The sequence below is a fragment of the Gudongella sp. QWL-04 genome (assembly GCF_058683975.1).
Genome location: NZ_CM178754.1, coordinates 1095761 through 1211103, shown reverse-complemented (window position 1 = coordinate 1211103; position 115343 = coordinate 1095761). Strand labels below are relative to the sequence as shown.

The 115343-nt window shown below is 41.1% G+C and carries 114 protein-coding genes and 1 pseudogene (2 of these 115 running past the window's edge); 106 read left to right on the top strand and 9 right to left on the bottom strand.

Features of this window, described 5'->3' with window-relative positions:
* The 3 genes in view from AC4PHB_RS06190 to AC4PHB_RS06180 are tightly spaced (at most 32 nt apart) and all read left to right on the top strand, a layout consistent with a single transcriptional unit that may run on beyond the window.
* Positions 1–42, top strand: the end of a protein-coding gene (locus AC4PHB_RS06190; protein ID WP_492135582.1) for a PHP domain-containing protein. The gene continues 723 nt to the left of window position 1, outside the view; the window shows 42 of its 765 coding nt (coding positions 724–765); its start codon lies off the left edge, out of view; its stop codon occupies positions 40–42.
* Positions 43–74: 32 nt separating this feature from the next.
* Positions 75–923: an RNase adapter RapZ gene (gene rapZ / locus AC4PHB_RS06185; RefSeq protein ID WP_492137748.1), complete on the top strand. Its 849-nt coding sequence runs from the start codon at positions 75–77 to the stop codon at positions 921–923.
* Positions 924–946: 23 nt separating this feature from the next.
* On the top strand, positions 947–1933 hold the full coding sequence (locus AC4PHB_RS06180; RefSeq protein WP_492135581.1) for a gluconeogenesis factor YvcK family protein: 987 nt from the start codon (positions 947–949) through the stop codon (positions 1931–1933).
* A 137-nt stretch (positions 1934–2070) separates the two neighbouring features.
* Here the strand turns inward: AC4PHB_RS06180 and AC4PHB_RS06175 are convergent, their stop codons facing one another.
* The gene (locus AC4PHB_RS06175) at positions 2071–3108 is read right to left on the bottom strand and encodes a M42 family metallopeptidase (RefSeq protein ID WP_492135580.1); all 1038 of its coding nucleotides are present in this window, start codon (positions 3106–3108) and stop codon (positions 2071–2073) included.
* Positions 3109–3253: 145 nt separating this feature from the next.
* Here AC4PHB_RS06175 and AC4PHB_RS06170 point away from each other — a divergent pair, with 145 nt between their 5' ends.
* From AC4PHB_RS06170 to rlmD, 30 genes are all read left to right on the top strand, one after another.
* Complete coding sequence (locus tag AC4PHB_RS06170) at positions 3254–3664, top strand: NUDIX hydrolase (protein ID WP_492135579.1); 411 nt, start codon at positions 3254–3256, stop codon at positions 3662–3664.
* Between the two features lie 4 nt (positions 3665–3668).
* The gene (gene whiA, locus AC4PHB_RS06165) at positions 3669–4622 is read left to right on the top strand and encodes a DNA-binding protein WhiA (RefSeq protein ID WP_492135578.1); all 954 of its coding nucleotides are present in this window, start codon (positions 3669–3671) and stop codon (positions 4620–4622) included.
* A gap of 2 nt (positions 4623–4624) precedes the next feature.
* On the top strand, positions 4625–4891 hold the full coding sequence (locus tag AC4PHB_RS06160; RefSeq protein WP_492135577.1) for an HPr family phosphocarrier protein: 267 nt from the start codon (positions 4625–4627) through the stop codon (positions 4889–4891).
* 8 nt (positions 4892–4899) lie between these two features.
* Positions 4900–5286 carry a GrdX family protein gene (locus AC4PHB_RS06155; protein WP_492135576.1) on the top strand — a complete coding sequence of 129 codons (387 nt, stop codon included), beginning with the start codon at positions 4900–4902 and terminating at the stop codon, positions 5284–5286.
* A gap of 122 nt (positions 5287–5408) precedes the next feature.
* Positions 5409–8873, top strand: a complete 3465-nt coding sequence (locus AC4PHB_RS06150) for a DNA polymerase III subunit alpha (protein WP_492135575.1) — start codon at positions 5409–5411, stop codon at positions 8871–8873.
* A 33-nt stretch (positions 8874–8906) separates the two neighbouring features.
* A complete protein-coding gene (pfkA, locus tag AC4PHB_RS06145) occupies positions 8907–9866 on the top strand; it encodes a 6-phosphofructokinase (protein WP_492135574.1) in 960 nt (319 codons plus the stop codon).
* A gap of 12 nt (positions 9867–9878) precedes the next feature.
* Positions 9879–11636 carry a pyruvate kinase gene (gene pyk, locus AC4PHB_RS06140; protein WP_492135573.1) on the top strand — a complete coding sequence of 586 codons (1758 nt, stop codon included), beginning with the start codon at positions 9879–9881 and terminating at the stop codon, positions 11634–11636.
* 37 nt (positions 11637–11673) lie between these two features.
* Positions 11674–12315 carry a GntR family transcriptional regulator gene (locus tag AC4PHB_RS06135; protein WP_492137730.1) on the top strand — a complete coding sequence of 214 codons (642 nt, stop codon included), beginning with the start codon at positions 11674–11676 and terminating at the stop codon, positions 12313–12315.
* Between the two features lie 196 nt (positions 12316–12511).
* Positions 12512–12892, top strand: a complete 381-nt coding sequence (locus AC4PHB_RS06130) for a GrdX family protein (protein ID WP_492137729.1) — start codon at positions 12512–12514, stop codon at positions 12890–12892.
* 20 nt (positions 12893–12912) lie between these two features.
* Complete coding sequence (locus AC4PHB_RS06125; protein WP_492137728.1) at positions 12913–14199, top strand: glycine/sarcosine/betaine reductase component B subunit; 1287 nt, start codon at positions 12913–12915, stop codon at positions 14197–14199.
* A gap of 17 nt (positions 14200–14216) precedes the next feature.
* A complete protein-coding gene (locus tag AC4PHB_RS06120; protein ID WP_492137727.1) occupies positions 14217–15515 on the top strand; it encodes a glycine/betaine/sarcosine/D-proline family reductase selenoprotein B in 1299 nt (432 codons plus the stop codon).
* A 52-nt stretch (positions 15516–15567) separates the two neighbouring features.
* Positions 15568–16668: a YkvI family membrane protein gene (locus AC4PHB_RS06115; RefSeq protein WP_492137726.1), complete on the top strand. Its 1101-nt coding sequence runs from the start codon at positions 15568–15570 to the stop codon at positions 16666–16668.
* 117 nt (positions 16669–16785) lie between these two features.
* On the top strand, positions 16786–18150 hold the full coding sequence (locus AC4PHB_RS06110) for an MATE family efflux transporter (RefSeq protein WP_492137725.1): 1365 nt from the start codon (positions 16786–16788) through the stop codon (positions 18148–18150).
* A 13-nt stretch (positions 18151–18163) separates the two neighbouring features.
* The gene (locus AC4PHB_RS06105; protein ID WP_492137724.1) at positions 18164–20026 is read left to right on the top strand and encodes an ABC-F family ATP-binding cassette domain-containing protein; all 1863 of its coding nucleotides are present in this window, start codon (positions 18164–18166) and stop codon (positions 20024–20026) included.
* Between the two features lie 102 nt (positions 20027–20128).
* Entirely contained in the window at positions 20129–21799 is a 1671-nt protein-coding gene (locus AC4PHB_RS06100) for a phosphoenolpyruvate carboxykinase (ATP) (RefSeq protein WP_492137723.1), read from the top strand.
* A gap of 82 nt (positions 21800–21881) precedes the next feature.
* The gene (locus AC4PHB_RS06095; RefSeq protein ID WP_492137722.1) at positions 21882–22718 is read left to right on the top strand and encodes a CvfB family protein; all 837 of its coding nucleotides are present in this window, start codon (positions 21882–21884) and stop codon (positions 22716–22718) included.
* A 12-nt stretch (positions 22719–22730) separates the two neighbouring features.
* Positions 22731–23237: a TDE2712 family protein gene (locus AC4PHB_RS06090; protein ID WP_492137721.1), complete on the top strand. Its 507-nt coding sequence runs from the start codon at positions 22731–22733 to the stop codon at positions 23235–23237.
* A gap of 110 nt (positions 23238–23347) precedes the next feature.
* Positions 23348–24679, top strand: a complete 1332-nt coding sequence (locus tag AC4PHB_RS06085) for a hypothetical protein (protein WP_492137720.1) — start codon at positions 23348–23350, stop codon at positions 24677–24679.
* Positions 24680–24696: 17 nt separating this feature from the next.
* Complete coding sequence (locus AC4PHB_RS06080; protein WP_492137719.1) at positions 24697–25035, top strand: type II secretion system protein; 339 nt, start codon at positions 24697–24699, stop codon at positions 25033–25035.
* A 15-nt stretch (positions 25036–25050) separates the two neighbouring features.
* Entirely contained in the window at positions 25051–26250 is a 1200-nt protein-coding gene (locus AC4PHB_RS06075; protein WP_492137718.1) for an InlB B-repeat-containing protein, read from the top strand.
* 99 nt (positions 26251–26349) lie between these two features.
* Positions 26350–27699 carry an MATE family efflux transporter gene (locus AC4PHB_RS06070; RefSeq protein ID WP_492137717.1) on the top strand — a complete coding sequence of 450 codons (1350 nt, stop codon included), beginning with the start codon at positions 26350–26352 and terminating at the stop codon, positions 27697–27699.
* A 96-nt stretch (positions 27700–27795) separates the two neighbouring features.
* Positions 27796–28569: a pirin family protein gene (locus AC4PHB_RS06065; protein WP_492137716.1), complete on the top strand. Its 774-nt coding sequence runs from the start codon at positions 27796–27798 to the stop codon at positions 28567–28569.
* Positions 28515–28637 (top strand): pirin-like C-terminal cupin domain-containing protein, encoded by a 123-nt coding sequence (locus tag AC4PHB_RS06060; protein ID WP_492137715.1) that lies wholly within the window; start codon positions 28515–28517, stop codon positions 28635–28637. Before AC4PHB_RS06065 ends, AC4PHB_RS06060 begins: the two co-directional genes overlap by 55 nt.
* Before the next feature lie 191 nt (positions 28638–28828).
* Complete coding sequence (gene panB, locus AC4PHB_RS06055; protein WP_492137714.1) at positions 28829–29680, top strand: 3-methyl-2-oxobutanoate hydroxymethyltransferase; 852 nt, start codon at positions 28829–28831, stop codon at positions 29678–29680.
* 24 nt (positions 29681–29704) lie between these two features.
* Entirely contained in the window at positions 29705–30643 is a 939-nt protein-coding gene (locus AC4PHB_RS06050; protein WP_492137713.1) for a hypothetical protein, read from the top strand.
* Between the two features lie 70 nt (positions 30644–30713).
* Positions 30714–31511, top strand: coding sequence for an IclR family transcriptional regulator (locus AC4PHB_RS06045; RefSeq protein WP_492137712.1), 798 nt, complete (start codon positions 30714–30716; stop codon positions 31509–31511).
* A gap of 28 nt (positions 31512–31539) precedes the next feature.
* Positions 31540–32796, top strand: a complete 1257-nt coding sequence (locus AC4PHB_RS06040; protein WP_492137711.1) for a peptidase — start codon at positions 31540–31542, stop codon at positions 32794–32796.
* 10 nt (positions 32797–32806) lie between these two features.
* Positions 32807–34009, top strand: coding sequence for a pyridoxal phosphate-dependent aminotransferase (locus AC4PHB_RS06035; protein ID WP_492137710.1), 1203 nt, complete (start codon positions 32807–32809; stop codon positions 34007–34009).
* A gap of 130 nt (positions 34010–34139) precedes the next feature.
* On the top strand, positions 34140–34493 hold the full coding sequence (locus tag AC4PHB_RS06030) for a hypothetical protein (protein ID WP_492137709.1): 354 nt from the start codon (positions 34140–34142) through the stop codon (positions 34491–34493).
* Positions 34494–34593: 100 nt separating this feature from the next.
* Positions 34594–35949: a 23S rRNA (uracil(1939)-C(5))-methyltransferase RlmD gene (rlmD, locus tag AC4PHB_RS06025; protein WP_492137708.1), complete on the top strand. Its 1356-nt coding sequence runs from the start codon at positions 34594–34596 to the stop codon at positions 35947–35949.
* A 244-nt stretch (positions 35950–36193) separates the two neighbouring features.
* Here rlmD and AC4PHB_RS06020 read toward each other — a convergent pair whose 3' ends face one another.
* A complete protein-coding gene (locus AC4PHB_RS06020; protein WP_492137707.1) occupies positions 36194–36775 on the bottom strand; it encodes a hypothetical protein in 582 nt (193 codons plus the stop codon).
* A 446-nt stretch (positions 36776–37221) separates the two neighbouring features.
* Between AC4PHB_RS06020 and AC4PHB_RS06015 the strand changes: the two genes are divergently transcribed.
* From AC4PHB_RS06015 to AC4PHB_RS05980, 8 genes are all read left to right on the top strand, one after another.
* Positions 37222–38055, top strand: a complete 834-nt coding sequence (locus tag AC4PHB_RS06015; RefSeq protein WP_492137706.1) for an NBR1-Ig-like domain-containing protein — start codon at positions 37222–37224, stop codon at positions 38053–38055.
* A gap of 17 nt (positions 38056–38072) precedes the next feature.
* Positions 38073–38279, top strand: coding sequence for a helix-turn-helix domain-containing protein (locus AC4PHB_RS06010; RefSeq protein WP_492137705.1), 207 nt, complete (start codon positions 38073–38075; stop codon positions 38277–38279).
* 84 nt (positions 38280–38363) lie between these two features.
* Positions 38364–39965: an N-6 DNA methylase gene (locus AC4PHB_RS06005; protein ID WP_492137704.1), complete on the top strand. Its 1602-nt coding sequence runs from the start codon at positions 38364–38366 to the stop codon at positions 39963–39965.
* Complete coding sequence (locus AC4PHB_RS06000; RefSeq protein WP_492137703.1) at positions 39952–41073, top strand: restriction endonuclease subunit S; 1122 nt, start codon at positions 39952–39954, stop codon at positions 41071–41073. Before AC4PHB_RS06005 ends, AC4PHB_RS06000 begins: the two co-directional genes overlap by 14 nt.
* A gap of 14 nt (positions 41074–41087) precedes the next feature.
* Entirely contained in the window at positions 41088–44252 is a 3165-nt protein-coding gene (locus tag AC4PHB_RS05995; RefSeq protein WP_492137702.1) for a type I restriction endonuclease subunit R, read from the top strand.
* Positions 44253–44282: 30 nt separating this feature from the next.
* Positions 44283–45227: a HamA C-terminal domain-containing protein gene (locus tag AC4PHB_RS05990; protein ID WP_492137701.1), complete on the top strand. Its 945-nt coding sequence runs from the start codon at positions 44283–44285 to the stop codon at positions 45225–45227.
* Positions 45217–47874 (top strand): DEAD/DEAH box helicase, encoded by a 2658-nt coding sequence (locus AC4PHB_RS05985; protein ID WP_492137700.1) that lies wholly within the window; start codon positions 45217–45219, stop codon positions 47872–47874. The genes AC4PHB_RS05990 and AC4PHB_RS05985 overlap by 11 nt, the downstream gene beginning before the upstream one ends.
* Positions 47875–47889: 15 nt before the next feature.
* Positions 47890–48732 carry a GIY-YIG nuclease family protein gene (locus AC4PHB_RS05980; protein ID WP_492137699.1) on the top strand — a complete coding sequence of 281 codons (843 nt, stop codon included), beginning with the start codon at positions 47890–47892 and terminating at the stop codon, positions 48730–48732.
* Positions 48733–48786: 54 nt separating this feature from the next.
* On the opposite strand, the gene AC4PHB_RS05975 is transcribed toward AC4PHB_RS05980, so the two are convergent.
* From AC4PHB_RS05975 to AC4PHB_RS05950, 6 genes are all read right to left on the bottom strand, one after another.
* The gene (locus AC4PHB_RS05975; protein WP_492137698.1) at positions 48787–50778 is read right to left on the bottom strand and encodes a DNA polymerase; all 1992 of its coding nucleotides are present in this window, start codon (positions 50776–50778) and stop codon (positions 48787–48789) included.
* Positions 50779–50833: 55 nt separating this feature from the next.
* On the bottom strand, positions 50834–50986 hold the full coding sequence (locus tag AC4PHB_RS05970; RefSeq protein ID WP_492137697.1) for a hypothetical protein: 153 nt from the start codon (positions 50984–50986) through the stop codon (positions 50834–50836).
* A 70-nt stretch (positions 50987–51056) separates the two neighbouring features.
* The gene (locus AC4PHB_RS05965; RefSeq protein ID WP_492137696.1) at positions 51057–51620 is read right to left on the bottom strand and encodes a DUF2815 family protein; all 564 of its coding nucleotides are present in this window, start codon (positions 51618–51620) and stop codon (positions 51057–51059) included.
* A 2-nt stretch (positions 51621–51622) separates the two neighbouring features.
* The gene (locus tag AC4PHB_RS05960; RefSeq protein WP_492137695.1) at positions 51623–52759 is read right to left on the bottom strand and encodes a DUF2800 domain-containing protein; all 1137 of its coding nucleotides are present in this window, start codon (positions 52757–52759) and stop codon (positions 51623–51625) included.
* A complete protein-coding gene (locus AC4PHB_RS05955; protein ID WP_492137694.1) occupies positions 52756–53073 on the bottom strand; it encodes a hypothetical protein in 318 nt (105 codons plus the stop codon). Before AC4PHB_RS05955 ends, AC4PHB_RS05960 begins: the two co-directional genes overlap by 4 nt.
* A complete protein-coding gene (locus tag AC4PHB_RS05950) occupies positions 53057–53233 on the bottom strand; it encodes a hypothetical protein (protein ID WP_492137693.1) in 177 nt (58 codons plus the stop codon). Before AC4PHB_RS05950 ends, AC4PHB_RS05955 begins: the two co-directional genes overlap by 17 nt.
* Positions 53234–53532: 299 nt before the next feature.
* Between AC4PHB_RS05950 and AC4PHB_RS05945 the strand changes: the two genes are divergently transcribed.
* From AC4PHB_RS05945 to AC4PHB_RS05625, 65 genes and pseudogenes are all read left to right on the top strand, one after another.
* Complete coding sequence (locus tag AC4PHB_RS05945; protein ID WP_492137692.1) at positions 53533–53988, top strand: DUF7768 domain-containing protein; 456 nt, start codon at positions 53533–53535, stop codon at positions 53986–53988.
* Positions 53979–56231: a phage/plasmid primase, P4 family gene (locus AC4PHB_RS05940; RefSeq protein ID WP_492137691.1), complete on the top strand. Its 2253-nt coding sequence runs from the start codon at positions 53979–53981 to the stop codon at positions 56229–56231. Before AC4PHB_RS05945 ends, AC4PHB_RS05940 begins: the two co-directional genes overlap by 10 nt.
* A 138-nt stretch (positions 56232–56369) precedes the next feature.
* A complete protein-coding gene (locus tag AC4PHB_RS05935) occupies positions 56370–56651 on the top strand; it encodes a VRR-NUC domain-containing protein (RefSeq protein ID WP_492137690.1) in 282 nt (93 codons plus the stop codon).
* Positions 56632–58005: an SNF2-related protein gene (locus AC4PHB_RS05930; RefSeq protein WP_492137689.1), complete on the top strand. Its 1374-nt coding sequence runs from the start codon at positions 56632–56634 to the stop codon at positions 58003–58005. Before AC4PHB_RS05935 ends, AC4PHB_RS05930 begins: the two co-directional genes overlap by 20 nt.
* 50 nt (positions 58006–58055) lie before the next feature.
* Positions 58056–58337, top strand: a complete 282-nt coding sequence (locus AC4PHB_RS05925; protein ID WP_492137688.1) for a hypothetical protein — start codon at positions 58056–58058, stop codon at positions 58335–58337.
* A 1-nt stretch (position 58338) separates the two neighbouring features.
* Positions 58339–58755: a hypothetical protein gene (locus AC4PHB_RS05920; protein WP_492137687.1), complete on the top strand. Its 417-nt coding sequence runs from the start codon at positions 58339–58341 to the stop codon at positions 58753–58755.
* Between the two features lie 119 nt (positions 58756–58874).
* Positions 58875–59231 carry an HNH endonuclease gene (locus AC4PHB_RS05915; RefSeq protein ID WP_492137686.1) on the top strand — a complete coding sequence of 119 codons (357 nt, stop codon included), beginning with the start codon at positions 58875–58877 and terminating at the stop codon, positions 59229–59231.
* 48 nt (positions 59232–59279) lie between these two features.
* Positions 59280–59891, top strand: coding sequence for a P27 family phage terminase small subunit (locus AC4PHB_RS05910; protein WP_492137685.1), 612 nt, complete (start codon positions 59280–59282; stop codon positions 59889–59891).
* Position 59892: 1 nt separating this feature from the next.
* On the top strand, positions 59893–61056 hold the full coding sequence (metK, locus tag AC4PHB_RS05905; RefSeq protein ID WP_492137684.1) for a methionine adenosyltransferase: 1164 nt from the start codon (positions 59893–59895) through the stop codon (positions 61054–61056).
* Complete coding sequence (locus AC4PHB_RS05900; protein ID WP_492137683.1) at positions 61046–62290, top strand: site-specific DNA-methyltransferase; 1245 nt, start codon at positions 61046–61048, stop codon at positions 62288–62290. The genes metK and AC4PHB_RS05900 overlap by 11 nt, the downstream gene beginning before the upstream one ends.
* Positions 62291–62422: 132 nt before the next feature.
* Positions 62423–63178, top strand: coding sequence for a virulence protein (locus AC4PHB_RS05895; RefSeq protein ID WP_492137682.1), 756 nt, complete (start codon positions 62423–62425; stop codon positions 63176–63178).
* Entirely contained in the window at positions 63159–63392 is a 234-nt protein-coding gene (locus tag AC4PHB_RS05890) for a DUF4314 domain-containing protein (protein ID WP_492137681.1), read from the top strand. Before AC4PHB_RS05895 ends, AC4PHB_RS05890 begins: the two co-directional genes overlap by 20 nt.
* A complete protein-coding gene (locus AC4PHB_RS05885; protein ID WP_492137680.1) occupies positions 63382–63558 on the top strand; it encodes a DUF5049 domain-containing protein in 177 nt (58 codons plus the stop codon). The genes AC4PHB_RS05890 and AC4PHB_RS05885 overlap by 11 nt, the downstream gene beginning before the upstream one ends.
* Positions 63559–63668: 110 nt before the next feature.
* A complete protein-coding gene (locus tag AC4PHB_RS05880) occupies positions 63669–63896 on the top strand; it encodes a DUF7678 domain-containing protein (protein WP_492137679.1) in 228 nt (75 codons plus the stop codon).
* 117 nt (positions 63897–64013) lie between these two features.
* Positions 64014–65606, top strand: a complete 1593-nt coding sequence (locus AC4PHB_RS05875; protein WP_492137678.1) for a terminase large subunit — start codon at positions 64014–64016, stop codon at positions 65604–65606.
* A gap of 18 nt (positions 65607–65624) precedes the next feature.
* Positions 65625–66881 (top strand): phage portal protein, encoded by a 1257-nt coding sequence (locus tag AC4PHB_RS05870; RefSeq protein WP_492137677.1) that lies wholly within the window; start codon positions 65625–65627, stop codon positions 66879–66881.
* On the top strand, positions 66878–67576 hold the full coding sequence (locus AC4PHB_RS05865) for a head maturation protease, ClpP-related (RefSeq protein ID WP_492137676.1): 699 nt from the start codon (positions 66878–66880) through the stop codon (positions 67574–67576). Before AC4PHB_RS05870 ends, AC4PHB_RS05865 begins: the two co-directional genes overlap by 4 nt.
* A gap of 19 nt (positions 67577–67595) precedes the next feature.
* A complete protein-coding gene (locus AC4PHB_RS05860; RefSeq protein WP_492137675.1) occupies positions 67596–68783 on the top strand; it encodes a phage major capsid protein in 1188 nt (395 codons plus the stop codon).
* Positions 68784–68795: 12 nt separating this feature from the next.
* Positions 68796–69155 (top strand): hypothetical protein, encoded by a 360-nt coding sequence (locus AC4PHB_RS05855; RefSeq protein ID WP_492137674.1) that lies wholly within the window; start codon positions 68796–68798, stop codon positions 69153–69155.
* A 24-nt stretch (positions 69156–69179) separates the two neighbouring features.
* Entirely contained in the window at positions 69180–69488 is a 309-nt protein-coding gene (locus tag AC4PHB_RS05850) for a head-tail connector protein (RefSeq protein ID WP_492137673.1), read from the top strand.
* A gap of 2 nt (positions 69489–69490) precedes the next feature.
* Positions 69491–69823 (top strand): head-tail adaptor protein, encoded by a 333-nt coding sequence (locus tag AC4PHB_RS05845; protein WP_492137672.1) that lies wholly within the window; start codon positions 69491–69493, stop codon positions 69821–69823.
* Positions 69816–70247, top strand: coding sequence for an HK97-gp10 family putative phage morphogenesis protein (locus AC4PHB_RS05840; protein ID WP_492137671.1), 432 nt, complete (start codon positions 69816–69818; stop codon positions 70245–70247). Before AC4PHB_RS05845 ends, AC4PHB_RS05840 begins: the two co-directional genes overlap by 8 nt.
* On the top strand, positions 70244–70582 hold the full coding sequence (locus AC4PHB_RS05835; RefSeq protein ID WP_492137670.1) for a hypothetical protein: 339 nt from the start codon (positions 70244–70246) through the stop codon (positions 70580–70582). Before AC4PHB_RS05840 ends, AC4PHB_RS05835 begins: the two co-directional genes overlap by 4 nt.
* A 3-nt stretch (positions 70583–70585) precedes the next feature.
* Positions 70586–71176 carry a major tail protein gene (locus tag AC4PHB_RS05830; RefSeq protein WP_492137669.1) on the top strand — a complete coding sequence of 197 codons (591 nt, stop codon included), beginning with the start codon at positions 70586–70588 and terminating at the stop codon, positions 71174–71176.
* Between the two features lie 14 nt (positions 71177–71190).
* Entirely contained in the window at positions 71191–71577 is a 387-nt protein-coding gene (locus AC4PHB_RS05825) for a hypothetical protein (RefSeq protein ID WP_492137668.1), read from the top strand.
* Positions 71578–71780: 203 nt separating this feature from the next.
* On the top strand, positions 71781–74060 hold the full coding sequence (locus AC4PHB_RS05820) for a phage tail protein (protein WP_492137667.1): 2280 nt from the start codon (positions 71781–71783) through the stop codon (positions 74058–74060).
* The gene (locus AC4PHB_RS05815; RefSeq protein ID WP_492137666.1) at positions 74060–74428 is read left to right on the top strand and encodes a hypothetical protein; all 369 of its coding nucleotides are present in this window, start codon (positions 74060–74062) and stop codon (positions 74426–74428) included. Before AC4PHB_RS05820 ends, AC4PHB_RS05815 begins: the two co-directional genes overlap by 1 nt.
* Positions 74425–75804, top strand: a complete 1380-nt coding sequence (locus tag AC4PHB_RS05810; protein WP_492137665.1) for a hypothetical protein — start codon at positions 74425–74427, stop codon at positions 75802–75804. The genes AC4PHB_RS05815 and AC4PHB_RS05810 overlap by 4 nt, the downstream gene beginning before the upstream one ends.
* A gap of 15 nt (positions 75805–75819) precedes the next feature.
* Complete coding sequence (locus tag AC4PHB_RS05805) at positions 75820–77847, top strand: hypothetical protein (protein ID WP_492137664.1); 2028 nt, start codon at positions 75820–75822, stop codon at positions 77845–77847.
* Between the two features lie 65 nt (positions 77848–77912).
* Positions 77913–78617, top strand: coding sequence for a hypothetical protein (locus AC4PHB_RS05800; RefSeq protein WP_492137663.1), 705 nt, complete (start codon positions 77913–77915; stop codon positions 78615–78617).
* A 1-nt stretch (position 78618) separates the two neighbouring features.
* Entirely contained in the window at positions 78619–78807 is a 189-nt protein-coding gene (locus tag AC4PHB_RS05795) for a hypothetical protein (RefSeq protein WP_492137662.1), read from the top strand.
* A gap of 26 nt (positions 78808–78833) precedes the next feature.
* A complete protein-coding gene (locus AC4PHB_RS05790) occupies positions 78834–80195 on the top strand; it encodes a hypothetical protein (protein ID WP_492137661.1) in 1362 nt (453 codons plus the stop codon).
* A 111-nt stretch (positions 80196–80306) separates the two neighbouring features.
* Positions 80307–80717 carry a phage holin family protein gene (locus AC4PHB_RS05785; protein ID WP_492137660.1) on the top strand — a complete coding sequence of 137 codons (411 nt, stop codon included), beginning with the start codon at positions 80307–80309 and terminating at the stop codon, positions 80715–80717.
* Positions 80718–80720: 3 nt separating this feature from the next.
* Entirely contained in the window at positions 80721–81425 is a 705-nt protein-coding gene (locus AC4PHB_RS05780; RefSeq protein WP_492137659.1) for an N-acetylmuramoyl-L-alanine amidase, read from the top strand.
* A 142-nt stretch (positions 81426–81567) separates the two neighbouring features.
* Positions 81568–81783 carry an SHOCT domain-containing protein gene (locus AC4PHB_RS05775; protein WP_492137658.1) on the top strand — a complete coding sequence of 72 codons (216 nt, stop codon included), beginning with the start codon at positions 81568–81570 and terminating at the stop codon, positions 81781–81783.
* 62 nt (positions 81784–81845) lie between these two features.
* Entirely contained in the window at positions 81846–83405 is a 1560-nt protein-coding gene (locus tag AC4PHB_RS05770) for a recombinase family protein (protein ID WP_492137657.1), read from the top strand.
* 4 nt (positions 83406–83409) lie between these two features.
* On the top strand, positions 83410–83826 hold the full coding sequence (locus tag AC4PHB_RS05765; protein ID WP_492137656.1) for a recombinase family protein: 417 nt from the start codon (positions 83410–83412) through the stop codon (positions 83824–83826).
* Positions 83823–85403: a recombinase family protein gene (locus AC4PHB_RS05760; RefSeq protein ID WP_492017525.1), complete on the top strand. Its 1581-nt coding sequence runs from the start codon at positions 83823–83825 to the stop codon at positions 85401–85403. Before AC4PHB_RS05765 ends, AC4PHB_RS05760 begins: the two co-directional genes overlap by 4 nt.
* 425 nt (positions 85404–85828) lie before the next feature.
* Positions 85829–87046 carry a macrolide efflux MFS transporter Mef(A) gene (gene mef(A), locus AC4PHB_RS05755; protein ID WP_091232347.1) on the top strand — a complete coding sequence of 406 codons (1218 nt, stop codon included), beginning with the start codon at positions 85829–85831 and terminating at the stop codon, positions 87044–87046.
* 120 nt (positions 87047–87166) lie between these two features.
* A complete protein-coding gene (msr(D), locus tag AC4PHB_RS05750; protein ID WP_073285213.1) occupies positions 87167–88630 on the top strand; it encodes an ABC-F type ribosomal protection protein Msr(D) in 1464 nt (487 codons plus the stop codon).
* A gap of 135 nt (positions 88631–88765) precedes the next feature.
* Positions 88766–89212 carry a DUF5946 family protein gene (locus tag AC4PHB_RS05745; protein ID WP_123779057.1) on the top strand — a complete coding sequence of 149 codons (447 nt, stop codon included), beginning with the start codon at positions 88766–88768 and terminating at the stop codon, positions 89210–89212.
* Positions 89213–89246: 34 nt separating this feature from the next.
* Entirely contained in the window at positions 89247–89885 is a 639-nt protein-coding gene (locus AC4PHB_RS05740; RefSeq protein ID WP_123779058.1) for a Vat family streptogramin A O-acetyltransferase, read from the top strand.
* 196 nt (positions 89886–90081) lie between these two features.
* Complete coding sequence (locus AC4PHB_RS05735) at positions 90082–90576, top strand: nucleotidyltransferase domain-containing protein (protein ID WP_123779059.1); 495 nt, start codon at positions 90082–90084, stop codon at positions 90574–90576.
* A 61-nt stretch (positions 90577–90637) separates the two neighbouring features.
* Entirely contained in the window at positions 90638–90895 is a 258-nt protein-coding gene (locus tag AC4PHB_RS05730) for a hypothetical protein (protein ID WP_052514478.1), read from the top strand.
* A gap of 143 nt (positions 90896–91038) precedes the next feature.
* Positions 91039–91917 carry an AraC family transcriptional regulator gene (locus tag AC4PHB_RS05725; protein ID WP_492137655.1) on the top strand — a complete coding sequence of 293 codons (879 nt, stop codon included), beginning with the start codon at positions 91039–91041 and terminating at the stop codon, positions 91915–91917.
* Positions 91918–92558: 641 nt separating this feature from the next.
* Positions 92559–92921 carry a BlaI/MecI/CopY family transcriptional regulator gene (locus AC4PHB_RS05720; protein ID WP_492137654.1) on the top strand — a complete coding sequence of 121 codons (363 nt, stop codon included), beginning with the start codon at positions 92559–92561 and terminating at the stop codon, positions 92919–92921.
* A 2-nt stretch (positions 92922–92923) separates the two neighbouring features.
* Positions 92924–95488 (top strand): M56 family metallopeptidase, encoded by a 2565-nt coding sequence (locus AC4PHB_RS05715; protein ID WP_492137653.1) that lies wholly within the window; start codon positions 92924–92926, stop codon positions 95486–95488.
* A gap of 43 nt (positions 95489–95531) precedes the next feature.
* The gene (locus AC4PHB_RS05710; RefSeq protein WP_492137652.1) at positions 95532–95768 is read left to right on the top strand and encodes a hypothetical protein; all 237 of its coding nucleotides are present in this window, start codon (positions 95532–95534) and stop codon (positions 95766–95768) included.
* An 897-nt stretch (positions 95769–96665) separates the two neighbouring features.
* Complete coding sequence (locus AC4PHB_RS05705; RefSeq protein WP_492137651.1) at positions 96666–98216, top strand: antirestriction protein ArdA; 1551 nt, start codon at positions 96666–96668, stop codon at positions 98214–98216.
* Positions 98217–98326: 110 nt separating this feature from the next.
* Positions 98327–99559 carry a site-specific integrase gene (locus AC4PHB_RS05700; RefSeq protein WP_202708543.1) on the top strand — a complete coding sequence of 411 codons (1233 nt, stop codon included), beginning with the start codon at positions 98327–98329 and terminating at the stop codon, positions 99557–99559.
* Entirely contained in the window at positions 99546–100544 is a 999-nt protein-coding gene (locus AC4PHB_RS05695; RefSeq protein WP_202708544.1) for a tyrosine-type recombinase/integrase, read from the top strand. Before AC4PHB_RS05700 ends, AC4PHB_RS05695 begins: the two co-directional genes overlap by 14 nt.
* Positions 100531–101547 (top strand): tyrosine-type recombinase/integrase, encoded by a 1017-nt coding sequence (locus AC4PHB_RS05690; RefSeq protein ID WP_492137650.1) that lies wholly within the window; start codon positions 100531–100533, stop codon positions 101545–101547. Before AC4PHB_RS05695 ends, AC4PHB_RS05690 begins: the two co-directional genes overlap by 14 nt.
* Positions 101548–101656: 109 nt before the next feature.
* Positions 101657–101803, top strand: a pseudogene (locus AC4PHB_RS05685) (recombinase zinc ribbon domain-containing protein); the annotation flags it as partial.
* 48 nt (positions 101804–101851) lie between these two features.
* Positions 101852–102325 (top strand): hypothetical protein, encoded by a 474-nt coding sequence (locus tag AC4PHB_RS05680; protein WP_492137783.1) that lies wholly within the window; start codon positions 101852–101854, stop codon positions 102323–102325.
* Between the two features lie 298 nt (positions 102326–102623).
* Positions 102624–104438: a KAP family P-loop NTPase fold protein gene (locus AC4PHB_RS05675; RefSeq protein WP_492137649.1), complete on the top strand. Its 1815-nt coding sequence runs from the start codon at positions 102624–102626 to the stop codon at positions 104436–104438.
* Between the two features lie 12 nt (positions 104439–104450).
* Entirely contained in the window at positions 104451–105218 is a 768-nt protein-coding gene (locus AC4PHB_RS05670) for a Qat anti-phage system associated protein QatB (protein ID WP_492137648.1), read from the top strand.
* The gene (qatC, locus tag AC4PHB_RS05665; RefSeq protein WP_492137647.1) at positions 105215–106498 is read left to right on the top strand and encodes a Qat anti-phage system QueC-like protein QatC; all 1284 of its coding nucleotides are present in this window, start codon (positions 105215–105217) and stop codon (positions 106496–106498) included. Before AC4PHB_RS05670 ends, qatC begins: the two co-directional genes overlap by 4 nt.
* Positions 106495–107226: a Qat anti-phage system TatD family nuclease QatD gene (gene qatD / locus AC4PHB_RS05660; RefSeq protein ID WP_492137646.1), complete on the top strand. Its 732-nt coding sequence runs from the start codon at positions 106495–106497 to the stop codon at positions 107224–107226. The genes qatC and qatD overlap by 4 nt, the downstream gene beginning before the upstream one ends.
* Before the next feature lie 265 nt (positions 107227–107491).
* The gene (locus AC4PHB_RS05655; protein WP_492137645.1) at positions 107492–108292 is read left to right on the top strand and encodes a hypothetical protein; all 801 of its coding nucleotides are present in this window, start codon (positions 107492–107494) and stop codon (positions 108290–108292) included.
* A gap of 864 nt (positions 108293–109156) precedes the next feature.
* Positions 109157–109525, top strand: a complete 369-nt coding sequence (locus AC4PHB_RS05650) for an ArsR/SmtB family transcription factor (protein ID WP_003762650.1) — start codon at positions 109157–109159, stop codon at positions 109523–109525.
* Positions 109526–109651: 126 nt separating this feature from the next.
* Positions 109652–109873 (top strand): cation transporter, encoded by a 222-nt coding sequence (locus AC4PHB_RS05645; RefSeq protein ID WP_079590628.1) that lies wholly within the window; start codon positions 109652–109654, stop codon positions 109871–109873.
* A gap of 15 nt (positions 109874–109888) precedes the next feature.
* Positions 109889–111730 (top strand): heavy metal translocating P-type ATPase, encoded by a 1842-nt coding sequence (locus tag AC4PHB_RS05640; protein WP_492137644.1) that lies wholly within the window; start codon positions 109889–109891, stop codon positions 111728–111730.
* Positions 111731–111886: 156 nt separating this feature from the next.
* Positions 111887–112378 carry a Csac_0668 family 2Fe-2S cluster-binding (seleno)protein gene (locus tag AC4PHB_RS05635; RefSeq protein ID WP_492137747.1) on the top strand — a complete coding sequence of 164 codons (492 nt, stop codon included), beginning with the start codon at positions 111887–111889 and terminating at the stop codon, positions 112376–112378.
* Positions 112379–112632: 254 nt separating this feature from the next.
* Positions 112633–113322 carry a hypothetical protein gene (locus AC4PHB_RS05630; RefSeq protein WP_492137643.1) on the top strand — a complete coding sequence of 230 codons (690 nt, stop codon included), beginning with the start codon at positions 112633–112635 and terminating at the stop codon, positions 113320–113322.
* A 14-nt stretch (positions 113323–113336) separates the two neighbouring features.
* Positions 113337–114902 (top strand): antirestriction protein ArdA, encoded by a 1566-nt coding sequence (locus AC4PHB_RS05625; protein ID WP_492137642.1) that lies wholly within the window; start codon positions 113337–113339, stop codon positions 114900–114902.
* Between the two features lie 45 nt (positions 114903–114947).
* Here the strand turns inward: AC4PHB_RS05625 and AC4PHB_RS05620 are convergent, their stop codons facing one another.
* Positions 114948–115343 carry the 3' portion of a tyrosine-type recombinase/integrase gene (locus AC4PHB_RS05620; RefSeq protein ID WP_492137641.1) on the bottom strand. It continues 231 nt past the right edge of the window, so only the last 396 of its 627 coding nucleotides appear in the window; its start codon lies beyond the right edge, outside the window — the gene reads right to left on this strand; its stop codon occupies positions 114948–114950.

Genomic DNA, 115343 nt, shown 5'->3' with positions numbered 1-115343 from the left:
TCAGGGATAGATTTGAAAAGAATAGTAAATATAGTCCTTTGATCAGGAGAAGACGGAAAGGAGAGGTGATAGAGGTGGAATTTGTTGTAATCACAGGGATGTCAGGAGCAGGCAAGTCACAGGCGATGAAGGTAATGGAGGACATGGGATATTACTGTATGGACAACCTGCCGCCGGCGCTTCTCTCCAAGTTTGCAGAGCTAACTCATAAATCAACAAAGGAGATTAAAAAGGTAGCAGTAGTTGTCGATATAAGAGGTGGGGAATTCTTTGAGACTCTTTTTCAGGGGTTGGACCAGCTCACTGCTATGGGGATCGGTTTCAAGATACTGTTCCTCGATTCTGCCAATGATACATTGATTAAAAGATACAAGGAGCTGAGAAGACCTCACCCACTGAATCCGGAAGGTAATCTTTTAGATGGTATAGAGGCAGAACGAGAGGTTCTTAAGCAGGTGAAGAGCAGAGCTGATTATATTATCGATACAACCAAGCTAAATCTCGGGATGCTTAAGGAAGAGATGACTCGTATCTTTATGGAGGGAGAGGAAGCAAGCAAGCTTAGTATTTCCGTTACATCCTTCGGGTTTAAGCACGGGATACTTCTCGACGGAGACCTTGTGTTTGACGTCAGGTTCCTTCCAAATCCCTTCTACATTCCTGAGCTTAAGGAATTTACAGGTTTAGAGAAAAATGTAAGAGACTATGTCTTCAATTGGCCTCAAACTCAGTCATTCATTGATAAAACAATGGATTTACTTGAATTCCTGATTCCATATTACATCCAGGAGGGTAAGACACAATTGGTGGTAGGGATCGGTTGCACTGGTGGCAAACACAGATCAGTTGCCATAGCAGAGAGGGTAGCAGGACTACTCAGAGCTGATGGTCACAGATCGGTTGTCGACCATAGAGATTTGTAAAGCATGACGAAGGGAAATGGAAAATGGATAAGATTTTGAATAGGTCAAAGACACAGCCTAAGGTAGTGGTACTAGGCGGAGGTACAGGATTATCGGTATTGTTAAGAGGTCTGAAGGAAAAAACTGAAAACATAACAGCAATCGTTACCGTCGCTGATGATGGAGGAGGAAGCGGTAGGCTTAGAGAGGATCTTGGGATGCTGCCTCCAGGTGATATAAGGTCTTGTCTTTTGGCTCTAGCAAATACTGAGCCTAATATGGCAAAGCTTCTTGGATACAGATTTTCAGAGGGAGAGCTTAAAGGACAAAGCTTTGGGAATCTATTTATAGCTGCTATGAACGAGATACATGGAAGCTTTGAAAAAGCCATAAAAGAGACCAGCAACGTTCTTTCAATAACCGGCAAGGTACTCCCAGTGACCCTTGCAAATGCAAGGCTTATTGCGCAGCTTGAGGATGGTTCGATTGCAGAGGGTGAATCGATGATACCTGAAATCGCCAAGACCAGGGGAACCCGAATAGCCAGGATGACCATGACGCCAGAGAGATCCTACCCTCTAGTTGAGGCAGTTAAATCTATCAAGGATGCAGATCTTATAGTACTGGGTCCGGGGAGCTTATACACGTCGGTGATCCCGAATCTTCTGGTTAAAAATATGGTACTTCATATAAACAAGGCAAAAGCGCCGACAGTATATGTTTGCAACGTAATGACTCAGCCTGGTGAAACCGATGGATATGGAGTCTTACAGCATGTGGATGCAATAATCAAGCACTCTATGGACGGATTTCTTGATTATGTAATAGCAAATACCGAAGGCATCCCTAAGGATGTTTTATCCAGGTACGGAAGCGATGGAGCAGCCCCTGTGTGTATCCAAAAAGGTGAGGAAAAGGAGCTTAAAAAAAGAGGCATAAAGCTAATCGAAGGAAAGCTTATAGACGTAAAAAATGACTATATACGTCACGATACAGCTCTTTTAAGCGATATGCTCATAAAACTGGTTTAGACAATGGGCAATAAAAAAATGATCCATAGTATACTTAGAATAACAGTTCAAGTTATTCCAAGTACTACCAAGGATCATTTTATTCACTATTCACTAATCAATTATAACTTCTACATCCTTCCACTATCAACTAACTACTATTCAGTCAAATACGCAACTCCAAGCTTTATTGTTTCCTCGATCGCATCCCTGTGAGTTCTCTCAAAGGAGTGGGATGCATCTACTCCCGGTCCGATCAGTCCGACTTTTATGTCGTAACCTGATCTCAGTGCTGCCGAACCATCCGAGCCATAATAAGGGTAAATATCGATCTTGTATCGAATATCGTTTGCTTTGCAAAGCTCAACCAGCCTTTTTCTAAGCTCCAAATCATAGGGACCAGTGCTGTCCTTTGCACAAATAGTTACTGAAAATTCATCGGAGGTCTGCCCTTCACCAGGAGCAGCCATATCGACTGCAATGAACTCGAAGGTATCCTCTGGTATCGCAGCGGATGCGCCATGACCAACCTCCTCGTAATTGCTTATAAAGAAATGGGTCGTATAATTTGGAGAGAGTCCTTCCTTCATTATCTGCCTAGCAATGCCGTATATAGCTATTACACCTGCTTTATCATCTAAATGTCTTGATTTAATAAAGCCTGAGGGAGTGACTACTACCCTTGGATCAAAGCTTACAAAATCACCGACTTGAATACCCAATGCCTCTACATCCTCACGATTTGAAACCACCTCATCCAGTCGAACCTCCATATTTGAAGTTGTTCTGTCGAGGGTCCTGGTTTCTTCACCATGTACATGGGAGGATGCTTTTGTTATGATTAAGGTACCGGTATACTTTTTCCCATCTAGAGTTGAAATCTGAACATGCTCTCCCTCGACCGTACTCATAATGTAGCTTCCAAGCTGTGACAGCTTTAACCTTCCATTGTCCTTAATCTCCTTTACCATTGCGCCAAGAGTGTCTACATGTCCTGAAAGTGTTACGGACTTAGACTGATCCTTCCCTGGGATCGTAGCGATAAGTGCACCCTTACCGGTGAGAACAGTCTTTATGCCAAGCTCTTTGAATAGGTTATCGACAAAGTCTATTGCGGCAGAGGTGTCGCCTGTAGGGCTTGGGATCCTAAGAAGATTTGCAAGCTTTTCTACTATTTCATTCATTTCTATATACATAAATATCCTCCTTCAGTATAATAATTACATTATACCCAAAATGTATTCATGAGGCCATTATTTGTGAAAATGTTTACAAAACGATGTTGAAATGATGTATAATTATAGTAATGTGGAGTAAAATGGGCAATTGGGAGTGGTATCAATGGTAGAGGTAAGCTCTGGAGGAGTGGTGGTATTCGGGAATACTATACTTCTATTGAAGAAGTACAATGGAGATTGGGTACTTCCAAAGGGGAGGCTTGAAAAGGGAGAAAACTTTAAGACTGCAGCCCTGAGAGAAGTACTGGAGGAGTCCGGGGTCAAGGGTGAGGTCATAGAATATATCGGCGAGGTCAATTACAAATACAAGAACCTCAGAGAGGACGAAGTCGTTTACAAAACAGTCCATTGGTATCTAATGCGAACCGGTTCTATGGATTGTGTACCTCAGCGTAAGGAAGGATTTGTGGATGCCAGGTTCGTACATATGGATAAGGCAAAGGATCTAGTTAGATACTCTGATGAAAGAAAGGTTATTCTAAAAGGTATAGAAATACTGAAGCAAACGAGGTGATTCCATGTCATTCTCTTCAACAACGAAGAATGAGCTTTCGAGAATAAATATAGATAGCAGATGCTGCGCTCTGGCAGAGCTGGCAGCCCTGGTAAGGATGAACGGATCGATCCAGATAACAGGGATGCAAAATATCAATCTTAGATTTACGACTGAGAACGCTGCCATAGCAAGAAGGATTTTTTCAATACTTAAGCTATTATACCATACAGAAATCGAAGTTATGGTGCGAAGAAACAAGCAATTAAAGAAGAACAACAATTATTTGATAGTTATCCATGATCAAAGCATTTCCCAAAGAGTCCTGGATGATGTTGGTTTTATAACAAAGGACAGGAAAAATCTTTTTGACCCTAGCTATGAGATGCCAATAGAGCTTATATCAAACCGATGCTGCAAAAGGAGCTATGTACGGGGTTCATTCCTTGGCGGAGGATCGCTCAGTAATCCAGAAAAAACCTATCACTTGGAATTTGTGACGAACCATGAAAGTCACGCTGAGAATCTTAGAGATATTATAAACTCCTTCGATTTGACCTCGAAAATAATTCAGAGGAAAGAAAATTTTGTTGTGTATATCAAAGAGGGCGAGCAGATAGTCGACATCCTCAATATAATCGGTGCCCACCAGGCACTATTAAAACTAGAGGACATAAGAGTTCTTAAGGAAGTGAGAAACAACATAAACCGTTTAGTAAATTGCGAAACGGCAAATCTTGAAAAAACCATAGAGGCATCTATGAGGCAAATAGAAGGCATAGAGCTTATTAAAAAAAAACTGGGACTTTCACGGTTGCCAGATAACCTAAGGGAGATCGCAGAGCTAAGGCTGGAATATCCTGATGCTTCCCTTAAGGAAATAGGGGAGATGGCAAATCCACCGGTAGGAAAATCAGGAGTAAATCACAGATTTAGAAAAATCGAAGAAATCGCTGAAGAGCTTAGAGGAGGAGTATAGAGATGGAGAAGAGGAAGGTAGAGCTTAAAAATCCTGAGGGTCTGCATGCAAGGCCGGCAGCACTTTTTGTAAAGATTGCAAATAAGTATGAAAGCGAGCTGGATATCCAGTCGGAGGAAAGAACCGTCAATGGAAAGAGCATTATAGGGATAATGTCACTGGGAGCATTTCAAGGTGAAGAAATAACGCTTATCACCAGGGGACCTGATGAGAGGGAAATGGCTGATGCACTTGCAAAGCTTATTGAGGAAGGCTTCCAGGAGGTATAACCACCAGCATGAAGAATATTATTGTGACAAATAACCATCTAGTTCGTGATAAATTTGATGGCCTGTTTCAGATAGAATTTGTGGAAGGGCTGGACTATATCAAGGTCCTATCTTTGGTAAGGGACAGACTCCATATAGGACATCAGCTCCTTACACATCCCTTGTCAGGCAGTATCAAGCCAAATGAAACGCCGTACAAGAGCGTAATAATTTCGGGCAAGACGGCTGAGCTCGATCAGTCAGGACTTATTATCGTCGAGGAGAGCATAGTCACTGCATCCAAGTTTATTGAGAACAAGCCTACCCCCAACTGGCCAGAAAGCATACTTGATGATTTCAGAGTGATTGATCTATCTCTGATGGAGAACGTCATTGAAAGGCTCGGACATAGGTAGAATTAAAATGCAATCGAAAACATATTAGACAAATGGATAAGATGGCTTCCACATTGCGGAAGTCTTTCTTTTTTTTGCTTTGGTATGATAAAATATCAATATGATTGACAGGGAGTGAGACCATGAAGAAAAGCTTCGCACATCTGCACGTTCATACTGAATACAGCCTTTTGGATGGCTCTATAAGGATCAAGGATCTTATTTCTCAAACTAAGGCACTTGGTATGGATTCTATTGCAATTACAGATCATGGTGCTATGTTTGGTGTAGTTCAGTTTTTTCAGGAGGCAAAGAAGCAAGGTATAAAGCCAATACTGGGATCCGAGGTATATGTAGCCATAAACAGCAGATTTGACAGGGATCCCAAGGACAAGAGTCAATATCATCTTGTATTGCTTGCGAAGAGCAACAAAGGCTATGAAAACCTTATGAAGGTGGTTTCTGAGGGGTACGTAAACGGATTCTACTATAGACCCAGAGTCGATCATGAGATACTAGAGCAGTACAGCGAGGATATCATCTGCTTGTCCGCATGTCTTGGAGGAGAGGTACAGCAACAGCTGCTGGACAACAACTACGAAAGGGCCAGGGAAACTGCGTTACTCTACGACCGAATATATGGCAGAGGTAATTTTTATCTTGAACTTCAGGATCATGGGATCCGCGAGCAAGTCATCGTAAATGAGGAACTGAGGAGGCTGAGTAGAGAAACAGGGATTCCCTTGGTTGCTACGAATGATGTCCACTATCTGAGGAGAGAGGACGCACTGGTACACGACGTCCTACTTTGTGTTCAGACAGGCAAGACAGTCGTAGACGAGGATAGAATGAGATTCCCATCGGAAGAGTTCTACCTTAAGTCCCCGGAGGAAATGGATAACCTATTTCCTGAGGATATTTCCGCCTTGATAAACACAGTTGATATTGCTGAACGCTGTAACGTCGATCTGGAATTTGGCAAGCTCCACCTTCCAAGCTATCAGGTGCCTGAGGGTTCCGATAAGGAAGAGTATTTTAGAAACCTTTGCCTTCAGGGCCTAGGAAACAGATACCATGATATTACTCCCGAAATAATGGAGCGCTTTGAATATGAGCTATCAGTAATAACTCAGATGGGTTATATAGATTACTTCCTTATAGTTTGGGATTTCATCAAATACGCAAGAGACAATGGAATAATGGTAGGACCGGGCAGAGGATCAGCAGCCGGAAGTATAGTATCCTATGCATTGAATATAATTGACATCGATCCGCTGGAGTACGGCCTCCTCTTCGAGAGATTTCTTAATCCTGAGAGAATAACGATGCCTGATATAGATATTGATTTTTGCTATGAAAGACGAGAGGAAGTGATCCAATACGTCATCGAGAAGTACGGAGCTGACAGGGTCGCCCAAATCGCGACATTCGGTACGATGGCAGCACGTGGAGCTATAAGAGATGTTGGAAGAGCCGTAAACATGCCTTATGGCGAAGTTGATTATATCGCAAAGCAGATACCTACAGAGCTTGGTATAACCATAGACAGAGCTCTGGAAATAAGCAAAACCCTTAAGACTGAATACGACGAGAATCCCGAGACAAGGCAGCTTATTGACCTGGCAAGAGCAGTTGAAGGTCTACCCAGACACACTTCGACTCATGCAGCAGGAGTAGTGATATCTAAGGAGCCAATTACAAAATATGCTCCTCTTCTTAGAAACAACGATGCCATTACAACACAGTTCACAATGCTGGAGCTTGAGGAATTGGGTCTGTTAAAAATGGATTTTTTAGGTCTGAGGACCCTTACTGTAATAAGGGATGCTGTTGGCCTGATCAAGCGTGAGCATATAAGGGAGATAGATTTTTCAAAACTGCCTATGGATGACCCCAAGGTACTTCAGTTGTTTGCCAAGGCAGAAACTCTTGGGATTTTTCAGTTTGAAAGTGCGGGCATGAGAGCCTTCCTTAAGGAGCTTAAGGCTGACGCCTTTGAAGACCTTATTGCTGCGAATTCACTTTTCAGGCCGGGCCCCATGAATCAGATACCAACCTTCGTTGCCTGCAAACATGATCCTTCGCTAATTACCTACCTCCACCCGACTTTGGAACCAATTCTTGATGTAACCTATGGGTGCATAGTGTACCAGGAACAGGTAATGGAGATAGTAAGAAAGCTAGGGGGGTATTCCTTCGGAAGGGCAGACCTTGTAAGAAGGGCCATGGGTAAGAAAAAGATGGACGTGATGGAGAAGGAAAGAAGAAACTTCATCTACGGACAGACCGATGAAAACGGAGAAATAATTCTTACAGGAGCTATAAGGAATGGAGTTGACGAGACTACAGCCTCAAAAATATTCGACCTGATGATAGATTTTGCCAATTATGCCTTCAATAAATCACACTCAGCAGCATATGCTGTTATCGCCTATAGAACTGCATGGCTTAAGGTGTATTACCCGGTAGAATTCATGGCAGCCCTTATTTCCTCTATCATGGGAAACACCTCACAGGTATCCCTGTATATTCAGGAATGCAAAAGATTGAGTATAGAGGTTCTGCCTCCTGATATAAATTACTCAGAAGGTAAATTTACGGTAGACAATGCAAGGATAAGATATGGTTTATCAGCGGTAAAAAATGTAGGAGAGAACCTTATCGCTGCAATAATAAAAGCCAGAGAAGATGGCAAATTCAAAAGCTTCACCGAATTTATCGAGCGTATCGAAAAAACTGACAGCTCAGTAATGAATAAAAGAGCCGTCGAAAGCCTTATCAAGGCAGGTGCAATAGATTCCCTCGGTGCTAACAGAGCACAGCTTTTATCGATTTTTGAGAAGACAATAGATGGAATCCACTCAGACAGGAAAAGAAATTTGGATGGTCAGTTCTCGTTATTTGACAATGGTCAAGCCAGCTATGAGGATAGACTGCCTGACCTTAGAGAGTTTCCTCAAAATACACTGCTGCAGATGGAGAAGGAAATTTTGGGTATATATGTTTCCGGACACCCATTGATGCCCTATGAGAGAGAAATTAAGCTGCTTTCAACCTTCTCTACTGCAGATCTGATCTCAGAAGGTATGGATGGACAAATGGAGCCTGCAGGAGCCAGGGATGGACAAAGGGTTGCGATAGCTGGAATAGTCATGGAGAGGAAAAATAAGGTCACAAGGAATAATAATATGATGGCATTCGTAACTCTTGAAGATCTATATGGAGCCATCGAGTGCATAATATTCCCCGCTATTTATGAAAAGAACTATAATTTAATAGAGGAGGACAGCATCGTCCTTGTTGAAGGAAGGCTATCCATATCCGAAGTGGAGGATCCGAAAATTATTGTAGAAAAACTTTCGCCGATCCAAAAGCTCAGCTTTGAGAAGATATATCTTAAGCTCCCTAAATCGACAAGACCTGATATTCTTGGCGAAGTCAAAGGTATACTATCAAAATATCCTGGAGAAACTCCGGTTTACGTATTCTTCGAGAGAGAAAATAAAATGGTTGCAGCTGACCGGAGCCTTTGGATAAGAAAAGGAAACAGCGAGGTAATTGAGGAGCTTCAAGATCTTTTAGGCAAGGATTGTGTGAAATTGTCTTGAGTAAAGATGATATACAGAAAAAGGGAGGTAACTATGAAGACGATCGGAGTTCTAACCAGCGGAGGCGATGCACCTGGTATGAATGCTGCGATAAGAGCAGTAGTCAGGGCCGGGATTTTCAATAACGTAAGAATGCTTGGAATACAACAGGGCTACCAGGGGCTTATTAATGGTGACCTTGACGATATGGACGTATCCTCAGTGGCTGACATATTGCACAGAGGAGGGACTATACTCAGAACCGCAAGGTCAGAGGAATTTATGACTCCTGGAGGCTTCAAGAAAGCCCTTAACGTTATAGATGTATATAATATGGATGGTCTTGTGGTACTTGGTGGGGACGGAAGCTTCAAGGGAGCTAGGGAGCTTGCAAAGGCTGGAGTAAACACCATAGGGATACCCTGCACCATCGACAATGACCTGGCCTATACTGATTATACAATAGGATTCATGACTGCAGTCGAAACAGCAGTGGATGCAATAGGAAAAATCAGAGACACCTCTTCGGCTCACGGACGTGCAAATGTAGTAGAAGTGATGGGAAGACATTGCGGAGATATAGCTCTTTATGCTGGAGTTGCCGGTGGTGCGGAAAGCATAGTGGTCCCGGAAAAGGCTTTCGACGTTGAAGAAATCTGCCAGAAGCTTCTCAAGGGCAGGAACAGAGGGAAGCTGCACCATATTATCGTATTTGCTGAGGGAGTAGGAAACGCCTACGAGCTGACTAAGGAAATTGAGGACAAAACAGGTATAGAGACAAGACTTACTGTATTGGGATACATCCAAAGAGGGGGAAGTGCTTCATCCTTCGATAGGATACTTGCCAGCAGGATGGGTATTCGGGCAGTAGATCTACTCCTGGACGGGAAATCAAACCGGGCATTGGGCTTCAAATGCAATGAGATCGTAGACGTCGACATAGATCAGGCACTCTCTATGAAAAAGGATTTTGAGGATGAGCTTTACGAGACAGCAAGGGTGCTGTCTATTTAGGAGGAATATAAAATGATGAAAAAAACCAAGATAGTTGCTACAATAGGTCCGGCTTCTGAATCAGAGGAGATGCTAAGAAAGCTCATAACACAGGGTGTTAATGTGTGCAGGCTGAATTTTTCACACGGAAGCCACGAAGAGCATCAGGTCAGGATAGATGCTATAAAAAAGGTCAGAAAAGAGATGAATGCTCCGGTCGCAATAATGCTGGATACAAAGGGACCTGAGATCAGACTCGGCAGATTCAAGGATGGAGTAGTTGAGATCAAACAAGGACAGGAATTCACACTGACCACCAGAGTGGTAGATGGAGATTCCAGCCTGGTTACCGTCTCCTATAAGGATATGCCAAACGACGTTTCTATTGACGGAATTGTTCTTATTGATGACGGTCTAGTTGAATTTAAGGTCGTTGAGAAAACAGACACTGACATAAAAATGATAGCTCTTAATGAAGGAATACTAAAGAACAATAAGGGGGTTAACGTACCGAATGTAAGTATAAACCTACCAGCCCTTACTGAAAAGGATATTGGAGACATATTGTTCGGGATAAAAAATGAAGTGGATTTCATAGCAGCCTCCTTTGTGAGGAAAGCTTCTGACGTAAATGACATAAGGAGGATCCTTGAGGAGAATGGCGGACTCGATATAGACATCATATCCAAAATAGAAAACCAACAGGGATTGGATAATATTGATGAGATAATAAATGTTTCTGATGGAATAATGGTAGCAAGGGGAGACCTTGGCGTCGAAGTTCCAACTGAAGAGATCCCATTGATTCAAAAGACCTTGATAAGAAAGTGCAATCAGGTTGGCAAGCCTGTAATAACAGCAACTCAAATGCTTGATTCAATGATAAGGAACCCGAGACCTACAAGAGCCGAGGTAACTGATGTGGCCAATGCCATCATTGACGGAAGCAGTGCAGTCATGCTCTCCGGAGAAACTGCAGCGGGTAAATATCCCCTTGAAGCAGTCAGGACAATGTATAATATATGCATCAATACGGAGAATTCTCTGGATTACAGAGAGATCCTGAAGCTGAGATCCGGAGCAAATGAGATCACAACAACCAACGCGATCTCCAAGGCTACGGTCAACACTGCTCAGGATCTTGGAGCAAAGGCAATAATAACGGCTACTTCCTCAGGATACACCTCCAGAGCCATATCTAAATTCAGGCCTAAGGCTCCAATAATTGCAGTTACTACAAAGCCTTACGTCGTGAGAAAGCTGGCTCTTGAATGGGGAGTATACCCCATCCTTGCACCGGCATGCGAGTCCACTGACGAGGTTCTTGACAACTCTATACATGCATCCATGGAGGCTGGGTTTGTCGATGAGGGTGATTTGGTGGTAATAACTGCAGGGATACCTGTCGGGCTTTCAGGAACGACTAACCTTATAAAAGTTCACACCATTGGGAAAGTTCTTCTTACAGGCATGGGCATTGGAAACAGGGTAGGTACAGGCAGGGTAGTTGTTGGAAACTCCGAAGAAGAGCTATTGTCCAAGTTTGAAGATGGAGATGTCCTCGTTTGCAGAGCAACCTATAGAGACATGGTAAAATTTATGGAAAGAGCTTCTGCAGTAATAGCTGAGGAAGGTGGACTGACATCCCACTGTGCCATCGTAGGACTGAATCTGAACAAGCCCACAGTAGTTGGAGCAGCTAATGCTACACAGCTTCTTAATGAGGGAGACATAGTCACTGTCGACGGAATCACAGGACAGGTTTACAAAGGTGAAGCAAAAGTGTTATAATGCACATTATAAATGACAATGCGAGGAGTATGGTGAGATGATAGAAGGTAGAATAGAGACTGAAGAGCTTTATGCCCTGATAAGGAAGAGGATAATCCAGCTACAGTATCAGCCTGGAGAGATACTAAACGAAGCAGATCTTGCAGATGAGTTTGGAATAAGCAGAACACCGGTCAGAAGGGTTTTCCAGCTGCTGAGTACAGACAAGCTGATCAATGTCGTCCCTAGATACGGAGCCCAGGTTGCACCTGTTGATTTCAGAAGAATGAAGGCCGTATTCGAGGTTACAAGAGAGTTGGATCCCTTTGCCACTAAGCTTGCAGTAGAGAGGATCAGTAAGGATAAAATTGAAGAGCTTCAGGAAATCGTGGATAGGATCAATAGTTATCACATAGAAACTGACTACCAGAAGGCCATAGATGACGATGAAAGATTTCATGAAATAATTCTCGAGAGCTGCGGTAACGAATGGCTTCAGGATATACTGACCTCACTTCACTACCATACAGAAAGACTCTGGCACTACTGTGAAAGCTATTTCAACAGCATCGATCTCTTCTCAGAAACTCTGACGAGTATACTTGAAGCCATTAAGGAAGGTGATTCTGAGAGAGCAGAGCAGCATTCCAGAGACCATATAGACCAGTTCGTATCAAGAATAAAAAGTGAAATGCTGTAGCATATAGATAAATCTCATCCAAAAATGATATGGATGAGATTTTTTTATATATTTTTAGAAATACTATTGAAATACAATTGAAAAACATATAAAATAATAAACAGGAACAACATGATAAAAAAATATCAAAGGAGGAATTGAATGGGTGTCAGTAAAAATGGATCCAGGGTCGTCAAGATTTCGAGGAGGAATAACAATGACCGATAATTTTTATGTGGTTACCAACAATCCTCTTTTTTTTGGATCTGAGTTCAGAACAGAGGTAGTTGATGGAGGCTTTGAGGATGTACTTCTTAAAGTCAGGAATATGATCCACCAGGGACATGAGCTTATAAGTCACCCGCTCGGAGCTAGTATCAGGATGATGTACTCTCCATACAGATCAGTACTAGTTGGAGAAAAAACTGATACCATGAATAACTTCTATGTTGAGGTGATTGAAGGCAGTATCGATACTTACAGAAAAAACACTGGTCATAGAAATATAGACCAAAGTAACGCAAATGACTATGCTCTGATTGACAAGCATCTGCTTTTGGAGGCAATCAAGGAGCATGAAAATCTGAAGATGGCTTAATAAAATCAGGAGGTGTAAAGATGAAGCTGGAATTAAGAAAGGTAAAAGTAAAAGACATCGTACTTGGAGACCAGATGAAATTCTCCAATGGAGTACTTACAGTTGATGAAAAAGGACTTATTGCGGCTCTAAAGGAAGACGTTAATGTAAAGGAAATCAAGATTGACTTGGCAAAGCCAGGTGAGAAAACGAGAATTATCCCCGTAAAGGACGTTATTGAACCAAGAGTTAAGATAGAAGGAAAGGGAAATGGCTTCCCTGGAGTTACCACTGCAGTTGAACAACTGGGTTCAGGAATAGTAAACGTGCTTGATGGTGCTGCTGTTGTAACGATAGGCGACATTGTTGGCTTCCAGGAAGGAGTAGTCGACATGTGGGGTGAGGGTGCCAAATGGACACCATTCTCAAAGACTATGAATATTGTTATTGACATAATCCCTTCAGACGGACTGGATCCTCACACTCATGAAACCACGGTTAGACTCGCAGGCCTGAAGGCAGCTGAGCTTATCGGTTATGCGGCGAAGGATGCACCTGCGGATGAGGTAGAGGTTTTCGAGATGGGAAGCATATTTGAGGAGACGGAGAAATACCCAGACCTTCCAAAGGTTGTATATGTTGAGATGCTTATATCACAGGGACTTCTTCATGACGGATATATCTATGGAGTAAACAGCCAGCAGATATTACCAACTCTAATCCATCCCAATGAGGAGCTTGATGGAGCTGTTATCAGCGGCAACTGCGTAGCTGCATGCGATAAGATCACTACTTACCAGCATCAGAACAACTCTGCAATCCTGGACCTATATAAAAGACATGGAAAGGATATTAATTTCCTTGGAGTAATTCTTACTCCTGAGCTAACTACACTTGCAGGGAAATTCAGAACTTGTGACTATACTACTAAACTGTGCAAGAGCCTTGGAGCAGATGGAGTAATTGTATCTGAAGAGGGTTACGGAAATCCAGACTCAGACCTTCTGATGATCTGCAAGAGACTTGAAAATGATGGAGTAAAAACAGTTCTTATAACTGATGAGTGTTCAGGCTGGGACGGAATGAGCCAGCCATTGGCAGACACCACACCTGAAGCAGTTGCTGTTGTTTCAGCAGGAAACGTAAGTCACGTAGTTGAACTTCCTCCAGCTGATAAGGTAATTGGAAATGATAAGGCTATCGCCACTTTAGCGGGCGGTTGGGAAGGCTGTCTAGGTGAGGACGGCAGCATGAAGTGTGAGCTGAATGCGGTTATTGGCGCAACTTCTGAAATTGGCTACCACAATCTTACAGTGAAGCTGTATTAGAAAGGGAGGTTAAGGATATGTCATATAAAATACTGTACTACGTCAATCAGTTTTTTGGACAGGTAGGGGGAGAAGAGCAAGCAGGTATTGCCCCATTCTATAAAGAAGAAAAAATAGGACCTGCCATAGGATTTGAACAGCTCCTTAATGGAGAAGCAAAGGTAGTTGGAACTCTTATATGTGGAGATAACTACTTTAATGAGAACACTGAAGAAGCAGTTAAATTCATATACGATACTATAGCATATGTAAAGCCTGATCTTGTAGTTGCAGGTCCAGCCTTCAATGCTGGAAGATATGGAATGGCTTGTGCTGGGGTCGCGAATGCTGTGATAGACAAGCTTGGCATCCCTGTAGTGACAGGAATGTATCATGAAAACCCAGGAGTAGATCAATGCAAGGCTAAAGCAATTATAGCTGAAGTAACTGATTCAGCAGCTGGTATGAGAACAGCCCTGCCAGTGATGGCTAAAATAGCACTTAAGCTTCTTAAAAAAGAAGAACTAGGTACACCAAAGGAAGAGGGCTATATTGCTCAAGGTAAGAGACTTACAGTTTTTGCTGACAAGAGGGGCTCAGAAAGAGCTGTTGAGATGCTTATCGCTAGATTCAAGGGTGAGGAGTTTGAAACTGAGCTTCCAATGCCTGTATTCGACAAGGTAGCTCCAGCTGATGCAATAAAGGATCTGCCAAAGGCAAAGATTGCTCTTATAACCAGCGGCGGTATAGTTCCAACGGGGAATCCTGATAGGATCCAATCAGCTAGTGCACAAAAATGGGGTAAATACGATGTTTCAAGTATAAGCGAGATGACTGGCGGGTATTATACGATACACGGTGGTTATGACCCTGTCTATGCTAATGAGGTACCTGACAGAGTAGCACCTCTAGATATGCTGAAAAAATTCGAGAAAGAGGGATTGATTGGCGGGGTATACGAATACTTCTATACTACGACAGGAACTGGAACATCAGTAGGAAACGCAATAAAATTCGGCCAGGAGATTGGTAAGGAGCTTAAGGAAGCTGGAGTAGATGGAGCTATCCTCACCTCGACCTGAGGCACCTGTACTCGTTGCGGTGCAACGATGGTTAAGGAAATCGAAAGATATGGCATTCCAATAGTTCATATGTCAACAATAACTACAATATCCGAATCGGTTGGAGCAAATAGAATAGTACCAACGATCGCAATACCTTACCCGGTAGGCAATCCAAGTCTTTCCAAGGAAGTAGAAACAGACTTGAGGGAAAAACTTGTAAAGAGAGCACTTACTGCACTGTCCACCGAAATAACTGAGGTTTCATACTTCTAGATCCAGAGAGGCTTGTGCCTCTCTGGTAATAAATCAAGATAGGAGCATTGATATGGGAAATAACGTAAGATGGATGAAAGTAATTTCATATGCCGGAGCGTTTATTGCATTTCTAATCGGTTCAGGCTTCGCTACAGGGCAGGAAGTAATTCAGTATTTCAGCTCTTATGGAACTATGGGGATCGTGGGTGTACTTGTGGTATTCCTATTGTTCCTGTACGTAGGAGCAGATTTCATGCTTACAGGTCATGAAAAAAGATTTGAACACGGGAATGACATCTATAGATATTACTGTGGAAAAGTTATAGGTACTTTTTATGATTACTTTTCCATAGCATTCATCTTTATGTCCTTCGTTGTAATGATAGGTGGTGCAGGGGCTACTATAAATCAACAGTATGGTCTTCCAGTATGGGTAGGCGGTATTTTGATGGGAGTTCTTGCAGTATCAACTGTTATCTTCGGACTTGGAAGGATAGTAGACGTAATAGGGAAAATCGGCCCTGGAATAGTTGTCTTAACAGTATTTCTGGGAATCACGGCAATACTCAAGAATCCAACTGGCTTGGAAAGAGCTGATGAAATAATACCAAATCTTGAATTGATGAAAGCATCCTCAAATTGGTTTTATGCAGCTGGTTCATATGTTGGATTCTGTATGCTTTGGCTGGCATCATTCATGGCTTCACTAGGAAAAGATTCCATCAGCAAGAAAGAAGCACTTATGGGATCCTCCTTCGGAGCTCTTGGTTTTAGCTTTGGCCTTGCAGTTATAGCTCTCGGTATAATGGCAAACATTGAGCAACTGGCAGGAACTATGGTACCTTCACTTATACTAGCCCAAAACATTTCGCCATTTATGGCATTCATATTCTCACTGATAGTGGTCGCTGGTATATATACAACATCAGTACCCTTACTATGGCAAGTAGTTGCAAGATTTGCAGAGGAAAAGACCCCGCGATTCAGGTTGCTTTCAGTAATCTTGGCTGCAGTCGGAGTGTTTGTAGGTCTTTTGGTACCATTTAACAGGTTGGTGAATATTATATATGTAATCAACGGTTATGTTGGTATTCTGCTTCTTGTATTCATGATCATAAAAAGAGTCAGAGTATCTGTCCTTAAGGGCAGCGCTTTAAGACAGACGGCATAATAAACCTGAGCCTGAGGAAACTCCTCAGGCTGTTTTTTTGCCATAAATCCTTCTCAACCCTCCAGAACACTGGTATAATAATTTGGTACACGAAATATCTTTAAGGGGGAGTGGATATTGAAAAGCAGCAGAAAGGATCTTATTCTAAACGGAAGCATTTACAGAGTATTATTGACTCTGTCCATACCCCTTATGGTCAACAGCATGATCCAGACTATGTACAATCTGGTGGACGGGATATGGGTCAGCAGAATATCTTCAGTACACTTTGCCGCTACCTCCTTTGTATTTCCTGTGAATTTTCTATTTATTGCACTGGGGATCGGACTTTCAGTTGCTGGGACATCGATACTTTCTCAACTTGTGGGAGCGGGAAGGGAGGAGTTAGGGAGAAAATATACCACTCAAATAATAGCAGCCTCTGTGCTGCTTTCAGTAGTTTTTGCACTGGCTGGGGTAATACTAAGTCCATATATAGTAGAGTCCATGGGAGGAACAGGCGATATTCTGAGGTATGGGAACATATACCTTAGGATAACTTTTTTGGAGTTGCCCTTCATATTTCTTTTTTTCAATATAAACTCCATAAAAAATGCTCAGGGGGATACTCTTACTCCCACTATATTAAGCGGTATATCCGCTCTTATGAACATGGTTCTGGATCCTATCTTCATCTTTACATTTGGGTGGGGGGTAGCAGGAGCTGCGTGGGCTACAGTGCTTTCCAGAGCTCTCCTTGCAGGCTATGGAGCAAAGCTTATACTAGATCGGAATAATATCCTGAGACCAGAATTTAAAAATTTCAAATTTGATAGAAATATCCTCAATGAAATTATTAAAGTAGGACTTCCAGCTACTATAGGGCAGTCAGGCGCAGCCTTCGGATTTATAATCCTTAACGGTTTCATAGTATCCTACGGTACAGCTACAATGGCAGCATTTGGGATGGTAAACAGGATAACATCACTTATAATGCAGCCGGCGATGGGCATAGGTGCGGCCTTGACGGCCGTTATAGGTCAAAATATTGGAGCAGGTAGGATCGATAGATCCAAGGAAGCTTTCAATAAGGCAAGCTTCCTGACTCTCTCAATGGGAATAGTAGGCTGTATCTTCCTTTTGGTATTCAACGAGTCTTTAGTAACCTTCTTTATTCAGTCAAAGGATGATCCGGAGGTAATAACCCAGGGGGTAACCTATATGGCATATGTTGCATATACCATGCCCTTGATGGGGATGTTTAGCGTATTTCAGGGAATATTCCAAGGGTCAGGTCATACAAGGCACTCAATGGCTATGGAGGTGGGTAGGCTATGGTTGGTAAGAATACCCATGATCCTTCTATTTAAAAATTACACTCAGTTGGGATCAACAGGGATTTGGATAGCGATGAGTGCGAGCAATCTGATAGTGGATATTTATGGGTACTATATATACAAGCAGAACAGTTGGAACCAGGGAATACTAAACTCAGCATCATAAGAAAGGGATAATAATGCTTTTAATGACCATTGAATCAGTAACAAAATCATATGTGGAGAGAAAGCTGGTCGAAGAGATAAGCTTCGGAATAAATGAGGGTGACAGGGTTGGCCTGATTGGAATCAATGGGGCAGGTAAGTCCACTCTGTTAAAGCTGATGGCCGGTCTTGAGGAACCAGATTCAGGCAGGATAGTAAAAGCCACCGATGCTGTGGTATCTTACTTACCACAAAACCCAAAATTTCAGGAGGAAAACACGGTGCTGGACCAGGTATTTGGAGGCAATTGGGAAAGTATGAAGGTTCTGAGAGCTTATGAGAGAGCAATCTCATCCTCTGATATGAAGAATGATCAAATAATGAAGCTTACAGCTGAGATGGACAGACTCAACTGCTGGGAGTTGGAGGCTGATGCAAAAAACATACTTACGAGACTTGGGATCACCGACTATAATTCGAGAATAAAGGATCTTTCCGGAGGACAAAGAAAGAGAGTAGCTCTTGCAACCGCATTGATCCAGCCATCTGACCTGTTGATTCTTGACGAGCCAACGAATCACCTGGATAACGACACCATAGAATGGCTGGAAAGAAAGCTAATGGAAAGAAAAGGAGCATTGTTCATGGTTACCCACGACAGATATTTTTTGGACAGGGTCACCAATCGGATAATGGAGCTTGACAGCGGTAATATTTACTCCTATGATGGTAACTTTTCATACTTTATGGGAAAAAAGCTTGAAAGGCAGGAAAACCTTAAGGCTACTGAAGAAAAGAAAAAGTCGCTGTACAAAAAAGAACTTGCATGGATGAGGCAGGGTGCCAAGGCAAGGACCACTAAACAGAAGGCCAGGATCCAGAGATTTGAAGCCCTTGAGGATGAGCTTCCAGGTGGTGATAATAACGAGTCACTCGATTTTTCAGTAGGAACATCAAGACTTGGCAAGAAAATCATAGAAGCTTCACAGGTCAGCAAAACGATCGAAGGCAAGGTCTTGGTCAAGGACTTTACCTACGTCATGACCAGAGGTGAAAGGCTTGGCATCCTGGGAGCAAATGGAACCGGCAAGACCACTCTTTTAAGGCTTCTCTCAGGTGAGCTGGAACCTGATTCAGGAGACATCCAGAGAGGCGAAACCCTTAACATTGGATTTTTCAAACAGGAAACTCCATTTCTTGACCCAGAGCAAAGAGCTATAGATTATATTAGGGATGGCGGCGAATTCATAACCACCTCAGACGGACAGAAGATATCGGCAAGCTCAATGATGGAAAGATTCCTGTTTCCAAGAAGCGATCACTATACTCTCGTTGGGAAGCTTTCAGGAGGAGAGCAGAGGAGGCTGTACCTGTTGAGAATTCTTATGGGATCTCCCAATATGCTGCTGCTGGACGAGCCAACAAACGATCTGGATATCAATACCCTCCAGATTCTTGAAGAGTACCTTGATGATTTTCCAGGACCTGTAGTCGTGGTTTCCCACGACAGATATTTATTGGATAAGCTTGCTGAAAAGCTTCTAGTTTTTACTGATGATGGGATCAAAGAATTTACTGGTAATTATGACCTGTTCAGAACTGTAGAAAAAGAGCTTGAAAAAGAGGATTCAGTTAAGACAAAATTGGAACCGAAGCGTGAAAAAACTAAAGAAAGAACTAACAAGCTGTCCTTTACTGAGCTTAGAGAATGGGAAACAATCGAGGCAAGGATCGCTGAGCTGGAGCTAATAATTGACGAAAAGTTGAAAGAGATGGAAGCAAATGCTTCGGATTTTGAAAGACTTGAAATTCTCCTTAAGGAAAAGGAAACACTCGATTCAGACCTAGATAAACTTATGGACAGGTGGATGTATTTATCAACAAAGGCGGAAAATTAAACAGTATGTCATGTTTGTTCATTGTGCAGCATAACAGCTTGAAGTAAATTTCCAATGTGCTATAATAGTCATTGTTATTAGGAAAACTGATGGAGGGTAGACATGTCAACTATAACTAATATTAAACGCGAAGATATAACCAAGGAGAATTCCTTGATAAATTCCCTGAGGACTACTATTGAATCAGCCTTCTACGGGAATAACGTGGTAAGGGTTAACTCAATAAGTGAGGCATACAAACTAGCTAAGGACTCCCCTGGAACAGTGGTAACAGATATGCCTGTATACAGACCTGAGGAGCTGGGACTTTCAACGGATTCAAAAATACTTCTGTTCAACGATGGTGCAGTTACAGGAAGGTTTGCCGGTGCCAGAGTAATAATTGGAGAGCCTGGTATCAATGAGGGAGAATTTGCAACCATCGCAAGGGAAGCAGTTTATCAGTCAAGGTACAAAAAGCTTTACCATGCTCAGGTGGTTATCGGATTACACCCTGATTTTATGGTCAGAGCACATTTGCTGATACCACAAAATCATGAGAACATTATGTATTCATGGTTGCTGAATTTCCAGTATCTTACTCAGGAGTATATGAGGATGTACAAAAACTCCAAGGAATATCCGGAGGGAGACCTGTATGTATTCTCTGATCCTGATTATCTTCCTCCTTCACATCCGGATGGATTGGCTCTGTTCAATCCGGAGCACAACACAGCTCTTCTGCTTGGGATGAGGTATTTTGGAGAGCATAAAAAAGGAACTCTGACCCTCGCATGGGGGCTTGCTAATCGAAACGGATTTGCATCCTGTCATGGGGGAATGAAGCGCTACAACTTTGAGGACGGCAGAAGATATACAATGGGGGTATTCGGACTCTCAGGCTCAGGGAAATCGACTCTGACCCATGAAAAGCACGACGACAAGTATGATATAACGATACTTCACGACGACGCATACATAATAAACACTGAGGAGGGCTATTCTGTAGCACTTGAACCCTCATATTTCGATAAAACTCAGGACTACCCCACAGCCCATCCTTCGAACAAGTTCCTGCTGACAGTCCAAAACTGCGGAGTAACTCTTGACGAGGAAGGAAACAAGGTCATCGTTACCGAAGATATAAGAAACGGCAACGGAAGGGCAGTAAAATCAAAGCTTTGGGCAGAAAACAGGGTCAATAAGATAGACGAACCTGTAGATTCGATCGCCTGGCTGATGAAGGATGCAACTCTGCCACCAGTCATCAGGATAAAGAATCCGATCCTCGCATCTGTAATGGGTGCTACACTTGCGACGAAGAGATCAACAGCTGAAAGGCTTGCAAAGAATGCAGATATGAACGCTCTGGTAATAGAGCCTTACGCAAATCCCTTCAGAACCTATCCCCTGGAGGACGACTACGAGAAGTTCAAACTACTTTTCGAAAAGAGAAATGTAGAGTGCTATATATTCAACACTGGTCACTTTATAGACAAAAAGATTCCAAAGGAAGTTACCTTAGAGATACTTGAGGCTCTTGCAACAGGAAAGGCAAAATTTGAGCCCCTAGGCGCTTTCGAGGAGCTGGAAACGATGAATATTGATGGTTTCACACCAGTATTTGACAAGAGCTACCTTTCAATGTGGAAGAATTCTATAGCCTACAGAGAGGAATTCATAAAGCATATGAGGACCTTCAAGGGTGGAAGAGACGCACTTCCCGAAGAGGCATTGCAGGAGCTTGAAAAGCTTGCAAAACAAATTGAAAAAATGAGCGAAGCAGTGGAATGATCCGCTGCTTTTTCAACAAATAATTGATATTTCCATGTATTATGGTATATTATAGTAATATCAAATGAAAAGTAGGTGCAGTATGATAAGATTGGGGAAAATTCAAGAGCTTGAAATAAAGAGGTTTACATCAGTCGGAGCCTATCTGAATGATGCAGAGGGAAGTGGAGATGATGTTCTTCTGCCAAAGTCACAAATCCCTGAAGGAGCCAAGGTAGGAGACAATATTAAGGTTTTTGTCTATAGAGACAGTAAAGACAGAGTAATATCCTCAACAAGAATGCCCCTTGCTCAGGTAGGTGAGATAAAAAAACTTACAGTAATAAGCTCATCAAAGATCGGCTATTTCCTAGATTGGGGGATGGAAAAGGACCTTTTCCTTCCTTTTAGCGAGACTGTAGGTTCCGTTGAAAAGTTTAAGAGCTACCTGGTCGCTCTCTACATTGACAAAAGCGACAGACTGGCAGCTACTATGAAGGTCAAGGACTATCTGAGTACCGATGCCCCATATAAGGAGAATGATAAGGCAGTTGGCACCATATACAGTATAAACAGGGACATCGGAGCATTTGTGGCTGTAGATAACAAGTACGATGGTCTTATCCAGAAGAAGAACATCTTCGGAGTGCTTGAAATGGGTGAGGAAATCGAAGTCAGGATCAATAAGGTCCATGAAGACGGCAAGCTTGACCTAAGCCTCCGCGAAAGAGGTCACGTCCAAATGGAAGAGGATGCTAAGCTCATACTTACCAGACTCAAGGAAAAGGGTGGATTCCTGCCTCTCAATGACGGCAGTCACCCCAATGAGATAAAAAAAGAGCTCCATATGAGCAAAGCTGGATTCAAAAGGGCTGTAGGCAAGCTATTTAAGGATGGTATAATTCAAATAACCTCAGAGGGGATCAACCTGAAAAAATAGGAGGGGTCAGAAATGGCTAATATTAAGGTAAGATTGGATGTAATTGAGTTTTTGATATATTTTTGGGAATCAGTGTCCCAAAGAGAAAAGGTTGCGGACAGATTCTTCCATGAGCTGGCTGACAACCCGGATATGCAGCTTATATATGATGCTGAATTTACAAAGGAGTCAGTTGTCAAGGTACTTTCTGCAATAACAAACAGAGAGCTTTTGAATGCACCAACAAAGAAAGAGAGCCGCTTCTGGAGTCAAAATATGCGTATGATTGAGGATATAGATGCCATGAGATCTATGGTATACCCTATAAAGACCTTAAACATGGATCATATGAAGGACAAGCTTCAAAAGGATGTTGAAATAGTGTTCTTGCCAGATACTATGGAAGAGTACAGAATAGCAGGAAATACACTGGTTGTTAATTTCTTCAGAATAATGTCAAGCATGGATGGCGACGGAACGGTAAGCATCGAAGGAATGAGTCTAGTTGATTATTTAAACAATAAAGTGCTTGAGGTTTAGCCTTGGCACTTTATTTGTCATAATTGGGTAAAAATATTTTGACATACACATCTTAAGGGTATATATTGTAGGAAAGTAATGGGAAAAAATTATCAATTGGAGTTGGTATTATGAAAATTAAGAATAGAAAAGGATCAACTCTGGCACTGACAATAATATTATTTGCAGTGCTTATGATTTTTGCGACCTTTACACTAGGATTTATGGTTACAGAGAATAAGCAGGCAATGTACTATCAGAATAAAACTCAGGCATATTATATTGCAAAAAGCGGTGTAGAAGTTGTAGAGAAAGCTATAAGGTCACAATTAGAAGATTACGAATCAGAAGATTATAAGAACCATTCTGACTATATTAATCTATTTAATAGCCCAGGTACTAGTGTTGAGGTAACAATCCCTGGCGTAGAACCAGGTGGAACGCTGGTTTCTATTCACATTGAGAATAAGGATATCATTGGAAATGGAAAGCCGGTATTGGTCATATCTGGTAGTGCCGAGTACCAAGGAATTACTAGAACAGTCGAAAAGGCATTATATAGTATTTATAGTGTAACAACAGAAACTACACATAAACCCGGATATGGAGAACTATTTGTAAGTCTTGGAGATGATGCACCTTATGAATACTCAAATAAATCAAGAGATATACCTGAGAAGTATGTTGCTAAACTAACTCCTGAAGAAAAAGCAAAATACGTTGTACAACCTTTTAAAACAATATCGTCATGGCCAACCAACGATCCAGTAGCTGATTTATGGGATTCAGATGACAATGGTGAGTATATTACTATAAACAATTCAGAGTATGGAACCAATGGAGTAAAACAAGACATTTATGTTGATGGCAATCTTATACTTGACGGCAAAGTTGTATTTAAAGGATATGTAAATTTATATGTTAAAGGGAGCCTTGTCTTAAACGATGGGGCAAATATAATTGGTCAGAAGACTGGTTCTTCGGGAAGTGAACTTTATAACCTGAATGTTTATGTTTATAACTCATCTAACGAAACCTATGGCTTGACCACTAACGGAACTTCAAAAGCTCTTAACTTTATAGGTAATATCCACGTAGACAAGGGTAGTGTACTACTAGATTTCCATAAAGACAGCTTGTTTGATGGATCACTAGTATATAACGGTAGCGGTGATTTTAATTTTTCATCTACTAACAATGGAAATCAAGTTAAGTTATTAACTGGATCAATTTATGCTCCACTAGCCAAGGTTCAGCTCGGTATTACTGAAAGTAAAGTAGCTTATATGATTCAAGGTCAAGTAATTGGAAATAAAATCGAAGTTTATGCGAACAATAATGGTAAAGGTGATGAATTTTATGAAGGCTCCACTAAAGGAAGGATAGGTAATCCAATACCAATTACTATTGCAACTGGAGGGAAAGTAGAAGGTTTGACTTATGAGAGTGTATTCCTGGATTGAAAGGTAAGGTGATTCATATGACAAAAAGAAAAGGAGTAACATTGATCGAGCTTGTTGTTTCTTTAGCTCTCATTGGGATCATAGCTGTTTCAACCTTAACAATATTCGATACAGGACTAAGTAATATATTCCGAGCAGGCTCAAGGACTAAAGCTGTAGCTGAGGCAAATCATGACGTTACAAATTCAGTTTTATCTGTTATTGAAGATGCTGAAGTGGGTATTGAGTTACCTGTACTTGGGGGAGTAACTAAAGTTTATAAAATTGTTGGTGACGTAGTTAAAGGAGTTGGAACTGAGCCAACCTTAGGACAAGCGGACCTTAAAGTTGAAATTATTGAGTTTAAGCCTCAATAAATGGGGGTTTAGTAGATGAAAAAAAGAAGAGGCGTATCTCTAATAGAACTGGTATTAACTGTAGCACTCCTTGGTCTTGTGATTCAAGTGGTTTATTCTGTGTTTTTTGTAGGAAGCACCTCCTATAGTGTTAGTACAAATAAGGGATTTTCTCAGCAAGATGTAAGGATTGCTGCTGATTTTATTACAAAGGAACTTAAGACCGCTACAGAAATCGGAATTGATCTTGAAAACAAGAATGGGTTTTATTCATTGGAGATTGAATCAGCTGGTGCGAGGGGCAATCTAGTTAAGTACTTTAACCAACTAGATGACAAAGGGACTATCGATACAACGGATGATGAACTTGTTAAAACACCAATAACATCATTTTCTGGAAACTGGAAGAAATTTGAGTTATCCAATAGCAATGCAGGAATTATAGGTGTCTCAATATCACAGGACGAGGGCAGTGGTAACGGTAAGTCGGGGTATAGTATATCCTTTAGCATTGATCTAATCAATAACACCTCAGAGATCAATGCATTTTCTACTACGGATCTAGTCAGTGGGAGTGTTTTGTATTACAGGAATGAACCAATAAACCTTAAGGTGAATGGGATTCATGTAAAACCAGAAAGTTTGGACTCGGGAGAAGTTCTTAGAACTTTAACTTTTAGAGACTCAATCAACACAGAATATGTTTACAATACCTTCACAGCTGTTGGTGGGACACCTATAGAGAAACCAGCACCAAATCCGACTAAAACTGGGTACACATTTACTGGTTGGTTTTCAGCTTCAGATGGTAGTGGGTTGGAATATACTAGCTGGAGTGCGATGCCTGATAATGATTTTACACTTTATGCCAAGTGGGAGTTAAACTCTCCTACAACTCCGACCATTAACACTGTGAAGATTATTAAGATCGAAGGGAAAAAAAGTCCAACAATTGTAAATATATCACCCAATAATATTAACTACTTGAAGTTCGAAAAAAATAAGCTTCATAAAATTACTATTGAAATATCTGGTCAAAACCTAGATACAGTTACTGTAAAAGTCAATGCTAATAGTCCAATTATTGAATCACGCTCAAGTACGCAAATAATTGTACAATATTCATTTACCACTCCTAACAATAATAATGATGGTGTTATTAGAGTTGTAATGAATGAGGATAATTCTAAACCTTATTTGTTTAATTATACTCTTGTAAATAAAGGTGATTATTAGCAGTATAGGATTAGATAAAAGCGTTGTACTGTGAGTAAATGAATAAATTATTGACCCGATATGCCCTGCATATCGGATTCTTTTGAAAGGACATAAGTTATGAACATATTTAAAGACAAAACATTCATGAAGGGAATGCTGGCAATAGCAGTCCCTGTTGCAATTCAAAACCTAATTTCATCGTCGGTCAACATGATCGATACTCTGATGATAAGCAGCCTTGGTCAGGCAAGTATCGCAGCTGTGGGACTTGCCAACCAGGTTTTCTTTTTGTATATCCTTATAACCTTCGGGATAAATAGCGGCAGCTCAATATTTATTTCCCAGTTTTGGGGCAAGGAGGATGTCCCAAGCATCAAGAAGGTAATGGGACTTGCAATAACGCTAAGTACGATCGCAGGTACGATATTCACAATTGCAGCATTCTTTTTCCCTTCTCAGATCATGGGGATATTGATAAAAGAGCCTGAGGTAATATCTATTGGTGCTGATTATCTGAGGATAGTATCTTTATCCTACACAATAACAGCTATAAGCTTTGCATTCAGTATATCCTTAAGAACTACAGGAAGACCTAACGTTCCTCTTAAAGTATCCATAATATCCTTCCTGACAAATACAGTACTTAACTACATCTTCATTTTTGGACATTTCGGGTTTGAACCCATGGGGGTTAAAGGTGCGGCACTTGGAACGTTGATTGCTAGGATCGTCGAGATACTATTTATCCTTTATGCAATTTATGGCACGAAAAGTATATTGGCTGCCAGTTTTAAGGAACTTATGAGCTGGCACAAAGACTTCCTGAGGAAATATATTGAGACAACATATCCAGTAATCCTTACTGAGAGCTTCTGGGCACTAGGACAAGTTCTCTATGCAATGGCATATGCAAGGATAGGTGAGGAAGCCACTGCTGCAGTGCAGCTCACAAATACTATACAAAATCTATTTTTTGTTGTAGTCAGAGGACTTGCAAATGCCTGTAATATAATGGTAGGGTCAAGAATAGGCGGAGGGGATGAAGATTCAGCCTATGAATATGCGATGCGCTTCATTCTGCTGTCAACTATATCTGGTCTCATATTGGGGGTTGTAATGGCTCTTACTCCGGATTTAGTTCTGAAGCTATTCAGAGGATTGGATCCAAATTTATACAATACATCAAGAGCACTTTTGATCGTACTTGGAATAACCTTTGTAATCAGAGTCTATAATACTATCGCTATAGTAGGAGTGCTTAGAGCTGGAGGAGATACAAAGATAGCAATGAGAATAGACCTGGGAACAGTTTGGATAATAGGAGTACCGCTTGCATTTATTGGTGCATTGGTACTTAAGCTTCCTATCCACCTCTTAGTACTTCTGGTTACCCTCGAAGAGGTTGTAAAAGCTCTGGTAGGGATCCCAATAATCAGGTCAGGTAAATGGATAAAGAATCTAACGTAAGCCAAGCACTCAGCTTTAAACTGAGTGCTTTTATACATTATTATAGCGGTTGCAAATCCATTTGAATGGGTAACATTACCTCAAGGAGGAATGAATATGGATAGAAAAGTCAAGCGATATTTTATGGGTAGACCAGGAAGAGATGGTGCAGGAGTTAACCTGATTAGAACCTTTGGTAACCAGGAGATACCTGATTTTGATCCTTTCCTGATGATGGATTTCTTTGATTCAAAAGATCCCGAGGATTACATAAAAGGATTTCCGTGGCATCCGCATAGAGGGATAGAAACAGTTACATACCTCATACACGGGGAGATAGAGCATGGAGACAGCCTGGGGAACAAAGGCGTGATAAGGGATGGAGACTGCCAATGGATGACAGCAGGCTCCGGAATACTCCATCAGGAGATGCCAAAATCATCGCCTCAGATGCTTGGGGTACAGGTTTGGCTCAATCTGGCGGCAAAAGATAAAATGACTGATCCTAAGTACAGAGATATAACAAGTGAGATGGTACCGGTTTACAAGGCTGATAGGTTTAAGGTACATATAGTTGCAGGCACCTATGGTGGTGTTACAGGACCAATGGAGGCCATAGAAACCAAGCCAAGCTTTTTTGATGTTGAGCTTGATGCAAATTCAGAGTTTGTTTATGTGCTGGATCCTGATTTTAATTCCTACGCATTCCTAATAAGGGGTGAGGCAGTATTTGATCCTGAAAAAGAAGGATTGATCAGTTACCCCAATGGAGCACTCTTCGATAGAGGCGAAACAATAAGAGTAACAACAAAAGATAACCGGCAAGATTTCTGCTATTGTCTGGTAAAAAACTTAATGAACCAGTCGCATGGGGAGGCCCTATCGTTATGAACACAAAGGAAGAGCTTCAACTGGCCTTTCAGGAGCTCAACCAGGGAACCTTTATAAAGAAAAAATAGGAAATTTTACTCCAGGGAGTTTGATCCAACATTTTGGACGAACGTACTCTGGAGTATTTTTGTGCAAAAAAATTTATTAATTTATCAAATTGCATTGACAGATAAAATTCAAAAGGTTATTCTAAAAATAGAACGGTGTTCTAAAATGATAGAACTTATGTTGGTATGGATATGGAAGGAGAGCTGACGATATGGCAAGAAAAAAATCGATACTCGATTTTTACAAGATGAAGGAGAACAAGGAAAAGGTTGCATGGATCACAGCATATGATTTTCCAATGGCATCCTTTGCCGAGCAGGCAGGGATGGATATGATTTTGGTAGGGGATTCACTAGGAATGGTAGTTTTAGGTTACCAGGGAACTATTCCGGTAACGATGGATGACTGTATCTCGCACTGTAAGGCAGTCAGAAGAGGAGCACCCAACACCTTTGTGATTGGTGATATGCCGTTTGGATCATACCATACCACTGATGGAGAGGCTGTTGCAAACGCTGTTAGATTCCTGAAGGAAGCTGATTGTGACGCTATAAAGCTCGAGGGTGGAGTCAGAGTAGCAAGCAAGATAAAAGCGATAGCAGATGCAGGTATAGTTGTTTTTGGTCACATCGGACTTACTCCACAAAGCGCCGGACAGCTTGGAGGATTCAAGGCTCAAGGACTCTATGTGGACAGTGCAAGGATACTTATAGAGGATGCTTTAGCTGTTCAGGAAGCAGGAGCGCTGGCTTTATTAGTTGAGGCAGTACCGCCAGAATTGACTGAGTTCATAGCTAGCAAGCTGACTATACCAGTATACTCTATAGGAGCAGGGCTCCCTTGCGACGGCCAATTGATAATTTGTGGAGATATGCTGGGATTGTTCCAGGCATTTACTCCAAAATTCGTCAAGAAGTATGCAAATGTTGCGGAGATAATTACCAACGCCTTCAAGGAGTATGTTGAAGATGTCAAGACCGAGAAATTCCCTGAGGATCAGCATGTATATCACATAAAGGATACTCCGGAGAATTTCCAGAAGCTGTTCGAGGAATACAAATAATAATTACTTAAGTGGAGGTTGAAAATGGCTTTTAAAGATATTGTAAATTATATTGAGACTAAAACAGATTACCCTGTAAAGGATAGGTATGATATGCCTACGTCCACCAAGACCTTTGAGGGTGGAGCCCACTACAGAATGGAGATCACAGGCATTGAGAGAGCAGTGAATTATGAAATGCTGGTAAAAGAGATAGACAAAAAGAAAGTTCCTATTCACAGAGTAATAGGTACAGTAGGAGGCTCTGCGTTTTTAGACAAGGCTGAGCTTAAATACTATGCGCAGATAGCAGCTGATGCTAAGATAGAAACTCTTGTAAATTGTATGGCTTCAAGGGCTTGGGACGGTGGCAAGCAATACGCTACTCCTGAGGGATATGTTTCAGGAATGAGACTTAGAGGGCAGGACAATATGTACCTATGGCTGAAGGAATTTGACAGATGCCTGAACGCAGGCATCAGAGGCTTCCTGATAACTGATGAGAGTCTTCTATTGCTTGTTACAAAGCTTAGAGCAGATGGTGTTATCCCTGCAGATGTCAAGTTCAAAGTGTCAGTATTTGCCGGTCATGGAAACGCAGTTGCAGCTAAAATGCTCGAGGATATGGGAGCAGACAGCTTCAATCCGCTTGCTGATCTTTCACTGCCAATGCTTGCATCCATAAGAAGCACTACTAATATCCCGATGGATGTCTACATGAGTCTTGTAGATTCAATGGGTAATGTTCAAAGACATGTTGACTCGGCTGAAATCGCCAGGATCTGTTCACCAGTATACTTTAAATTTGAGCCAGGAAAGAACGAAATGGACATCTACAATGCATGGCATGAAGATGAACCTTTGAATAAACTTGTGAAATTGAAGGTTCAAATGGCCAAGGTATGCAAGGAATGGTGCGATGAGAGCGATTATGGTCTTGTATTCAACGACTACAAGGATGATCTGTCCATTCCAAGACCATAACTAAAGATATTCCCCCACCGCAAAATGCTGTGGGGGATTTCGGATTAAGCTATAGGAAAGGAAGTTGTGTATGGATAGTGGCAAGATCCCAAAATATCCGGTTCAAACTGTTGAAAAGGCAATGGAGATAATTGAACTGCTGACAGGTAACCAGTATAGTGATGGAGTATCGATCTCTGAGCTTAGTAAGGAGCTTGACTTAGGGAAAAGTACTGTCCACAGGATCATAGAGACTATGGAGGCAAAGGGATATATCCATCAGGATGATGATACAAAAAAGTATCACCTTAGCTGGAAGCTCTTTGAGTTGGGAAATTCAATTCCTAGGAGAAGAAATCTGTTTACGATGGATACGACTCTCCTTCAGGCTCTGTGTGATAGATTTCAGGAAACAGTTAATATGGGAGTTAGAGTAGATGACAGTGTCGTTACGATCCATAAGATAAATCCGACCTCTTCACTGATAGCAAATCTCCAGATAGGAACGAGGGAAGCCCTTCATGCAACCGCAATGGGAAAAGCATTAATGTCTCAGATGACAAGGGAAGAGCTTGTGAAGCTTTTAGGGATTGGTCCTTATGAACAGTTTACCTCGAAGACTATTAGGGACGTTGATCAATTGATTGAGGAGATTGATCTGATAAGAGGACGCGGATACAGCTTGGATGACGAGGAGTACAGTGCAGGTCTTACCTGTATATCTGTTCCACTAAAGAATTACAGAAATGAAATCGTGGCAGCAGTCAGTATAAGCGGAGCTACCATAAGGATGACAGAAGCAAAACTAAGCGAAATACAAAAAGAACTAAAACAGGTCGCAAGAAGATTGTCAGCCTATCTGGGCTGGCAGGAAGAAGACGGAAAGTAATAGTTTGTATTGAGAGAGGTGAAGTCATTTGAATGCCAAAGCTAGAGTATTAGAGATTATTGAAGGCAACAGGGATGAAGCAGTGAGCTATCTGTCTGGACTCCTTAAACACCCAAGTGTAATGGGATCAGAGGAATCTGCACAGAAGTATTATGCGGAGCTGTTAAAGCTTCTGGACATGGAAATCGACATATGGGAACCAAAAGCAGAGGATATGAAAATAAATCCTGATTTTATGCCTGCACGAGACGACTACACCGGAAGCCCCAATGTCGTAGGTGTGTTAAAGGGCTCAGGAGGAGGTAAATCAATGCTTCTGAACGGACACGTAGACGTCGTGCCGGCAGGCGGCAATGACTGGACTGATGATCCATGGAGTGGGAAATATGAAGATGGAAAGGTCTATGGCAGAGGTGCCAATGACATGAAGGGCGCACTTGTTGCTTATCTGATGGCAATGAAGGCAATAAAGGAAGCTGGTATTAGTCTTAAAGGGGATGTATTGATAGGGAGCGTAATAGGTGAGGAGACCGGAGGTGCTGGAACCCTTTCTCTTATAAGCAGGGGTTATAAGGCAGACGGTGCAATCATTTCAGAGCCTTCAGATCTTCGAGTGTGCCCGGTTTCCATGGGAGTTATCTGGTTTAGAGTTAGGATAAGAGGATTTATGGCTCACGCGGCAACCTCATATCTGGGTGTTAATGCCATTTCCAAGGCAGCTATGCTGATACAGGAGATAGACGCCTATGAGGAAAGAATGATACGAGATAAAAAGCACCCGCTCTACAGCCACCACCCATCACCATTCAGTATAAACATTGGTATTATCAAGGGAGGAGTATTTCCTACAAGTGTTCCAGATGAGGTTGTACTGGAAGCAAGAATGAGCTTCTCGCCAGATGACGACATAGCTCAGGTAAAAAAAGAGCTTGAGGAAACTGTATATGAGGCAGCTAAGAAAGATGAATGGCTGAGAGATCATTTACCTGAGATAGAGTGGTATGGCTTCTGCCTGAATTCTGGAAGTGTTCCAATGGATCATCCTCTATTAGGTGCTGTATTAGATAACTTCAAGCTGGTCAAGGAAAGAGAACCTGAAATCATCGGAACACCATGGGGAACTGATGCTGGCGCAATGATAAGATATGGCAATACGCCAACGATCGTATTCGGACCTGGACCTGGGGGTATGGCTCACAAAGCAGATGAGTACATAGACATTGACATGCTCCAGGATACGACGAAGGTGCTTGCTGCTACTATCCTTGATTGGTGCGGACATTAGGAGGTGTGGAATGTATATATCTGAAAGACTTCAAAGTATGCAATGGTCTCCAATAAGAAAGCTGACTCCCATAGCCCAAGCGACCAAGAAAAGAGGAGTCAAGGTTTACCACTTAAATGTAGGTCAACCAGATATCGAAACACCTGAAGGCTTTTTCAAAGCACTTAGGGAATACGAAGGAAAAATCGTCGATTATCCCTTGTCTGAGGGTATACCGGAATTAAGGCAAGCGACCGCAGAATATTACAGAAAATGCGGTCTGGATTTCAACGCAGAGGAAGTAATCATTACGACAGGCGGTTCAGAAGCCCTTCTTTTCGCAATCATGACGGTTGCAGATTTTGGGGATGAATTGATCGCTCCTGAGCCATACTACACTAACTACAATGGTATATCAACACCGGTAGGAGTAAATATTAAGCCATTTTTAACGGTTGCCGAGAACGGGTTTAAACTTCCTGCAAAGGAAGAGATATTAAAGCTTATCGGACCAAAAACAAGAGCTATTTTGGTATCTAATCCAGGGAATCCAACCGGTGCGGTCTATTCCAGGGAAGAAATCGAGATGCTTGGTGAGATCGCAAAGGAATATGGGCTTTACGTAATAGCTGATGAGGTCTATAGAGAGTTTTGCTATGACGGACTTGAATTCATAAGCTTCGCGAGCATACCTGGAATAGAGGAAAATGTAATAATAATTGACTCCATCTCAAAGCGCTTCAGTGCATGTGGTGCTAGGATAGGTTCTGTGGCAACAAAGAATAAGAAGGTACTGGAGAGCATTTCAAAGCTTGCACAGGCAAGGGCATCCGGACCCAAAATGGATCAGATAGGTGCAGTAGAGCTCTATAAATCAACACCTGAAAGCTACTTTCAGGAAGTTAACAGAGAGTATCAGAATAGGAGAGATATTCTCTACAAAGCTATCAAGGAGATCCCGGGAGTAGTGTGTGAACTTCCCCGAGGAGCATTCTACGTAATAGTTAAGTTCCCGGTGGACGATGTTGAAAAATTCATCATCTGGATGCTGGGAGAGTTTGAGGACAATGGTGAGACTGTAATGATGGCTCCTGTTGCAAGCTTCTATGGATCAGAGGGGCACGGCAAGGATGAAGCCAGGATCGCATACGTTCTAAAGGGCGAGGATCTCAAAAGAGCAATGGAAATAGTCAAAAAGGCTCTAAAGGTATATCAGGATACATTTATGAAGTAGATTTTTGAAAGGGCTTGGAGATCCAAGCTCTTTTTTAATATCAAAGTATGAGAACGACAATTATTGTTAATTTATGGGTATCAATTATCTGATTGACAAACGTATACCAAAAATAAAAGGAGGTTGTACTATGGGATTTATGGATAAATTAAAAGGTATTCTTGGAGAAGCAAAGGAAAAAGGTGAGCAGTTGGTCGATAAGGCTGAAGATCTTGCTGAAGCTGCTAAGGACAAGGCGGAAGAAGCTTTCGACAAAGCTCAGGACAAATTTGAAGAAGTAAAGGATACTATAGAAGACAAGCTAGAAGACATAAAAAATGATGCAGAAGCTATGAAGGAAAATGCGAAAGAAGAAGTTGAAGAGCTAAAGGATAAGCTAGAGGATAAAAAGGAAGAAGTAGAATCTATAGCTGAGGAAGTAAAAGCTGAGGCAACAGAGGTTGTGGATGAAACTGAGGAAAAACTGAAGAATAAAACAGAATAGCTTATGCATTGACAGCCACTTCAACTTGGCTGTCTTTTTATTTGCATAGAACCTTCCATATAAGCTAGAATATATCTAGGACAAATGGGGAGGAACATTAATGACTAGTGTTGGGAATATATATAATGGTGAAGTAATAGATTTTACACACGATGGAGATGGGATACTTAAGGCTGACGACCTTACTGTTTTTGTAGAAGGCTGTGTAATTGGGGATAGGATAAAATTCGAAATCGTTGAAATGAAAAAGAACTATGGGATAGGAAGTCTTATATCAATAATTGAGCCTTCTAAGAATAGGATCAGCTATGCTTTTGATACTGTGAGCCTTGGTGGTGGAGTCCCCTTGATAGATTTGGACTACGAAGCTCAGCTGACGTGGAAATGGCAAAAGGTAAAGAAAGATTTTGAAAGGATCGCTGGACTGGATCTGGAGATAAGACCTATCATAGGAATGGGGTACCCATTCAGGTATAGAAATCACACTCAGGTGCCAGTTGGTACTCAGAGTGGTGGAGTAGTAACCGGGTATTACAAGAAGGGGACAAATATTATAGTGCCTTTGACAGAAGATTACCTTCAACCAGAGCTTGGAGATAGCATCCTCTCGGTGGTCCGAACCTGGATGGAGGATCATTCAGTCGAGCCCTATGACAGATTTTCAAGGACTGGAAAGATAAAGCATATCGGCATAAGGATCAACCAAAACGATGAGGCCATGGTAATAATTGTAACCACATTTGACAAGCTGCCGGAGCACCACAGCCTTGTGCATAAGCTTATTACCGAGACGCCGGGAGTAGTAAGCATTTATCAAAATATAAATCCGGAGGATGGAGGACCAACATATGGAAGCCAATACAGACATCTTTTCGGACAGGAAAAGCTTATTGACTACATTGGTGAGCTTCGATTCGAAATATCCCCCAATTCATTCTTCCAGGTAAACACAAGACAAGTGAGCATACTTTATGATACTGCAATTAAATTCCTGGAACCAGAAAGTAATGATACAGTATGCGACATTTATAGTGGTATAGGGACTATAACCCTTTCTGCAGCAAGGTTTGTTAAGAAGGTCTATGGAATAGAAAGTATAAGAGCTGCAGTTGTTAATGCAAAGAATAATGCAAAGATAAACGGAGTAAAGAATGCTGAGTTTATATGGGAAAGAGCAGAGCTAGCTTTTCCTGAACTATTAAAAGCTGGAGCTGTTATAAATAAGGTGATACTCGATCCACCAAGAAAAGGCTGCGATAAAAGGGTATTAGATGCTCTGCTGCAGCTTAAACCCGAGAGGATTGTATATGTTTCATGTAATCCTTCAACATTGGCAAGAGATGCTAAGTTTTTAACTGAAGGTGGTTATGAAATTAAGGCAGTCCAGCCTGTCGATATGTTCCCTCATACGGCGCACGTGGAGACAGTAGTATTGATGTCACGTAAAGACAAATAACAGGCCGTAAATGGCCTGATATCAGAGGTTTCCAGACTTTCGGTAATGATCCCCGATTGCTGGAAACCTTTTTTTTGTATTCCAAATTAACGCAAGCCCTTTAAATAATTCAAGGTTGAAACTACAGAACTGCTTTTTGTTCCGCGAGTGCACGGAGCTGCTGTTTTGGCATGGGGTTGAGGCTTGAGAACTGTTGTAATAATTCTAAGGCGGTAGCCCAATTATGGAACCACCGCCTCGTTTTTTATACTCCTAAATCTTCGCGATCAACATGCTGCTGAAGTATCTTGCGTATACTTTTAATCATATAATTAATACTCGTTTGTGGTTTGCCAATTAGCTCGGCTATAGCGTACTGAGATTTCCCATCATAGAGCATTTCAAAAATGTTTGCTAAATCTGGGGATTGTTGACGCAGCTTATCGAGAAGGTCTTCAAAGAGCATTGCAGTTAGGATTGCTTCGCACCGATTCGCTTCGGGGTCCTCGAATTCAAGCTCAGTTTCTTCGAAGAAAGACTCAATTGAAAGCGGAGCTCCGTCTTTCATCTTTTCGCAGGACTTACAGTCCAATTCGCAACGTTTAAGCTTACCTTTACCATCACTAACCGTGCAGCGGCGGGTACGTTCTTCACGTTTGATTTCTGCCCAAAGGGGCTGCATGTACGCATCGTACTGTTCTTTGGTCGCCGGAATCATGATGGCGGACACAATTTTGTTTCCGATTTTTGCTGGCACTACTTTCGAGCTATCTAAGTTGAAATCTTTGATCGTTTCTTTGGTGACTTCCATTGGGATAAAATACTTCTGATTGTCTAGATTTGTCATAATATGAGCCCTCCTTCGGCTTAAAAGCGAAGCGAGAGCCCACATGACGTGCACCAGCCAAGAAGGCATAGTCGACCGTCCGAATGGGATTACTCCCGCTTCAGAATTGGCGACCAGCTATTCCAGTAGCTGGTGACAGTTATTAAGTTGGTTACCTAGTAGGTCTGGAATCATCCTTGATCAGGGGATGCCCTGCTAGGTAAGTTTTGATGGAAGAAGATATCTAATCAGCAAAGTCGGTTTATAATGGTTTGCGTTGACTTGTGCCTTAAGACGTTGATATTTGCATTTCTATGTGATACAATACTTATGGAATATTCTGTATAAGCATCACGAGGATGTCTGCCTCGTCCATCTAGGTAAAGAATACCAAGATGATTAGGTACACTCGAATATGTTGAAATGCTGTTATTAGGTACTGTAGGTACTGGCTAGGTACAAGTGAGGTGAGCACGATCAAGAGCTTTGAATTTATTAAAGAAATGTATTTATATCTTGTGAAACAAGAAAACCAAGGAGTCTTTGTTATTAATTTTTTCATTGCCGGAGGTAGCAGCTACTTTACACTGCCAAAGTCAAAATCACGCAGAACAACAGCATATTTAGAGAATGAGCGTCATTACGCAAAAGACAGAGTTCTTACTCCTGAGATGAAGGCGAGTTTCCCAAATCCGATAATGGTAGATGAGCTTACAAATTTTCTTGAAACGAATCTTGATTCGGGTAAAGTTAGAGACTGTATGAATTCATTCGGTATACCTGCATCATATAAAGAAAACAAGCGCTATCTTGCTAGGGCGCTAGCGATTCAATTTCAAATGTTCATAACTCATTATGTTGATGATGTGAACAACGCCATAATAGTTGAATACCAGCGACAAGTACTCGGTGTTGAAGATGAACCAAATAAGTTTATTGGACCACTAATCAATGGTGATGATGTTTGGGTTGAAGATAAAGAAAGAAATCACAAGGTCAAAATTTACGAAGAATTCAAGCACACGTGGGTGATTCACAATTCAGGACATAGATGTTGGTATGGGAGAAAACTTGTATTCGTAAATACTACAGATGTGCGTCCTAGTTCTAATGAAATAGAAATAGAGATTCCAGAAACTGCTCCCGGCGAAATAATAAAAATAGCCACGAGCTTTTTGGCCCGTGGCATTGAAGGAAAATTCAATTGTATTTGGGAAATGCGAGACTCCGATGGCAATAACTGTTTTCCTAATCACAGACGGATGTTCAACGTTACAATAGATATTTTTTATGAAACTTAATCATGGAGGTTAACAACATGAGCGATAATAGTGTTGAGAAATGGTCAACCTTGAAAGATGTTATGGAATACCTTGGTGTCGGCAGAGATACCATTTTACAGTGGATTGCAAAAAGAAATATGCCTGCTTACAAGGTAGGGAGACTGTGGAAGTTTAAGCTATCAGAAGTAGACGAATGGATTCGTTCCGGTGGAGCGTCTGATGAAACTCCCGATAAGGACTAAAGTCCAGATTGTTGGACAAGTAAAACTACAAAATAAATTGGCAGGTGTAATTGAACGCCATGAGCCGGAAAGAGGAAAAAAGTTATGGCAAAAGCTACTAAAAAGGAAGTTTCGGTTTCACTGGAGACCGTTTTATGGAATTGTCGTGTTGCTTTACGAGGGATTGGAAGTACTGAAAAGAATAGAGATGCTGTTATAGGGTTAGTGTTTTTGAAGTTTGCAGGGAACAAGTTTGATAGACGAAGATCAGAATTATTGGAACAATACGGAGATATCCCAGCATTCCTTGAAAAAGTATCGTTCTATAATGCTGTGAATGTATATTATTTGAAAGAAACCGCACGTTGGTCTTATATAGTTAAGCATGCCTCGGCAAATGATATCGCAGTCATCATTGATCAGGCTATGGCTGACATCGAAGAGAGCAACCTTCCACTTAAGGGAGCATTACCTCTGAATTTATTCGCATCCCTCGGTGCGGATAAGTCCAAGATTAAAGATCTAATTGATAATGTAAATCTGATCGATGAAAAGCGCTTTCATGAAGATGACCTTATTGGTCGAGTTTATGAGTATTTTCTACAGGTATACGCCGCAGCCGGTACCAAGGAAGATGGCGAATTTTACACTCCGGCGAGTGTTGTTAAACTTATTGCTGAGATGATTGAGCCATATTCAGGTATCGTATACGACCCATGCTGTGGATCAGGAGGAATGTTCGTTCAATCTTTAAAATTCGTAGACCGTCATAATGGCAACCGCCAAAAAATATCAATTTTAGGCCAAGAGAGTAATCCTGATACATGGCGTCTTTGCAAAATGAATCTTGCTATACGCGGTATTGCGCACAACCTTGGTGAAAAGAATACTTCAACATTTACAGAGGATTTACACAAAGATAAAAAAGTTGATTACATCATGGCAAACCCACCATTTAATTTTAAAAACTGGCGTAAAGAAGATGAACTCACTGACGATCCTCGTTTTAAGGGGTTTTCAACACCTCCAGTAGCAAATGCCAACTATGCATGGATTTTGCATATGATTTCAAAATTGGATGTAAATCATGGCGTGGCAGGATTTCTACTAGCGAATGGTGCACTAAATGCAGATGGTGTTGAGTATGAAATCAGAAAAGAATTACTTGAACGAGACAAGATTGAAGCAATCATCGTCCTGCCTCGTGAGATGTTCTACACTACAGATATTTCTGTAACGTTATGGGTTTTAAATATGAATAAAAAATCATGCACTTCAAATGGCAGACAACTACGCGATCGTACTAACGAAGTACTATTTATGGATTTACGCCGCTGGGATGATAACATTGAAGAAATAGTGATTGATAAAGGGAAGAAAAAGAAAAAAACTGTTCTTTCTGATGATCAAATTTCAGAAATAAAGAAAATATATAGTAATTGGCAAAGTATTGATACAAGCCTCTATTCAGATGTTCCGGAATTCTGTAAATCTGTAAAACTTGATGATGAAGAAGGCATTCGCACTAAGAACTATTCTCTTGCACCAAGTAAATACATTGAGTTTATTGATCATGACTTAGAAATTAATTACGAAAAAGAAATGTCACGTATTCAGGCTGAAATGTGCCAAGTAATGAAGGCTGAAAAGAAATCACAGACCATACTCGAAGAAGCGTTTAGGGGGATTGGTTATGGGATTAACTAAATTTAAACTTGGAGAATTAATACAATTGTCAACGGAAACAAATAGTGAACTTAAATACGGTGTTGATGATGTTCGTGGTATATCTATAAAAAAAGTGTTTATTGATACAAAGGCGGATATGAGCGGAGTGTCTTTAAAACCTTATTCTTTAGTAAAACCAGATGATTTTGCTTACGTAACTATAACATCAAGGAATGGGGAAAAAATAAGCATTGCCCATAATGACACATTGGATACTTATATTGTCTCTTCCTCATATGTTGTATTTAGTGTTAGCAGAACTGACATATTGTTATCAGATTATTTATTTATTTATTTTAACCGCCCTGAGTTTGATCGATATTCTCGTTTTAACTCTTGGGGTTCAGCTCGTGAAGCTTTTTCATGGGATGATATGTGTGATATTGATATTGAACTTCCATCACTACCAATTCAGCAAAAGTATGTGGATGTATACAATGCAATGCTTGCAAACCAGAGAACATATGAAACAGGACTTGAGGATTTGAAGCTCGTTTGTGATAGCTATATTGAAAATTTACGTAGGAAAATACCATGTCAGAAAATAGGACCATTTATTGAACGCTTTGATATAAGAAATGGTGAAAATGGAACTCTAAATGTAATGGGTATTAGTGTTTATAAAGAGTTTCGTATTCCTACAGCCAAAGTTAACAGGGATGAATTGTCAAATTATAAAGTAGTAAAACCACGTCAAATATCTTTTGTTCAAACAACACATAATGAGAAAGTATTTGCGTATGCTTTTAACAATACATGCGAAGATATTGTTGTTTCATCGGTTAATGAAGTCTTTTCGACTGATGAATCAAAATTGTTACCAGAATTTTTATCAATGTTTTTCAATCGCACTGAATTTGATAGATACGCTCGTTTTCATTCGTGGGGGTCGGCTCGAGAAACTTTTACATGGAGTGATTTAGTTGAAGTAGAAATCCCGATCCCAGATATTTCAGTACAGCAAGCTATTGCAGATATTTATACTGTTTACAAGGATAGAAAAGATATAAATGAGAAGTTGAAAGAACAGATAAAGGACCTATGCCCAATACTAATAAAAGGATCTCTTGAAGAAACAAGTGTCTGAAAGGAGGCAATCTAGTGGAATATATCTTTGAGAAGGGAAAATTTACAGAAGGTGAGCTAGAACAAGCTATTATTGAATTGTTTAAGCACCATGATTATACCTATGTAAACGGAGAGGATATTCATAGACGTTATGAGGATGTTCTGCTCCTTGATGACTTGAGTTCTTTTATTTCAACCCGCTATGTAGATGCTAATCTTAGTGCTGTTGAAATGCAGAAAATTATTAATAAGTTAAATCTCATTCCATCCACCCCGCTTTATTTAGGCAATCGTGAAGCTTTTTGGCTCATAAATGAGGGCTTTGATTTAATCCGTGATGACTTTACCAAAGTAGCCTTGCATGTGGACTACATTGATTTTGATGAGCCTAAAAATAACATCTTTAAAGTTGTAAACCAATATTCTGTTCAGGGAGATCACTTGCGCCGTCCTGATTTACTAGTGTTCATTAACGGCATTCCTATTGCCATTTGTGAGTTCAAAACAGCAATAGAAGAAGATAAAACTATTCATGATGCATGGAAACAGATTACCAAGCGATATACCAGAGATATTCCAAAACTCATGAAATATTGTTTTCTATCTGTAATCAGCGATGGAGCAAACACAAAATTGGGTAGTATCTTTACTCCGTACAAGTTCTATTACTCGTGGAATAAGGCAAATGATACAGATGAAATTTCAAATGGCATTAGCTCTTTACTTACAATGTTAGAGGGCGCTTTCTCAAAGGACCGCATTACAAAGGTCATAAGAGATTTTGTGTTCTATCCGGATGACAGCAAAAAGGATGAAGCTATTGTATGCCGATATCCACAGTACTTTGGAGCGCAGAAAATGCTTGATAACATCAAAGAGCATATGCGACCTATCGGCGATGGAAAAGGTGGTACATATTTTGGAGCTACAGGATGTGGTAAGACATATACTATGTTATTTTTATCTCGCTTGATTGCATTAAGAGATAATGAAGCATTCAATAATCCTACCATTATTATTCTCACAGATCGTGAGGATTTGGACACGCAAACTTCAGAGCTTTTTGTAACGGCTAAGAGGTATTTGCGGGAAAACGATGTTCGTAGCATTGAGAGTCGTGAGGACATGGAACAGACTCTACGTGCTAAACCAAGCGGTGGTGTTTATATTACAACGATTCAAAAGTTTTGTGAAAATACAGGTCTACTTTCTGATCGAACCAATATTATTTGTATTTCTGATGAAGCGCACAGAACTCAAACAGGTGTAGGTGCAAAGCTTAAGAAAACTGACAACGGCGTATTCACTTCATATGGCTTTGCAAAATACTTGCGTGATAGCTTTCCTAATGCTACATACTGCGGCTTTACCGGAACCCCAATTGATGAAACGATTGCTGTATTTGGTAAGGTTGTGGATACTTATACAATGAAAGAATCCAGCGATGATGGAATTACTGTCCGCATTGCATATGAACCTCGGTTGGCTAGAGTAATCGTCTCTGATGAACAAGCAAAGGAAATTCAAAAGTACTATGATCAATGCATAACTGAAGGTTCTAATCCAGAGCAGGTTGAGGAAAGTAAACGAGCAATGAGCTCCATGACTGCTGTTCTTGGCCATCCTGAGAGAATTAAAAAGCTGGCATCCGATGTTGTTACGCATTATGAAGCACTTTGTACTGAAAAACCTGAAATTGTGCAAAAGGCTATGATTGTTTGTGCAGATCGTAAGTTGGCATTTAAGGTGTTGAAAGCAATTGAAGCTATTCGCCCAAACTGGACCGTTGCAAACAAAGCTGAGGACGAGTCTATTCTGACTAAAGATCAGCTTGGTAAACTTGTAGCCCTTCCCAAGATTAATTTGGTTGCAACACAGGGTGCAAATGATGAAAAGGAATTATTTGATATTTGCGGAACTAAAGAATACCGTAAGATGCTGGACAAACAATTTAAGAACAATGATTCCAACTTCAAAATAGCAATAGTCGTTGATATGTGGATTACGGGATTTGATGTTCCGTCACTGGCAGTCATGTACATTGACAAACCACTTCAGAAGCATTCTCTTATTCAAACTATTTCTCGTGTGAATCGTGTATTTGATGGAAAAGACAAGGGCTTGGTTGTTGACTATATTGGAATTAAGAATGACATGATGGAGGCAGTCAAAAAATATGGTAGCCCGCAGGAAAGCCCAATAGATGAGCTTAACATTTCACTATCTATTTTCCGAAATCATCTCGCATTGGTGGATGAGCTGCTATCAAGTTTTGATGCAACAATATTTCACAATGGGACGCCATTGCAACGTCTTAACTGCTTGAATGCAGCCGCCGAATATGTGCAAACCAGCAAGGATATGCAGACCCGGTTTATGGGGTTATCCCGGAGACTGAAGAGCGCTTATCTGATTTGCTTCCCATCTGGTGAATTGACTGAACAAGAAACGGCGAAAGCACAATTTTATTTAGCGATTCGCTCAATTATTTACAAGCAGACGAAGGGCGATGCTCCGGATGCAGAAGTAATGAATAGTGTTGTTGAAGAAATGGTACGAGAAGCCATAACTTGCACAGGAATAGAAAATATAGTCGACGAGCATAAGTCTGTAGATTTGTTTAGTGATGATTTCCTAGCAGAGCTGGACTCAATCAACTTACCGATTACAAAATTCAACGCATTACTAAAACTTTTGAAAAAGGCTATCTCAGCGTACGGGCGTACTAATAAAGTAAAGGCCATCGAGTTTGACGAGCGCTTGAAGGAAGTTATAGATGCTTATAACAGCCGTGACAAAATGGTGTTTACAAGTGAAGTTGTTGCAGATTTTGTTAATGACCTATCCACCCAGTTGCTTAAGATAATGCAAGATTTGCAGGTTGACAAATCTTCGTTTGAGAAACTGGGAATCACTTATGAAGAGAAGGCTTTTTTCGACATACTCGTAAAAGTACGTGACGACCACGGATTCCCATATGCAGATGAGAAATGCCTTATTCTTGCAAAGAAAATCAAAGAGCTTGTTGATGATAAGGCTCAATTTGCTGACTGGTCAACACGCGATGATATTAAGAATCAGCTTAACATGGATCTTACTGTACTTCTCTATAAGAACGGCTATCCGCCAGAATGGGATGAAGAAGTATTTGAAAAAGTTATGCAACAGGCAGAGAACTTTAAAAAGTACAGTGATTGATTTCTGGTATGTCTGTAATGGAGGTGGCTTATGAGTGACACGTTAACCAGAAGTATAAATAATAGGGACTTTGAACGAATTTTTAAGGAGGTTCTCCATTTAGAGAACCTTAGTCTTCATGCGCATGAAGAATTGCGATTATTCAGGCTAAAGGAAGTCATAGATAACCGTTTCTCAAAAGACTCTCTCCGTGACTTTATACGCAGAAATATTGGCCATTATGTTTTTTCTCGTTCGAAGATAGAACAATTCCGTTTTGAAGGCGACGAATTTAGTGTTGGTATCGAAGCTCTGGACCTCATGTGCAAAAATGGGCGAGCTGATGAGAGAGGAACCGGAAATGAGCTTGGTGAAATTCTTCTCTATGCTTTCCTAGAGATAGTTTTAGGCGCTCCAAAGATATACAGTAAAGTAGAGTTAAATTCTTCTGTGAAGGCTGGAGTGAGTGCTTGTGATGGTATACATCTGCGTGCAATTGATCCACAGGGAAAAACGCTTTCATATGAGATGATATTCGGTTCTTCCAGTGTTGTTGGTGATTTAGGATATGCAATTGACGAAGCATTTAATCGTATAGAGGAGATATCAAAAAGAACTTCTGAAGAATTACAGATTGTTTATAGTACAGTTTTTGAACTACCTGCAAATGATCCAGTTGCCCAGCAACTTAGCGGAATTATTAAGCCCTCACCAGAAAAAGATGTTAATCGTGACACAGCATTTAGTGTTTTTCTGGGATATACATTAGGCTTGGATTCTTCTCGATACTCAACAACAGAATACCGAGACGTTCTTGAAAAAAAGATGGACGCAGACATTACTCATTATGCACCCTACATAAGGGATAAAATTACAGCATTGGGGCTTATTAATCGTTCTTTCTATGTATATGTTCTCCCATTTGATAATGCTGAAGAGGATAAAAAGGCCATCATGAAAAAGGTCATGAGAGAAGGTGACGCCGATGGCAGATAACAATGTCTTGAGGTTTGGGGATGTTTTCTTTGCTGAATTAAACCAAGATACATATCTCAAAAAAATTTACGAGGATATACTCTATAACTATTCAGTTAAGTTGTTTGGATTTATAAAGCGTCGGAAGCGTGAAATTCCTATCAACGACGCACTTTCTTTTGCTGATTTGCTCTCAAAATCAAATCACGTAAATCTTTCTGATTCTCACAAAATGTGGGCGCAAGAAATTGTTACTATGCTTCAGTATTTATATCCTGAAGACCAGAAAATTTCGTATGTGGCTGGATCTGTGCTAACGAGTATTGATAATTTTCAAGGAAGCACTATTGTAAAATCATCATTTGATGGTGTTGATACACTCGATAAGATATTTGGGGATTTTAAGAGAAAATACTATACTATCCCTGCAGACCCGGAAAAGAAGTTCATGAGTGCACAAAAAATTGCTTATGACCATTTTGACGATGAATATTTTAGTTATTCTGGACCTACATCTATGGGCAAGTCCTATATAATTCGGATGTTCATCAAACAGCAGATTTCATCTGGGGTCAAGGAAAACTATGCATTAGTAGTTCCCACTAAAGCTTTAATCAATGAAATTTGGATAAAAATAACAGATGATTTGCAGGTACAGTTACATGAACAAGGTTATCATATTGTCACTGCTGCAGGTGATGCTGTTTTAAGGAAAAAGGATTCCTTTAAAGATGATGGTCGTAGGTATATTTTTATTATGACACCGGAGCGATTGCTTTATCTTCTTATCAACGAACCAGATATTACAATTGACCACATGTTTATTGATGAAGCCCATAAACTTTCTGGTGCAGATAATAGAAGCCCATTTTATTACAGGATTGTTCAGATGCTTTCAGAGCGAGATCAGAGATCCCATATTGTTTTTGCTTCTCCGAATGTTCCTAATCCTGAAATCTATCTAAACTTAATATCAGGTTTGGGTTCAGAAGTGTTGGAAAGACAGAAGCTTGCTACTTCATTTTCTCCTGTATCACAGGTGAAATTCCTAATTAATCTTGACGATAACGAAGTAAGTATATACAACGAGCATACTAGAGAACCATTACCTTTAACATCCATAGCTATTGAAGACGCTGATTTAACAGATGTCTTGCTTCGTTTTGAGAAGGATGAAAATGGCATAGAGAAACAATGTATTGTATATTTTCCGTCTACTCGTAAAACAGTAATTGCGGCACGTGACTTTGCTGCAAATCGAATTGAAAAAACAAATAACAAAGAGTTAATGGCACTTGCAAAAGACATAAGAGATGAAGTTCATGGCGATTATTATCTTGCAGAGCTTATATCTAAGGGTGTTGCTTACCATATAGGCTATTTACCTGCATCTATCCGCCAAAGGATTGAAGATTTATTCAAAGCAGGCGCCATTACGGCATTGTTCTGCACTAGCACACTTATTGAGGGTGTTAATTTACCTGCAGATAATTTATTTATTACGGATTTTAAAAACGGAAGCAAGCATATGAAAGCTGTCGACTTCCGTAACCTTATAGGTCGTGTGGGCCGTTTAGAATACAACCTTTATGGCAATGTTTTTTTAGTAGCAAGCAACGAAAAAGCCAATGAAAAGTACGTTGATTTGCTCCAAGAGGAAATTGCGCCACAAACATTATCTATCGAAAAAGGACTTACAAAACCACAGAAGCAAAACGTCATTGAAGCTCTTCTTCACGGAACAGTGGAGTTAGTCAAGTATCCTGAAAAGCAGTCTGCAGATTCTTATGATATGATGCGAAAGTTTGCTATTATTCTATTGAACGACATCATGAAGGATCGTGTCAGTCGTGTAAGAAGAGAATTTCAAAAATTGATGAAACCTGGCGACGAAGACAAAATCAAAGAGCTCTTTACTTCAAGAGAAGAGTTCATACAGGATAATGATATTACAGTTTCTGTGGATCAATCAGAGTCACTTTTCAAGGCAATATCGCAGAATAATCTTGAGTTTCCAAACGTAGAAGATAATGGAAATTTTGATTCAGCACAGTTAGTAGAGTTTCTTGAACGTCTATGTAAGATTTTTAAATGGGAAATCTATGAGGCTGATACGCTTGGTCATGTCGGCAAGTATTCGAAGAAACACGGAAAATTGAAATGGTATGCGGTTATCTTGGGTCAGTGGGTGCGGGGGCATGGACTCAATCAAATAATGTACCAGGCAATTCGTTATAAACAGCGCTTTCCAGAGAAGGCATTATATATCGATAATAATTATGTTGATTACAACGACAGTCGTGAACACAAGAACATTGTCATTTCAGATGTATTGAGCGTTATCGACAGAGTGATTTTATTTGAACTATCCAATTACTTTTTGAAAGTATCAAAGGCTTACACGGAGATAAAACAAGTTATTAGTGTTCCGAATGACTGGTACGAATTCGTTGAGTATGGATCAACAAACAAGAAAACTATTAATATTCAGAAACATGGTTTTTCTCGTGAATCAGCATTGTATATTTTAAACCATGAAAACGAATATGTAGTACAGGTTGAACCAGAACTGAAGCTAAAAAGAAGTTTGCTGGAATGCTCAAATGAAGGAGTAAAAAAGGATGCTGAAGTCATCCAATATAATATCCCGGATTTGTTCGTGGAATAGTGATGGAGGTTGACTATGGCAATACGTGGTAAAAGTATAAACTTATTTCTTATGGATGGCGACCCTAGCGGACGCATTAAGTGTACGATGGCAAACTGGACAGGCATTGCATATAAGATCCCTCGTACCGCTTTAGATAAGTGCAAGGACATGGAGATATTAAAGCAAAGTGGCGTCTATTTTCTTTTCGGAACCGATAAGGAAGATAATACTGTAATTTATATTGGTCAAGCAGGGATAAGAAAGAATGGAAAGGGGCTGCTCCTTCGGATTCAGGAGACTCATGCATCTATTGATTATTGGACTGAAGTCGTCATGTTTACTACAACAAATAATTCATTTGGCCCAACAGAGATAAGCTACCTTGAAAATCGGTTCTGCAATCTGGCTATAGCGGCAAAACGATATTCTGTTAAAAATGGGAATGATCCAAATCCAGGAAACCTTACTGAAGAAAAAGAGAGTGAGCTAGAAGAGTTCATTGATAATGCAAAAATAGTAATGGGGGCTTTTGGCCATAAGGTATTTGAGCCATTCGTTACGACAACGACCGATGAGGAGATTTTATACGCTATGCGGAATAGCGCTAAAGCATCTGGGAAGCGTGTAAGCGATGGTTTTGTTGTGCTTAAGGGAAGCTCAATCTCAGAACAGACAACAAAGAGCTGCCCGGATCACATTCTGAAGATTCGTAATAAGAGTGCAGATAAAATCATTAAAGGTGTTCTAACAGAAGATATTTTATTTTCTTCTCCGTCAGGTGCTGCAGCATTTGTTTGCGGATGTAGCGCAAATGGAAATGTGGAGTGGAAGAACGCCAAGGGAGTAACACTTAAAGAAATAGAAGCAAATGAATAAATGCTTAAACTTAAAGACCTCTGAAGGAATAAATTTTCTTTAGAGGTCTTTCTTTTAATCTTTTTTATAAAACGTAGTCTCAAATCCATCAGCTCGAAGGACTAAACCTTTTATCCAGGGTGGTGTTCTTCCCATCTGGTCGCAAATGACTTCAAGCCTAACATCATTGCTGCATTCAATAATTATTTCATCATGCACGTGGCCGCAGATAAAATAGTGTCGGAGTGATTTCATGGAGTATGCCAGGATATCACGACTGACTGCCTGGACGATATTTTCTGTAAACTTCGGTCCGTAACTTTCGATGCGTTCCCATTTTTTTGTGATTCCAGTGCCTTCGTAAGTGACAGAGTCGCCACCAAACTGGTTCTGTTCTATTTTAGGCTTTACATAGGAAAGCCTTCTGCCAGAAGGAAGCTCAATGAAAAGCATACCTTTCTCGTAGTAGAACTTAATACCATGTGTTTTGGTATGTGTTCTCATACGGACCGCTTCTTTAACAGCTCTATCGATATCCCACCAAAGCTTTGTAATATTAGGATTTGACGCTCTCCAAGAATCGACCAGCGGCTGCAGTTCGTCCTCAGTGAGACCCATTTCCAATGCACCCATAGCTTTAAGTGCTCCAATGCTGCCTCCATATCCAAGTGCCAATTCGGCAATTTTACCTTTTTGACGAAGATGACTATTTACACCATGCTTCTCAACCGGCACATGGAACATAGCAGAAGCAGAAGCGCAGTAGATATCACCCTCGCTTTCAAATACGTCTAGTCGCCACTTTTCACCGGCTAAAAAAGATAGAACGCGTGCCTCAATGGCGCTGAAGTCACTGATGATAAATTTGTATCCTGGTCTTGGAATAAAGGCGGTTCTAATAAGCTGAGAGAGTGTATCTGGTACATCATCATAAAGAAACTTCACTGCATCATAATCTCCAAGCTTAACAAGGGACCGTGCATCTTCTAAATCAGGGATATGGTTCTGAGGTAGGTTCTGCAATTGTATATGTCTGCCTGCCCAGCGACCTGAACGTGATGCACCATAATATTGGAACATGCCGCGAGCCCTACCATCTAAGCAGACGGTGTTTTGCATGGCTTGATACTTTTTAATACTACTTTTCGCTAGCTGCTGGCGGAGCAGTAGCACATCTCGTTGATCCTCAGGTGCAGTCTTTAAAAGTGCTGCGACATACTTTTTACCAAGTGACTCAGTCTCAACACCATTATCAGAAAGCCACTGTTTTACTTGCAAGACGCTGTTTGGATTATCAAGGTTGGTAAGAACCTTCATTGCAGTAGTAAGTTCTTCTCTGGACTTTTCATCAAAAATGATCGCATTTTTAACAACATCCAGATCAAGTAGAATGCCTCTGTCGTTAATCACTTGATCTAGGTGGTATTCATCCCATACAAACTCAGGGACAGGATAGCTCTCCAGACGCTTTTTTACCGCCTTTTCTACCTCGACGTCTCGGACATTATATTTCTTAAATAAGGACCATTTGGCCAGATCGTGTTTAGGCAGGTTCCGGGTTCGGTTACCATTTACTTTAGTAGGCCTACATGGAACACAGAAATATCGAATGAGTTCTCGGCCTTCTTTTAGCTTCTGTTCACCGAGGTTTAGCACTACACCTACGCCTTCAAGCGAAAGCGGTAAACCCATATAAGCTGACCATACCATGGAGCAGAACCAAGAGGATGGATTTAAGTAGCCGCCGACTGTGTCATCAGGAGTGCTATAACTTTTTAATTTATACGGATAATGTTTACCAAGCCAATATGATAAACAGATTCGTTCGAAGGAAGCGTTAAAGGCCCACTTTGTGATGTTACCATCGATTAATGCATTTAATATCTCATCTGGAATTTTCTCGCCTAAAGACAGGTCAATAACGTGCACTTCGCCACCATTAATTGCGTAGCCAAAAAGGAGTATTTCAAAATTCGGTGATTCTGCATAACGGTAGACACCGCATTTACTAAGGTCCATGTCTGAGTAGGTTTCAAGGTCAATTGATAGTGATTTTATAGCTTCCATAATACCCTCCTTTCAAAAGAAAAGGGCGGCAGCAGGAGTGCCACCGCCTAAGCGATTAAAACTTGTCGAGTGGATCAGAGTTCTTCTTCGCTTTTTCTTTCTTGTGCTGTTTGATGCTGCTAATTATATCTTTGGCTACCATAACCACAAATCCGATTACAAACAGCTGATACATAACAAACAATTCGATTACAAGAAAAGTTTTCATAAGATTTACCTCATTTCTATAGTTGTCTTAGGTGGCAGGTTTTCCTGCCACCTTGGTTGTCAGCTACCGATTAGGAAAGAAAGTCGTCATCAGAATCCGTTGCAAAGTCTTCTTCTGCGTTGGACTTACCGCCAAGATGCTCCCCATCACGGATTTTTTGAAGGTTGTTGAGTGAACAAGCGATCCCTTTGTTTCCGTTTGTGTTGAAGGCGTAGAAGTTAACACTGGCGCGGCCATAAACACCGGAATAAATCTCAGAACGCTCGATGATAGGCTGGCGATCTGCATCAACGATGCCAGGAGCAGAGCTGTTGTTGGCGTTCATAAAATACGCATTTGCATAAACCGGATCATCTGTACGTTCCACATCGCCGTCGCGAAGAGGTGTCTTTAGAGTTGAAAGAGGTGGCACAGTACGACCATTTCCTTTGAGCTTACCTTCACCTTCATGGTAGGCCGCTTCGATTGCGGATTTAATTTTTTCGATAGTCTTCGTGTCGGACTTAGGGATAATGAGAGATACACTGTACTTTGGGGAGCCGCCATTAATGGATTTGGGCTCCCAAGCATTCACATAGCTGAATCGGGTATCAGGACCAGTAACTACTTTTAATGGATTAACTGCTTTTGTCATGGTTAATTTCCTCCTTGATTTTCATCAAAATCTTCATATGCTGAGTTAAATTCAGGCCTCTTGTCATCAGCGGTAACAAGGACTGGTTTTCCAGGTGGCTTAAAGGTTAAACCACCGATGATATCTTCAAATGTCTTCTTGCCGAGTAGTGCTGTCATAGCAGTGATGCCGAGCAGCTTCTTCTCGTAAGGGTCTTTACCTGCTTTGGTAACGACATCGGCTACTGCTGCTTCGTCGGTGTATTTCCTATTGGAACGACCGGCAACTAATTTAAAACCTTCAAACTTAGTACCGTTCAAAGCTTCCTTCAGAGCATATTCCTTGACATCGCCAGCCCAGGAAACAAGCTCATCTACCTTTGTAAGGATTGATGCTATCTCTTCATTATCTAGAGTGGCAGGTAGCTCAAAGTCGTACTTTGCGAGTTCCAAATTGTATTCGGCACGCTTTCTACAAGTTGCTTTGGCCTTACAGAACTGACAGTGCTCACCCGCTTTGTATTCGCCCTCACCCTTGCTGGCAAGCTCAGCAGTAGGAGATAAGACATCCTCAGCCCACTGGATGAGTTCGTTCTTTGAGATGCTGTACTCGCTAATGTTTTCTCTACGCGGCTGATAGATGACCAGGCGGACATTGTCGATGTCGTAGATCCCATCGAACAGGGTCAAACCGCCAAGCGCATAACAGAACATCTGCGGATTTCTTTCCGATGAAACCTTGATCCCAAGTCCGTATTTATAGTCAATTACGGTAAGGGTGCCGTCTGCGATAATCAGGCAGTCCACATGACCAAACCCTTGGGGGACATACCTTGAGAAATCGAGCTTCTGCTCAATAAGTACCTGAGGATCAGCACAGGCCTCTTTTGCTTTCTCAACCTGTTCCAGCACAAAGGCTGCATAATTTTCCGCGTGATCGTTCATTTCCTCATCGTAGAAGCTGAGTGATTCAGTCGGGTCCTTTGTAGGAAGTCCCAGCGATTTTTCCAGCTTGTGCTGCGCGAGGGTGTGAGCATCGGTGCCTTCCTGCGCAAAGCTGCTGGAAGAATCTTCGAACTTCTTACTGAGCAGGGCCGATGGTGGACACGCGATCCACCGGTGTGATGACGATGCGGAAAGCAGTGCGTGTTTTACGCTCATTGAATTGCCTCCGCATCCGCAAGCAATGCGGCATATTGTGACTGGTCTATGCTGGAGAGCTTGTCTGCACCATGTTTTTTCAACAGATCCTTAAGCGCGTCTGTGTGTCCGGCTCTGGACATTTCTGCAAACTTCTTCCGAACCTCTACAAACGAATATGCTGGTTTCGGTTCCTCTTTTGGTGGTGCGGGGGTTTCGTGCTCGTCTGATGTGCTTGAGAAAAGCCCAGTAAGCGAGTCCGCAATATTCATGAGGGTTTGTCCGCAGTCCTTTAGTTCAGACAGAACCTGACTCAGTTCACTCATCTTGCTCATTTGGAGTACCTCCTTCCTTTTTTTCTTGTTCCTTTGCAGACAAGGCCTTGATTTTCTGGGCCAGTCTTTTGGATACAACGCTGATGGCTGTGAGAGTGTCAGCAAGTTCTTCATCAAGCTGCTGGTCTTTCGAAGCCTCTGCAGGGGTCTGTGTCTGCATGTTGTTACCTCCCTTCCCGAGAGGCGTTATCCCCTCTCTAATAGTCCCAGGACAGTTTTGTGTGGTTTGAACGAATAATCTTTTTGGATTTTTTCGGGCCACACATTTTTCATGTTCTTCACTAGTCCCAGGACACTTAAAACGGAAATGAACGAAAAAAAGACAGCAGATTTTTCATGTCTGCTGTCGCTTATATAAGAAGGAAAAATTTAATTAGAAAAAGTTCGTTCAAAGCGGCGGTTTCTGTCCTGGGACTGTTAGAGGGACTTTACCTCTAATAAAAATAAGGAGGTTCGCTCATGGACGAACAAGTAAAGATTCAATATGGTCCTGGAAAAGTGGACAAAAAGAACGCTTCCGGATTAAAGGACCCGACAGCCTATGAAGCGCTGTCAAACATTAAAAAAGAAGAGAAACTATTTCTACCACTGGTTTACATCTGCTCCCCGTATCGTGGTGACACGATCAAGAACGCAGAGAACGCCAGAAGCTACAGTAGGGCTGCTGTCGATAGGGGTTATATCCCGCTTGCACCGCATCTGCTTCTGCCGCAGTACTTATCAGATGATATTCCTGAGGAGCGCGAGCTTGCCATGTTTATGAATATGGTATTTCTCGGAAAGTGTAACGAGCTCTGGGTAGTAGGAAGCAGAATCACGGAAGGCATGCAAAAAGAAATTGAGAAAGCTAAACGCCACTGTAAGACCATTCGCTATTTTTCTGAAGATATGAAGGAGGTAGGGGCATGCAATTAACGATCTGTACCGCAAATTGCACCGGTAATCAGAAGAACTGCCTCTATCCCAATAAATGTGTGGTTACCTCAGCGGATGAACTGAAGGAAGTGGTGAAGGTAGACCACGTTTGTGCGGAGTATGAGAACAACTATCGTAGCGCAGATAAATTCATCAAGTCCGACGTTATCGTGATGGATTGTGACAACGACCATACTGATAATCCTGCTGAATGGATCACGCCGGATACGCTTGAGGACCTGATGCAGGATGTTTCTTATGCGATTGCACCCAGCCGCAACCATATGCTCCCGAAGGGCGGTAAAACAGCAAGGCCCAAGTTTCATGTCTATTTTTCAATCGATGCCGTAGGGGACGCGGATACCTATGCCAATTTGAAAAAGGCAATCTATGAACAGTTTCCGTTCTTCGATGATAACGCTCTGGATGCAGCCCGGTTTATCTATGGTGCTGATAAGGGCGAAGTGATCTGGCATGAAGGCTGGCTCTCAGTTCTTGATGTGCTGGAAGATGTTGATGAGGATTTTGACGAAGCGATGGCAAATAGCTCTGTTATTCCAGCAGGCAGACGAAATAAAACCCTGTCGCATTTCGCAGGCAGAGTTTTAAAGCGTTATGGTATTGGAGATAAAGCGCATGACCTTTTCCTAAAGGAAGCAGAAAAGTGTGAGACATCCATCGAGGAGGGTGAACTGACTACCATATGGAATAGCGCGGTGAAGTTTGCTAAAAAAGTTCAGGATCAAGAAGGTTATGTGACACCGGAGGATTTTAACAAAGATTTTGCTTCTTTAAAACCTGCAGACTACTCCGATATTGGGCAGGCCAAAGTGCTTGCTCGTGAGTATGATGCAGAGCTTTGCTTCACTGAGGCAACAGATTATTTAAGGTATGACGGTGAAAAATGGGTGGAGTCAAAGCAGAAGGCTGTCGGTGCAATGGAGGAGTTTCTTGATGAACAGCTTGCTGACGCTGAATCACAAGTTGCATCAACACTGGAATCATGTATTAAGGCCGGTCTAGAAAAAGCAGCTGTCATTACCGGCAAGGGCATAGGAGATATGAACGAAGAACAGCAAACAGCGTATGGTATGTATACTGCCGCGACTATTTATAAGAAGTTTGTGCTGAAGCGTCGCGATATGAAATATATTACTGCAGCGCTTCAGGCGGCAAAGCCGATGCTGCAGCACAGCGTCTCGGAGCTAGATAAAGATGAGTTTTTACTGAATACACCCGGTGCAACGATTGATCTAAAAACGGGTGAAAGTAGGCTTCCAGAAGCCGCTGACTTCATCACGAAGCAGACCAATAGTAAGCCCGGCGAAGATGGCAAGGATGTCTGGCAACAGGCCCTTCGCACCTTTTTTTGTAATGATGCTGAGCTGATCGAATATGTCCAGCAGATTGTAGGCCTTGCTGCCATCGGCAAAGTCTACCTGGAAGCGATCATCATAGCTTATGGCGAAGGGCGTAATGGGAAATCCACCTTCTGGAATACCATATCCAGGGTGTTTGGTACTTATTCCGGTTCCTTGTCTGCAGACACTTTGACGGTTGGCTGCCGGAGAAATGTGAAGCCTGAAATGGCAGAGCTTAAAGGCAAACGTCTCATCATCGCGGCAGAGCTTGAGGAGGGTATGCGTCTTAACACCTCCATCATTAAACAGCTTTGCTCTACAGACGAGATTACGGCTGAAAAAAAATACAAGGACCCATTTAGGTTCACTCCTTCACACACGCTGGTGCTTTATACAAACCATCTGCCCCGTGTAGGTGCCAATGATGCAGGAACGTGGCGTCGTCTGATTGTCATTCCTTTCGATGCAAAGATTGAAGGTAGCAGCGATATGAAGAATTATGCTGACCACCTCTTCCATGAGGCTGGTCCCTATATCCTTAGCTGGATTGTTGAAGGTGCCATGAAGGCAATACGTAAGAACTTTCATTTATCGCCTCCTGAGTGTGTTCGTAAGGCGATTGATAGTTATAGAGAGAACAATGACTGGATGGCAAACTTCCTTGAGGATTGCTGCGAAATCGGTCCGGACTATTCGCAGCAATCCGGTGCCTTTTATCAAGAATATCGTAATTACTGTGCACGAAATGGTGAGTATACGAGAAGCACGACCGATTTTTATACAGCAGTTGAACTCGCAGGCTTTACGCGAAAGAAGATAAATAAGGGTTCTTTCATCTATGGAGTGCGTGTAAAAGATGAAGATTTTTTGAATCAACCCTAACAGACTGTCACTGGTGACCCTCATTATACTCATATACAAAAAGTCCTTATAGAGAGTTTTTTAAGTAAAAAATAGCTTATAGGGGGTTTTATGCAATGAGTATAATGACCACCACCAAATTTTGATGGAGATAGAGCGATGAGAGAAAAAGAGATTGAAAAGAAGTTAACTTTGGAAGCAAAAAAGCGCGGTGGGCTGGCATTGAAGTTTGTATCCCCAGGATTTGATGGTATGCCGGATCGAATCGTTCTGATGCCTGAAGGAAAGATGGCCTTTGTTGAGGTCAAAGCTCCGGGTAGGCACCCACGCCCATTACAGATGGCAAGGCATAAGCTGTTAAGTGGGTTAGGATTTTCAGTTTTCATATTAGACGAAGCGAGTCAGATTGGAGGGATTTTAGATGCGGTACAATCCTCATGATTATCAAAAGTATGCGATAGAATACATCGAATCTCATCCGGTATCAGCCATACTGCTTGATATGGGTTTAGGCAAAACGAGCATTGCCCTGACTGCAATCAATAACCTGCTGTTTGATTCCTTCGATGCACATAAGGTGTTAGTGGTAGCCCCGCTTCGAGTGGCAAGAGATACTTGGCCTGCGGAAACTGAAAAGTGGGATCATCTAACTGACTTGATCGTTTCTGTTGCAGTGGGAAATACAGCGGAACGGGTCCAAGCGTTAAAAGCCACAGCGGATATCTATGTCATCAACCGTGAAAATCTTTGCTGGCTCATTGATGAGAGCGGGCTGCCGTTTGACTTTGATACGGTCATTATCGATGAGCTTTCTTCCTTCAAAAATCATCAGGCCAAGCGCTTTAAGTCACTGATGAAGGTCCGCCCAAAAGTAAAACGCATGGTTGGCTTGACAGGAACACCTAGCAGCAATGGCTTAATGGATTTATGGGCCGAGTTCAAACTACTGGACATGGGCGTTAGGCTTGGAAGGTTTATCACCGCATTTCGCAGTAACTACTTTATGCCGGATAAGAGAAATGGCCAAATCATTTACAGCTACAAGCCACTTCCCGGAGCGGAGCAATTCATCTATCAGAAAATCTCTGACATTACGATTTCGATGAAGTCTACGGATTACCTTAAGATGCCTGAACTGATCAGCAGCGAACATCCGGTCATGCTTTCTGAAAAAGAGGCAAAGCGCTACGACGAATTAGCAAGAGACCTTGTAATAGAGCTTCCTGGCGGTGAGGTAACAGCGGCAAATGCAGCAGCCCTTTCTAACAAGCTCTGCCAAATGGCTAACGGCGCCATTTATGCCGATGGTGGTGCGACACAGGTCATCCATCATCAGAAGTTGGATGCCTTGGAGGACATCATTGAGGCGGCAGCCGGTAAACCGATCCTTGTGGCCTATTGGTACAAGCACGACTACGAAAGGATCGTCGAAAAGCTTCACAACACAAAGATTCCATTTTCTAAGCTGGATACCGCAGAGAGTATCCGCAAATGGAACAATAAGGAGATACCAGTCGGCTTAATTCATCCCGCATCTGCCGGACATGGTTTAAATCTTCAGTCTGGTGGCTCGTGCATCGTGTGGTTCGGTCTTACCTGGTCATTAGAGTTATATCAACAGACAAATGCTAGGCTCTGGCGTCAGGGCCAAACAGCTGAAACGGTTGTGGTGCAGCACATCGTTACCAAAGGCACGATTGACGAGCGCATTTTGCGGGCTCTTTCCTTGAAGGATAAAAGCCAGTCGGCGCTAATCGATGCTGTTAAAGCTGATCTGCAAATGAGAGTCAACTAAAGACAATCCGTGCCAATCCGAGAGAAATCCAAAATAATCGGAGGTACGATATGGAACCCTATGAAAACCTGGCGAATGCCATTGTTATGCAAGCAGTAAAGGACTACCGTGAAGCAATTCACTTCCTAAAGCGACACCCACACACACCGGACCTTGATACTGAGGAGGCCATGAAGGATAAACGAAAGCGCATCTTGAGGGAACAGATTATCAACAATGAAGGTCTGCAAGATGATGTTGAACGCTTCTTCCATTCTGGTTGGTTTGAGTTGCTTTCAAATCTGGATGGGAAGGTCCTACTAAATAAGGTTCGCGAATTGGAGGTGGGCTGATATGAAAGCTCTGGATTTTTTGAGCCAAGCCTACCGACTGGATCTTCGCATCGACAGCAAGCTTGAGCAGATTGCTTCCTTGAATGAACTGGCCACAAAATGTACATCTACCATCACGGGTATGCCTCGCAATCCCAGCCACAGTGTTTCATCTATGGCAGATGCCGTTGCAAAGATTGTAGATCTCCAGACGGAAATCGACTGTGATATTCACCGGCTGGTAGACATTAAGCGCCAGATTGTTTTAAGCATCAAAGCCGTGGACAATAAGGAATACCAGACGCTACTTGAGCTCCGTTTCCTTTGCGGATGTACATGGGAGGAAGTGGCTGCCAAGATGGGCTACAGCATCCAGCATACTTACCGAATGCGTGACTGGGCTTTAACAAAAGTCGTGGTCAACGAAAGTGGAGAGTAAATGAGAGTTGATGTCTTAGCCAAGCACGGTATACTGGTAGTATAGAAAGTATAGGCAGAGGCCACCCCGGGAGAAATCCTGCGGTGGCTTTTTCTATGCCCTGAAAGTGAGGTGAACCCATGCCATATAAACCAAAGCGTCCCTGTGCCTACCCCGGCTGCGGTCGGCTCGCTGAGCGTGAGCAATACTGCGCCGAGCATCAAAAGGTCGTGGACAAACAGTACAACCAGTACGAACGCGACCCCAAGTCCAACAAACGCTACGGCAGAAGCTGGAAGCGCATCCGCGACCGCTACATCAAATTACATCCCCTCTGTGAGGAGTGCCAGAAGCAAGACAAGCTGACACCCGCTGAAGAGGTTCACCACATCCTTCCGCTTTCCAAAGGTGGCGGCAATGAAAAGAGCAATCTGATGGCTCTTTGTAAATCCTGTCACTCCCGAATTACTGCTGAAAGCGGTGACCGGTGGGGGTGATCAAATCTCTAAAACTTTTCAAACTGGACAGCGGCGTGGGGCTTCGTGTTGAAAAACGCGCTTTCAAACGAGGGAATAGCCCCATCCCCGCAAAGTGAGGTGATATTTTTGGCAAAAGACGGTACCAACCGTGGCGGTGCTCGTATCGGCGCGGGCGCAAAAAAGAAGCCACTAGCCGACAAAATAGCCGAGGGCAATCCCGGCGGCAGGAAACTGACTGTGATGGAATTTCAAGATGCAGCAGATCTCAAAGGCCTTGAAATGCCTGAACCAAACAAAATGCTCGAAGCCATACAAAAAGACGGTAAGACTCTCGTTGCGAGCGAGATCTATAAATCCGCTTGGACTTGGCTGAACGAACGTGGCTGTGCAGTGCTTGTAGCTCCGCAGCTTCTGGAGCGGTACGCCATGAGCGTAGCCAGGTGGATTCAGTGCGAGGAAGCAGTCACTGAATACGGCTTTCTGGCAAAGCATCCCACTACGGGCAATGCAATTCAGAGCCCCTATGTGGCGATGGGTCAAAACTACATGAACCAAACAAACCGCCTATGGATGGAGATTTTTCAGATCGTAAAGGAAAACTGCACCGGCGAGTACAGCGGTGTGAATCCGCAAGATGATGTTATGGAGCGGCTCTTAACCGCCCGGAAAGGAAAATGATATGACAAAATACAAAACTTCTGAAAGTGTCTGCAAGGGTCACCCGGATAAACTCTGCGACCTGATTGCAGACAGCATTCTCGATGCTTGTCTTCGCAAAGATAAAACTTCCCGCGTGGCCTGCGAGGTCATGGCGACAAAAGGCAAAATCATCGTAGCGGGCGAAATCACCTGCTCGAAAAAAGTAGACATCCGCTGGGTGGTCCATAGAGTTCTTGAGGAGGTCGGCTACAACCCTTGGAAATTCATTGTGTTTGTATTCGTCCACCAGCAAAGCAAGGATATCGCAGGTGGTGTGAATCAAGCGCTGGAATCCCGCGCGGGAGATACCTCTTGGTATTCCATGCTCGGCGCTGGCGACCAGGGCACTGTTTATGGCTATGCCACAGATGAGACAGTAGAAAAACTTCCGCTCCCTCTCGTATTTGCTCATGGCATTTGTCAAAAGCTCGATAGCACCATGAAAAATGGCGTCATCAAAGGCATTGGTCCTGATGGCAAAGCCCAGGTCACTGTCGAGTATGAAGATGACAAGCCCAAGCGCATCAAAACGATTATTGTTTCTGTACAGCACCGCGCTAATAAGGATTTAGAGATTCTCCGCAGTGAGATCATCTCCCAAGTATTGTGGCCAGTGTTTGAGAAATTCCCGTTTGACGTTGATACCGAAATCCTCATCAATCCCTCCGGCCGTTTTGTCGAGGGCGGACCTGCAGCTGACACCGGTTTGACTGGTCGAAAGATTATGGTCGATAGCTATGGCGGCCTTGCTGCTCATGGCGGTGGTGCATTCTCCGGAAAAGACCCGACGAAGGTTGATCGCTCCGGTGCCTACATGGCAAGGGCCATTGCAAAGAACATCGTCCGTTGTGGCTATGCGAAACGCTGTCAGGTGGCCATCTCCTATGCTATCGGCAAGGCTGATCCTGTTGCGGTTGAAATTGATACCTTCGGTACGGGTACTGTTTCTGATGAGATTCTTCGCAAAGCGGTCCTCGAGGTTTTTAACCTCCGTCCAGCGGCGATCATCGAGGCACTGAACTTGCGTGATCCCATCTATGCAGATACAGCAACATATGGCCATTTCAGCGGAACGCTTTCTCGCTGGGAATGGCTGGACCGTTATAACGAACTACGAGAGGCGGTAAAAAAATATGCAGATTGAGAAAAAGAATACCGCCGAGCTTCTACCTGCGGACTACAATCCCCGCAAGGACTTAAGGCCCGGCGATCCGGAATACGATAAGCTTAAGCGCTCAATTGAACAGTTCGGATACGTCGAGCCGGTCATCTGGAATAAGGTGACCGGCTGTGTTGTGGGTGGGCATCAGCGTTTAAAGGTGCTCATCGACTTAGGGCTAACCGAGGTCGAGTGCGTGGTGGTCGAAATGGATGTCGAAAAGGAAAAGGCACTCAACATCGCGTTGAATAAAATTTCCGGTGAATGGGACAAAGAAAAGCTGGCTCTGCTCATTGCAGATTTACAAGGTGCGGACTTCGATGTATCGCTCACAGGCTTTGATCCCGCTGAACTGGATGATCTGTTTAAGGATAGTATCAAAGACGGCATCCACGATGATGATTTTGATGTGGAAGCAGAGCTAAAGGAACCGCCCATCACCAAACTCAGCGACGTCTGGACCCTTGGTCGGCACCGGCTGGTATGTGGCGACAGTACCAAGAAGGACACCTTTGACTTGCTGATGGCCGGTACCAAAGCCAATCTCGTGATCACCGACCCGCCGTACAACGTCAACTATGAAGGCAGCGCCGGAAAAATCAAAAACGACAACATGGGTAACGACGCCTTCTATCACTTTCTGCTCGATGCCTTTACAAACACCGAAGCAGTCATGGCGGATGACGCCAGCATCTATGTTTTCCACGCCGACACCGAAGGGCTGAATTTCAGGAGAGCCTTTGTGGATGCCGGTTTTTATTTGTCTGGTTGCTGCATCTGGAAGAAGCAGTCGTTAGTTCTGGGACGCTCTCCGTACCAATGGCAGCATGAGCCTGTGCTCTATGGTTGGAAGAAAACCGGGAAGCATCAGTGGTACACAGGCCGGAAGGAAACCACCATCTGGGAGTTTGATAAACCTAAGAAAAATGGTGATCACCCGACCATGAAGCCGGTCCCGCTCTTGGCGTATCCGATTATGAACAGCAGCATGAGTAACACCCTGGTGCTAGATCCCTTTGGTGGTAGTGGTTCAACACTCATCGCCTGCGAACAGTCTGACCGCTCCTGTTATACTATTGAGCTTGATGAGAAGTTCTGTGACGTTATCGTCAAGCGCTACATCGAACAGGTCGGCTCTAGCGACAAGGTTTCTGTCCAGCGCGATGGTCTGCTCTACTCCTATGCGGAGGTGACAGCCAGCGAGGATAGCCATGCCTGACGATAGCACCGCTGATGATAACCCAGCTCCTCCTCCGACTCGATTTGGCACATATATTTCTCGAAAATCACTTGCTATATGGTGCCTTTAGAGTGATGTATGTACATACCAAAACGATAGGAGGTTTTGAAAATGGAAATCAAGTACAACGTAACCGGACCCAACCGCAAGCGATTGGTACAGGCCATCGCCCAAATTCTCGAAAGCGATGCCAAGTACCTCGGTGTTCCATCCTGTGCTTATCAGGTGGACAACTTCACCATCAGCAAGGATGGCATCCTTTCCTTCGACGAGCTCACCAACAGCAGTGAGGCTGAGCAGCTTATCGAGCGCCTTTGCGAAGTGGGCTTTGAAGCTGAGACCGAGGAAGTCACAGATGCCCTTTGCATGGAGCTTCCGCTGAAAGACACCACCGAAGCAGCGATTGACAACCTGCGCAGGATGGTGGATAGCAAAGCGACGCTCATTAAAAAAGCACTCGGTGCTGAAAGCTTGGAGATTGAGGTAACCGAGGAGCGTATCCGCTTCCCTTGGTTCGATCGCATTCCGGAGCCTGAGGTCATCAGTGCAGCTTCTCATTTCCTTGGGCATCTGCTTGATGCAGCTAAGAGCCATAAACGTGTGACTGCCAAGGAAAAGGAAACCGACAATGAGAAATACGCCTTTCGATGCTTCCTCCTGCGACTCGGCTTCATTGGCGATGAGTTCAAAGAAACGCGCCGGACGCTTCTTCGGAATCTGACCGGCAGCGCCGCATTTCGAACGGGAGCCAAGAAAGGCTTCAGCGCAGAGGACCTGGCCGCCGCTACCGACGACCCCGCTGTAGTAGAAGCGGTAAATGCCCTGCTGAATGGAAAGGAGGCAACTGATGATGAGATTTCCGAATGAAGAAGTAGTTGAGCGCATCCGCCGTCAATTTCCGGTCGGTTGCCGCGTGGAGCTTCTTCGCATGGATGATGTGCAGGCTCCGCCCATCGGCACCAAAGGCACCGTAATCGGAGTGGATGACACCGGCTCCATCATGGTTAGCTGGTACAACGGCAGCGGACTTAACGTAGTCTATGGCGAGGACCTTTGCCGGAGGTGCGACGATGACCGATAAGGTGCGAAAGCAGATCTTGGCCATACGCGACACCGGTCTGACGAATATGTTTGATGTAGTATCGGTGCAGCGCATCGCGAACGACATGGGCTTTTATGAGCTGGTCGTGTACCTCGAAGAAAACCGCAAGGAATATACCCACTTCATCCTGACAGGCGAGGCGTAAAACACATCCCTTTCAATACGATATTTGATGCATTTATATCTCTGAATTGACTTGCTATTGTGTGCTTTCAGAGCGAATATACACATACAAAAACGAAGGGAGTGCACACCATGTGGAAAGAAGGAAGCCTTAAGATTCACAACAGCATTTTTCATTACTGGATGAAGGTTTACGAGGAAGGTTCCCAGTTTGGAATCGACGGCGGCAGGATCAGCAAGCTGATGCTCAAACGAGATGGCAAGGTCGTATGCAACTACGACAGGGGCTGGGACATAGAGCCCTCCGACCCAGACACGCAGCTTGCCCTTGAACTACTGCTACACAAGGAAAACAGCTAACACAAACAAACTACAGCTTCTTGGAATATGAGCCAACCGGCTCTGTTCCTCGTTATGCAGCCATGATGGGCTGTATTTTTTATGCCCTGCGAAAGGAGGTGACGGTGTATCAGAAAATTGAAGAAATATAAACCCACCCGATTTAAAGCATCGGATTCAATCTATGACAAGGCTCTGGCCGATTACGCTGTGTCCTTTATTGAGGCGCTCTCCCATACCAAGGGCACCTGGGCCGGTAAGCCTTTTGAGCTGATTGACTGGCAGGAGCAGATTATTCGAGACATCTTTGGCACCATCAAGCCCAACGGCTATCGGCAGTTCAACACTGCGTATGTTGAAATTCCAAAGAAGATGGGTAAATCAGAGCTCGCCGCTGCGGTTGCTTTACTGCTGACCTGTGGCGACAATGAGGAACGCGCTGAGGTCTACGGCTGTGCCGCCGATCGTAATCAGGCGTCTATCGTCTTTAACGTTGCAGCAGATATGGTCCGGATGTGTCCGGCACTGGCGAAACGAGTCAAGATACTTGATTCCATGAAACGGCTTGTTTATTTACCAACCGGGAGCACATATCAAGTGCTATCTGCCGACGTCGGCAACAAGCACGGTTTCAATACCCATGGCGTGGTATTCGACGAACTGCATACCCAACCAAACCGAAAGCTCTACGATGTCATGACCAAAGGCAGTGGTGATGCGCGAATGCAGCCACTCTATTTTTTGATCACAACCGCCGGAGACAATCAGAACAGCATCTGTTGGGAGGTACATCAAAAAGCGCTGGATATCATTGATGGTAGAAAAAATGACCCGACCTTCTATCCGATCATATATGGTGCAGCGCAAGAAGACGACTGGACTGATCCGAAGGTTTGGAAAAAAGCCAATCCCTCCCTCGGTATTACAGTCGGCCTAGATAAGGTTAAAGCGGCATTTGAGTCGGCCCGCCAGAATCCAGCCGAGGAGAACAGCTTCAGGCAACTCCGCTTGAACCAGTGGGTCAAACAGGCTGTACGCTGGATGCCAATGGACAAATGGGATGCCTGCGCTTTTGCGGTAGATCAGGAAGCCTTACGGGGACGAATTTGCTATGGTGGTCTGGACCTTTCCTCCTCCACCGACATTACTGCTTTTGTTCTGGTATTCCCGCCGCTGGACGAAGATGACAAGTTTGTCGTGCTCCCGTTTTTCTGGATACCGGAGGACAACATCGATTTGCGTGTGCGGCGTGACCATGTGAATTATGATGTCTGGAAAAAGCAAGGCTATCTTTTAACCACTGAAGGCAATGTGGTCCACTATGGCTTCATCGAGAGCTTTATTGAGGAGCTGGGTACGAAATACAACATTCGCGAAATCGCCTTTGACCGCTGGGGTGCTGTACAGATGGTCCAGAACCTTGAGGGCATGGGCTTTACAGTTGTTCCGTTCGGTCAGGGCTTCAAGGATATGAGCCCACCGACCAAGGAGCTCATGAAGCTAACCTTAGAACAAAGGTTTGCCCACGGTGGTCATCCGGTCCTTCGCTGGATGATGGACAACATCTATATCCGCACCGATCCGGCAGGCAATATAAAAGCGGACAAAGAGAAATCCACAGAGAAAATCGACGGCGCAGTCGCCACCATTATGGCGCTTGATCGAGCGATTCGGTGCGGCAATGAAAGTGGCGCTTCGGTCTATGATGATCGCGGCCTGCTTGTTTTCTAGTAAAGGAGAGTGATGTCTATGGGAATACTTCAAGGAATATTCAAGGCGCGTGACAAGCCTAAAGATGCCCTCGGTGGCAGTCGCTACAGCTTCTTTTTCGGAAGCACCAGCGCGGGAAAACCAGTCAATGAGCAGACGGCCATGCAAATGACAGCAGTGTACAGCTGCGTGAGGATATTATCTGAAACACTGGCGGGGCTTCCGCTCCATATCTATCAATATAATGATTCCGGCGGAAAGGAAAAACACCTCAAGCACCCACTGTACAAGCTGCTTCATGACGAGCCGAATCCTGAGATGACTTCCTTTGCGTTTAGAGAAACGCTGATGAGTCATCTTTTATTATGGGGAAACGCCTACGCACAGATCATTAGAAACGCCCGTGGCGAGGTCGTTGCGCTTTATCCGCTTATGCCAAACAAAATGACAGTCGATCGTGATTCAAACGGTCGGCTTTTCTATTTGTACCAGCGCAGTAACGAGGACAGTCCTTCTCTTGGCAAGGACAGTCAAGTCTACCTGGCTCCTTCTGATGTTCTGCATATTCCTGGTCTGGGCTTTGACGGTCTGGTTGGCTACTCCCCCATTGCAATGGCGAAGAATGCCGTGGGACTGGCCATTGCCACCGAGGAATACGGTGCGAAGTTCTTCGCTAATGGAGCTGCTCCGGGCGGCGTGCTGGAACACCCCGGAACCATCAAGGACCCACAGAAGATTAAGGAGTCCTGGAACGCAGCCTATCAAGGCAGTGGAAACTCTCATAGGGTAGCTGTTCTCGAGGAAGGCATGAAGTATCAGCCCATCGGGATCTCACCGGAGCAAGCGCAGTTTCTGGAGACGAGAAAGTTCCAGATCAATGAGATCGCCCGAATTTTCAGGGTGCCGCCTCATATGCTGGCTGACCTTGAGAAATCGTCCTTCTCTAACATCGAACAGCAATCTCTAGAGTTTGTGAAATACACCTTGGATCCCTGGGTAGTGCGCTGGGAACAGTCCATGTGCCGCGCACTGCTCATGGAGAGCGAAAAGTCGAAGCTGTTCATTAAGTTCAATGTGGATGGACTGCTTCGAGGCGACTATGTAAGCCGCATGAGCGGTTACGCCACCGCACGTCAGAACGGCTGGATGAGCGCCAATGATATCCGCGAGCTTGAAAACCTGGACCGCATCCCGGCAGAGCTTGGTGGCGACCTCTACCTCATAAACGGCGCGATGACCAAACTGCAGGACGCGGGTGCGTTCGCAAATATGAAAGAAACGGAGGAAACCGAATGAAGAAATTCTGGAACTGGGCACGGGATGATAATTCCAGTGTCCGAACACTCTACCTTGACGGCGTGATTGCTGAAGAGTCATGGTTCGATGATGATGTCACCCCTAAGGCATTTAAAGCAGATTTGACTTCCGGTGAGGGTGACATTGTTATTTGGCTCAACTCTCCCGGCGGAGATTGCATTGCGGCAAGTCAGATCTACACCATGCTCATGGATTACAAAGGCAAGGTCACCGTCAAAATCGATGGTATTGCAGCATCTGCCGCTTCGGTAATTGCAATGGCCGGAACAACTGTGCTGATGGCACCGACTGCCCTCATGATGGTGCATAATCCGCTGACAGTGGCCATCGGCGACAGCGAGGAAATGCAAAAGGCCATCGCCATGCTCTCGGAGGTTAAGGAAAGTATCATCAACGCCTACGAGATAAAAACAGGACAGTCACGAGCAAAGCTATCCCACCTGATGGATGCGGAAACCTGGCTCAATGCCAAGAAAGCCATCGAGCTTGGTTTTGCAGACGGCATTCTGGACGACGAAAAGAAACGACTACAGACAGAGGATTTCACCTATGCCTTTAGCCGCAGGGCCGTTACCAACTCTCTGCTGGATAAGGTAAAGCCCAAGCTGCCCAAACAACAAACAGGTACACCAATTGAGTCGCTGGAGAAGCGGCTCTCTTTAATTCAACACTAATTTTGAGGAGGAAAATAATATGAACAAAATTCTTGAACTGCGTGAGAAACGCGCAAAAGCATGGGAAACAGCTAAGGCTTTTCTCGACACCAAACGCGGTGCGGATGGCATCGTTTCAGCTGAGGACACCGCCGTTTACGACAAGATGGAAGCGGATGTGGTCACCCTTGGTAACGAAATCGATCGTCTTGAAAAGCAGGAAGCCCTCGACCGTGAGCTTTCAAAGCCCTTAAACACACCTTTGACTGGTAGGCCGTCTGTGCTAGGGGCTGAAGTAAAAACAGGAACGGCTTCTGCTGAATATAAAAAGGCTATGTTAGAAGCTCTACGATCCAATTTCAAGAGAGTCGACAATGTTTTGCAGGAAGGCATTGATGCAAACGGTGGGTATCTTGTCCCAGACGAATATGATAGTCGCCTTATTGATGGTCTAACAGAGGAGAACATCTTCCGAAAACTTGGTACAACCATCAGGACCAGTGGCGACCATAAAATCAATATTGCTGCAACAAAACCTGCCGCAGCGTGGATTGAAGAAGGCGGCGAGCTCACTTTTGGAGACGCAACTTTTGCACAAATCCTTCTTGATGCCCATAAACTTCATGTCGCTGTAAAGGTCACCGATGAACTGCTATACGACAATGCATTCAACCTCGAAGGCTATATCCTTGACCAGTTTGCCAAAGCTCTGGCCAATGCAGAGGAGGATGCCTTCCTAAACGGAAATGGTACCGGCAAGCCACTAGGTATCTTTGCGGCTACGGGTGGTGCTCAAGTTGGCGTTACTACCGCTGGAAGTTCCATCACAGCGGATGAGGTTATCAATCTTGTCTATGCGCTGAAGCGTCCATACAGAAAAAATGCAGCTTTTATTACGAACGACCAGACTCTTTCTGTTCTTCGTAAGCTGAAGGATGGCAATGGTGCATATATTTGGCAACCTTCGTATCAAGTCGGAGAACCTGACAAACTGCTAGGTTATAACATCCATACTTCAGCTTATGTCCCTACCATCGAAGCTGGAAAACCTGTGATGGCTTTCGGAGATTTTAGCTATTACAACATCGGTGATCGTGGCATCCGTTCCTTCATGGAGCTAAAAGAACTTTTCGCCGGCCACGGCATGGTTGGTTTTATGGCCAAAGAACGTGTAGACGGCAAACTTGTGCTTCCTGAAGCAATTCAGATTCTCAAGATGAAGGCTTAACGGAGGTGCACTATGAGTTATAACACAAAGAACTTTACCGAACAGGGCGGTGAAAAAACCGTCATAGGCGGCACGCTTGAAATCAAGGAGGGAGCCTCGGTAACGGGGCTTCCTTCTGCTTCTGTATCCATCGCTACTGAAACCACGCTGGGTGGAATCAAGGCAGCGGCTAAAACAGAAACGGATACCGTTCCTGCAAAAGTCGGACCTGACGGAATCCTTTATGTTTCAACTTATCCCAGTGTGCCGGAACCGTCCATAGCAGAGAACCAAGTGGCAAGCACTGCGGAGGATGTCGCAGGACTCCTTTCTGATTTCAACGCGCTGCTTGTAAAGCTTAAAACCGCTGGGCTTATGGCGGATGATAGTTAAGAACAATGAAAGGATGGTGACGGTATGACACTGCTTGAAAAAGTTAAGGCAAACCTCATTCTTGAGCACTCGGCAGATGATGAACTTTTGCAGATGTACATCACCGCTGCCGTCAGGTACGCCGAGAGCTATCAGCATCTACCCGAAAACACCTATACAGCCAGCTTAATGACACCCACCACCGAGCAAGCCGTTATCATGCTGTCGTCCCACTTCTATGAATCAAGGGACGGCAGCACAGGCGGCTTTTTTGCGGACAATGTCCAGGCTGGACAGCAGGTTTGGAATACGGTCAACCTCTTACTTCGGCTGGACCGGGATTGGAAGGTGTGATTATGAGCTATGGAAAGATGAACACCTTCATTGACATCATTGAAAGAGTGACCATGAAGGATCATGAGGGCTTTAAAACCGAAGTTGACAACATCATCGCCTCTGTCAAAGCGTATCGGGAGGGTCGGCACGGCAATGAGAAATGGGCAAACAGAGCCAGCTTCTCTGAAGCCACCGACCTTTTCCGTTTTCGCCGCATACCCGGTGTGACCATTACGACTGCGATGATTGTGGTGAACAAAGAGGGTCGCTTTGAAATTACCTCGGTGGAAGATGTCAAAGGGCGCGGCATGTATCTTGAGGTTCTTGCCAAGGAGGTGAAACCCAGTGGCTAAAACAACATTTAAAATGCCGGAGGATTTTCTGATGAAGCTCTCAAGGCTTGGCGAGAAAACAGATGAGATTATTCCCCGCGTACTGAAAGCAGGCGGCGAGGTTGTCGAAACTAAAGTAAAAAGCAACCTACAGAGTGTTATTGGAAATGGCACTAAGGAAGATAGCAGATCCACTGGTGAGCTCGTTTCAGCCCTTGGAGTCTCCTCTGCCAGACAAGACCGGGATGGAAATTTCAACGTCAAGGTCGGCTTTTCCGAACCTCGTAGGGATGGCAAAAGCAATGCTATGGTTGCAGGAGTTTTGGAATATGGCAAACATGGACAGCCACCTAAACCTTTTCTGAAGCCCGCGAAAACGGCAAGTAAAAATGCCTGCGTGGATGCGATGATTAGGGCGTTTGAAGAGGAGGTTGATAAAATATGAGCCTTCTTAGTGAACTCAACACCCTCATCTCACCACTCGTTCCTCTGGAAACAGGCGTGTTTTCAGATCCTGCGCCAGATAGATATGCTGTGATCACGCCGATGGTTGATACATTTGAGCTATACACCGACGATAAACCCCGGCATGAAATCCAGGAGGCACGGATATCCCTATTTGACAAGGGAAGCTATACGGCTGTCAAAAACCAAATTGTCCGCATTCTTTTGGATGCGGATTTCATAATAACCGATCGCCGGTACGTCGGACATGAGGATGACACCGGCTATCACCATTACGCCATCGATGTGGCGAAAAACTACGAATTGGAGGATTAACAAATGGCGACAATCGGATTAGATAAATTGTACTATGCCAAAATCACAGAGGACTTGAGCGGCAATGAAACCTACGGTACGCCCATCCAACTTGCAAAAGCGATGAAGGCGGATTTGTCCGTAGATCTTGCTGAAGCAACGCTATATGCCGATGATGGGCCTGCTGAAATCGTGAAGGAATTCAAGAGCGGGACCCTTTCCCTAGGCATTGATGATATCGGCGTGACAGCAGCTGAGGACCTGACCGGAGCAACGCTTGACGATAATAACGTCGTTGTATCCGGCAGCGAGGATGGCGGTTCCCCTGTGGCCGTTGGTTTCAGAGCTAAGAAATCAAACGGTAAATATCGATACTTCTGGCTATACCGTGTGGTATTCGGCATCCCGGCTACCAACCTCGCCACCAAGGGCGACAGCATCACCTTTTCCACCCCGACTATCGAAGGAACTGTGGTGCGAAGAAATAAGCTTGATGGCAACGGAAAGCATCCGTGGAAATCAGAGGTAAATGAGGACGATACGAGCGTTCCAGCTTCCGTTATCACCGGCTGGTATACGCAGGTTTATGAGCCTGTTTTCACCGTCACACCATAACGGAGGGATAGCAAATGGATAATGAAAGAAGTTCAGGAATATCAATCGGTGGGCAAGAGTATGAAATGCTCCTGACCACTAAGGCAACGAAGGAGATCGCCAAGAGATATGGCGGTCTTTCTAATTTGGGCGAAAAACTCATGAAAACGGAGAATTTCGAGATGGCACTGGATGAGGTTGTTTGGCTGATCACTCTGCTGGCCAATCAATCGGTGCTGGTTCACAACTTGCAGAATCCTTCAAAAAAGCGGGAGCTGCTTACTGAGGATATCGTTGAGCTTCTGACCTCTCCCTTTGAGCTCGCGGAGTATAAAAACGCCATCATGGACGCCATGTACAAAGGAACGAAGCGCCATGTTGAAAGCGAGGATGAACCCTCAAAAAACGCACAGGTCGGGTAAGCGACGATGAGTTGTTTGCCCGACTAATTTTTTATGGCGTTTCCCTCCTTCATCGCTCTGAGCAGGAAGTTTGGCTGATGCCAATCGGGCATTTGCTCGACCAGTGGGAGGTATACAAGCAGTTCAACGGACTCGCAAAGGCATCCCGTGAGTATTACATCGATGAAATTATACCAAATGGAATCTAAGGAGGTGATGGGAATATGGCGGATAACTTTGGCCTAAAAATAGGCGTTGAGGGCGAGAAAGAATTCAAAAGAGCCCTCTCTGACATTAATCAATCGTTCAAGGTGCTCGGCTCCGAAATGAAACTGGTCGAGTCTGAGTTCGGCAAAAACGAAAATAGCGTCCAGTCCCTCACCTCCAAGAATGAGGTGCTCACCAAGCAGATCGATGCCCAAAAAGATAAAATCGAAACCCTGCGTAAAGCACTTGAGAATGCCTCCTCATCGTTTGGCGAAAATGACCGCCGTACTCAGGCCTGGGCGGTTCAGCTGAATAACGCCCAAGCAGAACTCAACGGTATGGAGCGTGAGCTGAAGGGCAACGAAAAAGCTCTGGATAGCGTTGCCGATGAGTTTAACGCAGCTGAAAAACAAGCAGACCAATTTGGTGATGAGCTTGATAAAACAGGCAAAGATGCGGAGTCGGCCGGAGGAAAATTCGAAAAGCTGGGCTCCGTCGTCAAGGGTGTCGGTGCGGCTATGGGTGTGGCCTTCGCCGCTATCGGCACTGCTGCAATTGGGGCGGGCAAAGCACTCGTCGACATGACGGTAGAGGCAGCCGCTTATGCAGACGAGATGCTGACACAATCCACCGTCACCGGTATGTCCGTAGAAAGTCTTCAAGCCTACAGCTACGCCGCTGACCTTGTCGACGTTTCGATGGAGACCTTAACCGGGTCTATGGCCAAGCAGGTAAAATCTATGTCGAATGCCAGAGATGGCTCGGCAAAATTCGCTGATGCGTATGCGAAGCTTGGTATCTCCGTAGCGGACAGCAATGGCCAGCTAAGGGACAGCGAGACCGTATATTGGGAAACCATCGATGCCCTCGGTAAAATTTCAAACGAGACTGAACGCGACGCTCTTGCTATGCAGATTTTCGGTAAGAGTGCGCAGGAGCTAAATCCTCTGATTGCTCAAGGTAGCGCTGGCATCGCCGCACTAACCGAGGAAGCAAAGCGGATGGGCGCAGTTTTAAGCGAGGAAAGCATCGGAAAGCTCGGTGCGTTTGATGATTCTGTTCAGAGGCTGAAGCAAGGATCGGAAGCCGCACAGCGTGTGATGGGGACCGTACTTCTGCCACAGCTTCAAACCCTGGCCGACGACGGAGTTTCTTTGCTCGGAGACTTTACCTCCGGACTTGTTGAAGCAGGCGATGACTTTGACAAAATAAGCGAGGTTATTGGAAATACCGTGGGCGGTCTAGTGGACATGATTATGGAGAACCTCCCAAGGATCATTCAAGTTGGTATGGACATTGTTATGGCCATCGTAAGCTCAATAGTTGAGAACTTACCAACGATCGTTGATTGTGCTTCTTCTATCGTCATGACGCTGCTTCAAGGTTTAATTGAGGCGCTACCCGCTATTACGGAAGGCGCTCTGCAGCTTGTCCTTACTCTGGTGCAAGGCATCATTGACAATCTGCCTGCCATCATTGAAGCTGCGATTCAGATGATCGTCACTCTGGCTCTGGGTATTGCAGAGGCTCTCCCTGAACTGATCCCTTCCATCGTTGAGGCAATTCTCCTGATTGTTCAGGTCCTACTCGATAACATGGACAAAATCCTCGAGGCAGCCTTTGCAATTATCAAGGGATTGGCAGAGGGACTACTGAACGCGCTGCCAGAGCTGATTGCTGTGTTGCCTCAAATTATTACGAGCATCATCAATTTCATCACCAATAACCTACCCGCCATCATTTCCATGGGTATACAGCTTACCGTTCAACTTGCGGCAGGTCTTATCAAGGCCATACCACAGCTTGTTGCATCCTTACCCCAAATTATCTCAGCACTGGTCCTTGGACTGGGCAAAGCCGTAGGTGCTGTGTTTGAGATTGGCAAGAACATCGTTACCGGCCTCTGGGATGGTATCAAATCCATGGGCACTTGGATCAGTGATAAAGTCAGTGGCTTCTTTTCCGGCATTGTTGATGGAGCAAAAGACCTGCTCGGCATTCATTCACCTTCCACTGTGTTTGCAGGAATTGGTGAGAATATGGGCGCAGGTATCGGTGTCGGCTTTGACCAGATCATGACCAAGGTCTCAAGGGATATGAAAACATCTATCCCCACCGACTTTAACGTAGACACAAACTTCAACATGAAAGGTAGCGGGTCCAGCCTAGCCAGTGCAACAAAATCAATTGTCGAGCATACCGGTGTCATTGAAGTCCGTGGAATTAACAGCAAAAAAGAACTCACTGGCGTTGTTGAAATCATTATGGATCAGTTTAGGAGGGAGGCGAGAATCTGATGATACGACTGGAAACATCCACAGGCGAAATCCTGTCGAGGATTCTTAAGGAAATCTCCCCGATAGAGTATTCCTCAAACCGGCAAGTGAATCGACTTTTGGACGGGAGCTATCACGTTCAGATTGTCGGCAGCGCTCTTAAAAGCATGGAAGGCACCATCGTGTCCACCTTCAATCAGGCTGAAAAGTTAAACAGCCTGATTGACCTAGGTACCCCACTGGTGCTGATCTTTCTTGACAAGAAGTACCTTGTGTATGCTGACGATAAAATTGCCTGGAAACGCATTAACTTTGCTCACGGAAATAAGGATAAAAGCCTTGTTGAAGGCAAGCTCAGGATGATCCTTAAAGAGGAGGTGGCGCTGTGAGAAGCGTGAACTCCTTGATGGAGGAAAAGCTAAAGAGCGATCAGCAGACACCGGCCAATAAAGCTGCACCACAAATGAGCATCCAAGTTAGCCGGGCCAGGTCGACCATCATGGACTCGGATTATTGGACCGTTGAAACCATCCGGCAAAAGACCGGACTTGGGGATGTTAGCGTTGCTCCCAGACGATATAAGCCTTACGGCCGACCAAATAGAATCTATGAAATTCATGTTGATAACGGTGTGGTTGGAACATCAATCCGGGAGTACCCGGACACCTTCAAGGAGGGCTGGAAGAATCAGTTCACCTTGTGTAGTGGCTCATCCGTAGCACTTGCCTTTGATGGTAACTGGCAGCGGTATCGCGGAGTATGGCGCTTGGTGACGGATGAAAAGCCGTGGATATTTTGGGTGGACTCCTCAGGCATTTTATGGCGTCAGCTATGGGACGATGCATCCACCCTCTCTCAGCTCGATACTGGCGTCAGCTATGTACGGGCCATCCGGGCGTGGCGAAATCAATATTCTGCTGAGCTTGATCAAGGCATTGTCGTCGGTTACATCAAAACGGATGGGACCGTCTGGTACCGCAACTACTGCAGGCAAGCTGATGGCACAGTCATCTGGGAAATCGCCAGAGTGCTTCCTTCTGTTTCAGGCGCAGTACATCTAAACCTTTTTTTGACCAATGACTACCGGCTCGGATTCAGCATTGAAAAGACAAACGGAGACATCCAGTGGATTATCACCCAGCGTAACTGGTCTGGAATGGCCATCATCCCAGAGAACGTTCATGCGGCGTTATCTCTGAATGAAGTCAAGTTGATTCCGATCATTTACACCGATCTGAAGCAAACGGAGCGTGTTGATTCGAGTATCACCTTCGGCAAGGTAAACTTCTGTCCGTTTGATGTGATCATCGGCTTTGTTCCTACAATCGTCCGCGCAAAACGCGTAGATGACAATTTGATTGAAATTGAATACGACACGGACCTTTATGAGGTCCCGGACTGCCCTGAATGTTTTACCATCTCAAACAATACGATTGTGGCGGTAGCTAAATCGGGCAACAGAATACTTCGACTAACGACAGCAAACACACTGGTCAGTGTTGGCAGCTGGACGGTTACCTATAACGGCCTTGGCGGCATCAACTCTTACCACTCTGAATGCTGTAAGCCTGAGTTTGGTAGCTTTTCCGTACTTGCAACTGGTGAACCACCTTCTGTATCAGAAACCATCGAGCCGACCTTGAGTCTGACAAGCATCAGCTTCATCCAGTGTACTTTTTCAAGTGTGTACAGTAATGAAAAGGTATCCGCCGTACTGTCCATCGTCTCTGTTGATCTGATCAAAGTCGGGACAAATCCACTTTAGTCCAGGAGGGATACTATGAATTTTAACGCAAGCGTCAAGCTCCACAATAAATTTGAAGTGTATATCAAAGACATACGAACGGGCAAAGAGCGCCTAATTGGTACCGCCTATAACATGGTGCTGAGCGCAATGTGGACCCAGATCATTTCGGACAGGAGAAGTCCGTTTGACTATATCTGCTACGGCCGTGGTACTGGAGAACTATCTCCGACCAGAACGTCGCTCTTTTCTCAGATTGCCCAGGTCAGCTCCACTCGTGTGGAAGAAGTCTATTCAAGTGACTCGGGTTACATTAAGGAGAAGATCGAGCTTTCACCGAGCACAGCCGTCGGAGAGACCATAACAGAAGTTGGCATCAGAGGCTACAACCGGCTGGTAACCCACGCTCTACTCAATGACGCTGAAGGTAATCCAATCAGCTTCACAAAAACCGATACTGACGTCGTCACCATTTACGCGACCCTTTACTGCCGGATCTCGGTTACTTCACCGCTGAGCTTCAGCCAATCTCAGGTGTCTTATGGTGCGGCTTATTACATCCTTAATTCAGGCTATATCACATCGACGATCAAGGTTGGCCGAAATCCAATGCCACTTGATGCCGACTCCATCAATGCTGCTGGAATTTGCGACACAAGTGCTGCATCGAAATCTTCAAGTCGGATCGCCTATGATGTCGCGACAGCTACTGAGTCCTACAAGGTTCGCTTTGAAATTGCTGATGCGAACTTGTTCATCAAGGAAATACAAGTGGCAGAGACCGCTTCCATCGTCGTGCCGGAGAGCTCAATCATAGGTAAAGTCCTCTATGAGAACGTGCCGCTCGGGACTGGCGATAATGCGAAAACAAAGTTTTTGATTCCCAGCCCTTATATTGAGACACCACTGGTTGACGTGAAAGTTAACTCGGTCGTTGCCTCTCACACTCTTGAGAGAAAACCAAGGGTAGCGCTTTCGTGCGGCACCAATCACGGTAACGGTGGTTCAGGATTTAGTTCCTATCCCAGCGTGGTGTATCCGACCCCTTGGGGAAACAAGTGGATTGGAAATGGCGAGTACAAGGTGCAATACGGCAAGGTTCACCGGGGTTATCTAAGGCAGTATGGCTCCTTCAGTCCTTCTGTTGGGTCGATTCCAGACAAGCCACATTATAGTTCCCGGTCCTCCAGCCAGCCTATTTTCCTAAACACCGAGCCGGTCTGTGTGCTTCCGGCAAATGTCTGGATCGACTATTCAACCGATCAGGCAAAATCAATCCTCTCAAGGTTTGGGGATATCACGCCTTCTACTGGCGTCATGACATCAGATGATTTGTTCCTGATCTACTCTGATAATAGCGCAGGATATGTCAGGCTGGCCAAGAAGGCTGCTGACGGGAAGTACTACCGGGTGGGCACTTCACAAGCTGGAGCTTCCAGCAGATACACTTACCAGAATAATTTCATTACTGCTGATGGCAATCACGCTATCCTCTCAGGATACAACGGTTTAGTCATCGTTTCGATTGACACGGTGAATGAAACGATCACACAGGAAGTCTACGACTCCACTTATCAGATTGCGGTCTGCGAGTATAACGGCAAAATATATACCTTTGCAGCAGGCAACTACAAAATCTATGAGCTGGTTAGCGGCGTATTCACACTGACCTACTCTGGCACTTATGGCAATACCATGTCACTTTACGGTGGTGGTCTGGTTGGCGACGGCCTCTGCTTGATCAGCGATTCCAATATCGCCAACGCCAAATTCATCAAGCTGCTACCGGATGGTGTGGAGTACTATGCGCCACAATCACCTCTTTCTCATTCGGTGACGAGTGTGACCAACATCATCACTGACGGCAGTCCAATATTCTACTGCGGAATCGACCGTTCAGCTCGGACCTTCTATGTGGATGATTCAGAGGTATTCGTGGTGCTCGCGACCCCCCCAACAGACGCGGAGGCAGTTACCGCATCCTATAAAACTGAAGGCATCCACAAGACAGACCAATTCGTGTTGGATGTGACCTTCTCGGTCAGTTATGCGGAGGGCGTATGATTACTTGGCATTTAGGCGGCGCAGTGTCTTACCCGGAGGAACTGCTGAAATATTCGCTGCTCTTGATGGAGAATGGGTATCGAGTGCAGGCCTATGATGTGGCATTCACCTCGTTATGGAACGGTGGCCGGATACCCTTTAATCGCAGCACGGGATTTGAAGATTTTATCAGGGCTATCGAGCTTTTCAATGCACATGGGATCGGGGTTGATGCGACCTTTTCTGGCGTCGTTGAAGAGCATGAACTGATGGATTGCGAGTGCAATGCAGTACTTGATAAATTAGCGGTCAGCCCTTTGAACGGCGTAATTCTCTCTGAGCAAAAGCTCTTTGACCACATTAAGCAAAAGCATCCTGGGCTTGCGATCACCTCATCGATTACCGCTGTGATGCCAAATATTGAGGGCTGCGACTTTTATGCGGTAAGCCCGGACTTCAACACGCATCTGGAAGATCTCGCGAGCCTTGGATTTGAAAAGCTGCAAATACTGGTAAATGAAAACTGCTACCAAAACTGTGCAGAGCGCGGACAGCACTACAGACAGTTATCACTTCAAATGAAGCGCTTCGATAAATGCTACGAGGACGTCTGCATCTGCAAAGATCAATCTGGCGGCCGGTTCAAGATGAGGCTTGGTATGGAGCAAATAAATACCTTACATGAAGCGGGCATCTCCCACTTCAAGCTGCAGGGCAGACAGGACCATATTGAAAGTGAAATCGGTCCATACATCCGGGACGTAATCCTAAAAACGAAGGGAGATGAATGATATGAGTATGTGGTACGTAGGAACGGCTGTCTGCAGCGGGTGCGGCTCCGTCTTAACCATCAAGTCTATATCGGACAGCATCAACTGTTATTTGTGTGATGCACCGATTGATCTGTCGGAGCTTCCGATCGTTGAAATTGCCGACACGAAGAAAGTTGAAGTAGTCCCGGATGAAGAACCATTGCAATGAAATTCTGAGCTTATGGAGGTGAAAGCATGCAGCTGACATTCGAAAATGATGCTATAGTGGGGAACGGCACTTATCCTGATTTTATTCAGTTCCCCAAAACCGAAGGACAGCTGTTTTTTATCACTGGCGGTCTGCTCTATGGGACACCGAGTAATCGCTTTAATGGTGACTTTTCAGCTCCTGTTTGGCAGGACACGGTGTACATCAGTCCAAAAAATGATACCGGCCTTAGCAATCTGGAGCTGAAATCCCTCTCTGGGTTTGGCATAGTCGGCTGCTTTCGGACGCCCTACGCGCAGAAGCTGCTCATCCACGAGTACATGTTCGAGATGGACCGATATCTGGACTCCGGTAGCATCAAATGTTCAATGGACACCCCAATCACAACCTTTACGCTGAGCCTTGAAAACCCAATCAACGAAAACCCTGAATATGAAGGCAACGTAGCTATATCGGAAGAATCCAGCCTTCTCTCACCCGGCAGTAAGATGGTGTTCGAATTCATCATCGGCGACAGTGAGCCTTATCCAATAGGCACCTTTTATGTGGACCGGAGCAACTTTGAACTGCTCGGCGAAAGCATCAGCGTGGATGGCCGAAACATCATCGGCAAGGCACTTGGAGATCAGAGCTTTGATGAGGATAACTCCTACACCTACCAGCTCCTGCATCAAACGATCAGGGATATCCTTTATAAAGCCAACATCAGCACCGATGAAATGCTGGTGCAGAACACCTCTTTGTCGGCGGGTTATCTGTTCGATCCCAATATGAGCTTTCTTGATGGCGTTATGGAAGTTCTGAAAGCGCTGGATAACTGGCAAATTAAAGAGCTTGTTGATGGAACCGTTGTTATTGGGGCTTCAACCTTTGCTGGATTTGCAAGTAACTCAAGCTATGTTTTTCAGCGTGACAAGGAAATCTTCACTAGAAGCATCGTCAGGGATGATCAGGAAGCCTACCGGCGGGTCTGCGTTCACAACCGGGATTTCAGCATTAAGGTGTACCGGAATGTCCAGACCTACACCGGATGGAATCTCCAAGCGAACAAGACTCTTTACATCAATGTACCGGAAGGAACGTCACTCACTGATGCTGAGAGCTACGCCAACCAGATCGCAGACAGCCTGCAGTATGTTGGAAAAATCGAAAGCTTTACAGGCCCATTCAGGCCACAGCTCCTCTTAGGCGATGAGGCGATGATCGTCAACAGCGAAGGCTCCACAAGTCTTGGACTTATCACTGAGATCACTCATCGTTTTGGTAAGGACGGGTTTTATACCGACTTTACCGTGGACAGTGGCGGCAAGCTCGGCAAAGGCAGACTCAGTGACTACATTGGCAGGATTACAAAAGACCGGACCAGCAGCAGCCGCGTTTATGAATAAAACAGTGCCCTGAGGTGTTCGGGCTTTATATATCCATACATTAAGGCACTTGAGGCGTCTGCAGATAAAGCGGGCGTCTTTTTTGTACAGCAAATTTGAAGGAGGACTACTATGAAAGAATTTTGGAATTGGATACAGGCGGCAATTGCTGCAGCAGGCGGAGGTCTTGGGTACTTCCTTGGCGGCTGGGACGGATTTTTGTATGCACTGCTTGCCTTCGTTGTTATAGACTACATCACTGGTCTGATGTGCGCGGTGCTGGATAAGAAGCTGTCCAGCGAAGTCGGCTTTCGAGGCATTTTCAAGAAGGTGCTTATCTTCTCGCTCGTGGCCATTGGGCATATCGTCGACCAGCGTGTTATCGGAGAAGGCTCGGTCATCAGAACGGCGGTTATCTTTTTCTACCTATCAAACGAGGGTGTCTCCATCCTTGAGAATGCGGCGCATATCGGCTTGCCAGTGCCACAAAAGCTAAAGGATATCCTGGAACAACTGCATAACCGAGATGGCAAGGAGGTCTGATGAATGAATCTTCGAAAGTTAATTCTTATAAACAATGCCTGCTACAAGGCGGGCCGTACCATTAAACCAAAGGGCATCATGGTGCATTCTACTGGGGCGAACAACCCCTATCTGAAACGCTATGTCGGACCAGACGACGGACTTCTGGGGAAGAACCAGTACAACAATCATTGGAATCAGGACAAGCCGGATCGCAGGCAGGTCTGTGTTCATGGCTTCATCGGTAAGCTGGCTGATGGAAGCCTCGCCACCTATCAAACCCTACCGTGGAATCATAGAGGCTGGCATGCCGGAGGTGCAGCGAATGATACACATATCGGCTTTGAAATCTGCGAGGACGGTTTGACCGACATCTCGTATTTTAATGCCGTTTACAAGGAAGCCGTGGAACTATGCGTCTATCTCTGCAAACAATACGGGCTCACCGAAAAGGATATTATCTGCCATAGCGAAGGATATAAGCAAGGTATCGCCAGCAATCATGGTGATGTACTGCATTGGTTTCCTAAACACGGTCAGTCGATGGATACCTTCCGCGCCGATGTAAAATCCGGTCTTTCCTTTGCCGCTCCGGTAGAGACGACCGCACCGAAGAAATACTATCGGGTCCAACTTGGATCGTTTTCTGTTAAGGCGAATGCAGATGACATGCTCAACAAGGTCAAGGCAGCTGGCTTCTCCGATGCCTTTATTAAATACAGCGAATAACAATCAGTTTAATGCCTATCGAGAGATTCGTCTTTCGGTAGGCATTATTTTTTTTTGCTTTTTTCGTTCATTCGGCTGATTTCTGTCCTGGGACTGTTAGAGGGTGTTGATTGATATGTTCCCTCGGAAAGAGGTCGAGAGAATGAAATTAACAAAATTAGAAGCCGTTGAATCTATAAAGTATGAAGCAGAAAAGCCTACAGAGGCTTCACTTAAAAATGAGCACGATTATTTGGTGGCAGAAAAACTTACAAAAAAGCTCTTAGAAAAGGGTCTTATTAGCCAGAGTGAATTTGACAAGATCATGGCCAAAAACCGCGAAACTTTCTCTCCATTTTTAGCAGAGATTATGTCCTAAAAGACTTGATAAATAAGGCTTTTAGAGTGATGTATAGTACTGCGAGAAAGGAGGTTGAGACAATGAAACGGATAACAAAGATTGAAGCAAATGAGAAACTGCAGAAAGCACCTAAAAAACTGCGTGTTGCTGCCTATGCTCGTGTTTCAACAGATAGCCGCGAACAACTCGTCAGTTTGGATGCTCAAAGAAGTCACTATGAGACCTGCATTAAGAGCAATCCCGACTGGGAGTATGTTGGGCTTTACTATGATGAAGGTATATCAGGTACAAGCATGGCCAAGCGTGATGGGCTTATCAAAATGCTTGATGATTGTGAAGCCGGTAAGATTGACTTTATTATTATAAAATCCATCAGCCGCTTTGCAAGAAATACAACAGAGTGCCTTGAAGCGGTTAGAAAGCTTATAAAGCTAAAAGTGTTCATTTACTTTGAGAAAGAAAACATCAACACCGGCGATATGGAGAATGAACTGCTGCTTACGATTTTTAGCAGCTTGGCAGAAAGTGAGTCTATTTCCCTTTCGGAGAATGAAAAATGGTCCATCGAGAAGAGATTTCAAAACGGAACATACATTGTTGCCTCTCCGCCTTACGGGTACAAAAACGAAGATGGCTTGATGGTGATCAATGAAGATGAGGTTGATGTAGTAAGGTACATTTTTGCAGAATGTTTAGCTGGTAAAGGTGGTCATGTAATCGCTAGAGATCTTAATGATAAAGGAATCCCAACCAGGCGAAAAAGAGAATGGACCCCGGGCACAGTAAATGCGATCCTTCGAAATGAAAAGTACAAAGGTGATGTGCTTTTTCAAAAAACATTTACCGATGAGACTTTCGTTAGGCATATCAATAATGGTGAGAAGGCGCAGTACTACGTTACTGAGCATCACGAAGCGATAATCAGTGTTGAGGATTTTGAAGCGGCGCAGGCCATGATTGACCAGCGCTCCAAAGACATGAAAATCAAGCAAGGCGATGCAAAGTATCAAAACCGCTATCCCTTTTCTGGAAAAATTGTTTGCGGCGAATGTGGTGCTACATGGAAAAGGAGAACTCATAGCGAATCGAAAATAAAATATTACGCTTATGCTTGCAACACACATCTTAAGAAAAAAGACCAATGTAGCATGCAGTTTATACGCGAAAAGAGTTTTGAAGTGGCTTTTTTGAATATGATCAATAAGTTGGCATTTACTAAGAAGGTGTTGTTGCAGCCGCTACTTGCAAGTCTTAAAGCCATTAACCAGGAAGCAGCAATCGCCCGAATTAATAAGTTGGAAGCGGCTCTTGAGGCCAATTTCAACAAAAGGCAGCAGCTTATGAATTTATTTGCAAAGGAATATTTAGAACCAGCTGTTTTCAACGATCAGAATTCAGGTCTTCTTGCTGAGGCTAAAAATTTAAGTGATGAAAAAGAAGCCCTATATGCTTCGGTGAATCATGTGTACGAGCATGTTGAAGCTTTGAATAAACTCATCAAGTACGTCAACAGCTCAAGGATTTTTTCTGAATTTGATGTTGATGCATTTGAGGAGCATGTTGATTACATTATCGTTTTCAAAAGATATGAAATAGGTTTCGTATTAAAGTGTGGATTAACGCTGAGAGAAAGGTTGTGAGATTATGCCAATTCCATATGGGTACAAAATTGAGAAAGGCAAAGCTGTTATAGATGAAGCTCAAGCCGAGCAGGTTAGGATGATTTACAAAGGTTATCTTTCCGGCCTCGCCTACGTTGCTGCTGCAGAGGCCGCTGGGCTTACGCTTCTACATCCAGGTGTAAAGAAAATGCTACAAAATAAACGCTACCTTGGTGATAAATACTATCCTGCGATCATCGATCAGGAGACTTTTGATAGAGCTGAAGCAGAACGAATCAAACGTCAAAGAAGGCTTGGTAGAGTATTTGCGGATAAGCCGGTAGAGGAATGCAAGCCAGCGACAAAATTTACTATGCCGAAGGCAGGAAAGATATTCATTGACCCATTTAAGCAGGCGGAGTACATCTACAGCTTGATAGAAAGTGAGGTGGAGGTATGATCTCCTTAGCGAGTAATGTAACGGTTATTCCAGCAAAGAAAACCATCGGGACACAGAAAGCAACCGACAAAAAGCAGAAAACCAGAGTCGCAGCATACTGTCGTGTCAGTACTGACAGCGATGAGCAAGAAACCAGCTATGAAGCCCAGATCCAGCATTACACCTCATACATTGAAAGTCATCCGGATTGGGTACTAGCCGGAATTTATGCCGATGATGGCATCTCTGGAATGAATACGAAGAAGCGTGATGAGTTCCAGCGCATGATTAACGACTGCAATGACGGCAAGATAGATATGGTTATTACCAAGTCCATCAGCCGGTTTGCAAGGAATACGGTGGATTGCCTGAATTACACCAGAGCCCTTAAGAATAAGAACATTGGCGTCTATTTCGAGAAAGAAAATATTAATACGCTCGATACTAAGGGTGAAGTGCTCATGACAATTATGGCTTCTCTTGCACAGCAAGAAAGTGAGTCATTGTCGGCCAACGTTCGTCTGGGCTTGCAGTTCCGATACCAACAAGGAAAAGTTCAGGTCAATCACAACTGGTTCTTGGGATATACCAAAGATGCAGACGGTCACCTCATCATTGATCCAGAGCAAGCCGAAGTCGTGAAGCGCATTTATAGAGAGTACCTTTCCGGTAAGAGCTTCTTACAGATAAAAAGGTCTCTTGAGGCCGAAGGTATTCTAAACGGTGCGGGTAATGAAAAATGGCATGAAAGTAATATAAAGCAGATACTTACAAACGAGAAGTACATTGGAGACGCTTTACTTCAGAAAACTTATACGGTGGATATCCTTGAAAAGAAGCGTGAAGCTAATAAAGGTCAGGTTCCTAAGTATTATGTAGAGGACAGCCATGAAGCTATTATTCCAAAGGATATCTTCCTAAAGGTACAGGAGGAAATCGCAAGACGCGCAAATCTTACTAAAGGCACCACAAAGCGCAAACGAATCTATAGTGGCCGTTACGCTTTATCTGGAATAGTATTCTGCGCGCACTGCGGCGACATCTTCCGCAGAATTAAATGGAACAATCGTGGGTGTAAATCCACAGTTTGGCGCTGCGTCAGTAGGGTTGAAAAAGATGGTCCTGATTGCCCGGCAAGAACTGTTCACGAGGGACTGCTCCATGATGTAGTTATAAAGGCCATAAACGAAGCGTTCCGTGAAAAGGAAGCAATCCTGCCGCTTTTGCGAGAGAATATCGAGAATAGCCTTGAGGAAGTCACCTCAAATCAGATTACAGCGATTGATGAACAAATGAAGTCAATGCAGCAGGAACTAATGGCAACTGTTAATTCAAAGAATACCGGGGATGAGCTTGGTCTGGAGATTAGGAGGCTGCGCGATGAGAAGCAGGCCCTTCAAAATGAGCAGGCATCCCGACAGGATCTGAAAAAGCGAATTGATGAGTTGATGCGTTTTCTTAACGACCTGCCTTGTGAGCTGATTGATTATGAAGAAGATTATGTGAGGACTCTCCTGGAAAAGATAACGGTTTACGACGACCACATTATAGTTGAATTTAAGTCCGGAATTGAAATACAAATAGACAAAGAGATATAGAATATTGAGCCGCCGCCAATAGAGGGAACCAACACCCTTTGGCGGTTTTTCCACTTTTAAATGTTGATTATATCAATTCGTTATGTTATAATAATCGCTGACACAAATAAGAGTTTAGGAGGAACCGAAACTATGACAGCATCAATGCGTTTAAGATAAGCTGGCAATAAAAAAGGCAGAATCTATCCCGATGATAGGCTTTTTTGTTGTGCTTATTTATACGATATTGAGCATTCATTAGTTAAGGTGAGATTTAAACTATTTTACTATAGTTTTATTTAACTATGTCTTTTTAAAGAATGTTTCCATATTGTATGTTATGCAGACCAAAGCCACATTGTGGATTATGGCCTGCATTTTTTATTGCCTAGAATACTATTTAAAATAGAAATTCAAGCAAAAATAATATGCAGGAGATAATAAAGATGGAAAAATATATAAATTGGAAACTTAAGTTTTATACTATATGGGCAGGGCAGGCGGTTTCTTTAATCACTAGTGCCATCCTGCAAATGGCGATTATTTTTTACCTTACAGAAAAAACAGGATCTGCAATGGTCTTGTCTATGGCTTCACTAGTAGGTTTTTTACCCTATGCGGTCTTTGGACCAGCCATTGGTGTATTAGTGGATCGTCATGACAGGAAAAAGATAATGATAGGTGCTGATTTAATTATCGCAGCAGCTGGGGCAATGCTAGCTATTGTAGCATTGTATATGGAATTACCTGTATGGATGGTTATGGTAGTATTATTTATCCGCAGCATTGGAACGGCTTTTCATTCTCCAGCTCTCAATGCGGTTACGCCACTTTTAGTACCAGAAGAACAGCTTACGAAATGCGCAGGTTATAGTCAGTCTTTGCAGTCAATAAGCTATATTATTAGTCCGGCGGCTGCAGCATTGTTATACTCCGTTTGGGAATTGAATGCAATTATTGCCATCGATGTATTGGGCGCCGTGATTGCATCTATTACGGTAGCAATTGTAAGTATTCCCAAGCTGGACGATCCAGTGAAAAATTTGAAACCAAATTTCATAAGAGAAATGAAAGAAGGAATTGTCGAATTGAGACAAAACAAAGGCTTATTTGCCTTATTACTCTTAGGAACGCTATATACGTTTGTGTATATGCCAATTAATGCACTATTTCCTTTAATTAGCATGGAATACTTTAATGGAACACCTGTGCATATTTCCATTACCGAAATCGCTTTTGCATCTGGAATGCTAGTAGGCGGTCTACTATTAGGAAGGTTGGGGAACTTTGAAAAGCGTGTATTACTAATAACAGGTTCATTCTTTATAATGGGAGCCAGTTTAGCCGTTTCAGGATTACTTCCTCCAAGTGGATTTGTTATATTTGTAGCTTGCTGTGCAGTAATGGGGCTTTCGGTGCCATTTTATAGCGGTGTGCAAACAGCTCTTTTTCAGGAGAAGATTAAGCCTGAATATTTAGGACGTGTATTTTCTTTGACCGGAAGTATTATGTCATTTGCTATGCCAATTGGATTAATTCTTTCTGGATTCTTTGCTGATAGAATTGGTGTAAATCATTGGTTTTTACTATCAGGTATTTTAATTATTGGCATTGCTATAGTGTGCCCCATGATAACAGAGGTTAGAAAATTAGATTTAAAATAAAATAATATTGGAGGGATATTTATGTATCTTATTTTCATGTAATTCTTCCTGCTAAAATCGCAGGGTTTTCCCTGCGTACAAGCAAATGAAAGCATGCGATTATAGACAGGAGGAAATAAGATGGAATTGATATTAAAAGCTAAAGACATTCGTGTGGAATTCACAGGGCGAGATGTTTTAGATATAGATGAATTAGAAGTATATGATTATGACCGTATTGGTTTAGTAGGAGCAAATGGTGCAGGGAAAAGCACTTTACTCAGGGTGCTTTTAGGGGAATTAACTCCAGCAGGATGTAAAATGAATCGTCTGGGTGAACTTGCTTATATCCCTCAGTTGGACGAAGTAAGTTTGCAGGAGGAAAAAGATTTTGCACTTGTAGGCAAGCTGGGTGTTGAGCAATTAGATATACAGACCATGAGCGGTGGTGAAGAAACAAGACTTAAAATAGCACAGGCTTTATCAGCACAAGTACATGGTATTTTAGCCGATGAACCTACCAGTCATTTAGACCGTGAAGGAATTGATTTTCTAATTGGACAGCTAAAATATTTTACAGGTGCACTGTTAGTTATTAGCCATGACCGATATTTTCTTGATGAGGTAGTAGATAAAATATGGGAACTGAAAGATGGAAAAATCACTGAGTATTGGGGAAACTATTCTGATTTTCTTCGCCAGAAAGAGGAAGAACGCAAGAGCCAGGCAGCAGAATACGAACAATTTGTTGCGGAACGTGGCCGATTGGAAAGGGCTGCGGAGGAAAAGCGAAAACAGGCTCGTAAAATAGAACAGAAGGCAAAAGGTGCTTCAAAAAAACAAAACACTGAAGGCGGAGGACGTTTAGCTCATCAAAAATCAATAGGAAGTAAGGAAAAAAAGTTGCATAATGCCGCTAAATCCCTAGACCATAGGATTGCGGCCTTAGGAAATGTAGAAGCTCCAGAAGACATTCGCAGGATTCGTTTCAGGCAAAGTGATGCATTGGCACTCTACAATCCATATCCTATTGTCGGTACGGAAATTACTAAAATATTTGGGGATAAGATACTGTTTGAAAAAGCATCTTTTCATATTCCCCTAGGAGCAAAAGTGGCGCTAACTGGTGGCAATGGAACAGGAAAAACAACTTTAATCCAAATGATGTTAAACCATGAAGATGGAATTTCTATTTCACCTAAGGCAAAAATAGGTTACTTTGCACAAAATAGTTACAAGTACAACGGTAATCAGAAAGTCCTAGAGTTTATGCAGGAGGATTGTGATTACAATGTTTCAGAAATTCGTTCAGTTCTAGCATCAATGGGGCTTAAACAAAACGATATTGGAAAAAGCTTATCTGCTTTAAGCGGCGGAGAAATTATTAAATTGTTGCTGGCTAAAATGCTTATGGGTAGATATAACATCCTGCTAATGGATGAACCGAGCAACTTCCTTGACATACCAAGCTTAGAGGCTTTGGAAATATTAATGAAGGAGTATGCTGGAACTATAGTGTTTATCACACATGACAAACGGCTACTCGATAATGTGGCTGATGTGGTTTATGAAATTAGCGATAAGAAAATAAATCTGAAACATTAAATTTAAGGTAGTCGCCGGTCAATGTAGTCTATACTGGCTGGCGGCTTCGTTGTTAAAGTAAAAAGACTTTTTTTCTTTGGCAAACATTACATTAATGAATATTAAAATAATTTAAATAAGGGAGGTTGGTTATAGGTGGTTGATAATAACACAGTCATGAAATCTGGGAGATGTATAGAATGTGGAGCTAAAGAGACCGATGGTTTTTCATGCCATGAGCTATTCGGGTTCCCTCTTGTATGGGAGCATAATGATCCAAAGCTATATGAGTTACATTTTTGGCTTGTTTCGTGCTATATGATCCAGCATCCTTCGAATTTTACTGAAGAAGGATATACAAATTTAGTAAATCTTTTTATTAACGCTTTTGATAATGATTGGGATACACCATATATTCTTAAGAAAAATCGAGAAATAGTAAAGTCATTAAGCAAAATAACAAACCCTTTACCAAGCAACGCAAGAAAGCGTGAACTAAGACTTTGGCCTATGACAATTGAAGATATATATTTAGGTCGGGAGCAAAATGCAATCGTTAATATTAATAAATGGAAAGAGCAAATAAGAAACGAATTAAGGTAATGAAGTAATTAAAGATTAAAGGAGCTAATATTTTATGATAGGACCAGATAAGAAAAAACTTTATCCAAATGAAAATATAAAGACGGTTTGTTTTATAAGCAATCTACCTAAAAGACCCAATGTGGAGATTGGGGAAAATACCTATTATAGCGATAATAAAAAAACACCGGAGAAATTTTATGATAATATAGAGCACCATTACGAATTTCTAGGGGATAAACTTATAATAGGAAAGTTCTGTGCAATTGCAGAGGGTGTTAAGTTTATTATGAATGGTGCAAATCATAGAATGGATGGAATTACAACCTATCCCTTTAATATCTTTGGCCATGGATGGGAAAAGGTGACTCCTACAATTGAGCAACTTCCTTTTAAGGGAGATACAGTGATTGGAAATGATGTATGGATAGGTCAAAATGTTACCATTATGCCGGGTATTAAAATTGGTGATGGTGCGATTATTGCCGCTAATTCAACAGTAGTGAAAAGTGTTGAGCCATATACAATATATGGTGGGAATCCAGCTAAGTTTATCAAAAAACGCTTTAGTGACGAAAAGATTGAATTCTTGCTAAAGCTACAATGGTGGAACTGGAGCGAAGAGGAAATATTTAATAATCTTGAAATGTTAACATCCAAAGCAGGGTTAGAGCAATTCATGAAAAATTCCTAGACTTGGGGCCTTTCTACCACGGCACAAAAGGGAACTTAAATCTAGGGGGTGCTGGAACCTCGATTTAGCTCTAATTATTGCGAGCTAAAGAAGGCAAGCTTCATCTTTAGCTTTGATTGGAACAATAGACATTATATTAAGGAGAAATAGCTTTGAGATTTATCACTTATAGATTTAATTCGAACGGAGGGATTACATGGTAAGTAAAACTGATGCCATTGAGATAATAACATACGCTGAAGAAAATGGAATTAACATATGGATTGATGGCGGTTGGGGAGTAGATGCACTATTAGAAGAAGAAACAAGAGCACACAATGATATTGATTTATTTGTGGAAGAAAGTAATAGTAAAAAGTTTATTGAAATAATAAAAGAAAAAGGCTTTGCGGAAGTTACAGAAGCATATACCACCACATCTCACACGGTTTGGAAGGATACTAAAGGTAGGGTAATTGATCTTCATATATTTAATTTCAACGAAAAAGGATACATTGTTTTTGAAGGAGAAGCATATCCACCAAAAGTGTTTAGTGGCATTGGGAAAATAGGCGATAAAATGGTTAGATGTATTGATGCTGAAAATCAAGTATTATTTCATCTGGGCTATGAGTATGATGAAAATGATATGCATGATGTAAAACTATTGTGCGAGAGATTTAATATTCCTGTTCCGAGTGAATACAAGTAACTGACAAATTCCAATTTGTCTATCAATAGTGCAATAAATAAAATTTAGAGGAGGAATAGATATGGCACGTTCAATTAGAGATTCCCTTTCGGGATTTGGAAGTGAACTGTTGGAACGAATAAGAGAAGATAGCAATGCATGGCTAGATGAAGCTGCCTTTGAAGAAAGAGTCATTGGGATTGAAAAGGCAACTGCGGCTCTGAAGGAAGCCAAAGTTGAAGATGAGAAAATCATTTACCTTTTGCAAAAATATTGGGATTTACGCCTTAGCGAGGCAAAGGGATTTTTGCAGCAAGAAAGACACACTGAAGAAAAGTAAAGGATTCCTGTGGTAAACATCCCAAAGATAAATTCAGTTTAACGATACTAATTACATGAAAGGGAATCGACAATACTGTGCACAGATTGTCGGACGGGTAAATGCATCCCCTGATAATATTGATGATGAAAGGAGGTTGTTTGATGGATTCTTTAAGAAGTATGAATAATGCATTGGAGTATATTGAAGAGCACTTAACAGAGGAGATTGATTATAGTGAAGTATCTAAAATCGCATATTGTTCGGAGTATCATTTCAAGCGAATGTTTTCTTTTTTAGCAGGAATAAGTTTATCAGAATATATTCGGAGAAGAAGACTGACGTTGGCTGCACTTGATTTGAAAGATAGGGATTTGAGAATAATTGATGTAGCCGTCAAATATGGCTATAATTCGGCTGATTCATTTTCCCGTGCTTTTCATTCTCTGCATGGCTTTCTCCCTTCTGAGGCAAGGTGTGAGAATACACAATTAAAAGCTTATCCTCGAATGACCTTTCAATTATCAATTAAAGGAGGATGCGAAATGAACTATCGTATTGTTGAGAAAGGACCTTTTAAGTTAGTAGGATTTAAGAAGAGAGTTCCAATTATTTTTAAAGGTGTCAATCCAGAGATTGCAAAAATGACTGAACTTTTAACCATTGATGTTATTAATCAATTAAAAGCAATTTCAAATGTAGAACCTACAGGTATTATTAGTGCTTCCACTAATTTTTCAGAAGGTAGAATGGAAGAGAAAGGAGAATTAGATCATTACATCGGGGTAGCAACATCAAGTAATGAAACTGCAGATTTTGATGTATTAAAAATTGATGCTAGTACCTGGGCTGTATTTGAATCGATTGGACCATTTCCGGAAACACTTCAAAATGTGTGGGGTAGGATATACTCAGAGTGGTTTCCATCTTCAGGATACGAGGCGGTTGAAGGTCCTGAAATTTTATGGAATGAGAGTCCAGACACTGGAAATCCAAAGTATCGAAGCGAAATCTGGATTCCAGTAAAGAAAAAAGACTATTAATGACATCAATGTTTATGATTGAGGGCGCTCTAGTAAGAGTGCCCTTTTCGTAAATGGTGCGATTGGTGGATATGTTCCCGTCTACTGACAGTGCCAAAAACGTAGTGGATATGTTTTCGAGAACGGGCAACTTCAAATGACATTCATTCTGTCCTCTCGAGCCACGTTGAGTGCGTGATTCTGATGCAGCGTAGTGGTTTGAAAGACAAAAAGTAGGGTTTGACCACTACATGTAGTGGTTTAGAGGTAAAAAATGAGCAAAAAAGGGGGTTAAAAATGCATGATTTTAGCCCCCTTTTTCAGCGAAAAATACTGATGCAGAAGGTGATTTTTCAGATATAGCTCTCAAAATGATGCAAAGTCATTTTATGACAAAAGGAATTATAAAATAAAATAACTATAGAAAAACAGACAATATTTGAAAGCAATTTGGTGTTAGATTTAAATAGGGAATTGAAGTTAAAGTATAAAACATTACTTGTAATCAGACCGTCAATCTGGAGATAAACTTTCTTAGTTGGCGGTTTTTATAATCTTAAATATTGTTACATTTTTTTAAAGAAATCATCATTGACAATTTGGTTTATTCGGTATAGACTCATAATATAAAGTCGATGTTGAATAGACCAAGGAGGTTTATCATGGAGTATTATACACTCGCAGAAACTGAAGAAAAATTTGCAGAATTAATCTGGCAGAATGAGCCGATTGGTTCCGGCGACCTTGTCAAGCTAAGTGAAAAAGAAATGAACTGGAAAAAGTCCACAACATATACAGTACTTAAAAAGTTATGCAAAAAGGGTATTTTTCAAAATGAAAACACTATAGTTTCTTCTCAAATTTCAAAGGATGAATATTATGCAAAGCAAAGTATACGTTTTGTCGAGGATACCTTTGGAGGGTCTTTGCCGAAATTTCTAACGGCTTTTATTAGTGGTAAAAAATTAAGTAATAATCAAGCCGAAGAGTTGAAAAGATTGATTGATGAGCACAAGGAGGTGTAGCAATGAGTGAATTATTTCTTACTGTTTTAAATATGAGCCTTACGGCAAGTTACGTAATCCTATTTGTAATACTAATCAGGCTACTACTTAAAAAAGCTCCAAAAATCATATCTTATGCCTTATGGGGTGTGGTTGCTTTTCGTCTGATAATTCCATTCTCTTTTGAAAGCATGTTTAGTCTTATGCCACGGAATACAAATACTGTTCCGATTCCCCATGATATCATCTATCAGCAAAGTCCACAGATTAACAGTGGGATAGCAGTAGTTGACTCATTTGTAAGTCAATCACTTCCCGCACCGACTGCTGGAGCAAGTGTAAATCCACTTCAGATATACGTGGGAATAGGAGCATACATCTGGGTTTTAGGTATAATAGCATTGCTTGTTTATAGCCTTGTATCTATTTTAATCTTAAAAAGACACCTTAAAAGCGCGCAATTAATAGAACAGAATATCTTCGAAGCTAAGAATTTGAAAACGCCATTTGTTCTTGGATTAATAAAACCCAAGATATATTTACCGGTTGGACTTAATGCTTCCGAAAGAAGTTATATTTTGCTACATGAACAAACCCATATCCATCGAAAGGATCACATCATTAAGATATTAGCTTTCTTGGTATTGTCCATACATTGGTTTAATCCTCTTGCGTGGATCGCGTTCATGCTAATGAATACGGATATGGAGCTTTCCTGTGATGAAAGAGTGCTTAAAGAAATGAACGAGGATATTAAAAAACCTTATGCCAATTCATTATTGTCCCTTGCTACTGAAAGACATATTTTAAATGGTAGCCCTCTTGCTTTTGGTGAAGGAAATGTAAGAGGGAGGATTAAGAATGTGCTAAATTATAAAAATCCAAGGTTTTGGATTGTTGTTGTATCAATTATAGCTGTAATTATTGTAGGAATTGCATTACTCGCAAACCCCTTAGGTGAGGAGGCAATATTTAATAATGTTCTGAATAGTGATAATTATAAAATTTATGAAATTCAGAAACCAATTACATTCACTGCATATATAGAACCAACTTGGATTCCGAAAAATGAAAATGAGGTAATAGATTTAAATAAAGAGATAGGCAAAGTAGGTCAGGTAGGGATTTTATTAGAGAATGTTACGCATCGTGGAAATGATATTTATTTCAATTTTGATGCAAAGCAATTTATTAATTATGATAGTGGTGAATTTTTATATCATGGTACCTTTAATGAAGGTGGTACTGTAACATCCTATAATCCGTCAAATGCATTTAATATATATGATAATAAAAATAATAAAATAGATGTTGTAGGACAGAGAGGATTTGGTCCTATTTCAAAATTTTCTTTTGGAATTGATATTGAAAATTTAGATGTTATTAAAGATGGATTTACCCTTAAATTTAATGGTGGAATATTATATGGGTATTCAAATTTAAAGTCTATAGGTTCTAATGGTACGATTGATGAGGGTGTAATTATTGTAAATGATATCTTGTATAGACAAAGTGGTGAAAGAATAAATGAGCTTCCTTCCGATGCCGTCGAAATAGGTATGTTAGAAAGCATATTGCATAACAGAAATGAAATTCCAGAACATAATTTTCAAGGTGCTATGTTAGATGAAAAGTATGCAGGTAATCTTTTGTATCAAATCAAGCATCAGGATGATGAATTGTATCTTGAAGATTTATCGGGTTACTATATTGTATTTATTAATACTGAGGTGTCTCAAAGCTTATCCGATAGAAGGCCAATGGTTATGGTCAATGGTATGTTATATCTAGATACTGGGAAACATGTGCCGGTTGAAATTAATGATAGTGCAATTGTTGGAGAAATCAGTTCTTCAGTTGACCAGTCTGAAAAACCAACTGAAGAAGGTCAAACAAACTTTGGTTCAATAGGTTCAAAATATGCATACTATGAGGAGAATATTGTTATTTTAATTAATAAAAAATGGATGTTATTTGAAAGAGATAATAATATATATCAATTAAACTTTTCAGAAGTAGATTATACGAGAATTGAAGAATTGCAGCTTAATATTATTAATATTATTGAAGAAAAAATTATTGATAAAAACCTTAGTGCATTTATCTTTACGGATAATGAAAATAGTGAATTTAAAGGCGGAATTAATTTGAATGGTAAATCCTATTATATAGGTCAGGTCTCTATTGAGAACACACCAGAAGATTTCATGGGAATTGAAGAGATGCAGGTATTTGGAAAAAAGGCTGTAAAGATTTATGGAATATTGGGTGCCAATTATGCACAGGCATTTTATTGGCTTGTTGGGGAAAAACCGGAAGAGGCGATTATTCAGATAGATGGAAGCACAATTGAAATTGATTTGGACAGCGATGGTAAGAACGAAGTTGTAGCAACAACAGGCACAATTCCTGAAACAAGAATATACATGCTCAAAGAAGGGAAAATAGTTGTTTCTGATATCAATAAATCAATCGGTGCAAAATCGGTAACTTTGCAAGATAAAGATAAAAAGTTATTTGAAGTGTACTTTGAGCCAAACAAGCCAGAACAATATGTGTTCAATAAGGATTCTTTTATAAGAAGGTAGGCAAATAAAAGTATGAAACAGGACTGAGTTCAAGAGGGCTATTATGAAAAAATTTAAAGTTGTGTCTATCATATTTTGGGTATTTTCAGTTCTGCTATCAAATGTTATGTGTGCAACTGTTGCTTATAACTATTGCCACATGGTTTACGGCATTAAATATGAAGGTTTTAGTGCCCCAGCAAATGTAGCATTTGTAATAACTATTCCATATTTAATTGGCATCATTATCTGTGCTGGGTTGGCGATTACTTTTCAAAAGAAATCGAGGAAAGAGGGATAATAAATTTTGAAGAAGAAGGTAATAAAAATTGTCATTATTATTATAATCTTAATTTTGCTGGTTCCAATTCCACTGCGCTTTAAGGATGGAGGAACTGTTAAATATCAAGCAATCTTGTATAGTATAACAGATTATCATGTGCTCACAGGAGTAGATGGTTACGATACAGGAATTGAAATAAAGATTCTTGGTATAACAGTATATGAAAATACGACATTCGAACAGTAATTCCAATTTATCGTTGACTGCATCTATCAAACAAGCGCATTTTGTCGACTGCATCTATCGAACAGGCAAAAAATGCGGACTGTATCTACCGAACCGATAGGTAGAAAATTTGTGGTTGTTGTAATTAAAAAAATCTAGAAGAGCCACGTTAAGTGCATGTTCTGATGCAGGGTTGTGATTAGTAAAGTGATAAATATAGTTTGACCACTGTATTTAGTGGGTTTTGGAACAAAGAAGAGGTTAAAAATGCATGATTTTAGCCCCCTTTTTCAGCGAAAAATACTGATGCAGAAGGTGATTTTTCAGATATAGCTCTCAAAATGATGCAAAATCATTTTATTATAAAAGGAATTATAAAATAAAATAACTGTAGAAAAACATTTATTGCCGGAGAATTAAAGTGCGTTATTGCGCCCAGATTCTCCGGCTTTTTTGTTTTCAGAAAGGACACGATATGCTTGTAAAATACAAACGAAATAGAAAATTTGCCTGTTACGATTCTGAATGCCTTACGAGTACCGGAAAACCTGATCCGCCCCCTCGTCTTGTTGGTCCATTTAAAAGCTGTGGTGATTGCACTTATGCATCCCACGGCTTTATATGTTATAGCCGTGAAGGAGATTGCCTAAGAACCGATATGCAAAAAATCAATCAAAGGAGGAAAAGATTATGCGAGCAATGATTCAATGTATGCATGAAAACAATTATCAAAACCTTGCTTTTCCCAGTAAGGAAAAAGAACTGCAGATTTTATGCGACAGTCTTGGTGTCGCCAATACTACAAAAACAGAGATTAAAATCGGCAGCGTCCATAACAATGAAAGGTTGTCGACCCTGCTCTCTGATAAAACAGTAAATCTTGATGAGTTAAACTTCCTGATGAAGCGATTGGACAGCTTCGATCAAAAGGAGCTTGCAACCTTTTATGCAGCTGCTTATGCCGAAAAAGCTGAAACAATGACGGAGCTTATTAACCTCAGTTTTAATACCCATTGTTACAGCCTTGTAGCCGATTTTAGCGACTTAAATGCCGTAGGCAGGCAGATATACCTAACGGAGCAAATGGCAGTCAGCACAGAGGAATTAGAGAGCCTTGACGGACGAAAATACTTTGAAAGCATGATTGCAGAAAACCCTAATCCTGTGATAACACCATATGGAGTGGTGTATAGAAACAGCAATGAGATTGTACAGACCTATGACGGCAGAAACTTTCCCTATTACCAATATGAGAATACTCCTATTACACTGCTTCTGAGTGCTCAAAATCGTAGCGAATATCTTTATCTGCCTATGGAGCAGAGTGAGATGAACAAGGCTTTAGAGCGATTAGGCGCAAAGAGTCTTGAAGAAATCCACTGGCAGGTAGAAGAACACAATATCCCTGATAACCTTGCAGATATGGCAGTTAAAGATCAGTCAGACCTATATGCCCTCAACCAAATTGCCAAAATTTTTAAGGAGATGGGACAGCGTGAGGTTATATCTTTATCTGAACTTGCAGCCTTTGTAAAAATCACTAAAGCAGAGGAACTTAAAACGCTGGCAGGCTGTATGTATGAGTTTGAAAGTTTTCCCGATATCCACACTCCGGAGCAATACGGCAAATATATGATTTGCGAAAGCGGCCGCTTTGAATATGACGAAAATTTGGAGGACTACATCGACTTTAAATCCTATGGGCAGGACAAAATCAGCCGTGAAACCGGGGCATTTACTTCTAAAGGTTATCTACTTTACCACGGATATGACCTGGAAATGCAGGGAATTTTGAATAAAAATATCGGGCTTAAAATTAAAGAGCTGCACGAACCGCAGGAGCTTAAACTGTATATGCCTCTTAGGGCTGTTACCTATCAGGATGAAAATGACTATGGGGATCTTTATCAGGTAGATTATGAAATAGATGTGTATTCTGAAGAACTAAGTTCCTATGAAGATGAAATAAGAACTGCTATTATAAATCATCGTTTGGATGATGAAAAGCGTGGCATGATGGATTACTATGATGAGCCCGATACGGTGAATGCAAAAGTACAAAAGTATCTGTTTGATGTAGAAGTAATTGATGGAGAGCTGATGGGAGTTGCAGTTCTTACTCTTAATGCACCCTTAAATCAAGGAGAGCTTATAAAAATTAAGGAAGCTATCGAGGGTCAATGCTCTGACGGCTATGTCCCTAGAAATAATATGGGACCAAGAGTTATGGAAATGCTGTAAATGCACAAATTTATCATAAACTACCTCCCATATTATTTTCGTAAATAGATCTATTTCCTTTAAAATATAGCTAGGGCTTTTTAAAGCTACTAAATATTTTGGAGGTTTTTATGAAAAAGAAATTAGATGAATTAACTGGTGAAGTTCTAGGTGAACTTGAGGATTCAGGTTACAGTAAATTAACAAGGGACAATTTCAGATACTTCTGGAATGGCATGATTAAATATTTTGAAAGTCAAAATATTTATGAATTTAGTCCCGAGCTTGCAATGGAGTATCTTGAAATTAGAATCAGTAAAGAGGGCCTTAAGAAACGCAGTACAAATTTTATTAAAAGAGCGATTTTAATTTTAGATCATTATAACAAATACGGTGAAATCCCATTAAGATGCTATACCCCCTTAACAAAATTGACTAATCCTCAATATATTGAAATTTTAAATTCTTATGGTAAATATCTGCTAGAAGGAGAGTATTCTAGTCGTACTATTGAAGGATATCTAAGCAACATTGTAGGTTTTATGAGGTTTTTAGAAGATAATGAATACTTAGACATGGACATGTGGTCAGCAGAGATAATGTTTAAATACATTGAAACTCTAGCAGAATTTAAAAAAGCCACCATTAAACACAAGACAGGTTCAGTAAGACTATTTTTACGATACCTATATTTAGAGGGTTTTACAAATGAGGATTTATCAAAATATATTGGTAGTGTAAGAGGAACCTATCATCAAAAGTTACCATCTTTTTGGACAAAAAATGAAGTAGAACAATTATTAAATGCAATAGATCAAAATAATCCAAATGAAAAAAGAGATTATGCTATGATTTTACTTGTAGCTAGGCTTGGGCTCAGAAGTAGTGATGTCAAAAAATTGAAATTTGAAAATTTACACTGGAGGGAAAATCAAATAGTTATTATTCAATCAAAAACCGGCGAACCTCTTACACTACCCCTTTTAAGAGATGTGGGCTGGGCAATTATCGATTATGTTCAAAATGCCAGACCACAGGTAGATAACCCTTATTTGTTTTTAAGACATCTACCACCCTATACTGAACTTTCTGAAAGGAACCATCTTTTTAAGACCATAGAAAAGTATATGATAAGAGCAAAACTCCCTATAAGTGCAAAAAAAAGAAATGGTATGCATTCTCTTAGACATTCCCTGGCAACTACTCTTATGGAAGAAAGTATATCTTTAAGTGATATATCTGGGATATTAGGTCATGCTTCATTGGATTCTACATCAGTATATCTAAATGTAGATATCAACCGACTTAGAGATTGCTCTCTTGAAGTTAGTAATTTGGAGGTAGGTCAAGATGGCAAATTTTAATGACTTCACATTTATAAGTGGATTTGCAAGTGATATTGAGGCTTTTATCAAATTGAAACATGGGCTAGGTAATATATACTATAGTCCCTCAATAGTTTTAAAATCATTTGATAATTTCTGCTATGAGAACTTTAAAAACAAAGATATTTTATCTAAGGATATAGTAATGGCATGGTATAAGCTAGGTGTTGATAAACATCTAACTCCCAAAACCTTACGATTAAATATGACCCCTATAAGCCATCTGGCAAAATACCAGTGTGACAAGGGTGAAAAGGCCTATATATTTCCAACTAAAACTTTGCCTCCAGAGAAAGGATATACACCCCATATATACAGTAGAGAGGAACTTATTAGGTTCTTTAATGTTACAGATAATTGTCATATTACTCCCCAAAATCCAAACAGACATTTAATAATGCCAGTATTTTTCAGATTATTATATTCCTGTGGTCTTAGAGTTTCGGAAGCAACTAATTTATTAACTGATAATGTTGATTTAGAAAGTGGTATACTAAAGATTATGGATTCAAAAAATGATGGTGAAAGACTTGTTCCCCTGTCAAAGGATATTCATGAAAGAATTAAAAAATATTATGAATTAGTCCATTGCAACAAGCATCATAAATACTTTTTCCCCTCTAAAACAGATGATCCTATTAAATATATGAATATTTATGGTAACTTTCGTAGATTTTTAAGAAATGCAGAAATTTCCCATGGTGGTAAAAACCATCAAATACGAATCCATGATTTTAGGCATACTTTTGCTGTTCATTGCCTTAGAAATTGGGTACTGGAAGGAAGGGATCTAAATACTTGTTATCCTTATTTAAAGGCATATATGGGTCATACATTATTTAGGTACACAGCCTATTATCTAAAGATTACAGCTGAAATATATCCAATGATAGGGGAGACTTTAGAGAAGACTTATCCGGATATTATACCATCTTATGGAGGTGCAGAATATGAAGGCTTCTGATTTTTCTTACCATCTAACCAACTTTCTAACAACATATATGTCTGGCCAAAGAAATGCAAGTATCAATACTATCAAAAGTTATCGGGATGCATTTAAGTTATTCCTAATCTTTTGCAAAGAAGAAAAAAACATTGTACCTGAAAGATTAACACTTTCAAAAATATCACCAGAAGTCCTAAAAGAATATTATGACTGGCTTGAAAAATCTAGAGGCTGCAGTATTACTTCAAGAAACCATAGAAGGACAGCCATAAATTCATTTTTCGGGTATTTACAAATTGAAGTACCCGAGCATCTATTTTTATGCCAGAAGATACTTGCTATTCCACAAAAAAGGACCCCTAAAACAGTAGTTGGATATTTAACACCAGAAGAAATGAAATCCTTATTAGCACTTCCCAACCCTTCAATTCTATCTGAAAGAAAAGAACTTGTAATATTGACCGTATTATATGATACAGGAGCGAGGGTTAGTGAACTATGTAATCTTAAGATTAGAGATATTCGCCTTGAATCACCTTCAATTATCACTCTAACTGGAAAGGGAGAAAAAACAAGACATGTTCCAATAATGAAAAATACAGTTTTATTATTAAAACAATATCTATCAGACTTAGGATATGTGGATACAAAGAATGTAAATATACCCTTATTCATAAATTGCCATCATGCCCCATATACAAGAAAGGGGATTTCCTATATTATTAAAAAATATGAAAATCGTGCTATTGAATCTTCAATACATCTTTCAGATTTTAAAATTACCCCACATATTTTCAGGCATTCAAAGGCAATGCATTTATATCAGGCAGGAATTGATCTGATTTATATTAGAGATATATTAGGTCATGTTGATATTTCTACGACAGAGATTTATGCCAAAATTGATACAGAGCGAAAGCGAGACGCCCTTGAAAAAGCATATCCCGAAATTACTGCATCCACACTTTCAGATTGGAATGATGATAGTGATTTGATGGAAAAGTTATCAAAATTAGTTTAATTCTATTTTTAAATATGGGACGAAGTTTATGGAAGGTATGTGCATTTACAGCATTTCTATATCACTTTGTCCCATATTATTTCTAGAGACATAGCCATCTATATGTGACATGTCACATATTTCTAAATATGTACTCTCAGACATTCTTGTCTGCGGAGAATGCTCCCACCCTTATCGCAGGCAGACCTGGTCAAGGAATGGAAATCTTACTCCCGTGTGGCGATGTGAAAGCAGATTATTAAATGGAACAAAAAAATGCAAGCATTCCGCCACCTTGAAAGAAAAACCCCTACAGGAAGCAATTATGAAGGCTGTGGATAGTGTAGTTGAAAATCAAAGGGAGCTTGTAGGAGCATTCAGGGAGAATGTGATCCGGGTGATCGGTAACTACACAACAAAAAACATAAAAACAGAGTTTGATGAGGAAATTAACAAACTGCAAAAGCAGCTCCTTAACTTAATCGAAGAAAATGCAAAGCAAAGAGCCGTCAATGAAGATTTTGATGAGCAGTATAGAAAAATTGCAGAAGAAATACAATCCCTTAAGATGAAAAAATTAAAGCAGGCAAGGGAACAGAAGTTGGCCGATGATTATGAGCAAAGGGTGGATGGAATGGACTCTTGCCTTGGCAGGGTAAGCTGCAGGGTCGGAGAGTTTGATGAGGATTTAATCAGACGCTTGATACTTAGAATCAAGGTAATAAATGAATCCAAAATTGAAATTCACTTTAAATATGGCATCATTATGGAACAAGAGATTGAGTTTTATGAAGATTAATACGATGATGAAGGCCTTAATGGATGCTCCGGTGTGTAGAATTAGGCAGGGGTGGGGTTCCCACTCCTGCTGAAAACTACTAAGACTAAAATCCTCGGTCCGCTGAGGGTTTTACTGTTAGTAGTTTTTTCTTTACAAATAATACATCGAAAAATGGTATTTATTGTGTTATGATTAATATAGGGTAGTGTAAAAAGATATATTCACTAAAGACTTAGGAAAAGTAATTGTGGATATTAAGATTGAAATATGTAAACAAACTTATCCGTATAAAGAGAGGTTATAGGAGAGTGTTTTTATGTGGAAGGATAGTGAAACAGAGCTTGATTTTTTAGATTATGATTATTTAATTAATGTTTTAAAACATACCATTACTGATGATAATTTACTTCCTGCCAGTATAGGCGTCTATGGGGATTGGGGAAGTGGTAAATCAAGTCTTATGTATATGTGTAAGAAAAGACTTGAAGAGGAAGATGAAAAAATTAAATGCCTTGTGTTTAATGGATGGCTTTTTGAAAGCTATGACGATGCTAAGTCTGCAATTTTAGGTTCTATTTTAGATGAGATAGCAAAGCAAAAAAGAATGTCTTCAAAGGCAAAAAACATCTTAAAAGGTTTATATGATAGTGTTGATAAATTTAAACTTGTAAGAAAAGGGGTTAAAGTAGGGGCAGATTTACTGCTTACAGGTGGTTTAGGAACTCTTGCTGATATAACAATTAATTCTGTAGTAAAGCAGATATCAGATCAAGCAGATGATATTGATTTTGATGAAATTAAAGCAGCAATTAATGATGAATTAAATAACAAAGAATTGCGTGAGGATATTCGTAAGTTTCAACAGGAATTTGAAAAATTACTAGAGGCTACAAAAATTTCAAGGCTGGTTGTATTCATTGATGAATTAGATAGGTGCAATCCTAATACGATTTTGGATACTTTGGAAGCTATGAAACTATTTATGTTTCATGGGAAAGTAGCCTTTGTCATTGGGGCAGATGAACGTCACATTTCTTATGCCGTAAATAGTAAGTATAAAGAAATTGAAGGCAGTCAGATTAGTATTGGTAAAGAATATCTTGAAAAACTAATTCAATATCCGATCAGAATACCAAAATTGAATGAAGATGAAGTCGAAATTTATATTGCATGTTTACTTTTCCAAGAAGAGCTACCAAATGAAATATTTAATACCATAATAGAAAAAATTAATAATGACAGACTTGAAGATTTTACACAGTTTTCTCTAAAAAAAGTTATTGATGGAGTTGTTGAAGAAGAGGAATTAAAATTAAAAGCTACAGAAGGTATGATTGTTGCAAAACAGCTTGCGAGTGTATTGTCCAAGGGATTAAGTGGAAACCCACGACAATGCAAAAGATTTTTGAATTCCCTCGATATGCGTATTAAGATGGCTAAATATAAGCACAAAACCCTGGATCGTAAAGTGTTGGCAAAAATCATGATGTTAGAATACATAAAGCCAAGCTTATTTAAGTCTATTGCTGAATTGTCCGCTGCTGGCATTCTATCTAAAGAGTTATCTATATTTGAAGAAGAAAAGTCAGAAGAGTTAGAAGCTCTTAAAATTTGGAAGGATGATGTTTGGGTACAAAACTGGTGTAAAATAGAACCTAAATTAGCTAATGAAGATTTAACATTATATTTTTATTTTACCAGAACATCACTTGATGAAAAAGTAAAATATATGAGTTCAAAATTGTCTCCGACAGCACAAGATATCTTTGATAAGTTAATTTCTAAGTCTGACTTACAATTGAAGAATGCTATTAGTAAAGCCAATACGATTGGTGACAGTGAGGCGGCGAAAATTTTGGAAGCAGTATTTAATTCTATAATTGCAGACACCAGTATAGATAAAGTTAAATTTGATGCCTTTATTGCTTGGGGAGGTTCAAGAGAAAGCTTGTATGCAGAAACATTTGCACATCTTAAATCGCTTAAAGGAAGTCAGATTACGATGGGATTTGCACCAATGCTTGTTGCTTTTGCCCAAAAGTCCCATAAAGTTTTAGAAATGAAAGAGATTGCAGATGCTTGGATTATAGACAACGACAGGTTAAAGGCTGTGTTTAAAGAATTAAAATAAGGGGGGAAGTGTATGGGAACTTCAAGTATATATCATGGTAAAAATGATAGAAATCCATTGTTGCCAGATGACTACGATGGAGAACAGAAAAGTGATATTATTCAAAATGCTCCAGTGAAATGGAAGACTGTAAAATCGGATATGTCAAAGTTTATTAATAGTGGCGGTCATAGGGGTTCCGCAAGCCATATTGCAAAACAGTATATTAAGGCATCTGGTGGTTCCCATAGGATGGCAGCTCAATCAACTTCTGGCATTCGTACGGGTAGTGGATTAGGGACATTCTTCAATGGTATCCGAACCGATGGATTTGCTACAACATTTAGAAATCTGGGAATAGAATTCTCAGGCAGAAGTGTAGAAGATATATTTTCTCAGTTAATAAATGTACTTGCTCCGGCTTCTAATACAAAAGAAGATATTGTTGCAAAAGAAGCTGCAGAAGAAGCGTTGTCAAAAGTATATGATTATGTTGAGAATAATAAGATGGATTTAGAATGCTTAGATAAGATGCCACTCAATTTAATGAATGAGGCTCTATACGAATATGTTGGAGCATATATATGGGCATTGATGATGAAAGATTTGGGAAGTAGATTTGAAAAATATATAGATGATTCTAAGCAAACTCAATCTCTGGAAAAAGAATTCAAAGGGTATATATTTAGTACTGTGAGAGTTGAGTTTGGGAAAAAAGGGGATATTATAAATCAGGATGTTCGCGCATCCATTACAGAACTTTATGGTAAATGCCTTGAAGTATTGGAGGGTACATTATGATTATAAATTTTAGAACAGATAATGACGATGAATTTATCCCGGAAAATCAAGATGTTATGATAAACTTTGCAAATGACAGTAGTTTCTCCTTTACCTTCTGGAACAATAAAAATAAAATGCCGCAGTGGTATGGATTGGAATCTATTGATTTGCTATATATCTCTTTAGCAGTCTTTGCAGCTGATCGAATAGTATTGCGTAGTAATTCGATAGATGGCTGGAGCAGAAAGATGGAACTATATATCCCCGTATTGGAATTTGAAAAATGGGAGTTAAATTGTGGATTACTCGAAAAAATGATTAGTTTTTTAAGTGGTGATTACTGGACATTTCATTTTAGAAAGAGAGAACTTACAGCAAGAGAGATTAACCATAAAGAAAGAATGGAAAAGTCTAAAAAAATAGCAAAGAATTATGATCGAGTTTGTATGTTTTCAGGTGGTTTGGATTCTTTTGTAGGAGCGGTTGATCTTTTGGAAAATAGTCATGGTAATAATCTATTCATTAGCCATTATGGTGGTGGAAAAGGAACAAAAGAATACCAAGACATATTAAAAGAAAGAATCATTAAAAAATATGGTATAGAAACACGGGATTTTCATAAATATTATGCAAAAGTAGTAAATGGAGTGGAGGATACAACAAGAACACGCTCGTTTATGTTCTTTGCACATGCTATTACTGTTGCCTCTTCTTTAGGAAAACCGATAGATTTGTTAATTCCCGAAAATGGTTTGATATCATTGAATATTCCGCTCACATTTTCAAGATTTGGCACCAGCAGTACGAGAACTACGCATCCATATTATTTAAAGCTTTTTCAAAAACTATTAAATAATTTAGGAATTTTTATAACATTAAAGAATCCATATCAATTCCATACAAAAGGTGAGATGTTATTAAATTGCATGAATCAAGACTTTTTACAAAACAACTTAGATAACACAATGTCATGCTCACATCCAGATAACGGCAGAATGTTAAAAGAAACTCAGGCAAGGCATTGTGGCTATTGCTTGCCGTGTGTAATCAGACAGGCAGCAATCAAAAAGTCAGGTTTTCATGACGAAAGTTCTTATCGAGATAATAGATTTGTTAGTGGTGAAACTGCAAAAATGAATTTAAACTCATATAGAATGGGAATTGAGAAATTCAATCCTAAGTATGCATTTATGACTATTCAGAAATCTGGAGCTATTACGGAAAATATCGACCAATTCACACAGCTATACATTAGGGGAATGAAAGAGATCATGGAATATTTGGAGGACATAGAATGATTTCCTTTTCCATGGATGCACATATGCATTTTGACTTATATAGAGATAGAAAGGCTGTAGCGGATTATATTGAATGCATGAGATCATATACAATAGCTGTTACTAACCTACCAGTCCTATTTGAAAAGTATTATCCAGACTATCAACAGTATAAGTATATGAAGCTGGCGCTCGGATTTCACCCAGAGCTTGCTTGTGAATATCAGGATCAGTTATCCATTTTTATCAAAAATGTTGATAAAACAAGATATATAGGGGAAATAGGATTGGATTTTTCAACACCTGATTTGAATAACAGAAAAAGTCAGGTAAAAATATTTTCAGATATTATTCAGATTTGTAGCGAGCATAAAAATAAAATTCTTAGCATTCATTCAAGAAAAGCGCAGAAAGAAGTAATGGATGTCTTGAAAGGCTTTCAAGGGGCTGTTATTTTACATTGGTATTCCGGATCAATTGGAGAACTAAAGAATGCACTTGAAAGAGGCTATTATTTTTCTATAAACCAACAAATGGTTCGTAGCAGTTCTGGCAAGAGGATAATTGATACTATTCCAGTAGATAAAATACTGATAGAGAGTGATGCTCCATTTACGTATGGTTTAAAAGATAGATATGATTTATTTTTTGTAGATGAAATATATTCTTATCTAGCTAAAACAAGAAATCTGTCATTAGAAGATATTTCTAAAGTTATAAAAAATAATTTTAACAGAATTCTTAAATAGTAATACTATAAGGCGTGCCCCATATGATGATAAGCCCAGAAAGGTATTGTGAAGAGTATTTGAAAGAAAATCTTTAAGGCGTACGTAGTTTTAGACGAGATACAATGGGAAATTGGAATTGAGTATGATAACGGACACAATAGGGTCCATTTTGATAGGGATAATTCTTACCCATATAATTTCAATGATTTTAAGGCAATGTTCGATATCGAGGAAAATTGTAAGAATGCAAAATAAGAAATCAATCTGGATTTGAGGTGGGAATATGAGTAAAAAGGAATCTGATGGAAAGTTGTACAGGGTCTATAAAAAACAAGATAGTCATATTAATACAAAAGTGAACGAGGATGGGAGGAAGGCTGCTATCCAGTTTGGTGAAAATAACAATTTGAACGGTCCCGTTGATATTGAAGAGGTTGATATAGATGAAATTATATTAAGCCGAACATCAAGAGAAATGGATCCATATGTACAGATTATTTTAGACGAGGTAGTTGCCCCAACTATACGATATTGGTTAGAATTAGGGTCTGATAAACTATTATGTTACATTTCTGATAAGGGAATACCATCAGCAAAACATACAATTAAGAAATTTGTAGAAAACAATAAGGTTTATTTTGAAGGCATAAAAGATGGACTTGTTGGTAAAGAAATTAAAGCAATCACAATATTACAGAAAGCAGAAGAGAATAAATCAATTACATCAGTTGAAGTGGAAAAGGTTAAAAATCAAAATTTTGATAAAGAGTTTCATAGCCAAGAAGAGATACAGCAAGTTATAGCTATTTTGCAAAAGAGTGTTCTTGTCACAGCAACTTGCATAAGAATACTAACTAATGCCATAGTTTTCGACGATGGAACAGAACCAGACAAGCTTGAGGTATTGAAGAAACAGTTGGAGGAATTAGGCACAAAAGAGGTCATGAACCAGATTAGTCTTATGCTTGAAGAAAAGAACAGAAACCTTTTGGATGAGGGCTCATATCAAGTTCTGTCGGCTTTCAGTCAAGGAAACCTTATTGTTAGCGGAAAAACAGTTCCAATTACTAAATATATTAATTAAAATAAGAAATAGAAGAAAAGACTATACTAATGCAAATTTCAACTGATAAAGAAAAATGCTAAGCAGGACGAAGGAATCAATTCTTGTTAAAAACTGCTAAGACTAAAACCTTCAGTGCTCTGAGGGTTTTATTGTTGGCAGCTTTTATCTTTGTTAAATCAAGCATCAAAAACAAGAGTTGCCATGTTGCAATTAGCACAACTATTCTGTAAAAAACAAGTGTTGAGCGCCGGAATTATTGAAAATATACCCTGACGCCAAGGGGGTACCAGGCCCGATGGTCATCAGAATCACAGCAACAAGGCACGTTGAGAGTATAATTCTGATGACGTATTGTGGTTCAGGGGGAAAAAGTAGGGGTTGACCACAACATATAGTGGTTTAAGGACGGTTTTGGAGCAAAAAAAGAGCGGAAAAACACTGTTTTTTGTCCCCTGTTTTTGGGGGATTTATAGATGACATAGGGTAAAAAGAGTGCTGACATTATAAAGGTGGAAAAATTGATGGCTCAGAAAGATGGAGAAAAAATCCTCTGGGATGATAAGAATTCTATATAATCTAATGTAGTGGTAGTTGTTTTGAAACAGCTACCACTATAGTTTTTTAATAGTTTGAAATTTTATTTCAAACTATTATAGAACCTACAATAATTGTGTTTTTTAAAAAAGTTTGTATTTAAATCACCCTTTTATGGTACTAAAGTCGTAATAGATGGTTTTGAGATATTTCAAATAATATAAAAAACACTTGAATAAATGCTCATATAACTATTGACACATGAGAAAAAAGATAATATAATAAATACACAACGTATGAATACCTGCTCAAGCATTCAGATGAAATGATTTAAAAAGAGGTGATAATATGACTGAAAAATTTAATTCAATTGAAAGATGTGACTGCAATGTAATTCATGAGGATATTGTAAATCAAGTTAGAGATAAAATGCCTCAAGAAGAAATCCTTTATGATCTAGCAGAATTATTTAAAGTATTTGGAGATTCAACACGAATCAGGATATTATGGGCTTTACATGAAGCTGAAATGTGTGTTTGTGATATCGCTGTATTACTTAACATGACACAATCAGCAATTTCCCATCAGCTGAGAGTTTTAAAGCAAGCTAATTTAGTGAAAAACAGAAAAGAAGGCAAAGTAGTATATTATTCCTTAGTTGATGATCATGTAAGAGAAATATTTGATCAAGGTCTAATTCATATCAACGAAAAGTAGCAATACGGTAGAATAGAATGTTTTTTGAAGATTAGTATTCATATTAGATGAGCAATGCTTCAAGTAAATTTAAAAGACTTGTAGTATGCAAAATAAAATTATAAATGATATTTAGGAGGACTTAAAATGAAAAAGAGATTTAAACTTGAAGGTTTAGAGTGTGGAAATTGTGCAGCAAAAATGGAGAGGGCTATTAATGAGCTTGATGGTGTGAAGGAAGCCACTGTAAACTTTATGACGCAAAAACTTGTTATTGAAGGCGAAGATGAAAAAATGCCTACAATTATACAAGAAGCAGAAAAAATAGTTAAAGATATTGAATCACATGTTATCATGAAAAAGGCCTAAAGGAGTTGAGGTAGCATGAAAAAACGTTTATGGAGAATAATTATTGCTGCATTAGTATTTATTGTAGCACTGCTAATTAATAATATTGAATGGTTGCAGATTGCTATGTTTGTAATCAGTTATATTATTGCAGGTGGAGATATTGTAAAAAGAGCTGTTACAAATATTCTTAGAGGTAAAGTTTTTGATGAGAATTTTTTAATGAGCGTCGCCACAATTGGAGCATTTTTAATAGGTGAGTATCCAGAAGGTATTGCAGTTATGCTGTTTTATCAAGTTGGAGAGCTATTCCAAAGTTACGCAGTTGATAAGTCAAGAAGGTCAATTGCAGATGCTATGGACATACGACCAGATTATGCAAATGTTAAAAGGGGCGATGAAGTTATAAAAATTGACCCTGATGAAGTAAAAATTGGTGATATTATTGTAATAAAACCAGGGGAGAGAGTTCCGCTTGATGGTAAGGTAATTGAGGGAAATTCAATGGTTGATACATCAGCACTTACAGGTGAGTCTGTTCCACGTGAGGTAGAAGTGGGACATGAAATTTTAAGTGGATGCATTAATATTAATGGAGTTATTACTGCAGAAGTTACTAAAGAATATGGAGAATCTACTGTAAGTAAGATTCTTGATTTAGTTGAAAATGCAAGTAGTAAAAAATCCCAATCAGAACAATTCATTACGAAATTTGCAAGATACTATACTCCAATTGTTGTAATTCTTGCAGTTTTCATTGCTATTATTCCACCCCTTGTTATAGAGGGAGCAACCTTTAGCGACTGGATATACAGAGCATTAGCATTCTTAGTAGTTTCTTGTCCATGTGCTCTTGTAGTCTCTATTCCTTTAAGTTTCTTCGGTGGAATAGGTGGAGCATCTAGAAAGGGTATTTTAGTCAAAGGTAGTAATTATTTAGAGGCATTAGCAGAAACTGAAATTATTGTTTTTGATAAAACTGGAACATTAACGAAAGGTGTATTTAATGTACAGGAGGTTCATCCAAAAGGAGTTTCTAGAGAAGAGTTATTAGAGTTAACTGCATACGCTGAAAGTTACTCAAACCATCCAATTTCCAGTTCCTTAAAACAAGCCTATGGTAAGGAAATTGACAATGGACGTATTTCAGATGTAGAAGAGATATCAGGGCATGGAGTTATTGCAACAGTGGATGGAAAAAAGGTTATGGCAGGCAATATTAAACTCATGAAAAAGGAGAACATTGCATACTTCGAAGGAGAGTTGATTGGAACTGTCGTACATGTTGCAGTTGATAACCAATATGCTGGTTACATTGTTATTGCTGATGAAGTAAAGCCAGATTCAGCACAGGCAATAACGGAACTTAAGGCAGCAAATATTAAACAAACTGTTATGTTGACAGGTGATAATAAAAATGTTGGTTTAAAAGTTGCAAAAGAACTTGGTCTTGATAAAGTTTACGCAGAACTATTGCCAGCAGACAAAGTTGAGAAACTAGAAGAATTATTTTCGCAAAAATCTAAAAAGGGTAAACTTGCTTTCGTTGGTGACGGAATCAATGATGCACCTGTATTAGCCCGTGCAGATATCGGAATAGCAATGGGTGGTTTAGGTTCTGACGCTGCCATTGAAGCTGCTGATATTGTAATTATGACCGATGAACCATCAAAAATAGCTACCGCAATTAAAATTTCTAAAAAAACACTAAAAATTGCATCTCAAAACACAGTATTTGCAATTGGAATAAAAATAATTGTTCTTATTTTGAGTGCTTTTGGAATAACTACTATGTGGGCAGCTATATTTGCAGATGTAGGTGTAACTATCATTGCAGTATTAAATGCTTTTAGAGCCTTGAATGTTAAAAATCTATAATGGTTATATAACTGAACTATAAAAAAAATCAATTTAACAGCATATTTATCGGGTATAATCAGCTACAAACATATATTTTATCCTGATATTACTTTTCAACAGTTTTACAGTGCGATAATTAGGAATTAAAAATAAATCATGGATGGAATGAAAACAATGGGAAAAGAAATTTTGAATAAATCTTATCGTGGAAATACAAAGAAATCTTCTTGTAAGATTGAAAAAAATAATTTGTGCTCTATATGTGAGAAACAAGGTATTCCTGTAAAAAGCATTACAGTAAAGCACATGATACTTGACGATCTAACGGAACAAGTTGACGACAATGATTATTTTTTATGTATGAGTGAGGAATGTGATATTGCTTACTATAACACAGAATCTAAAATTAAATTTAATAAACAGCAAGTAAAAGTACCCATATGGTTTAAAAATGATGCAAATCCTAAATATGCATGTTATTGTAGTGAGGTTACAGAAGAAGAAGTAATAAATGCGGTAGTAAAACATGGAGTTATCAATATGAAAGAGGTTTTAGAGATTACTGGAGCAATGAGTAACTCACAATGTCAAAAGAAAAATCCGCTAGGGAAATGCTGTCACCAAATAATCCAAGATGCGATAGATAAAGGATTAATTATGAAATGATTATTGTTTTGAGTGCTGTGATAGTGAAAAAATAGGCTATAATATTCCATTAGCATAAAATGAGCATATATTTTATACTAACAATTACATGAAAAAACTTCAATAGCACTGAGATGAAAAACTCTTGGTGCTTTTGTTTTATATAAATCCAAAATCAAATAAAGAACTCAAAGAGGCGAAGTCTTCGGTCAACTTATGATCGATAGATTTCGCCTCTTTTTTATTTCAAAAACTAAAAGAAAGGACTGAGAACAATGTCAAGATATTTTATGTATGGTACATCACTGGGAGGGATAGAGCAGTTGATGATGCTGGCACCTAATTTTCCTCAAAGAAGAAGTGGAATAGTCATTAATAATCATTTTAATTGTGAAGGAGGTATTAAGATTTGTAATGGTTGTGTAGAAAAGATTAAAACCAGAGGTAACCTTAATGATTGTTTTTGTTTCAAAGAAAAACTAAGGACAGACGAAATTGTATATACGGATCTGATAAGAAATTGCTTTGGAAGAATAAAAAACTATGCCTTAAAAGAAAGATTGAAATTACTTAGTAATAGATTTACTGGTCAACTATTTTTAAATCATAACCACAAGAAAAGATTTTATCATTTAATTCAGAAACAAGATATTGATATAGAGGATGGATCGCCAAGCTACCTTGCAGTAATATTTCTTCTTACTGCTGATGAAGTATTATGGAACATCTCGGAGAATGCAGTCTGCTTAAATGGATTTGATTTTTCAAACATACATCTTAGACAAATCAGTACAGAAGTCTATGCCCTTTACCAAACAGCAAAAACTATATGGTCAGGAAAAGAATATATAAGAATCAGTGAGATAGCAGATAGAGAACTTATTGATGATACTGCATTTAAAATAATTATCAATGCATCATTAATTGCAAAGTATGGTGCAAATGTATTTTCAATTAAAAAATAGAATGGAGGAGAGATATGCTAATTAGATTAAAAGGAACCGACAGGAAAGAGGAATCAATAATGTTTAATTTTCCTTATGAGGAAAGTGAAATATCCAAGGTATATAATCAACTGGAGCTTGAAACTTCAACTGCTCCCAACTGTTATATTGAAGAAGTAGTCTATGATTCAGATATGAATGAAGTTTTAAAAGGTAAAGAGTGCAATATCGATGAATTAAATTTCTTATTTAAGAGGATGGATAGTTTCGATACAAAGGAAAGAAAAGTGTTTTTTGCTTCAGCCTTTGCAGAAAATCCTAAAACAATAGCAGAATTAATCAATCTAAGTTTTAATACTCATTGCTATAGCCTTGTAAGTGATTTTAATAATCTGGAAACTGTAGGAAAAGATTTATACCTATCAGAAAAGCAAGCAGTAGCTACTAGAGAATTAGAAGAGCTTGATGGTGGATCCTTTGCAATGGAGGTAATAAAAAACAATTCTAATTCTAGAATTACTCCTTATGGAGTTTTATATAAAAATAGTAATGAACCAGAGCAAATATATAATGGCAAGCAGTTTCCCCCATACCATTGGAAAGAAACTGTAGCAACAATACATCTGACCGCAAAAGGTGCGAATGAATTTATCTACCTTCCTTGTTCTGATGTTGAAATTGAAAAGGCACTGATGAGATTAGATACTCCTTACTTACATGATTGTGAAGTTACAATTGATAGTCATAACTTTTCAGATAGGATAATAAATATTATTTCTGCTGATGCAACACCATTAACTAAGATAGATACCTTAAATAAATTAGCAGAATATTATAAGGAAATAGGCAACCATGATATAGAATATTTTGAAAAACTTATGGACTATGTTAGACCTCGAACTGTTGATGAAATCTTTGAACTAGCAGATTCTATGTATGAATTTGAACTATTTGATGGTATCCATAGTGTAGAAAGCTATGGAAGATATATGATTTGTGACTCGGGACATTTTGAATATGATTCAAATCTTGAAGAATACATTAACTTTAAAAGATATGGACAGGAGAAAATGGCAAATGAATTTGGAGCGTTTTCAGTGAAAGGATATATCACTTACTATGGATATAATCAAAAACTTGCCAATTTATTATTTGAAAGTCTTGGAATGGTATTTCCTAAACAAGAAGAATTGAAAACCTTAAAACTGTATATGCCTCTTAGGATAACAACTTATGATATAGAAAATGAATATGGTTATAAAGAATACGCAAATGAACCACAGGAAATTTCAAATGCTGAAGTAGTTGAATATCTAGATGTAATCCTAAAGGCAATAGAAAAAAACAATCTTCCAGAAGAAGAACAAAGAGGTCTGATGAGATATTATGATGACCATGACAGTGTGAATGCAAAAGTATCAAAGTATGTGTTTTCCGTTGAACTCGTAGAGGGAGAATTAATGGGGGTGGCTATTCTTACTTTAAATGATGAATTGACTCCAAAGGAGCTTGAAAAGATCAAAGATAATATAACTGGACAGGCATCAGATGGCTATGTCTCTAGAAATAATATGGGACAAAGTGATATAGAAATGCTGTAAATGCACATACCTTCCATAAACTTCGTCCCATATTTAAAAATAGAATTAAACTAATTTTGATAACTTTTCCATCAAATCACTATCATCATTCCAATCTGAAAGTGTGGATGCAGTAATTTCGGGATATGCTTTTTCAAGGGCGTCTCGCTTTCGCTCTGTATCAATTTTGGCATAAATCTCTGTCGTAGAAATATCAACATGACCTAATATATCTCTAATATAAATCAGATCAATTCCTGCCTGATATAAATGCATTGCCTTTGAATGCCTGAAAATATGTGGGGTAATTTTAAAATCTGAAAGATGTATTGAAGATTCAATAGCACGATTTTCATATTTTTTAATAATATAGGAAATCCCCTTTCTTGTATATGGGGCATGATGGCAATTTATGAATAAGGGTATATTTACATTCTTTGTATCCACATATCCTAAGTCTGA

Coding starts and splice junctions, on each gene's coding strand:
- AC4PHB_RS06105 (WP_492137724.1), top strand. CDS start 18,164: ATGCTTTTAATGACCATTGAATCAGTAACAAAATCATATGTGGAGAGA.
- AC4PHB_RS05655 (WP_492137645.1), top strand. CDS start 107,492: ATGAGTAAAAAGGAATCTGATGGAAAGTTGTACAGGGTCTATAAAAAA.
- AC4PHB_RS05730 (WP_052514478.1), top strand. CDS start 90,638: ATGGCACGTTCAATTAGAGATTCCCTTTCGGGATTTGGAAGTGAACTG.
- AC4PHB_RS05815 (WP_492137666.1), top strand. CDS start 74,060: ATGATACGACTGGAAACATCCACAGGCGAAATCCTGTCGAGGATTCTT.
- AC4PHB_RS05780 (WP_492137659.1), top strand. CDS start 80,721: ATGAATCTTCGAAAGTTAATTCTTATAAACAATGCCTGCTACAAGGCG.
- AC4PHB_RS06090 (WP_492137721.1), top strand. CDS start 22,731: ATGGCTAATATTAAGGTAAGATTGGATGTAATTGAGTTTTTGATATAT.
- AC4PHB_RS05800 (WP_492137663.1), top strand. CDS start 77,913: ATGGAGAATGGGTATCGAGTGCAGGCCTATGATGTGGCATTCACCTCG.
- AC4PHB_RS06175 (WP_492135580.1), bottom strand. CDS start 3,108: ATGTATATAGAAATGAATGAAATAGTAGAAAAGCTTGCAAATCTTCTT.
- AC4PHB_RS06080 (WP_492137719.1), top strand. CDS start 24,697: ATGACAAAAAGAAAAGGAGTAACATTGATCGAGCTTGTTGTTTCTTTA.
- AC4PHB_RS05790 (WP_492137661.1), top strand. CDS start 78,834: ATGCAGCTGACATTCGAAAATGATGCTATAGTGGGGAACGGCACTTAT.
- AC4PHB_RS05680 (WP_492137783.1), top strand. CDS start 101,852: ATGAAGGCTGTGGATAGTGTAGTTGAAAATCAAAGGGAGCTTGTAGGA.
- AC4PHB_RS06170 (WP_492135579.1), top strand. CDS start 3,254: ATGGTAGAGGTAAGCTCTGGAGGAGTGGTGGTATTCGGGAATACTATA.
- AC4PHB_RS05625 (WP_492137642.1), top strand. CDS start 113,337: ATGCTAATTAGATTAAAAGGAACCGACAGGAAAGAGGAATCAATAATG.
- AC4PHB_RS06155 (WP_492135576.1), top strand. CDS start 4,900: ATGAAGAATATTATTGTGACAAATAACCATCTAGTTCGTGATAAATTT.
- AC4PHB_RS05640 (WP_492137644.1), top strand. CDS start 109,889: ATGAAAAAACGTTTATGGAGAATAATTATTGCTGCATTAGTATTTATT.
- AC4PHB_RS06010 (WP_492137705.1), top strand. CDS start 38,073: ATGAGCGATAATAGTGTTGAGAAATGGTCAACCTTGAAAGATGTTATG.
- AC4PHB_RS05670 (WP_492137648.1), top strand. CDS start 104,451: ATGGGAACTTCAAGTATATATCATGGTAAAAATGATAGAAATCCATTG.
- AC4PHB_RS05865 (WP_492137676.1), top strand. CDS start 66,878: ATGAAGAAATTCTGGAACTGGGCACGGGATGATAATTCCAGTGTCCGA.
- AC4PHB_RS05985 (WP_492137700.1), top strand. CDS start 45,217: ATGGCAGATAACAATGTCTTGAGGTTTGGGGATGTTTTCTTTGCTGAA.
- AC4PHB_RS05930 (WP_492137689.1), top strand. CDS start 56,632: ATGCGGTACAATCCTCATGATTATCAAAAGTATGCGATAGAATACATC.
- AC4PHB_RS05695 (WP_202708544.1), top strand. CDS start 99,546: ATGGCAAATTTTAATGACTTCACATTTATAAGTGGATTTGCAAGTGAT.
- AC4PHB_RS05990 (WP_492137701.1), top strand. CDS start 44,283: ATGAGTGACACGTTAACCAGAAGTATAAATAATAGGGACTTTGAACGA.
- pyk (WP_492135573.1), top strand. CDS start 9,879: ATGATGAAAAAAACCAAGATAGTTGCTACAATAGGTCCGGCTTCTGAA.
- rlmD (WP_492137708.1), top strand. CDS start 34,594: ATGACTAGTGTTGGGAATATATATAATGGTGAAGTAATAGATTTTACA.
- AC4PHB_RS05855 (WP_492137674.1), top strand. CDS start 68,796: ATGAGTTATAACACAAAGAACTTTACCGAACAGGGCGGTGAAAAAACC.
- AC4PHB_RS05900 (WP_492137683.1), top strand. CDS start 61,046: ATGCAGATTGAGAAAAAGAATACCGCCGAGCTTCTACCTGCGGACTAC.
- AC4PHB_RS06070 (WP_492137717.1), top strand. CDS start 26,350: ATGAACATATTTAAAGACAAAACATTCATGAAGGGAATGCTGGCAATA.
- AC4PHB_RS05820 (WP_492137667.1), top strand. CDS start 71,781: ATGGCGGATAACTTTGGCCTAAAAATAGGCGTTGAGGGCGAGAAAGAA.
- AC4PHB_RS05920 (WP_492137687.1), top strand. CDS start 58,339: ATGAAAGCTCTGGATTTTTTGAGCCAAGCCTACCGACTGGATCTTCGC.
- AC4PHB_RS05710 (WP_492137652.1), top strand. CDS start 95,532: ATGAAAAAATTTAAAGTTGTGTCTATCATATTTTGGGTATTTTCAGTT.
- AC4PHB_RS06160 (WP_492135577.1), top strand. CDS start 4,625: ATGGAGAAGAGGAAGGTAGAGCTTAAAAATCCTGAGGGTCTGCATGCA.
- qatC (WP_492137647.1), top strand. CDS start 105,215: ATGATTATAAATTTTAGAACAGATAATGACGATGAATTTATCCCGGAA.
- AC4PHB_RS05960 (WP_492137695.1), bottom strand. CDS start 52,759: ATGAGCGTAAAACACGCACTGCTTTCCGCATCGTCATCACACCGGTGG.
- AC4PHB_RS05965 (WP_492137696.1), bottom strand. CDS start 51,620: ATGACAAAAGCAGTTAATCCATTAAAAGTAGTTACTGGTCCTGATACC.
- AC4PHB_RS05775 (WP_492137658.1), top strand. CDS start 81,568: ATGAAATTAACAAAATTAGAAGCCGTTGAATCTATAAAGTATGAAGCA.
- AC4PHB_RS05795 (WP_492137662.1), top strand. CDS start 78,619: ATGAGTATGTGGTACGTAGGAACGGCTGTCTGCAGCGGGTGCGGCTCC.
- qatD (WP_492137646.1), top strand. CDS start 106,495: ATGATTTCCTTTTCCATGGATGCACATATGCATTTTGACTTATATAGA.
- AC4PHB_RS05760 (WP_492017525.1), top strand. CDS start 83,823: ATGATCTCCTTAGCGAGTAATGTAACGGTTATTCCAGCAAAGAAAACC.
- AC4PHB_RS05950 (WP_492137693.1), bottom strand. CDS start 53,233: ATGCAGACACAGACCCCTGCAGAGGCTTCGAAAGACCAGCAGCTTGAT.
- AC4PHB_RS05850 (WP_492137673.1), top strand. CDS start 69,180: ATGACACTGCTTGAAAAAGTTAAGGCAAACCTCATTCTTGAGCACTCG.
- AC4PHB_RS05870 (WP_492137677.1), top strand. CDS start 65,625: ATGGGAATACTTCAAGGAATATTCAAGGCGCGTGACAAGCCTAAAGAT.
- pfkA (WP_492135574.1), top strand. CDS start 8,907: ATGAAGACGATCGGAGTTCTAACCAGCGGAGGCGATGCACCTGGTATG.
- AC4PHB_RS05925 (WP_492137688.1), top strand. CDS start 58,056: ATGGAACCCTATGAAAACCTGGCGAATGCCATTGTTATGCAAGCAGTA.
- AC4PHB_RS05935 (WP_492137690.1), top strand. CDS start 56,370: ATGAGAGAAAAAGAGATTGAAAAGAAGTTAACTTTGGAAGCAAAAAAG.
- AC4PHB_RS05970 (WP_492137697.1), bottom strand. CDS start 50,986: ATGAAAACTTTTCTTGTAATCGAATTGTTTGTTATGTATCAGCTGTTT.
- AC4PHB_RS05635 (WP_492137747.1), top strand. CDS start 111,887: ATGGGAAAAGAAATTTTGAATAAATCTTATCGTGGAAATACAAAGAAA.
- AC4PHB_RS06035 (WP_492137710.1), top strand. CDS start 32,807: ATGTATATATCTGAAAGACTTCAAAGTATGCAATGGTCTCCAATAAGA.
- AC4PHB_RS06130 (WP_492137729.1), top strand. CDS start 12,512: ATGACCGATAATTTTTATGTGGTTACCAACAATCCTCTTTTTTTTGGA.
- AC4PHB_RS05975 (WP_492137698.1), bottom strand. CDS start 50,778: ATGGAAGCTATAAAATCACTATCAATTGACCTTGAAACCTACTCAGAC.
- AC4PHB_RS06020 (WP_492137707.1), bottom strand. CDS start 36,775: ATGACAAATCTAGACAATCAGAAGTATTTTATCCCAATGGAAGTCACC.
- AC4PHB_RS05720 (WP_492137654.1), top strand. CDS start 92,559: ATGGAGTATTATACACTCGCAGAAACTGAAGAAAAATTTGCAGAATTA.
- AC4PHB_RS06125 (WP_492137728.1), top strand. CDS start 12,913: ATGAAGCTGGAATTAAGAAAGGTAAAAGTAAAAGACATCGTACTTGGA.
- AC4PHB_RS06065 (WP_492137716.1), top strand. CDS start 27,796: ATGGATAGAAAAGTCAAGCGATATTTTATGGGTAGACCAGGAAGAGAT.
- AC4PHB_RS05890 (WP_492137681.1), top strand. CDS start 63,159: ATGATGAGATTTCCGAATGAAGAAGTAGTTGAGCGCATCCGCCGTCAA.
- AC4PHB_RS06030 (WP_492137709.1), top strand. CDS start 34,140: ATGGGATTTATGGATAAATTAAAAGGTATTCTTGGAGAAGCAAAGGAA.
- metK (WP_492137684.1), top strand. CDS start 59,893: ATGACAAAATACAAAACTTCTGAAAGTGTCTGCAAGGGTCACCCGGAT.
- AC4PHB_RS05845 (WP_492137672.1), top strand. CDS start 69,491: ATGAGCTATGGAAAGATGAACACCTTCATTGACATCATTGAAAGAGTG.
- panB (WP_492137714.1), top strand. CDS start 28,829: ATGGCAAGAAAAAAATCGATACTCGATTTTTACAAGATGAAGGAGAAC.
- AC4PHB_RS05715 (WP_492137653.1), top strand. CDS start 92,924: ATGAGTGAATTATTTCTTACTGTTTTAAATATGAGCCTTACGGCAAGT.
- AC4PHB_RS06115 (WP_492137726.1), top strand. CDS start 15,568: ATGGGAAATAACGTAAGATGGATGAAAGTAATTTCATATGCCGGAGCG.
- AC4PHB_RS06045 (WP_492137712.1), top strand. CDS start 30,714: ATGGATAGTGGCAAGATCCCAAAATATCCGGTTCAAACTGTTGAAAAG.
- AC4PHB_RS06095 (WP_492137722.1), top strand. CDS start 21,882: ATGATAAGATTGGGGAAAATTCAAGAGCTTGAAATAAAGAGGTTTACA.
- AC4PHB_RS05955 (WP_492137694.1), bottom strand. CDS start 53,073: ATGAGCAAGATGAGTGAACTGAGTCAGGTTCTGTCTGAACTAAAGGAC.
- AC4PHB_RS06085 (WP_492137720.1), top strand. CDS start 23,348: ATGAAAATTAAGAATAGAAAAGGATCAACTCTGGCACTGACAATAATA.
- AC4PHB_RS05700 (WP_202708543.1), top strand. CDS start 98,327: ATGAAAAAGAAATTAGATGAATTAACTGGTGAAGTTCTAGGTGAACTT.
- AC4PHB_RS06005 (WP_492137704.1), top strand. CDS start 38,364: ATGGCAAAAGCTACTAAAAAGGAAGTTTCGGTTTCACTGGAGACCGTT.
- AC4PHB_RS05645 (WP_079590628.1), top strand. CDS start 109,652: ATGAAAAAGAGATTTAAACTTGAAGGTTTAGAGTGTGGAAATTGTGCA.
- AC4PHB_RS05880 (WP_492137679.1), top strand. CDS start 63,669: ATGTGGAAAGAAGGAAGCCTTAAGATTCACAACAGCATTTTTCATTAC.
- AC4PHB_RS06180 (WP_492135581.1), top strand. CDS start 947: ATGGATAAGATTTTGAATAGGTCAAAGACACAGCCTAAGGTAGTGGTA.
- AC4PHB_RS06135 (WP_492137730.1), top strand. CDS start 11,674: ATGATAGAAGGTAGAATAGAGACTGAAGAGCTTTATGCCCTGATAAGG.
- AC4PHB_RS06050 (WP_492137713.1), top strand. CDS start 29,705: ATGGCTTTTAAAGATATTGTAAATTATATTGAGACTAAAACAGATTAC.
- AC4PHB_RS05945 (WP_492137692.1), top strand. CDS start 53,533: ATGGACGAACAAGTAAAGATTCAATATGGTCCTGGAAAAGTGGACAAA.
- AC4PHB_RS05860 (WP_492137675.1), top strand. CDS start 67,596: ATGAACAAAATTCTTGAACTGCGTGAGAAACGCGCAAAAGCATGGGAA.
- AC4PHB_RS05895 (WP_492137682.1), top strand. CDS start 62,423: ATGGAAATCAAGTACAACGTAACCGGACCCAACCGCAAGCGATTGGTA.
- AC4PHB_RS05650 (WP_003762650.1), top strand. CDS start 109,157: ATGACTGAAAAATTTAATTCAATTGAAAGATGTGACTGCAATGTAATT.
- AC4PHB_RS05940 (WP_492137691.1), top strand. CDS start 53,979: ATGCAATTAACGATCTGTACCGCAAATTGCACCGGTAATCAGAAGAAC.
- AC4PHB_RS05675 (WP_492137649.1), top strand. CDS start 102,624: ATGTGGAAGGATAGTGAAACAGAGCTTGATTTTTTAGATTATGATTAT.
- whiA (WP_492135578.1), top strand. CDS start 3,669: ATGTCATTCTCTTCAACAACGAAGAATGAGCTTTCGAGAATAAATATA.
- AC4PHB_RS05830 (WP_492137669.1), top strand. CDS start 70,586: ATGGCGACAATCGGATTAGATAAATTGTACTATGCCAAAATCACAGAG.
- AC4PHB_RS05980 (WP_492137699.1), top strand. CDS start 47,890: ATGGCAATACGTGGTAAAAGTATAAACTTATTTCTTATGGATGGCGAC.
- AC4PHB_RS05805 (WP_492137664.1), top strand. CDS start 75,820: ATGAATTTTAACGCAAGCGTCAAGCTCCACAATAAATTTGAAGTGTAT.
- AC4PHB_RS05785 (WP_492137660.1), top strand. CDS start 80,307: ATGAAAGAATTTTGGAATTGGATACAGGCGGCAATTGCTGCAGCAGGC.
- AC4PHB_RS05740 (WP_123779058.1), top strand. CDS start 89,247: ATGATAGGACCAGATAAGAAAAAACTTTATCCAAATGAAAATATAAAG.
- AC4PHB_RS06100 (WP_492137723.1), top strand. CDS start 20,129: ATGTCAACTATAACTAATATTAAACGCGAAGATATAACCAAGGAGAAT.
- AC4PHB_RS06150 (WP_492135575.1), top strand. CDS start 5,409: ATGAAGAAAAGCTTCGCACATCTGCACGTTCATACTGAATACAGCCTT.
- AC4PHB_RS05735 (WP_123779059.1), top strand. CDS start 90,082: ATGGTAAGTAAAACTGATGCCATTGAGATAATAACATACGCTGAAGAA.
- AC4PHB_RS05835 (WP_492137670.1), top strand. CDS start 70,244: ATGAGCCTTCTTAGTGAACTCAACACCCTCATCTCACCACTCGTTCCT.
- AC4PHB_RS05915 (WP_492137686.1), top strand. CDS start 58,875: ATGCCATATAAACCAAAGCGTCCCTGTGCCTACCCCGGCTGCGGTCGG.
- AC4PHB_RS05630 (WP_492137643.1), top strand. CDS start 112,633: ATGTCAAGATATTTTATGTATGGTACATCACTGGGAGGGATAGAGCAG.
- AC4PHB_RS06000 (WP_492137703.1), top strand. CDS start 39,952: ATGGGATTAACTAAATTTAAACTTGGAGAATTAATACAATTGTCAACG.
- AC4PHB_RS05825 (WP_492137668.1), top strand. CDS start 71,191: ATGGATAATGAAAGAAGTTCAGGAATATCAATCGGTGGGCAAGAGTAT.
- AC4PHB_RS06075 (WP_492137718.1), top strand. CDS start 25,051: ATGAAAAAAAGAAGAGGCGTATCTCTAATAGAACTGGTATTAACTGTA.
- AC4PHB_RS05770 (WP_492137657.1), top strand. CDS start 81,846: ATGAAACGGATAACAAAGATTGAAGCAAATGAGAAACTGCAGAAAGCA.
- AC4PHB_RS05765 (WP_492137656.1), top strand. CDS start 83,410: ATGCCAATTCCATATGGGTACAAAATTGAGAAAGGCAAAGCTGTTATA.
- AC4PHB_RS05725 (WP_492137655.1), top strand. CDS start 91,039: ATGGATTCTTTAAGAAGTATGAATAATGCATTGGAGTATATTGAAGAG.
- AC4PHB_RS05885 (WP_492137680.1), top strand. CDS start 63,382: ATGACCGATAAGGTGCGAAAGCAGATCTTGGCCATACGCGACACCGGT.
- AC4PHB_RS05690 (WP_492137650.1), top strand. CDS start 100,531: ATGAAGGCTTCTGATTTTTCTTACCATCTAACCAACTTTCTAACAACA.
- AC4PHB_RS05705 (WP_492137651.1), top strand. CDS start 96,666: ATGCGAGCAATGATTCAATGTATGCATGAAAACAATTATCAAAACCTT.